Annotated in this window: 108 protein-coding genes, 3 tRNA genes and 1 pseudogene (2 of these 112 cut by a window edge); 60 read left to right on the plus strand and 52 right to left on the minus strand. The window is 57.7% G+C overall.

The window, feature by feature from the left end:
- Positions 1-639 carry the 3' end of an anthranilate synthase component I gene (gene trpE / locus ACR0NE_RS05850; RefSeq protein ID WP_170595521.1) on the plus strand. It extends 873 nt beyond the left edge of the window, so the window shows 639 of its 1,512 coding nt (coding positions 874-1,512); its start codon lies beyond the left edge, outside the window; the stop codon is at positions 637-639.
- A 24-nt stretch (positions 640-663) separates the two neighbouring features.
- Here trpE and ACR0NE_RS05855 read toward each other — a convergent pair whose 3' ends face one another.
- Positions 664-2,145, minus strand: a complete 1,482-nt coding sequence (locus ACR0NE_RS05855) for a divergent polysaccharide deacetylase family protein (RefSeq protein WP_480459334.1) — start codon at positions 2,143-2,145, stop codon at positions 664-666.
- A 197-nt stretch (positions 2,146-2,342) separates the two neighbouring features.
- On the opposite strand from ACR0NE_RS05855, the gene ACR0NE_RS05860 reads away from it, so the two are divergent.
- From ACR0NE_RS05860 to lexA, 6 genes are all read left to right on the plus strand, one after another.
- Positions 2,343-2,924 (plus strand): anthranilate synthase component II, encoded by a 582-nt coding sequence (locus ACR0NE_RS05860; protein WP_170392975.1) that lies wholly within the window; start codon positions 2,343-2,345, stop codon positions 2,922-2,924.
- A complete protein-coding gene (trpD, locus tag ACR0NE_RS05865; RefSeq protein ID WP_170421815.1) occupies positions 2,921-3,940 on the plus strand; it encodes an anthranilate phosphoribosyltransferase in 1,020 nt (339 codons plus the stop codon). The genes ACR0NE_RS05860 and trpD overlap by 4 nt, the downstream gene beginning before the upstream one ends.
- Positions 3,937-4,749 (plus strand): indole-3-glycerol phosphate synthase TrpC, encoded by an 813-nt coding sequence (gene trpC, locus ACR0NE_RS05870; protein WP_170392973.1) that lies wholly within the window; start codon positions 3,937-3,939, stop codon positions 4,747-4,749. Before trpD ends, trpC begins: the two co-directional genes overlap by 4 nt.
- Positions 4,749-5,222, plus strand: coding sequence for a cyclic pyranopterin monophosphate synthase MoaC (moaC, locus tag ACR0NE_RS05875; RefSeq protein ID WP_170595517.1), 474 nt, complete (start codon positions 4,749-4,751; stop codon positions 5,220-5,222). Before trpC ends, moaC begins: the two co-directional genes overlap by 1 nt.
- Complete coding sequence (locus tag ACR0NE_RS05880; protein WP_170595515.1) at positions 5,219-6,391, plus strand: molybdopterin molybdotransferase MoeA; 1,173 nt, start codon at positions 5,219-5,221, stop codon at positions 6,389-6,391. Before moaC ends, ACR0NE_RS05880 begins: the two co-directional genes overlap by 4 nt.
- A 70-nt stretch (positions 6,392-6,461) precedes the next feature.
- Complete coding sequence (gene lexA / locus ACR0NE_RS05885; RefSeq protein ID WP_170392970.1) at positions 6,462-7,160, plus strand: transcriptional repressor LexA; 699 nt, start codon at positions 6,462-6,464, stop codon at positions 7,158-7,160.
- Here the strand turns inward: lexA and ACR0NE_RS05890 are convergent.
- Positions 7,154-9,181 carry a ComEC/Rec2 family competence protein gene (locus ACR0NE_RS05890; RefSeq protein ID WP_170595512.1) on the minus strand — a complete coding sequence of 676 codons (2,028 nt, stop codon included), beginning with the start codon at positions 9,179-9,181 and terminating at the stop codon, positions 7,154-7,156. The genes lexA and ACR0NE_RS05890 overlap by 7 nt on opposite strands.
- Before the next feature lie 78 nt (positions 9,182-9,259).
- Between ACR0NE_RS05890 and gltX the strand changes: the two genes are divergently transcribed.
- From gltX to ACR0NE_RS05905, 3 genes are all read left to right on the plus strand, one after another.
- Entirely contained in the window at positions 9,260-10,666 is a 1,407-nt protein-coding gene (gene gltX, locus ACR0NE_RS05895; protein ID WP_170595510.1) for a glutamate--tRNA ligase, read from the plus strand.
- A 114-nt stretch (positions 10,667-10,780) separates the two neighbouring features.
- The gene (gene gltA / locus ACR0NE_RS05900; protein ID WP_170392967.1) at positions 10,781-12,076 is read left to right on the plus strand and encodes a citrate synthase; all 1,296 of its coding nucleotides are present in this window, start codon (positions 10,781-10,783) and stop codon (positions 12,074-12,076) included.
- A gap of 171 nt (positions 12,077-12,247) precedes the next feature.
- Positions 12,248-13,189, plus strand: coding sequence for an autotransporter domain-containing protein (locus ACR0NE_RS05905; protein ID WP_170510120.1), 942 nt, complete (start codon positions 12,248-12,250; stop codon positions 13,187-13,189).
- 9 nt (positions 13,190-13,198) lie between these two features.
- Here the strand turns inward: ACR0NE_RS05905 and ACR0NE_RS05910 are convergent, their stop codons facing one another.
- Positions 13,199-14,266 (minus strand): PA0069 family radical SAM protein, encoded by a 1,068-nt coding sequence (locus ACR0NE_RS05910; RefSeq protein WP_170595508.1) that lies wholly within the window; start codon positions 14,264-14,266, stop codon positions 13,199-13,201.
- A 315-nt stretch (positions 14,267-14,581) separates the two neighbouring features.
- Between ACR0NE_RS05910 and ACR0NE_RS05915 the strand changes: the two genes are divergently transcribed.
- The gene (locus ACR0NE_RS05915; RefSeq protein WP_170392964.1) at positions 14,582-15,280 is read left to right on the plus strand and encodes a corrinoid protein; all 699 of its coding nucleotides are present in this window, start codon (positions 14,582-14,584) and stop codon (positions 15,278-15,280) included.
- A 101-nt stretch (positions 15,281-15,381) separates the two neighbouring features.
- Positions 15,382-16,047: a DUF1638 domain-containing protein gene (locus ACR0NE_RS05920; RefSeq protein ID WP_170595506.1), complete on the plus strand. Its 666-nt coding sequence runs from the start codon at positions 15,382-15,384 to the stop codon at positions 16,045-16,047.
- 3 nt (positions 16,048-16,050) lie between these two features.
- Here the strand turns inward: ACR0NE_RS05920 and ACR0NE_RS05925 are convergent, their stop codons facing one another.
- Complete coding sequence (locus tag ACR0NE_RS05925) at positions 16,051-16,461, minus strand: SufE family protein (RefSeq protein WP_170595504.1); 411 nt, start codon at positions 16,459-16,461, stop codon at positions 16,051-16,053.
- A 141-nt stretch (positions 16,462-16,602) separates the two neighbouring features.
- Between ACR0NE_RS05925 and ACR0NE_RS05930 the strand changes: the two genes are divergently transcribed.
- Positions 16,603-17,127, plus strand: a complete 525-nt coding sequence (locus ACR0NE_RS05930; RefSeq protein ID WP_170405998.1) for a hypothetical protein — start codon at positions 16,603-16,605, stop codon at positions 17,125-17,127.
- On the opposite strand, the gene rnd is transcribed toward ACR0NE_RS05930, so the two are convergent.
- The 3 genes from rnd to purM form a co-directional block, all read right to left on the minus strand.
- Positions 17,124-18,281 (minus strand): ribonuclease D, encoded by a 1,158-nt coding sequence (gene rnd / locus ACR0NE_RS05935; RefSeq protein ID WP_170421839.1) that lies wholly within the window; start codon positions 18,279-18,281, stop codon positions 17,124-17,126. The genes ACR0NE_RS05930 and rnd overlap by 4 nt on opposite strands.
- A 110-nt stretch (positions 18,282-18,391) precedes the next feature.
- Complete coding sequence (gene purN / locus ACR0NE_RS05940; RefSeq protein WP_170595502.1) at positions 18,392-18,988, minus strand: phosphoribosylglycinamide formyltransferase; 597 nt, start codon at positions 18,986-18,988, stop codon at positions 18,392-18,394.
- On the minus strand, positions 18,985-20,031 hold the full coding sequence (gene purM / locus ACR0NE_RS05945) for a phosphoribosylformylglycinamidine cyclo-ligase (protein WP_170596100.1): 1,047 nt from the start codon (positions 20,029-20,031) through the stop codon (positions 18,985-18,987). The genes purN and purM overlap by 4 nt, the downstream gene beginning before the upstream one ends.
- A gap of 107 nt (positions 20,032-20,138) precedes the next feature.
- Between purM and ACR0NE_RS05950 the strand changes: the two genes are divergently transcribed.
- Both ACR0NE_RS05950 and ACR0NE_RS05955 read left to right on the plus strand, forming a co-directional pair.
- Positions 20,139-20,215 (plus strand) — tRNA-Ile (locus ACR0NE_RS05950).
- 181 nt (positions 20,216-20,396) lie between these two features.
- Positions 20,397-21,497, plus strand: coding sequence for a glycosyltransferase family protein (locus ACR0NE_RS05955; RefSeq protein WP_170595500.1), 1,101 nt, complete (start codon positions 20,397-20,399; stop codon positions 21,495-21,497).
- Positions 21,498-21,521: 24 nt separating this feature from the next.
- Here ACR0NE_RS05955 and ACR0NE_RS05960 read toward each other — a convergent pair.
- A pseudogene (locus ACR0NE_RS05960) lies at positions 21,522-21,709 on the minus strand (IS5/IS1182 family transposase); the annotation flags it as partial.
- A 762-nt stretch (positions 21,710-22,471) separates the two neighbouring features.
- Positions 22,472-23,791 (minus strand): ATP-binding protein, encoded by a 1,320-nt coding sequence (locus ACR0NE_RS05965; RefSeq protein ID WP_170595498.1) that lies wholly within the window; start codon positions 23,789-23,791, stop codon positions 22,472-22,474.
- 44 nt (positions 23,792-23,835) lie between these two features.
- Between ACR0NE_RS05965 and ACR0NE_RS05970 the strand changes: the two genes are divergently transcribed.
- Together ACR0NE_RS05970 and ACR0NE_RS05975 are read left to right on the plus strand one after the other, a co-directional pair.
- Positions 23,836-24,750 carry an MBL fold metallo-hydrolase gene (locus tag ACR0NE_RS05970; RefSeq protein WP_170595496.1) on the plus strand — a complete coding sequence of 305 codons (915 nt, stop codon included), beginning with the start codon at positions 23,836-23,838 and terminating at the stop codon, positions 24,748-24,750.
- Positions 24,751-24,823: 73 nt separating this feature from the next.
- A tRNA-Asn gene (locus tag ACR0NE_RS05975) sits at positions 24,824-24,898 on the plus strand.
- 750 nt (positions 24,899-25,648) lie between these two features.
- Here the strand turns inward: ACR0NE_RS05975 and fsa are convergent.
- From fsa to ACR0NE_RS06000, 5 genes are all read right to left on the minus strand, one after another.
- The gene (fsa, locus tag ACR0NE_RS05980; RefSeq protein ID WP_170465320.1) at positions 25,649-26,302 is read right to left on the minus strand and encodes a fructose-6-phosphate aldolase; all 654 of its coding nucleotides are present in this window, start codon (positions 26,300-26,302) and stop codon (positions 25,649-25,651) included.
- Positions 26,303-26,395: 93 nt separating this feature from the next.
- The gene (locus ACR0NE_RS05985) at positions 26,396-27,067 is read right to left on the minus strand and encodes a nucleoside/nucleotide kinase family protein (protein WP_480459330.1); all 672 of its coding nucleotides are present in this window, start codon (positions 27,065-27,067) and stop codon (positions 26,396-26,398) included.
- Positions 27,064-27,846 carry an ATP-binding cassette domain-containing protein gene (locus ACR0NE_RS05990; RefSeq protein WP_170402609.1) on the minus strand — a complete coding sequence of 261 codons (783 nt, stop codon included), beginning with the start codon at positions 27,844-27,846 and terminating at the stop codon, positions 27,064-27,066. Before ACR0NE_RS05990 ends, ACR0NE_RS05985 begins: the two co-directional genes overlap by 4 nt.
- Complete coding sequence (locus ACR0NE_RS05995) at positions 27,846-28,916, minus strand: ABC transporter permease (RefSeq protein WP_170392953.1); 1,071 nt, start codon at positions 28,914-28,916, stop codon at positions 27,846-27,848. Before ACR0NE_RS05995 ends, ACR0NE_RS05990 begins: the two co-directional genes overlap by 1 nt.
- 117 nt (positions 28,917-29,033) lie before the next feature.
- Positions 29,034-30,053, minus strand: coding sequence for a sugar ABC transporter substrate-binding protein (locus ACR0NE_RS06000; RefSeq protein ID WP_170392952.1), 1,020 nt, complete (start codon positions 30,051-30,053; stop codon positions 29,034-29,036).
- Between the two features lie 186 nt (positions 30,054-30,239).
- Between ACR0NE_RS06000 and ACR0NE_RS06005 the strand changes: the two genes are divergently transcribed.
- Both ACR0NE_RS06005 and ACR0NE_RS06010 read left to right on the plus strand, forming a co-directional pair.
- Positions 30,240-31,439 (plus strand): ROK family transcriptional regulator, encoded by a 1,200-nt coding sequence (locus ACR0NE_RS06005; RefSeq protein WP_170402926.1) that lies wholly within the window; start codon positions 30,240-30,242, stop codon positions 31,437-31,439.
- A gap of 348 nt (positions 31,440-31,787) precedes the next feature.
- Positions 31,788-31,862, plus strand: a tRNA-Asn gene (locus tag ACR0NE_RS06010).
- Between the two features lie 18 nt (positions 31,863-31,880).
- Here the strand turns inward: ACR0NE_RS06010 and ACR0NE_RS06015 are convergent.
- The 4 genes from ACR0NE_RS06015 to zwf form a co-directional block, all read right to left on the minus strand.
- Positions 31,881-33,500 (minus strand): long-chain-fatty-acid--CoA ligase, encoded by a 1,620-nt coding sequence (locus tag ACR0NE_RS06015; RefSeq protein ID WP_170596098.1) that lies wholly within the window; start codon positions 33,498-33,500, stop codon positions 31,881-31,883.
- Positions 33,501-33,606: 106 nt separating this feature from the next.
- The gene (gene pgi / locus ACR0NE_RS06020) at positions 33,607-35,217 is read right to left on the minus strand and encodes a glucose-6-phosphate isomerase (RefSeq protein ID WP_170595494.1); all 1,611 of its coding nucleotides are present in this window, start codon (positions 35,215-35,217) and stop codon (positions 33,607-33,609) included.
- A gap of 5 nt (positions 35,218-35,222) precedes the next feature.
- Positions 35,223-35,894 carry a 6-phosphogluconolactonase gene (pgl, locus tag ACR0NE_RS06025; RefSeq protein ID WP_170595492.1) on the minus strand — a complete coding sequence of 224 codons (672 nt, stop codon included), beginning with the start codon at positions 35,892-35,894 and terminating at the stop codon, positions 35,223-35,225.
- Positions 35,891-37,345: a glucose-6-phosphate dehydrogenase gene (zwf, locus tag ACR0NE_RS06030; protein WP_170595490.1), complete on the minus strand. Its 1,455-nt coding sequence runs from the start codon at positions 37,343-37,345 to the stop codon at positions 35,891-35,893. The genes pgl and zwf overlap by 4 nt, the downstream gene beginning before the upstream one ends.
- A 163-nt stretch (positions 37,346-37,508) precedes the next feature.
- Here zwf and ACR0NE_RS06035 point away from each other — a divergent pair, with 163 nt between their 5' ends.
- Positions 37,509-38,462 carry a radical SAM family protein gene (locus ACR0NE_RS06035; RefSeq protein WP_170595488.1) on the plus strand — a complete coding sequence of 318 codons (954 nt, stop codon included), beginning with the start codon at positions 37,509-37,511 and terminating at the stop codon, positions 38,460-38,462.
- Here ACR0NE_RS06035 and ACR0NE_RS06040 read toward each other — a convergent pair whose 3' ends face one another.
- Positions 38,463-39,158: a lipid-binding SYLF domain-containing protein gene (locus ACR0NE_RS06040; protein WP_480459329.1), complete on the minus strand. Its 696-nt coding sequence runs from the start codon at positions 39,156-39,158 to the stop codon at positions 38,463-38,465.
- A gap of 102 nt (positions 39,159-39,260) precedes the next feature.
- Positions 39,261-39,530 (minus strand): usg protein, encoded by a 270-nt coding sequence (locus ACR0NE_RS06045; protein ID WP_170595486.1) that lies wholly within the window; start codon positions 39,528-39,530, stop codon positions 39,261-39,263.
- A gap of 194 nt (positions 39,531-39,724) precedes the next feature.
- Between ACR0NE_RS06045 and gyrA the strand changes: the two genes are divergently transcribed.
- Both gyrA and trhA read left to right on the plus strand, forming a co-directional pair.
- Complete coding sequence (gene gyrA, locus ACR0NE_RS06050) at positions 39,725-42,448, plus strand: DNA gyrase subunit A (RefSeq protein WP_170396932.1); 2,724 nt, start codon at positions 39,725-39,727, stop codon at positions 42,446-42,448.
- A gap of 126 nt (positions 42,449-42,574) precedes the next feature.
- Positions 42,575-43,243 carry a PAQR family membrane homeostasis protein TrhA gene (trhA, locus tag ACR0NE_RS06055; protein WP_170595483.1) on the plus strand — a complete coding sequence of 223 codons (669 nt, stop codon included), beginning with the start codon at positions 42,575-42,577 and terminating at the stop codon, positions 43,241-43,243.
- A gap of 23 nt (positions 43,244-43,266) precedes the next feature.
- On the opposite strand, the gene ACR0NE_RS06060 is transcribed toward trhA, so the two are convergent.
- Genes ACR0NE_RS06060 through ACR0NE_RS06070 form a run of 3 tightly spaced genes read right to left on the minus strand, consistent with a single transcriptional unit; the run spans position 43,267 to position 46,689 of the window.
- The gene (locus tag ACR0NE_RS06060) at positions 43,267-44,736 is read right to left on the minus strand and encodes a carboxypeptidase M32 (RefSeq protein ID WP_170595481.1); all 1,470 of its coding nucleotides are present in this window, start codon (positions 44,734-44,736) and stop codon (positions 43,267-43,269) included.
- A 4-nt stretch (positions 44,737-44,740) separates the two neighbouring features.
- Positions 44,741-45,886 carry a heme A synthase gene (gene ctaA, locus ACR0NE_RS06065; protein WP_170595478.1) on the minus strand — a complete coding sequence of 382 codons (1,146 nt, stop codon included), beginning with the start codon at positions 45,884-45,886 and terminating at the stop codon, positions 44,741-44,743.
- A 59-nt stretch (positions 45,887-45,945) separates the two neighbouring features.
- A complete protein-coding gene (locus ACR0NE_RS06070) occupies positions 45,946-46,689 on the minus strand; it encodes an RNA methyltransferase (RefSeq protein WP_170595476.1) in 744 nt (247 codons plus the stop codon).
- A gap of 164 nt (positions 46,690-46,853) precedes the next feature.
- Between ACR0NE_RS06070 and ACR0NE_RS06075 the strand changes: the two genes are divergently transcribed.
- The 4 genes from ACR0NE_RS06075 (at position 46,854) to ACR0NE_RS06090 (ending at position 50,075) form a co-directional block, all read left to right on the plus strand.
- A complete protein-coding gene (locus tag ACR0NE_RS06075; protein WP_170396915.1) occupies positions 46,854-47,474 on the plus strand; it encodes a thiamine phosphate synthase in 621 nt (206 codons plus the stop codon).
- Between the two features lie 55 nt (positions 47,475-47,529).
- Positions 47,530-48,423: a PfkB family carbohydrate kinase gene (locus tag ACR0NE_RS06080; RefSeq protein WP_170509655.1), complete on the plus strand. Its 894-nt coding sequence runs from the start codon at positions 47,530-47,532 to the stop codon at positions 48,421-48,423.
- The gene (locus ACR0NE_RS06085; RefSeq protein ID WP_170595474.1) at positions 48,420-49,334 is read left to right on the plus strand and encodes a pseudouridine-5'-phosphate glycosidase; all 915 of its coding nucleotides are present in this window, start codon (positions 48,420-48,422) and stop codon (positions 49,332-49,334) included. Before ACR0NE_RS06080 ends, ACR0NE_RS06085 begins: the two co-directional genes overlap by 4 nt.
- A 63-nt stretch (positions 49,335-49,397) precedes the next feature.
- The gene (locus ACR0NE_RS06090) at positions 49,398-50,075 is read left to right on the plus strand and encodes a DUF502 domain-containing protein (RefSeq protein ID WP_170396909.1); all 678 of its coding nucleotides are present in this window, start codon (positions 49,398-49,400) and stop codon (positions 50,073-50,075) included.
- On the opposite strand, the gene ACR0NE_RS06095 is transcribed toward ACR0NE_RS06090, so the two are convergent.
- On the minus strand, positions 50,076-51,101 hold the full coding sequence (locus ACR0NE_RS06095; RefSeq protein WP_170595473.1) for a patatin-like phospholipase family protein: 1,026 nt from the start codon (positions 51,099-51,101) through the stop codon (positions 50,076-50,078).
- A 64-nt stretch (positions 51,102-51,165) separates the two neighbouring features.
- Positions 51,166-51,939 carry a 3-hydroxybutyrate dehydrogenase gene (locus tag ACR0NE_RS06100; protein ID WP_170421879.1) on the minus strand — a complete coding sequence of 258 codons (774 nt, stop codon included), beginning with the start codon at positions 51,937-51,939 and terminating at the stop codon, positions 51,166-51,168.
- Between the two features lie 293 nt (positions 51,940-52,232).
- Here ACR0NE_RS06100 and ACR0NE_RS06105 point away from each other — a divergent pair, with 293 nt between their 5' ends.
- The 5 genes from ACR0NE_RS06105 (at position 52,233) to ACR0NE_RS06125 (ending at position 56,499) form a co-directional block, all read left to right on the plus strand.
- Positions 52,233-54,059: an extracellular solute-binding protein gene (locus tag ACR0NE_RS06105; RefSeq protein WP_170595471.1), complete on the plus strand. Its 1,827-nt coding sequence runs from the start codon at positions 52,233-52,235 to the stop codon at positions 54,057-54,059.
- Between the two features lie 32 nt (positions 54,060-54,091).
- Positions 54,092-54,916 (plus strand): arsenate reductase/protein-tyrosine-phosphatase family protein, encoded by an 825-nt coding sequence (locus tag ACR0NE_RS06110; protein ID WP_170595469.1) that lies wholly within the window; start codon positions 54,092-54,094, stop codon positions 54,914-54,916.
- 26 nt (positions 54,917-54,942) lie between these two features.
- Positions 54,943-55,419 (plus strand): arsenate reductase ArsC, encoded by a 477-nt coding sequence (locus ACR0NE_RS06115; protein WP_170595467.1) that lies wholly within the window; start codon positions 54,943-54,945, stop codon positions 55,417-55,419.
- Positions 55,416-56,075, plus strand: a complete 660-nt coding sequence (locus tag ACR0NE_RS06120) for an aquaporin (RefSeq protein ID WP_170465314.1) — start codon at positions 55,416-55,418, stop codon at positions 56,073-56,075. The genes ACR0NE_RS06115 and ACR0NE_RS06120 overlap by 4 nt, the downstream gene beginning before the upstream one ends.
- Positions 56,076-56,262: 187 nt before the next feature.
- A complete protein-coding gene (locus tag ACR0NE_RS06125; protein ID WP_170396893.1) occupies positions 56,263-56,499 on the plus strand; it encodes a hypothetical protein in 237 nt (78 codons plus the stop codon).
- Here the strand turns inward: ACR0NE_RS06125 and ACR0NE_RS06130 are convergent.
- Positions 56,488-57,111: an XRE family transcriptional regulator gene (locus ACR0NE_RS06130; protein ID WP_170396891.1), complete on the minus strand. Its 624-nt coding sequence runs from the start codon at positions 57,109-57,111 to the stop codon at positions 56,488-56,490. The genes ACR0NE_RS06125 and ACR0NE_RS06130 overlap by 12 nt on opposite strands.
- 65 nt (positions 57,112-57,176) lie before the next feature.
- On the opposite strand from ACR0NE_RS06130, the gene ACR0NE_RS06135 reads away from it, so the two are divergent.
- The 5 genes from ACR0NE_RS06135 (at position 57,177) to ACR0NE_RS06155 (ending at position 63,029) form a co-directional block, all read left to right on the plus strand.
- On the plus strand, positions 57,177-58,694 hold the full coding sequence (locus ACR0NE_RS06135) for a class I adenylate-forming enzyme family protein (protein ID WP_170406068.1): 1,518 nt from the start codon (positions 57,177-57,179) through the stop codon (positions 58,692-58,694).
- A complete protein-coding gene (locus ACR0NE_RS06140) occupies positions 58,691-59,350 on the plus strand; it encodes a DsbA family oxidoreductase (RefSeq protein ID WP_170406071.1) in 660 nt (219 codons plus the stop codon). Before ACR0NE_RS06135 ends, ACR0NE_RS06140 begins: the two co-directional genes overlap by 4 nt.
- 73 nt (positions 59,351-59,423) lie before the next feature.
- Positions 59,424-60,632 carry a multidrug effflux MFS transporter gene (locus ACR0NE_RS06145; RefSeq protein ID WP_170406074.1) on the plus strand — a complete coding sequence of 403 codons (1,209 nt, stop codon included), beginning with the start codon at positions 59,424-59,426 and terminating at the stop codon, positions 60,630-60,632.
- 58 nt (positions 60,633-60,690) lie between these two features.
- Positions 60,691-62,355 carry a hypothetical protein gene (locus ACR0NE_RS06150; RefSeq protein ID WP_170595465.1) on the plus strand — a complete coding sequence of 555 codons (1,665 nt, stop codon included), beginning with the start codon at positions 60,691-60,693 and terminating at the stop codon, positions 62,353-62,355.
- Positions 62,352-63,029, plus strand: a complete 678-nt coding sequence (locus ACR0NE_RS06155) for an SH3 domain-containing protein (protein ID WP_170567142.1) — start codon at positions 62,352-62,354, stop codon at positions 63,027-63,029. The genes ACR0NE_RS06150 and ACR0NE_RS06155 overlap by 4 nt, the downstream gene beginning before the upstream one ends.
- On the opposite strand, the gene mfd is transcribed toward ACR0NE_RS06155, so the two are convergent.
- Together mfd and ACR0NE_RS06165 are read right to left on the minus strand one after the other, a co-directional pair.
- On the minus strand, positions 63,026-66,481 hold the full coding sequence (gene mfd, locus ACR0NE_RS06160; protein ID WP_170595463.1) for a transcription-repair coupling factor: 3,456 nt from the start codon (positions 66,479-66,481) through the stop codon (positions 63,026-63,028). The two genes, ACR0NE_RS06155 and mfd, sit on opposite strands and share 4 nt — an antisense overlap.
- Before the next feature lie 21 nt (positions 66,482-66,502).
- Positions 66,503-67,027 carry a component of SufBCD complex gene (locus ACR0NE_RS06165; RefSeq protein WP_170595461.1) on the minus strand — a complete coding sequence of 175 codons (525 nt, stop codon included), beginning with the start codon at positions 67,025-67,027 and terminating at the stop codon, positions 66,503-66,505.
- 120 nt (positions 67,028-67,147) lie between these two features.
- On the opposite strand from ACR0NE_RS06165, the gene hemB reads away from it, so the two are divergent.
- The 4 genes from hemB to ACR0NE_RS06185 all read left to right on the plus strand — a co-directional run bounded on the left by hemB (position 67,148) and on the right by ACR0NE_RS06185 (position 71,989).
- Complete coding sequence (hemB, locus tag ACR0NE_RS06170) at positions 67,148-68,146, plus strand: porphobilinogen synthase (RefSeq protein WP_170595459.1); 999 nt, start codon at positions 67,148-67,150, stop codon at positions 68,144-68,146.
- Positions 68,147-68,289: 143 nt separating this feature from the next.
- A complete protein-coding gene (locus tag ACR0NE_RS06175) occupies positions 68,290-68,862 on the plus strand; it encodes a lipid-binding SYLF domain-containing protein (protein ID WP_170396874.1) in 573 nt (190 codons plus the stop codon).
- 165 nt (positions 68,863-69,027) lie between these two features.
- A complete protein-coding gene (locus tag ACR0NE_RS06180) occupies positions 69,028-71,490 on the plus strand; it encodes a penicillin acylase family protein (RefSeq protein ID WP_170567136.1) in 2,463 nt (820 codons plus the stop codon).
- A 103-nt stretch (positions 71,491-71,593) separates the two neighbouring features.
- A complete protein-coding gene (locus tag ACR0NE_RS06185) occupies positions 71,594-71,989 on the plus strand; it encodes a nuclear transport factor 2 family protein (protein ID WP_170396870.1) in 396 nt (131 codons plus the stop codon).
- Here the strand turns inward: ACR0NE_RS06185 and hflX are convergent.
- From hflX to trkA, 4 genes are all read right to left on the minus strand, one after another.
- Entirely contained in the window at positions 71,986-73,257 is a 1,272-nt protein-coding gene (gene hflX, locus ACR0NE_RS06190; protein WP_170509611.1) for a GTPase HflX, read from the minus strand. The genes ACR0NE_RS06185 and hflX overlap by 4 nt on opposite strands.
- Positions 73,257-73,496: an RNA chaperone Hfq gene (gene hfq, locus ACR0NE_RS06195; RefSeq protein ID WP_005982826.1), complete on the minus strand. Its 240-nt coding sequence runs from the start codon at positions 73,494-73,496 to the stop codon at positions 73,257-73,259. The genes hflX and hfq overlap by 1 nt, the downstream gene beginning before the upstream one ends.
- A 131-nt stretch (positions 73,497-73,627) precedes the next feature.
- Complete coding sequence (locus tag ACR0NE_RS06200; RefSeq protein ID WP_170595457.1) at positions 73,628-75,169, minus strand: potassium transporter TrkG; 1,542 nt, start codon at positions 75,167-75,169, stop codon at positions 73,628-73,630.
- A complete protein-coding gene (gene trkA / locus ACR0NE_RS06205) occupies positions 75,169-76,545 on the minus strand; it encodes a Trk system potassium transporter TrkA (protein ID WP_170396865.1) in 1,377 nt (458 codons plus the stop codon). Before trkA ends, ACR0NE_RS06200 begins: the two co-directional genes overlap by 1 nt.
- 96 nt (positions 76,546-76,641) lie before the next feature.
- Here trkA and ACR0NE_RS06210 point away from each other — a divergent pair, with 96 nt between their 5' ends.
- Positions 76,642-77,121, plus strand: a complete 480-nt coding sequence (locus ACR0NE_RS06210; RefSeq protein WP_170406102.1) for a hypothetical protein — start codon at positions 76,642-76,644, stop codon at positions 77,119-77,121.
- On the opposite strand, the gene ACR0NE_RS06215 is transcribed toward ACR0NE_RS06210, so the two are convergent.
- From ACR0NE_RS06215 to dusB, 7 genes are all read right to left on the minus strand, one after another.
- Positions 77,086-78,279 (minus strand): MFS transporter, encoded by a 1,194-nt coding sequence (locus ACR0NE_RS06215; protein ID WP_170595455.1) that lies wholly within the window; start codon positions 78,277-78,279, stop codon positions 77,086-77,088. The genes ACR0NE_RS06210 and ACR0NE_RS06215 overlap by 36 nt on opposite strands.
- 43 nt (positions 78,280-78,322) lie before the next feature.
- A complete protein-coding gene (locus ACR0NE_RS06220) occupies positions 78,323-78,913 on the minus strand; it encodes a helix-turn-helix domain-containing protein (RefSeq protein ID WP_170595453.1) in 591 nt (196 codons plus the stop codon).
- Positions 78,910-80,319, minus strand: a complete 1,410-nt coding sequence (ntrX, locus tag ACR0NE_RS06225) for a nitrogen assimilation response regulator NtrX (RefSeq protein WP_170396856.1) — start codon at positions 80,317-80,319, stop codon at positions 78,910-78,912. The genes ACR0NE_RS06220 and ntrX overlap by 4 nt, the downstream gene beginning before the upstream one ends.
- Complete coding sequence (locus ACR0NE_RS06230; protein ID WP_480459428.1) at positions 80,316-82,541, minus strand: sensor histidine kinase NtrY-like; 2,226 nt, start codon at positions 82,539-82,541, stop codon at positions 80,316-80,318. The genes ntrX and ACR0NE_RS06230 overlap by 4 nt, the downstream gene beginning before the upstream one ends.
- Positions 82,542-82,703: 162 nt before the next feature.
- Positions 82,704-84,071 (minus strand): sigma-54-dependent transcriptional regulator, encoded by a 1,368-nt coding sequence (locus ACR0NE_RS06235; RefSeq protein WP_170465303.1) that lies wholly within the window; start codon positions 84,069-84,071, stop codon positions 82,704-82,706.
- The gene (locus ACR0NE_RS06240; protein ID WP_170465301.1) at positions 84,071-85,150 is read right to left on the minus strand and encodes an ATP-binding protein; all 1,080 of its coding nucleotides are present in this window, start codon (positions 85,148-85,150) and stop codon (positions 84,071-84,073) included. Before ACR0NE_RS06240 ends, ACR0NE_RS06235 begins: the two co-directional genes overlap by 1 nt.
- On the minus strand, positions 85,147-86,076 hold the full coding sequence (gene dusB / locus ACR0NE_RS06245) for a tRNA dihydrouridine synthase DusB (protein WP_480459427.1): 930 nt from the start codon (positions 86,074-86,076) through the stop codon (positions 85,147-85,149). The genes ACR0NE_RS06240 and dusB overlap by 4 nt, the downstream gene beginning before the upstream one ends.
- A gap of 233 nt (positions 86,077-86,309) precedes the next feature.
- On the opposite strand from dusB, the gene ACR0NE_RS06250 reads away from it, so the two are divergent.
- The 9 genes from ACR0NE_RS06250 (at position 86,310) to ACR0NE_RS06290 (ending at position 94,829) form a co-directional block, all read left to right on the plus strand.
- A complete protein-coding gene (locus ACR0NE_RS06250) occupies positions 86,310-87,440 on the plus strand; it encodes a bifunctional 2-C-methyl-D-erythritol 4-phosphate cytidylyltransferase/2-C-methyl-D-erythritol 2,4-cyclodiphosphate synthase (RefSeq protein WP_170595448.1) in 1,131 nt (376 codons plus the stop codon).
- Positions 87,437-87,934: a phosphatidylglycerophosphatase A family protein gene (locus ACR0NE_RS06255; RefSeq protein WP_170510017.1), complete on the plus strand. Its 498-nt coding sequence runs from the start codon at positions 87,437-87,439 to the stop codon at positions 87,932-87,934. The genes ACR0NE_RS06250 and ACR0NE_RS06255 overlap by 4 nt, the downstream gene beginning before the upstream one ends.
- Positions 87,931-88,413, plus strand: a complete 483-nt coding sequence (locus ACR0NE_RS06260; RefSeq protein ID WP_170510014.1) for a CinA family protein — start codon at positions 87,931-87,933, stop codon at positions 88,411-88,413. Before ACR0NE_RS06255 ends, ACR0NE_RS06260 begins: the two co-directional genes overlap by 4 nt.
- A gap of 330 nt (positions 88,414-88,743) precedes the next feature.
- Positions 88,744-89,421: an orotate phosphoribosyltransferase gene (locus ACR0NE_RS06265; RefSeq protein WP_170595446.1), complete on the plus strand. Its 678-nt coding sequence runs from the start codon at positions 88,744-88,746 to the stop codon at positions 89,419-89,421.
- Between the two features lie 201 nt (positions 89,422-89,622).
- Positions 89,623-91,113, plus strand: coding sequence for a replicative DNA helicase (locus ACR0NE_RS06270; RefSeq protein WP_170567117.1), 1,491 nt, complete (start codon positions 89,623-89,625; stop codon positions 91,111-91,113).
- 173 nt (positions 91,114-91,286) lie between these two features.
- On the plus strand, positions 91,287-92,225 hold the full coding sequence (locus ACR0NE_RS06275) for an isopenicillin N synthase family oxygenase (protein ID WP_170595444.1): 939 nt from the start codon (positions 91,287-91,289) through the stop codon (positions 92,223-92,225).
- A gap of 47 nt (positions 92,226-92,272) precedes the next feature.
- Positions 92,273-93,307 (plus strand): alanine racemase, encoded by a 1,035-nt coding sequence (gene alr / locus ACR0NE_RS06280; RefSeq protein WP_170595442.1) that lies wholly within the window; start codon positions 92,273-92,275, stop codon positions 93,305-93,307.
- Positions 93,304-94,086 carry an MlaE family ABC transporter permease gene (locus ACR0NE_RS06285; RefSeq protein WP_170396831.1) on the plus strand — a complete coding sequence of 261 codons (783 nt, stop codon included), beginning with the start codon at positions 93,304-93,306 and terminating at the stop codon, positions 94,084-94,086. The genes alr and ACR0NE_RS06285 overlap by 4 nt, the downstream gene beginning before the upstream one ends.
- Complete coding sequence (locus ACR0NE_RS06290) at positions 94,083-94,829, plus strand: ATP-binding cassette domain-containing protein (RefSeq protein ID WP_170567110.1); 747 nt, start codon at positions 94,083-94,085, stop codon at positions 94,827-94,829. Before ACR0NE_RS06285 ends, ACR0NE_RS06290 begins: the two co-directional genes overlap by 4 nt.
- Here the strand turns inward: ACR0NE_RS06290 and ACR0NE_RS06295 are convergent.
- Positions 94,826-95,236 (minus strand): hypothetical protein, encoded by a 411-nt coding sequence (locus tag ACR0NE_RS06295; protein WP_170595441.1) that lies wholly within the window; start codon positions 95,234-95,236, stop codon positions 94,826-94,828. The genes ACR0NE_RS06290 and ACR0NE_RS06295 overlap by 4 nt on opposite strands.
- 128 nt (positions 95,237-95,364) lie before the next feature.
- On the opposite strand from ACR0NE_RS06295, the gene ACR0NE_RS06300 reads away from it, so the two are divergent.
- The 8 genes from ACR0NE_RS06300 (at position 95,365) to ACR0NE_RS06335 (ending at position 102,179) form a co-directional block, all read left to right on the plus strand.
- Positions 95,365-95,817, plus strand: a complete 453-nt coding sequence (locus ACR0NE_RS06300; protein WP_170396825.1) for a paraquat-inducible protein A — start codon at positions 95,365-95,367, stop codon at positions 95,815-95,817.
- Positions 95,818-95,965: 148 nt separating this feature from the next.
- Positions 95,966-96,742 carry a DNA repair protein gene (locus tag ACR0NE_RS06305; RefSeq protein WP_170595439.1) on the plus strand — a complete coding sequence of 259 codons (777 nt, stop codon included), beginning with the start codon at positions 95,966-95,968 and terminating at the stop codon, positions 96,740-96,742.
- 121 nt (positions 96,743-96,863) lie between these two features.
- Complete coding sequence (radA, locus tag ACR0NE_RS06310; RefSeq protein WP_170595437.1) at positions 96,864-98,228, plus strand: DNA repair protein RadA; 1,365 nt, start codon at positions 96,864-96,866, stop codon at positions 98,226-98,228.
- Positions 98,229-98,268: 40 nt separating this feature from the next.
- Complete coding sequence (locus tag ACR0NE_RS06315; RefSeq protein ID WP_170595435.1) at positions 98,269-98,841, plus strand: CvpA family protein; 573 nt, start codon at positions 98,269-98,271, stop codon at positions 98,839-98,841.
- Positions 98,842-99,312: 471 nt separating this feature from the next.
- Complete coding sequence (locus ACR0NE_RS06320; protein WP_170396817.1) at positions 99,313-99,468, plus strand: hypothetical protein; 156 nt, start codon at positions 99,313-99,315, stop codon at positions 99,466-99,468.
- A gap of 16 nt (positions 99,469-99,484) precedes the next feature.
- Positions 99,485-101,005, plus strand: coding sequence for an amidophosphoribosyltransferase (gene purF, locus ACR0NE_RS06325; RefSeq protein WP_170396815.1), 1,521 nt, complete (start codon positions 99,485-99,487; stop codon positions 101,003-101,005).
- Between the two features lie 238 nt (positions 101,006-101,243).
- Complete coding sequence (locus ACR0NE_RS06330; protein ID WP_170396813.1) at positions 101,244-101,492, plus strand: hypothetical protein; 249 nt, start codon at positions 101,244-101,246, stop codon at positions 101,490-101,492.
- 42 nt (positions 101,493-101,534) lie between these two features.
- Positions 101,535-102,179, plus strand: a complete 645-nt coding sequence (locus ACR0NE_RS06335) for an SDR family NAD(P)-dependent oxidoreductase (protein WP_170595433.1) — start codon at positions 101,535-101,537, stop codon at positions 102,177-102,179.
- A 61-nt stretch (positions 102,180-102,240) separates the two neighbouring features.
- Here the strand turns inward: ACR0NE_RS06335 and ACR0NE_RS06340 are convergent, their stop codons facing one another.
- From ACR0NE_RS06340 to ACR0NE_RS06355, 4 genes are all read right to left on the minus strand, one after another.
- On the minus strand, positions 102,241-103,083 hold the full coding sequence (locus ACR0NE_RS06340) for an ATP-binding protein (RefSeq protein ID WP_170396985.1): 843 nt from the start codon (positions 103,081-103,083) through the stop codon (positions 102,241-102,243).
- 115 nt (positions 103,084-103,198) lie between these two features.
- A complete protein-coding gene (tatC, locus tag ACR0NE_RS06345; protein ID WP_170396809.1) occupies positions 103,199-104,077 on the minus strand; it encodes a twin-arginine translocase subunit TatC in 879 nt (292 codons plus the stop codon).
- The gene (gene tatB / locus ACR0NE_RS06350; protein ID WP_170396807.1) at positions 104,074-104,532 is read right to left on the minus strand and encodes a Sec-independent protein translocase protein TatB; all 459 of its coding nucleotides are present in this window, start codon (positions 104,530-104,532) and stop codon (positions 104,074-104,076) included. The genes tatC and tatB overlap by 4 nt, the downstream gene beginning before the upstream one ends.
- Before the next feature lie 6 nt (positions 104,533-104,538).
- Entirely contained in the window at positions 104,539-104,754 is a 216-nt protein-coding gene (locus ACR0NE_RS06355; RefSeq protein WP_010440381.1) for a twin-arginine translocase TatA/TatE family subunit, read from the minus strand.
- 218 nt (positions 104,755-104,972) lie between these two features.
- Between ACR0NE_RS06355 and ACR0NE_RS06360 the strand changes: the two genes are divergently transcribed.
- Together ACR0NE_RS06360 and ACR0NE_RS06365 are read left to right on the plus strand one after the other, a co-directional pair.
- Complete coding sequence (locus ACR0NE_RS06360) at positions 104,973-105,278, plus strand: hypothetical protein (RefSeq protein ID WP_170595431.1); 306 nt, start codon at positions 104,973-104,975, stop codon at positions 105,276-105,278.
- Positions 105,279-105,299: 21 nt separating this feature from the next.
- A complete protein-coding gene (locus ACR0NE_RS06365) occupies positions 105,300-105,971 on the plus strand; it encodes a helix-turn-helix transcriptional regulator (protein WP_170406161.1) in 672 nt (223 codons plus the stop codon).
- 63 nt (positions 105,972-106,034) lie between these two features.
- Here the strand turns inward: ACR0NE_RS06365 and ACR0NE_RS06370 are convergent, their stop codons facing one another.
- From ACR0NE_RS06370 to ACR0NE_RS06405, 8 genes are all read right to left on the minus strand, one after another.
- Positions 106,035-107,198: a peptidoglycan DD-metalloendopeptidase family protein gene (locus ACR0NE_RS06370; RefSeq protein ID WP_170406164.1), complete on the minus strand. Its 1,164-nt coding sequence runs from the start codon at positions 107,196-107,198 to the stop codon at positions 106,035-106,037.
- Between the two features lie 58 nt (positions 107,199-107,256).
- Positions 107,257-107,907 carry a protein-L-isoaspartate(D-aspartate) O-methyltransferase gene (locus ACR0NE_RS06375; RefSeq protein WP_170509978.1) on the minus strand — a complete coding sequence of 217 codons (651 nt, stop codon included), beginning with the start codon at positions 107,905-107,907 and terminating at the stop codon, positions 107,257-107,259.
- Complete coding sequence (gene surE, locus ACR0NE_RS06380) at positions 107,904-108,686, minus strand: 5'/3'-nucleotidase SurE (protein ID WP_170406170.1); 783 nt, start codon at positions 108,684-108,686, stop codon at positions 107,904-107,906. The genes ACR0NE_RS06375 and surE overlap by 4 nt, the downstream gene beginning before the upstream one ends.
- A gap of 118 nt (positions 108,687-108,804) precedes the next feature.
- Entirely contained in the window at positions 108,805-109,890 is a 1,086-nt protein-coding gene (locus tag ACR0NE_RS06385; protein WP_170396795.1) for an ABC transporter ATP-binding protein, read from the minus strand.
- A gap of 80 nt (positions 109,891-109,970) precedes the next feature.
- Positions 109,971-111,017 (minus strand): methyltransferase domain-containing protein, encoded by a 1,047-nt coding sequence (locus ACR0NE_RS06390; RefSeq protein WP_170595429.1) that lies wholly within the window; start codon positions 111,015-111,017, stop codon positions 109,971-109,973.
- 96 nt (positions 111,018-111,113) lie between these two features.
- Entirely contained in the window at positions 111,114-112,226 is a 1,113-nt protein-coding gene (locus ACR0NE_RS06395; protein WP_170567097.1) for a hypothetical protein, read from the minus strand.
- A 2-nt stretch (positions 112,227-112,228) separates the two neighbouring features.
- Complete coding sequence (locus tag ACR0NE_RS06400) at positions 112,229-113,008, minus strand: SDR family oxidoreductase (RefSeq protein WP_170396789.1); 780 nt, start codon at positions 113,006-113,008, stop codon at positions 112,229-112,231.
- 72 nt (positions 113,009-113,080) lie between these two features.
- A protein-coding gene (locus tag ACR0NE_RS06405; protein WP_170396787.1) for a SnoaL-like domain-containing protein crosses the window boundary here: on the minus strand, positions 113,081-113,253 show its end. It continues 190 nt past the right edge of the window; 173 of the gene's 363 nt are visible here — the last part of the coding sequence; its start codon lies beyond the right edge, outside the window — the gene reads right to left on this strand; it ends in the stop codon at positions 113,081-113,083.

Below are 113,253 nucleotides of genomic sequence, written 5' to 3' on the forward strand. Positions count from 1 at the left end.
GTCGTAGGCGCAAGCCCAGAAATTCTGGTGCGCGTCTTCGGCAATGAGGTCACGATCCGCCCAATCGCGGGTACCCGCCCGCGTGGCGCGACGCCCGAAGAAGACAAGGCCAACGAAATCGACCTGCTGGCCGACAAGAAAGAACTGGCCGAGCACCTCATGTTGCTGGACCTGGGCCGCAATGACACCGGGCGTGTTTCTAAGATTGGAACCGTGCGTCCTACCGAAGAGTTCATCATCGAGCGCTACAGCCACGTGATGCACATCGTATCAAACGTGGTCGGTGAACTGGCCGAAGACAAGGACGCATTGGACGCGTTCTTTGCCGGAATGCCCGCAGGCACGGTATCAGGCGCGCCCAAAGTGCGCGCGATGGAGATCATCGACGAGTTGGAGCCTGAAAAGCGCGGCATCTACGGTGGCGGTGTCGGGTATTTCAGCGCAGGCGGCGACATGGATATGTGCATCGCGCTGCGGACGGCCATTGTGAAAGACCACAAACTGTATATCCAAGCTGGAGGCGGCGTTGTCTATGACAGCGACCCAGAAGCGGAATACATGGAGACCGTCCATAAATCGAACGCCATTCGCCGCGCGGCTGCGGATGCGGCGCGGTTTACAGGCAGCGGAAACAGCTAGAGGGGTGGCGGATGGTCGCTGCCATCACCCGTCCGTCAGCGATCCGGCAACGCCCTGCTGGACTTCTTTCATCATCACGGCAGAAATTGGGGCCATCGCCACGCGGCTGCCGCGATCCTCAAGCCCCCACAGCAACAGGGCCGAGATCGTCTCGGGACGCAGACGACCCAGCATCACCACGGCACCTTCCTGTCCGGCGCGGAAGGCTGCCTGATCCAGAAAACGCCGCATGATCTTGGGGTCCTGTTTGGCACCATCGAAATCGCGGAACACTACGCTGGATGGAATGCCGTTGCGCGCTGCAAGCTTTTGCGCAGTGTTTAGACCATTGTCCTGCGTCACCAGCCCGCGCCCGGTATCTCCGGCAATCGCCGCAACCTGATCAGCCAGCTTTCGGTTGCCCTGAATGCCGCTTCCGACACCTTCCAGAATGCCAACGGTTTGAGGCAATTGATCCAACCACACCGACAACGACACCTCAGCGTCCTGAGCACTGGCGGCTTCGTGCATGTCAACCAAGGCCAATACTTCAAATCCAGCCTCGCGATGACGGGCCATTTTTTCCGTTGCATTCGGGTCAGACGGGCTGACGGCAAAACTTAGCGGGTATGGGAAATCCTTCAACGCCTCGGCCCCAAAAGCCCCTTCATCATCGATCAGAATGATCGACATCAATGGCTTGGATTCTGGGTTTTCGAAGGTGGCAGCATGTGCTTCGATGGGCTTGGCCACCACTTCTGGAGTAATCACGGCTTGTTCGACGGGCGGGTCATCCCTCTCGGTTAGGGGCACGACACGCTTGCCGATCAACGAACCGGAACCTGTGGCCCCCTCTCCGCCAATTTGCGGCAGGGTCAATACGCGCGGCTGACGTACAGGGCGGGTATCTTCTTCACCCTCAACCGCGATTGGATTTTCATCAGGCACGGGTTCCGCTTCCTCAGCCTCTGGCGCGGCATCCGGCACTTCGACGGTCTCAGGCTGCAGGGCTGCGACCTGAGGGACCTCCTTGGGCGTTTCTTCCGCAACCTGCGGTTCCGGGGCTTCCTCGGGCGCAGGCGCTGCTGGAGCGTCCGCGAGCGCTGCCGGTTCGGCTTCCTGTTGTGGCGAGGTCGGTTCGGCAAGTGGATTTGGCGGTGCCGCGGGCGCTTCGGTTTGAACGGTCACGTCAGAAGATGAGATCGCTGCAGGTGCCTCGGCTACGGTCGGTGCTCCACCCGCCTCAGGACGGGCACCGGGCTCAAGCTCGATACCTGCCAGGCCATCCAGCGAATCTGACGATAGATCGGGGGTTTCAGGGCCGGATGGTGGCAACTCAACCAGATCGGCATCGGCATTGCTTTCTTCAACTTTCGCAGCCTCCAAGGGCTGCGGAGTATCAGCCACTTCGGGCGCGGTTGCCGTCACATCTGGTTTACGTGACAAAGGAGTTGTCAGCGAAAGAACCGCGCCTAGTGCCAATACCGAGACCGCCCCGGCGATCACTCCACCGTAAAATCCGCTCATCGAAATCTCGCCTCTCGCGTTGTTTCGTGCCTCATCTGCCCAGACGCCATCTTCCGCGACGCTCACCTGCACGGTGTCAAGTTGGGTATGTCCTCTTGACGCTGCCGCACAAGCCTGAGCATGTATGTCCCGACATTATACCGCGCTCAGGGACTGCATCGCCAGCCCGAAATGCCCATAGGAAGATAAGTGCCCAAATGCTGCTGCTGATCGACAACTATGACTCGTTTACCTACAACCTCGTTCATTATCTGGGTGAGCTCGGGGCTGAGATGGTTGTGCGCCGGAATGACGCGCTGGATGTGCAGGAAGCAATGGCGATGAACCCGGCTGGTATTCTGCTCAGCCCCGGCCCTTGTGATCCCGATCAGGCGGGCATCTGTCTGGCCCTGACCGAAGCCGCGGCCGAGACGCAAACACCGCTGATGGGGGTCTGTCTGGGGCATCAAACCATCGGACAGGCATTTGGCGGCAAGGTTGTGCGCTGTCATGAGATCGTGCACGGGAAAATGGGCACGATGAAACACACCGGCAAAGGTGTATTCGCTGGCCTGCCCTCGCCCTTCGAGGCCACCCGGTATCATTCGCTTGTCGTAGAACGCGAAAGCCTGCCCGATTGCCTTGAGATCACGGCCGAGCTTGAGGATGGCACGATTATGGGTCTGCAGCACAAAGAACTGCCGATCCACGGCGTCCAGTTTCACCCGGAATCCATCGCGTCCGAGCATGGTCACGCCCTGCTCAAGAACTTCCTGAACGAAATGAAAGTCCCCGCATGAGCGACGCTCTGAAACCTCTGATCGGTGCTGCGGCCGATCGACCTTTGACCCGTGCCGAGGCTGAACAGGCCTTTGGCATCCTCTTTGATGGGGCCGCCACGCCCAGCCAGATCGGCGGGTTGCTGATGGCAATGCGCACGCGCGGCGAGACGGTCGAGGAGTACGCCGCCGCCGCCGCCGTAATGCGCGCGAAATGCAATGCAGTGAAAGCTCCCGCTGGCGCGATGGACATCGTTGGCACGGGGGGCGACGGCAAAGGTACACTCAATATCTCGACAGCCACGGCTTTTGTGACGGCTGGCGCCGGTGTCACCGTTGCAAAACACGGTAATCGGAATCTGAGCTCGAAATCCGGCGCAGCAGATGCTCTTGGGCAGCTTGGTATTAACGTTATGGTTGGCCCGGAAGTTGTTGAAAAAGCGCTGAAAGAAGTCGGTATCGGTTTCATGATGGCCCCGATGCACCACCCGGCGATCGCCCATGTCATGCCCTCGCGGCAAGAACTGGGTACGCGCACGATTTTCAACATTCTGGGGCCCCTGACCAACCCCGCCGGAGTGAAGCGCCAACTGACCGGTGCGTTCAGCCGCGACCTGATCCGCCCGATGGCCGAAACTCTGGGTCTGCTTGGGGCTGAACATGCCTGGCTAGTCCACGGCTCAGACGGTACGGATGAGCTTACGATCACCGGGGTCAGCTGGGTCGCATCAGTTGAGGACGGCGTTGTCAAAGAGGTCGAGCTTCACCCCGAAGATGCAGGCCTTCCGGTGCATCCGTTCGAAGATATCATCGGCGGCACGCCCGAAGAGAACGCGGTCGCCTTCCGCGCCCTGCTGGATGGGGCACCTTCAGCCTACCGCGACGCGGTGTTGCTAAACTCGGCAGCGGCGCTGGTCGTTGCAGATGCGGCACGCGATCTGCGCGAGGGCGTTTCGATGGCCACAGAAAGCATTGATAGCGGCAAGGCCCGTGAAAAGATCACCGCGCTGGCGCGCATTACACAGGAAGCCGCATGACCGAGACCGTTCTGGACAAAATCAAAGCGTACAAGCTGGAAGAGATCGCTGCGGATAAGGCGCATAAGCCTCTGGAAACACTAGAATCTGAGGCACGGAACGCACCCGAGGTACGCGGTTTTGCCGAAGCCCTGCATTCGGCTATGCGCAAGGGGTACGGATTGATCGCCGAGGTCAAAAAGGCCAGCCCGTCCAAAGGTCTGATCCGCGCTGATTTCGATCCGCCCGCGCTTGCCAAAGCTTATGAAGAGGGCGGCGCGGCTTGCCTGTCGGTTCTGACGGACACGCCTAGCTTTCAGGGTGACAAGTCCTTTCTGACCGAAGCGCGCGCGGCCTGTTCGTTGCCAGCATTGCGGAAGGACTTCATGTACGACCCCTATCAGGTGGTCGAAGCGCGTGCATTGGGTGCGGATTGCATCCTGATCATCATGGCATCGGTCAGCGATGCACAGGCCGCCGAGCTTGAGCAAACCGCGTTTGACTGGGGCATGGATGTTCTGATCGAGGTCCATGACGCAGACGAGCTTGAGCGGGCATCGCAGCTGAAAAGCCCGCTGATCGGGATAAACAACCGCAATCTCAAGACCTTCGAGACGACTCTTGATACAACTCGTCATCTGTCAAAGCTGGTTCCAGCGGATCGCACGATCGTCTGCGAGAGCGGCCTTAGCACTCCGGCGGACCTCGCAGATATCGCCCGCTACGGTGCGCGCTGTTTCCTTATTGGTGAAAGCCTGATGCGTCAGGATGATGTAGCTTCGGCAACTCGAGCACTGCTCGCCAACCCGCTCATTCCCGGAGTGATGTGATGCCGCTGACCCATTTTGATGCCAAAGGTGAGGCCCATATGGTGGACGTGTCCGACAAGGCTGTCACCGACCGGGTTGCGGTTGCATCTGGATACATCAAGATGGCGAAGGAAACCTTTGATATCATTTCAGAAGGACGCGCTAAGAAAGGCGATGTTCTTGGTGTTGCCAGACTTGCGGGCATAATGGGCGCCAAGAAAACGCCTGACCTGATACCTCTGTGTCATCCGCTACCCGTGACCAAAGTCGCCATTGAACTGAGCTTAGACCCGGACCTTCCCGGCGTTCAGATTGAAGCGACAGTAAAGACTTCCGGCCAGACCGGCGTAGAGATGGAAGCGCTGACAGCAGTCTCGACAACCGCACTGACGGTTTATGATATGGCGAAGGCCGTGGACAAATCGATGGAGATCGGCGGCATTCGTGTTCTACTGAAAGACGGCGGAAAATCAGGGCGTTACGAGGCATCATGATCTCGGTTGAAGAAGCGCGGGCTCTGCTGTTCGATCTGGTCTCACCGCTGCCCGCAGAAACGGTTGCCCTTGCCGAGGCTGCCGGTCGTATCCTGGCAGAAAACGTTGCAGCAACGCGTGATCAGCCGCCCTTTGCTGCGTCATCGATGGATGGGTACGCCGTCAAGGCGGCCGAAGTCGAACTGCACGCAATGTTCAAAGTGGTTGGCGAAGCAGCGGCCGGACGTCGCTTTGCTGGAAGCGTCGGACCCGGCCAAGCTGTGCGTATATTCACTGGTGCGCCTGTGCCGGATGGTGCAGATTTCATCGTCATACAGGAAGATGTCGACCGACGCGGTGATCTGATCACCATAACCGACGCCCCCGGTGAAAAGGCCAATATCCGCCCTGCGGGGATCGATTTCAGCATCGGTACGCAGATCACGGCCCCGCGCCAGCTCAGACCCGAAGATGTCGCATTAATGGCAGCGATGAACATCGCTTCGGTCCCTGTGACCCGCAAACCCGTGGTTGCACTAATCTCAACCGGTGACGAACTGGTGATGCCCGGAGAAACACCCGGCCCCGATCAGATCATCGCCTCAAATACCTTTGGTCTTAAGGCGTTACTGGAAAACGCTGGCGCACAAGTTCGTGTACTTCCTATCGCACAAGATACCTTAGCGTCATTAGAAACAGCTTTTTGCTTGGCACAGGGCGCTGACCTTGTGGTGACAATCGGAGGGGCGTCGGTTGGCGAGTACGACCTGGTTGCGGATGTCTCGGAAGGTCTTGGGCTGAAGCAATCGTTCTACAAGATACGCATGCGACCGGGTAAACCACTGATGGCCGGGCGGCTTGGGCATGCTGCGATGGTCGGTCTACCCGGAAACCCGGTCAGTGCCATGGTGTGCGGCTATCTGTTTCTTATCCCGATGGTGCGCCGCATGTCGGGGATCGAAAGGGTCCTGAACCCGTTCAAGCGCGCCCGCCTTTCTGCCCCGCTCGGAAAAAATGGCCCGCGTGAGCATTATATGCGGGCGGTGTTGGACAGCGGCGGCATCCGCGCCTGTGATGATCAGGACAGCTCGCTGCTAAGTGTTTTGGCGCAAGCCAATGCACTATTGGTACGCCAACCCCACGATCCCGCGCGCGAGGCCGGGGATGAGGTCCTTTACCTGCCGATCTAGCAAATCCGTTGACACAAAACGTGAACATGCGTAGAACAAAAGAAAACGCATGAGCGACGAGGTATGAGCAATGCTGACCAAGAAGCAATTGGATTTGCTGGAATTCATCCACAAACGCGTGCAAGCGGACGGTGTTCCGCCCAGTTTTGATGAGATGAAGGCCGCGTTGGATCTACGGTCAAAATCCGGGATTCATCGACTGATCACCGCGCTGGAAGAACGTGGCTTTATCCGCCGCCTTGCCCATCGAGCCCGTGCCATCGAAATTGTCAAGCTGCCAGAAAGCCTTGGGGGAGAGCCCACGGCAGGTTTCAAACCGCGTGTGATTGAAGGCGATCGCCCTGAAGGTCCACGCCCCGCGAACTTTGAACCCGTCACAGTTGATGCGATGGAATTGCCTGTTATGGGCCGGATTGCTGCCGGTGTACCGATCGAAGCGATCAGCCATGTTTCGCACCGCGTTGCGGTACCGGGCTCGATGGTTTCGGGCCGTGGTGAACATTATGCGCTTGAGGTTCGTGGCGACTCGATGATCGACGCCGGTATCAACGATGGCGATGTCGTGGTGATCCGCGAAACAACGGCCGCTGACAACGGTGACATCGTGGTGGCATTGGTGGAAGATCAGGAAGCCACGCTGAAACGGTTTTTCCGCCGAGGTCAGGCCATTGCGCTGGAAGCGGCAAATCCGGCCTATGAGACCCGCGTGCTGCCAGAGGACAAGGTGAAAGTTCAGGGCCGCCTGGTAGGCTTGATCCGAAGCTACTGAGGCAGCTTGGGGGACCAGAGGCGGCGGCCTGAGATATCAGAACTCGCGAACAAACGCCCCTTGGACAACGCAAGACTGCCTGTCTTCTGCAGAAATTCCGTATCGTAAACGCTGCATTCACCGGTCAAAGTCAACGACACCGGGGCGACAATGATCTGATCTTTCCTGCATTCCTGAAAGGCGCTCGCAGCCCGCTTGCCAGTCAAGTGGACAAGCTCTTTGTCTCCCAGCAGAAAACGTTGAATTCCCGCTGATGCCTCTGGCCATCGCAAAGCGGCCTTTGGTTGATCTGCCCCGTCCCCGTCATTTTCCAGCCAAACCGACGCGATAAATCCGCTGCCTTTCGGTTTGCTCAGCGCGCGCCCGTGTTCAGTCATCACTCCGACCAGCCCGCCGGTATCGGCGATCAGCACGTCTGGGCGGCTTCCCTGACCCCACAGCGCTATCGCCAATGCTGCCGGGGCGATGCCGAGCCACCGTGCGTGCCCTTGCCACAGCATTAGCCACAGAAGAGACAGAGCCAGAACAGGCAATACGAAATAGTCTGGGCTTACTACGTACCCGCGCGCGCCCTCCAGTCCCGCGACCCAATTGGCAACGGTAAGGATCCATCTCAGCCCAAGACCCATGACGTGCAATGCAATCGCTTCAAGCCCAAAAGGTGCAAGAAGGGCGGCGACCACCGCACTTGGAACGACCAGCGTTCCCATGACGGGCACGGAGACGAGATTTGCCAACAACCCGTAGTGTGAAATAGCGTTGAAGTGCGCCGCCCCGATCGGAGCTGTCGCGATCCCCGCGATCGCCGAGGATGTCAACAAGGCCAGCACAGGCCGCAGCCATTTTGGGCCTGGCATTGGGCCATAGTCCCGCAACGCGCCAAACCCTGCTACCAAGGCGGTTGTGGCTGCAAAAGACATCTGAAATCCGGGGCTCAAAAGAGTTTCTGGACGAAAGGTAAGAACAATCAGCGCAGCCACGGCCACCGCCCGCAATGAAATCGCGCGCCGGTCCAGCAATACGGCCCCCAGCATAACGCAGACCATCACAAAGGCGCGCTCAGTCGCGACGTTCCCACCAGACAGAAGCAGGTAGATTGTCGACGCGAATAACGCACAGAGCGCGGCCACCTTGCGTACGGGCATGCGAAGCGCGATGACAGGTACCATTGAGAACCCCATGCGGCACGCCACAAAAACGAAACCGGTCAACAAACCCATGTGAAGGCCCGAAATCGCCAGAAGATGAGCAAGGTTGGACGCGCGCAACGCCTCTAACGAGGCCTGCCCCATCCCGCTGCGATCACCGGTAGTTACGGCGGCGGCAAAGCCCCCGACTTCGCCCGGCAGGATCGTGCGCACCCGATCCGAGATCTCCATGCGCCAGGCCGTGATACGCACTCCGTCCAAACCATCTTGCACCGCAGCCGACGTCAAGACCGGAACCCGAGTGTATCCAACAGCGCCGAGTTGCTGGAACCAGGCGTGGCGGCGAAAATCAAAACCTCCGGGTTCAACTGGCCCTTGCGGCGGCGAAAGATGTGCTGTGGTCATAATCCGCAGACCCGGGGACAGCGCAACTGACTCCCCGTGAATAGACAGCCGGATGCGCCGGGGTCTTTGATCAGCAGGAACGTCCCCGATCCGCACCTGATCCAATGTCACCCTCAGCGCATCCGACGCAGAGCGGTCCAGCGCTACGACCCTCCCCTCGACCGGGCCATAGTAACGCCATTGCAGGACCGGCTCCGCAACCATATGTGCCCGCGCCCCGGCCAGAGCGAACCCCATCGCGATCAGGGCTAAGCCAGTGGCCAGCGGTGACCACGCGGCCCCCATCCAACGGGTGGAGGCAAGCGCCAGCAAGGCAAGCGCCAGAACGCCGACATAGAGCTCAACCTCGGGTTCGAACCTGAGGCTGAAATACCAACCAATCCCGACCGCCAGGCAGATCGGGGACCACGGAAACAAGTGTCCCCGCTGGGTCAGCAATGCGGTCTCGACCCGTGTCAGAACACGCATGGTTGCCCCCGTCCTTCGGGCTGGGTAGATAGTCGCCAAACTATGCCCGCTAAGGTTACCAAAAGGTTAATCCACACCATGTCCGATCAGGTCGTCACCCGTTTTGCCCCCTCTCCCACCGGATTTCTGCATATCGGTGGCGCCCGCACTGCGCTGTTCAACTGGCTTTATGCGCGGGGTCGCGGCGGCAAGTTCCTGTTGCGGATCGAGGATACCGATCGGGAACGTTCCACGCCGGAAGCAACAGCGGCCATACTGCAAGGCATGGACTGGCTAGGGCTTGATCATGACGGTGAGGTCGTCAGCCAATTCGAGGGTGCCCCTCGACATGCAGAGGTCGCGCATCAATTGCTGTCCGACGGCAAGGCATACAAGTGCTTTTCGACGCAGGAAGAAATCGCTGCATTCCGTGAACAGGCGCGGGCCGAGGGGCAGTCGACCCTGTTTCGCAGCCCGTGGCGCGAGGCTGACCCTGCCACACATCCCGACGCACCTTACGTGATCCGCATCAAGGCTCCGCAAGACGGTGCCACTGTGATCCGCGATCAGGTGCAGGGCGATGTCACCATTCGCAACGATCAGTTGGATGACATGATCCTGCTGCGTTCGGATGGGACTCCGGTCTATATGCTGGCCGTTGTGGTTGACGATCATGATATGGGCGTGACTCATGTGATCCGGGGCGACGATCACCTCAACAACGCCGCCCGTCAGATGATGATCTACGAGGCGATGGGTTGGGATGTACCAGTCTGGGCGCATATCCCTTTGATCCATGGACCCGATGGGAAAAAGCTCAGCAAACGTCACGGTGCGTTGGGGGCGCAAGAATATAAGGCCATGGGATATCCGGCATCCGGAATGCGCAACTATCTGGCTCGGCTGGGCTGGAGCCATGGGGATGATGAGTTCTTTACCGATGCCCAAGCTAAAGAGTGGTTCGATCTGGATGGCATTGGCAAAAGCCCGGCGCGGTTTGATGTGAAGAAGCTTGAAAACCTTTGTGGACAACATATTGCCGTCGGGGGAGATGCCGCGCTGCAGCATGAAATTCAGGGATATCTGAAGTCAGCTGGTTTGCCGCCGCTTTCCGAAACACAATCCAGTGATTTGATCCGTGCGATGTATTGCCTCAAGGACCGCGCACGCACGTTCCCGGAACTCATTGAAAAAGCTCATTTTGTGCTTACGTCGCGACCTATCCAGCCAGATGAAAAGGCCGCAAAGGCGCTGGCATCTGTATCCGACGGTATACTGAAAGAATTGACGCCGCAGCTGCAAAATGCTAGCTGGTCCCGGAACGAACTGGAGGAGACCCTGAATTCGTTCGCAGAGGCGAATGGGGTTAAGTTCGGCAAATTGGCTGGTCCGCTGCGGGCGGCACTAGCGGGCCGGGCAGTTACACCTTCGGTATTTGACATGATGCTTGTGCTTGGGCGCGATGAAACCCTGGCGCGGCTTTCTGATGCAGCGAACCCGGCCTGATTTCACATAAGGGTAACGCTGCTCCGCTAAGAACGGACTGCGCGACGGATCGCAGTCGTTGCCTGCTTTGTCGGACAGCGATCCGGCATGCGCACGAATGAAGAAGGGACAAACATGACCGAGAGCAAAAAATCAGCCAAACTGACTGTCCACGGCGAAAGCTATGATCTGCCGGTGTTTTCTCCGACCGCTGGGCCCGATGTGATCGATATTCGCAAGCTCTATGGTCAGGCTGGCGTCTTTACTTATGATCCGGGTTTCACGTCCACCGCAAGCTGTGACAGCACCATTACATTCATCGACGGTGACAAGGGTGAGTTGCTGCATCGCGGTTATCCGATCGAACAGATCGCCTCGAAGTCGCATTTCCTCGAACTCAGCTATCTGCTGCTGTATGGCGAGCTGCCTTCGGCGAAGGATCTGGAGAACTTCGAGACCACAATCACCCGGCACACGATGCTGCACGAGCAGATGCAGTATTTCTATCGCGGCTTCCGCCGGGATGCGCATCCGATGGCCATCATGGTGGGTGTGGTTGGTGCCATGTCCGCGTTCTATCACGATTCGACCGACATCGCGGACCCGCGTCAGCGTGAAGTAGCTTCGCACCGTTTGATCGCAAAAATGCCGACCATCGCGGCCTGGGCCTACAAATACCATATTGGTCAGCCGTTCGTGTATCCGCGCAACGACCTGGACTATGCGTCAAACTTCCTGCGCATGTGTTTTGCCGTTCCTGCCGAAGATTACGAGGTGAACCCGATTCTGGCACGCGCCATGGATCGTATCTTCATGCTGCAGGCGGATCACGAACAGAACGCCTCGACTTCGACGGTGCGTCTGGCATCTTCTTCGGGTGCAAACCCATTCGCCTGTATCGCGGCCGGTATCGCCTGTCTCTGGGGTCCGGCCCATGGTGGTGCGAACCAGGCTTGCCTTGAAATGCTGGAAGAGATTGGCAGCGTGGACCGCATCCCCGAGTTTATCGAGCGCGCCAAAGACAAAGATGACCCGTTCCGTCTGATGGGCTTTGGCCACCGCGTCTACAAGAACTTCGATCCACGCGCGAAAGTGATGAAGCAATCGGCAGACGAAGTACTTGACCTGCTGGGCGTAGAAAACAATCCCAAACTACAGGTCGCGAAGGCGCTGGAAAAACAGGCTCTGGAAGATCCGTATTTCATCGAAAAGAAACTGTTCCCGAATGTCGACTTTTATTCGGGCATCGTGATGGAAGCGATGGGCTTCCCGACCTCGATGTTCACGCCAATCTTCGCGTTGTCACGCACCGTTGGCTGGGTTAGCCAGTGGAAAGAAATGATTGCCGATCCACAGAATAAGATCGGACGCCCACGTCAGCTTTATCTGGGCGCGACCAACCGCGATTACGTGGACATCGAAAACCGCTGATCCACACACAATATCGATGTTAAGACCCCGGTTATCCGGGGTCTTTTTTTCCGTAGCGTTACCAAAATGAGACCGTTCGAAACCAAACGTAAATGACTGTTTCGATGCATCTTTCCGCACTGCCTCAGTCCGCCTAATGTTGCCGCGTCCGGCGAATAGTGTTTGGTTCTCATGCGTTTAATCCTCTTGTTCATTATGTTGCTACTTGCGCAATCGGCATCCGCTCAAAGCGTGCTGGAACGTGCTTTTGAGAAGCAGCAGCAGGAAAACGCCGCCGGGTCGCTGGCAATCTTAGGGCTAGCAGGCATCCCGGACGATTCTGCCAGCGCAATCTCGCTGCAGTCAAATACAGACAATCGCGACTACGATTTCAAATCCGCCCAGCTGGGCGGCGGGTTTCGCCTTGCTGAGGGCGTGCCGATCTATCTTGAGGGCTATATAGGCTACGCGCGCTATGACCCCGTTCTGACCTTCAGCGGCACCGGAGATACCACGCGTATTCCGCTGAAATGGACCAGCCTCGCCCTGACCGGCGGTGTCGGCTATCAGTTCGACATCGGCGAGTATTGGAAAATGACCCCGATGGCCCATATCTCGGTCGGACGTACGCAATCCGACGCATCTGTCGGTGCGCAAGCCATCGCCAACCGCCTGGGGCTTGATCGAGACTTTCTCGAAAGCGGCGGCATCTGGGCTGGTGGCGCAGGCGGATCGATGACGGTCTCGTACGAGAAAGCCCTGTCCAACGACCGGGAATTCGAGGCAAGCCTGCGCTATACCCATATCGAATACTGGCCTATCGGAGACAACGAGGACCTGCTGGTTGAATCAACTGCCGCAAATGCAGTTCTGTGGTCACGCTACCGCTTTCCAACTGGAAAACGCATGTTCGGTCGCCCGGTCCGCTGGGTGGGCGATCTGTCCCTGTCCTATCTGATCGGGGATCAGTCACTTGTATTGGGCACCGACTGGCTGGCCCGCGTAGGTGGCGGGATCGAGGTTGATCTGTCCGACACATGGGTGCCTTGGGTATCAACGACACGGTTTATGGTCCGCTACTACGGCAGCGATACCGTCAACGGCTTCTCGGCCGGTATTGGCATTAGTTTCTGAACCAAGGCTTTAAAACAAAGCCAGTTGATCACCGGGCTGGGGTGGAGGTGCAAACGCCGCACAGTTCAGTGGCGGCATGTCTGTCGACAGCCCGAGACGTTTGACTGCGGCCTTGAACCGTTGCGCAATCATCTCGGCATAGGTCCCCTCGCCCCGCATGCGGTGGCCCCACCGGGGGTCATATTCCCTACCCCCATGCATTTCGCGCAGCCGTGCCATCACCTTCTCAGCCCTGCCCGGCTGATGTTCGATCAGCCACTCGCGCCAAAGCCCGGATACTTCACGCGGTAGCCGCAGCATGATCCAGCTTGCAGCATCGGCGCCAGCCTGCTTTCCGGCCTCCAACAGGTTTTCCAATTCATGATCGGTTAAACCGGGAATCACCGGAGACGTCATAACGCGCACTGGCACGCCAGCCTCGGTCAGGTTGCGGATCATTCCGAGCCTGCGCTGCGGCGAAGGTGCTCGTGGTTCCATCCGCCGGGAAAGATCCCGGTCCAATGTGGTCAGCGAAATGCCAACCCGGACAAGGCCATTGCGGGCCATCGGTGCCAGAATATCAAGATCACGCTCGATCAGAGCCCCCTTGGTCACAATACCGACCGGATGTTGAAAATCTCTCAGAACCTTTAGACAGCTTCTTGTTATCTTGCGGTTTTTTTCGATCGGTTGATAAGGATCGGTGTTGGTGCCCAGTGCAATCGTGGCCACCTTGTAAGAACGTGCCGAGAGTTCGCGACGCAATAGCTCAGCCGCATTGGGTCGCGCAACAAGGCGGGTTTCGAAATCCAAACCCGGAGACAGCCCCAGATACGCATGCGTTGGCCGAGCAAAGCAATACACGCATCCATGCTCGCAGCCCCGATATGGGTTTATGGATCTGTCAAAAGGTAGGTCCGGCGACTTGTTATAGGTAATCAGATTGCGCGCCATTTCTTCCCGAACTTCGGTCCGCAAAGGGGGCAGTTCGTCTGGCAAATCCCAGCCATCTTCGGTCAACTCGGTTGTAAACCTCTCGAATCGACCTGCTTCGTTTGAGGTTGCTCCGCGCCCAGGGCTTTTGATGGCAGCAGTCATTTGTTCGCCTTTTGTTCCTATCACTAGATGTAATTAAAACCAGTTTCACTGGCAAGATTCATGTTTCGATTCCCAAAAATCATCAGATGCTCGAAACCGGCGACGCATTAGACTGCGGGTGAATTTACCGTGGCTAATGAAACCAATGCAGGATGATCTTGCAAAATTCGATGTCGCTGAGTGCGAATATTCGGCCTATAGGTCGGTCTCAGAACGACCTAGGTCGCAATCGTCACAGTAGACCTGCGACGAAATGGCCAAAACGGTGAAAATGCCACCACGGGCCGCAGGCCCGCACAGCTCAGGGAAATACCCATGTCTGATGAAGAAGACATCGTCCTGTCCGAACTGAATGACGACGAACTCGTCGAACAGATGTTCGATGACCTTTATGACGGCCTGAAGGAAGAGATCGAAGAAGGTGTGAACATCCTGCTCGAGCGCGGATGGCAACCCTATGACATCCTGACCAAAGCGCTGGTTGGCGGCATGACAATTGTCGGCCATGACTTCCGCGACGGCATCCTGTTCGTGCCTGAGGTTCTGCTGGCGGCCAACGCCATGAAAGGCGGTATGGCGATCCTGAAGCCTCTGCTGGCTGAAACTGGTGCTCCGCGCGTTGGCAAGATGGTGATCGGCACCGTAAAGGGTGACATCCATGACATCGGCAAGAACCTTGTTGCGATGATGATGGAAGGCGCCGGGTTCGAAGTTGTCGATATCGGCATCAACAACCCGGTCGAGAACTACCTCGAAGCGCTGGAAAACGAACAGCCCGACATTCTGGGCATGTCCGCTCTGCTGACGACGACGATGCCTTATATGAAGGTCGTAATCGACACGTTGGTCGAACAAGGCCTGCGTGATGAGTACACCGTTCTGGTTGGCGGCGCTCCGCTGAACGAAGAGTTCGGCAAGGCGATCGGCGCTGACGGCTATTGCCGCGACGCAGCCGTGGCGGTGGAAATGGCCAAGGACTTCATGTCGCGCAAGCACAACCAACTGGCCGGCTAAGGCGCGAGATCATATCGTTAGACAGGCCGTCCTTTTTGGGGCGGCCTTTTTTGTCCGAACCTCGGGCACATATATAGCTAAAGACCAGCCAGAGAGATCAGATGACCGGCTCACAGATCCCAGACGATGACAGCCTGACCCGTCAAGGCTATGTCGCACCGCACAGCGCCGAGTCGATTCTTCTGATCGCATGCGGTGCACTGGCCCGCGAGATTCTGGACCTGAAAGAACGGAACGGCTGGGATCACATGGCCCTGACTTGCCTGCCCGCCATTTTGCATGTGCACCCGGAAAAGATCACACAGGCGGTCGAGGATGCGGTTGCCAAGCATCGGGGCTCATACGACCGCATCTACGTTGTCTATGCCGATTGTGGAACCGGTGGCTTGTTACAGGCAGCATGCGAGCGGCTGGGGGTCGAGATGATCCAAGGGCCCCATTGCTATTCTTTCTTCGAGGGCAATTTGGCCTTTGCCGCGCATGGCGACGATGAAACCACCGCTTTTTATCTGACAGATTTCCTTGCGCGGCAGTTTGATGCGTTTGTCTGGAAACCGCTGGGTCTGGACCGGCATCCTGAATTGCGTGAGATGTATTTCGGCAATTACACCAAGCTCGTTTATCAGGCGCAAACCGATGATCCCGACTTGACCCGTCGCGCGCAGGAGTGCGCTGATCGGATGGGGCTGGAGTTCGAGCGTCGGCAAACCGGCTATGGCGATTTGGAAACCACGCTTGCTGACTGGGCAGCGCGCAAATCCACCTAAAAGTCAGGCGCTTGCCAATGCCACTTCGCGAATACGTTCTATCATAGCGCGTAACCCGTTTGAACGTTGGGCAGACAAATGATCCTGCAACCCCAGACGCGCGAGTTCTCCACCGGCATCAACACCGGGCACCTCGGCCACCGGCAAGCCGTTATACAGGCTACGCAGAACCGCAATCAGGCCCCGAACAATCAGGGCATCGCTGTCACCGTCAAAGCGGAATTGACCGCCCTCAATGGTTGGATGCAGCCAGACCTGACTGGCGCAACCATTCACCTTGGTCGCAGGGACTTTGAATGCATCATCCAGAGGCTCCATCGCTTTGCCCTGCTCGATCACATGGCGATAGCGGTCTTCCCAGTCCTCCAGGAACTCGAAATCCTCGACTATCTCTTCGAAGGCTGGCGTTGCCATATCGGGTCCGTCCTTGCATTACGCATTCACAATTGTGAACTATGCTCAGCGCTACCAACTGTCCAGTCCCCAGCGTGGCTTTTCAAACGATCGAATTTGCGTTAACCCGATGCAGGTAAAGTTGCACAAAGTACTGGGTCCATGCACAAAACTCTGCCTGTTCTGATGATCTCCACAATGGCTCTGTCCGCTTGTAGCAACTGGAGCAACTCAAGCGCGAATCCATCGAACTGGTTTGGCAGCAGCACACCCAGCCCATCCGAAGTATCAGCCGATGACGCTAATGCCTTGGTTCCCGAAAATGCCGACAAAAAAGGCCTGTTCGAGCGTCCGGACGCCGAGGATAACAGCGTTCCAATCGCCGTGATCAACGAATTGCGGATCGACCCAACCTCGACGGGCGCAATCATCTATGCGGCTGGCACAGCCATTCGACAGGGTGCGTTCAACGCACAGCTCGCGCGCGTAAGATCCGAAGAACTCAGCAAAAATGGCGTTATGGAGTTCACCTTCCGCGTGGATTACCCGGACTACGCCACTGCGCAGGGCACCGAACGGTCGCGGATGGTTTCAGAGGCCGTCAATGTAAGCCGGAAAGAACTGGAAGGCATTCGTCTGGTTCGGGTCAAGGGCCAGCAGAACGCGTTGGAATCTCGTCGCCGTTAAAGCGAGACAACTTGCACGGCCTGTCCCTTGGCGGCCAAAGCAATCTTGCCTTCGCAAAGCTTCAGCGCGTCCTCGCCAAAAACCTCGAACCGCCAACCGGACATGGCGGGAACTTCTCGTTCGCCTGCAGCGATCTGATCCAGTTCCGCGCTGGAGGCGATCAATTTTGCGGCAACGCCTGCGCTTTCGGTCTTTGATTTCAAAAGAACGCGCAGCAAATCTGCAAGCGCCGGGTTGACCTTCAGCTTGTCGCGGCTGTTGTCAATCTTCGGCAACCGGTCATGCGGGCAACCTACGCCCCGTTTTACCGCCTCCAGAATGCCTTCTGCGATCGCCCCTTTGCGCGCTTCGCGCAGTAACAAGCGCGACCCGCCCAGATCAGAGGGCGTCTTGGGCTTGGTCGAGGCCATCTCGATCAACGCATCGTCTTTGAACACACGGCTTCGTGGCACATTGTTCTCTTGCGCATAGGCTTCACGGAACTGCGCCAGCTCTCGAACCACGGCCAGAAACTTGGCAGAGTTGGTCCGCGTTTTGACCCGCCGCCACGCCTCTTCCGGGCGAATGTCATATGTCTCGGGTCGGGTCAGTATGCGAAGCTCTTCTGCGACCCAGTGATCCCGGCGCGACTTCTTAAGTTCTGCAGCCAGATGCTCATAGATTTTCCGAAGATGGGTTACATCTGCCAGTGCGTATGTTTTCTGCGCATCCGTCAGAGGGCGCCGTGACCAGTCGGTGAAGCGAGAAGTTTTATCGACCCCTTCCTTGCAGATCTTCCGGACCAGAGTTTCATAGCCAACCTGTTCACCAAAACCGCAGACCATCGCAGCGACCTGAGTATCAAACAACGGAGTCGGAAAGACACCCGCGTCGACCCAAAAAATTTCAAGATCCTGCCGCGCGGCGTGGAAAACCTTGACCACGCTTTCGTCGCTGAACAGCTGGTACAAAGGCTCCAGCGACATGCCGTCAGCCAATGGATCAACCAGAACGGCGCTGTCTTCATCTTCCGATGGCACCGCAAGCTGCACCAGACAGAGTTTCGAATAATAGGTCCGTTCGCGCAGAAATTCGGTATCTACAGTGACATAAGGATATTGTGCAGCAGCCGAGCAGAATGCGGCCAGCTCTTGCGTCGTCGTCAGGGTTTTCATGCGCGGTGCTGTTCTTGCTTTTGGTTATTGTGACTGCCCGTGCCGTCCTCGTCCCGAGCGATATGCGACCATAAGACGAATAACCTTTGCGTGTAAATCACCCCGCCGCGTTAGGGCAGAAGAACTGGGTCTTTGTTGCCCATACAAGAACGGCGAAGCACGGCAGGGTAGAGTTTGTGCTCCCAGGTCAACACGCGGGCGGCGAGCTCCTCAGGCGTGTCCCCTACCCGTACACCCACGCGCGCCTGGCCCAGAATCGGCCCGTCATCCAATGCTGCAGTAACTTCGTGAACGGTGCAGCCATGTTCGGCGTCGCCTGCTTCAATGGCGCGGGCATGGGTGTTCAAACCCTTGTACTTAGGCAAAAGCGATGGGTGGATGTTCAGCATCCGGCCCTGGAAACGCGATACAAATTCACCCGTCAATACACGCATGAAACCGGCAAGACAGACAACATCCGGCTGGGCTGCCATAAGCGGTTTAAGCAGTTCTGCCTCAAACGCAGCGCGATCTTTGCCAAAGGGCTTGTGGTCGACGGCTGCGGTCGGAATTCCGCGCTGTGCAGCTTTCTTCAGCCCTCCGGCATTTGCGTCGTTCGACAATACCAGACATGGTCGGCCTGGATGATCGCCATTCATGCTGTCGACCAGCGACAGCATGTTCGATCCGCCCCCGGAGATCAGGATCGCGACGCGCTTGTGGCTCACAGCAATTTGCCTGAATAGGCCACACCCGGCGCTGCGGTGACCGTTCCGATGCGCGCAACGGATTCGCCTGCCTCTGCAAGCAGTGTTGTAAGATCATCTGCCTGATCTGCAGCGCAGACAACAATCATGCCGATGCCGCAGTTGAAGGTCTTCAACATCTCGGACTCGGCGATGCCACCGGTCTCGGCCATCCATTTGAACACAGGCGGCAAGTCCCAAGCATTCAAATCAATCTCGGCCCCGAGCCCTTCGGGCAATACTCGTGGCAAATTTTCGGTGAGGCCTCCACCGGTTATATGGGCAAGCGCGTGAACGCCGCCGGCCCGGATCGCTTGCAGTGCTGGTTTCACATATAGCCGCGTGGGGGTCAGCAGAGCCTCACCCAATGTTCCGCCACCGAAAGGCGACTCTGCCTCCCAGCCCAACCCCGAGATCTCGACCAGCTTGCGCACTAGCGAATAGCCGTTGGAATGCACCCCGTTCGAAGCCAGCCCCAGCAGGACATCACCCTGTTCAACGCCCTCGGGCAATGCGGTCCCGCGTTCCATGGCGCCAACCGAGAAACCGGCCAGATCGAAATCGCCGTCAGGGTACATACCCGGCATCTCGGCGGTTTCACCACCAATCAGGGCGCAGCCAGATTGGACACACCCCTCGGCAATTCCTTCGATAATCCGCGCGGCAGTATCGGTGTCCAGCTTACCGGTGGCAAAATAATCCAGGAAAAACAGCGGCTCAGCACCTTGGCAGATCAGATCGTTGACGCACATCGCCACCAGATCGATTCCCACGCCATCGACAACGCCGGTATCAATTGCGATCCGCAGCTTGGTGCCCACACCATCGGTTGCGCCCACCAGAACCGGGTCTTTATAGCCAGCCGCTTTCAGGTCGAACAGAGCGCCAAACCCGCCTAGCCCACTCATCACGCCCGAGCGGTTGGTGCGCTTGGCCGCAGGCTTGATCCGATCGACCAGAGCGTTGCCTGCATCGATATCCACACCTGCGTCGGCATAGGTGATTCCGTTCTTGCCCGCTGTCATGGCCAATCCCTCATGAGTGCTTTGCGCGCGGGTTATTCGATTGTGGGCCATGTTGCAACGGTCAGGCTTGACGCGGGCTGCCATCGTGATAGGCAAAGCCCTCAGGCGGGCCTGTAGCTCAATTGGTTAGAGCAGAGCGCTCATAACGCTTTGGTTGGGGGTTCGAGTCCCTCCGGGCCTACCAAAACCGCCATTTTCCATATAAATCAACGCCAAATTGCCCCAAGAACTATTGATAGTACCCTCACGTGATTCCAATGGGACAAAAAAAGACAGAGCTTCAACAAAAAAATTTCGCCAGCCAATACGCCGTCACACTTGTCAGCACAAACTATCATGCGCGGACTTGACCCGCATAGTTGGGTATGATTGAACCGAGCGAGGCAGTTAGCGTCATCCTCATTCCAATCAAAACAAAACAGGCTGACAGCGTGAATTCCAAGCGTCCCAAAATTTACTGCCAATTTCTTGATCGCCCTGTCATGGAGCCTTTGTCTGGGGATCGTATAAACGAAATGCGATTCTACCGAAGTCTCTCCAGCTTTGCAGATGTTTACTACAACGACGTCCTCATTGACTGGGAACGCGGAATCATAGGTGATCCGGGAGGCTTGAGAACACCGACGCGCGACTATGATCTGTATTATGTTCGGGCGAACCCAGAGTTGTTCAAAAGCCTTCCCCACCCTAAGATAACGCTAGCATATCCTTACGACCCGGAAGCCTTTCGTGTAGCCGATGCTCTGGTGGTCACGACAGAGGCGTGGCAGAATTTGTTGTATGAGCATTCCACCAGTGCTGCAGTACGAAAAAAACTATCCAAATGGTATCCCGACAAGATCGTGCTGCCCGATATGATCCTAAACATCCAGCAAGCTATCGATCCCCTTTTTCTTCAACCAATCTCTTCCAAGTCGAAATTCATTTGGCACGCAAAGATGACTGGTTCTAAGTCTTTTGGATTCTTTGGGCGTGTTACCAAAGAGACAATTCCAATTGAGTTGATCGACAACCTCAGCATTGTCCGAGAACGGCTTGGCTCTTCAACTAATCCGTTGGCCGCATTTGCTGGAAGCATCCGCACAACATTACCCATGCCAGCATTGTCCTTAGGTCACATTCCCTATGGAGAAGTACCCGGAGCGCTTGCAGCCTGCCGCGGGACACTTGGGCAAATGTGCGCAGACAGCGATTATTTGGGGTCTGGGAAACTGCTGGATGCAATGGCAACCAAAACCCCCATTGTCACCCGGCGAAATGCGGTTCGTGACGAACAACTTGGTTCTGCGTATCCTGGAACGTACGACCACAGTGAGGAGGCTTTGGACATTCTCTGGCGACTTTGTACCGAGGATACGTTTCATAGTGATTTGCAGAATTATCTTGCAGAGCGAACGGGGTATTTTTTGCCGACATCAACCGGACAGCGAATAAGTCAGAAGCTTGAGAGAGCTGGCTTTCTCTAGAAATAGCGCTGTTTGGTTTGGTCGTGTTGACAAGTGGCGCAACCAGAGACGGATCGATTTGATGTCGATAAGACTAGGTTGCATTCCACGGTATTGTCGACACGGTGGGTATTCTTTGGCTTGCTGAAGCAACGTTCTCCCAATTTACGAACGTAATATAGCGATCTGTCGACAGCAACACAATTCTTGCGTGATTTCCGAATGGGGATGACGGCAGAACTTCGCGGTTGTCCATTATTTTGTGGGTGTGAGCCTCCCCATGATTCGTCAAACGACACGGTTTTGTTTCGGTCAGTACACGATAAGGAACCTTGATCGTTGCCAGACAACACTTTTGTAATCACGCCCCACAAAAGCTACGACATCATTGTTGGCAACGTCGTTTAAATCCTGTGGATCGCTTGTCACCTCGTCCGTATCCGGCACGAGCATGTTAAATGAGACGTCTTTGTAAATCGTTGTCATGCGACATCTCTCCATAATTCGGGATGGTTGACCGGTATACGCCATGTTCTGGCTTTGGAAACTTGAGAGCGCAGGATCCTGCAACCTCGGCATCAAAACGCATTGTCGACAGATCGGAAGGAACAGCACCGCTAGCTGTCGATATTCCCATAGATGATCCGGCTACTTCAGCTATCGACCAGCCCTCGCCGGCCGCTTCAGACGAACTGCTCGACTACCCAGCTCTTTCACTTTGACGAGACCCTCACCAGTAGCCCTCGATGATTCATAAGGCGATCCATCACCTTCTCGTCCTTCGTGGAGTTACTCTATACGAGATCATGTCCATTCACGAGCGCGCCCAGGCAAATACTGAAAGGGTTGAACGGATGAGACTGGTTGGAATGGGGGCATCAAAACAGGCCAGGATGGATTGGAAAGCTGAGCAAAGCGGTATTCCAGCCTGGGACACCCACGTTGATAATAAAGGGCAAAACTTAATTCCTGACAGACCCTCCGGGCCTACCAATTCACCGTCCAATCACGATATCCGCGCATAATCCGCCCAGCCTTTCGCTGCTGCCCAGTCGCAGAATACCACCATGTACGCGGGCGATATCGGCAACAATCGCAAGGCCCAAACCCACGCCGGTGCCCTGATTCTGGTTTCGCGCCGGATCAAGTCGCGTGAAGGGTTTGACGGCCTCGGTGCGTTGTTCGATCGGGATACCGGGGCCGTCATCTTCAACCCGAATGCGTAGTGACTTTGGCGTCATCGAAAGGCTGACCTCGGCGCGTGAACCATAGCGATTCGCGTTTCCAATCAGATTCTCTACCGCCCTGCGCATGGCCGATGGGCGCAGCATTGCGGTTCCACGTCCCTCGACCGAGATTAGTTCAACGTGCTGGCCCGCGCGCTGTGCATCGTCAACGATTTGGCTCAGCCAATTTTCGGGTTCAATCTCTTCGGGTGCGCTCTCTGCAGCGCCACGCGAGAAGTCCAAGAATGCATCCAGCAGCGATTGCATCTCGTCCACGTCTTGCAACAACGGTGCGGCCTCGTTCTCGGGCAACATAGCTAATCCAAGTTTCAGACGCGTCAGAGGTGTGCGCAGATCGTGGCTGACCCCCGACAACATGAGCGTGCGCTGCTCAATCTGCCGCTCGATTCGGGCGCGCATGTCAACGAAGGCATTGCCCGCAGCGCGTACCTCGATTGCACCACCGGGTGAATAAGGCACGACCCGCCCGCGACCAAAGGCCTGCGCCGCGTCCGCAAGGCGCGTGATCGGGCGCAACTGATTGCGCATGTAGAGAAACGAGATCGTTGTCATCAGAGCCGCAAAGAACACCATCGTCACAATCAGCTGATGCGGTGCAGTCGGCGACAGGCGTCGGCGATCAAACTCTAGCTCAAGCATGCCCAGATTGGTTGCCAGAAAAAGACTCACTTCCTGTCCATTTGGCAGAGCCACATACTGGGTTTCAGGCAACAAGCTGCGCATTTCCGCATCCACCTGCGGGGCAATGAAATCGTACCATCGACGCGGACTGTTTTTCGGCTCTTCATTCGGCGGCAGAAAGCGGGCGGTCATGTTCAAGACCGACAAGTCCTGCCGCGCAGCTGCCAATGCCTGCTGCTGGGTTTCCGCACCCTCCATCACGTCCAGCACCAGTGTCACCTCGCGCGCCGCCGTGCGGGTCATCTGGGCGGTCACTTCTTCAAGATGTTTTTGCAAAAAGGCAATCGCCACCACCAAAAGCACGACAATGACCGGCAGTACCAGAATGAGTGCGGCACGCGCATATAGGCTACGCGGCATATAGGGTTTGAGCCATTGGGTCGACATGCGCTAAACCTAGCGGGCTGCCCGGGCAAGAGGAAGAGGTCAGAATGCAAGCCCCCGACGATTTCAACCCTCTCCCTGGACAGGTTGCCGTGCTCACCCCGGGACTTAGGCGCATTCTTGCGCCCAATCCCTCGCCAATGACTTATCGTGGTACGAATACCTACCTTCTGGGCGATGAGGACATTGCTGTCATCGACCCTGGGCCATTGAGTGGTGCCCATATGCAAGCCATAGTTGATGCGCTGGAACCCGGGCAGCGGATCAGCCACATATTTGTTACGCACACCCATCTGGATCACTCGCCTTTGGCCGCCCCGCTCGCATCCCGCACCGGCGCTCCGATTCTGGCTTTTGGTGGTCCGCAAGCTGGACGCAGCGAAGTCATGACCGAGCTGGCCCAGAACGGGCTTGCCGGAGGTGGTGAGGGAATCGATGCCGATTTCCGCCCTGATATCGAGCTTGAAGACGGTGAACGCGTCGCGGCAGAAGGCTGGCAACTCGAAGTGATCCACACACCCGGCCATCTGGGCAACCATATCGCGTTGGCCTGGGGGGATGTCTGCTTTACGGCTGATCACGTCATGGGCTGGGCCAGCTCTCTGGTCTCGCCCCCGGACGGGGACCTGACGGATTTCATGGCAGCCTGTCGCCGCCTGCGCGCGCGCAATTGGTCGGTTTTTCACCCCGGGCATGGTGCCCCCATTACGGGTCCTGACAAACGCCTGGATTGGCTGATAGACCACCGATTGCAGCGAGAATCACAGATACTCGACGCCCTGGAAAATGGCCCTGAAACGGCCCAACAGCTTGCCCAGCGAATCTATATCGAAACCCCCGCCGCGCTGCTTCCCGCGGCCGAGCGTAATGTCTTCGCCCATCTGGTTGATCTGACCGGCAGATCCCGTGTAGCGCCCTTGGGGGATCTGTCAGTTGCGTCTCGTTTCAAGCGCATCGCGTGAATCGGAAAAAATTGGCGGCCCGTGCGCTTCCCCTCTGGACGCCGAAAATACGGGTTGTTATACGCCCCTCAGTTCCGGCGTAGCTCAGCGGTAGAGCAGTTGACTGTTAATCAATTGGTCGTAGGTTCGATCCCTACCGCCGGAGCCAATTTTCCCCATTTAGATCATAGACTTAATGGAAAGCCTCGCATTTAGGGGAAGGAATGTAGGGCCGTGTTGCCAGTTTGTTGCCAAGAATCAGGTGGCAATGAAGTGACAACAGCTCCCAGCAAAACCACCATTCAGCCAGCAACCACCTGTTATTGCTTGATTTTCAGGCAGAGCAAATCGGTAGGTCAATTGATTCGAGATCAATCGATCATAGGCTACCTCAAAGCTGATGTTTGCGGCACCTTTCGCGAACATCTGGAAACGAGGAAGCCGGTCGTTTACTTTCGCCCGAGCGGAGGGCTACTTTGCCGACAAAGCTGCTGTCAAAGTTTTCCGGCGGAACATCCGCTTTGTGCACTTTGCGACCGAGGCAACAAATACGGAGGACGGAAAGCTGTTATTCCCTGGAGACGCCAAAGGTAATTGGCACGGGAGTGAAAGCGGACGTTTACGGGAAGATGACACTATGAAATGAAGGCGTCTGGCTGCCAAGGTCAAACCGGAATTTCGCCGCGACCTCGCCGATTGCTCTAGCCATTTTCCTACCGTTGACCTTATATTGGTCTGCCGTTGCCTTAGTGTTCATCCCGCCAATAGTGAGGAGTGACGACGGTTTTCCACAAAGCTCGACGTACTTGACAAAGCAGAAAGGCTCTCTTTGAGACCTTATTTCTTAAAATGCAGCAGTGCCGCTTAGAGGTAAATCATTTGGGACAGGTCGCTCCTCCCCAATCGAGTTGGCAATCCATCAAAGGATCGATTGCCCAGTCGAATTCCAATCATTGAGAAACTTCTCGATGCCGATATCGGTCAATGGATGCATGATCAGTTTGCGAATAACGGACGGCGGGATCGTGGCGATGTCGGAACCGGCCAATGCCACCTTTGTAATATGATTGGGGCTTCTGACGGATGCCGCAATGATTTCAGTTTCAATACTATAGTTGTCGTAAATGCTACGGATATCACGGATCAGATTGACTCCGTCCAGATTGATGTCATCCAATCTGCCAATGAACGGAGATACATAGGTCGCGCCAGCCTTTGCCGCCAAGAGAGCCTGATTGGGTGAAAAGCACAGTGTGACGTTTGTTCTGATACCTTCACTTTTGAAATGAGCACAGGCCCTGAGGCCATCCAATGTCAGCGGCAGTTTGACAACGACGTTGTCTGCGATCGCCGCGAGGTGCACTCCCTCTGCGATCATTCCCGCAGCATCCAACGCTGCAACCTCTGCCGATACTGGCGTATCCGTCAGAGTGCAAATTTCTGCAATGACCTCTTTGAAATCGCGACCGGACTTGACGATCAAGCTTGGATTGGTGGTCACGCCATCCAATAATCCGAAGCCCATCAGGTCTTTGATGTCGTTTACTTCTGCGGTGTCCACGAAGAATTTCATGAGGTTTCCTCATTACGTAAGGGGTGACTTGGGTTGCACCTGAGGCTGCCTAGAGGCACTGCATCAAGGGTTGGCTGAAGCCAGTGCGCAGATTCAGAATGCGTTGCGCATCCCGAATTCAGTGTAGTTCTGGCTCAGTATAAGATCGGCTTTCCGGCTATCACGGATGACACGTTCAGCGTTTGGCAGATCGTTCGCTATTGCGCGTTGCAGCGCGGTTTGCGGGTCAAAGCCATGGCTGATCCAGCGGTGTTGCAGCCTGTTTTCAAGCTCTTCCAAAGTTGGGCTGATAAAAACCGTCGCGGCATAAACATCCGTCAGGTTTCTCCATGGGTCGCTGTCCATCAGAAGATAGTTACCCTCAACGACGACGACCGGAGTTGCCGGGTGAACCGCAATGGCGTTGGCAATAGCTAGGTCCATTGTGCGATCGAATTTGGGATGAAAGCACTCGTGGCGCGTAACTTGAAGCTCTCTGATTGCAGCGCAAAACCCGACCCCGTCGAAAGTCTCTGGCGCGCCTTTTCTCGCCAGCAATCCACGCGTTTCCAGCACGCAGTTGTCCAAATGGTAACCATCCATTGGTACAAGTGTGGCTGACGGAACCGCCGAGCTCTGTTGTGTGTTCAGCGATTGCACAACGGCTTCCGCTAAGGTCGACTTACCGGATGCAGGGGGGCCGGCGATTGCGATAATCGTCCGGACTCCAACTTGCCGCCGGGAGGAGATCAGGTCGCAGACGCGCTGTACGTCCTGCTCGATCACGCTGCGTCCTCTTTTGGGGGTTCCTTGGCACCGGTCATGAAGGCGACTGCATCGGACATCGTGTAATCCTTGGGATCAATTGTGCAGAGCCTTTTGCCCAACCGATGCACATGAATGCGGTCGGCAACCTCAAAAACATGAGGCATGTTGTGGCTGATCAGGATGATCGGAATGCCACGCGCACGCACGTCCTGGATCAGTTCAAGCACCTTGCGGCTTTCCTTGACGCCCAAAGCAGCCGTCGGTTCGTCCATGATGATAAACTTGGTTGCAAAGGCAGCGGCACGAGCAACGGCAACACCTTGGCGTTGGCCACCAGAGAGAGTCTCAACCGCCTGATTGATCGACTGTACAGTCATCAGCCCAAGCTCGGTCAGTTTTTCACGGGCAAACTTCTCCATCGCTGGACGGTCAAGCTTACGCATGTATTTGCCCATGAACCCCTGCTTGCGGATTTCGCGCCCCATGAACATGTTGTCCGCAATCGAAAGGGCAGGAGACATGGCGAGCTGCTGATAAACAATCTCAATCCCCATATTCCGCGCATCGATCGGAGAGGTGAAGTTAACCTTTTTGCCTTCGATCAGAATCTCGCCTTCATCCGGGATTGTGGCGCCGCAGATCGCCTTCACGATGGATGATTTGCCCGCGCCGTTATCTCCGATCACTGCCAGGATTTCCCCCTGGCGCAGTTCAAAGTCGGAATGGTCGATGGCGGTGACGTGGCCATAGCGCTTTACGATCCCGCGGCCTTGGACGACTGGAGTTGAGTCTGACATTAGCCCGATACCTTTCTAATCCACTGGTCGACGGCAACCGCAGCGATAATGAGAAGTCCGATAAGTAAGAAGGTCCATTGTGCGTCTGCGCCCAGAAGCCTAAGCCCCAAAGTGAACACGCCAACAATCAGCGCGCCAAACAGCGATCCCAGGATGGATCCCCGCCCGCCAAACAAAGAGATGCCCCCGATCACAACCGCGGTGATGCTTTCGATATTGGCCAACTGACCGGATGTAGGTGAAACCGACCCGATGCGCCCGATCAAGGCCCAGCCCGCAAAGGCACAGATCAAACCGGATAACATATAAACGGACATCAGCGTTCTGTGCACGTTCACACCGGATAGTTCAGCCGCCTCAGGGTCATCCCCCACTGCATAGACATGCCGGCCCCAGGCCGTGTGTTTGAGCGCGTAAGCCAGAACGAAAATCAGAACGAGCATGAATATCACGCCAACCGTGAAGGTCGCGCCACCGATGCTGAATTTGGTACCAAAGAATTGCAGGAACGGGGCGTTGGCCTCGATATCCTGGCTGCGAATTGTTTCGTTTGCGGAATACAGGAAGTTTGTCGCCAGAACGATCTGCCACATGCCGAGCGTGACAATAAAGGGTGGCAGCTTTACGCGACTGACCAGCCAGCCATTGAGAGCCCCGATCAGCGTACCCATTGCCAGCCCGCACATCACAGCAATGGGCACGGGGATACCGTAGCGGAAGGTGAACTGACCCATGATGACGGATGAAAACACCATGATCGCACCGACGCTCAAGTCGATGCCGGCGGTCAGAATGACAAGGCTTTGCGCTGCGGCCACGATGCCCACGATCTGAACTTGCTGCAAGATCAGCGTCATCGCAAAGGGGGAGAAGAACTTGGACCCCAGCAGCAGACCGAAAATTACGATGGCGCCGACCAGAACGATCAACGGCACAAAGGAAGGGTTGACATGGAGAAGATGCTGCAACTTCCCCAGAACACCACGCCGGTGATCTTCAAATTCCGCTACGGTTTCTGACGCGTTGGCGGCGGTTTCGAATTCCTGGGCGTTTTGGTTTGCTTCAGACATCTCTCCCCCTTTTCGTGGCTGGCATCGCGTCCACGAAATCAGTTTACAGGAAGTTTAGGTTTGCTGGTGAAAGGATTGATGAGGCGCTGCGGCGCGCCTCACCTTGTAGGGCTGCCTTTAGCCCCAGCAGAGATCCAAGCCTTCTGCGACAGACAACGACTCGACCCCATCAACCGGCTGGTCGGTGATGAGCGCCACGCCCGTGTCATAGAAGTCTTTGCCGGGTGTGTTTTCCGGCTTCACGCCCTCTTCGGCCCATTTTTTCACGGCCTCAACGCCAAGCGACGCCATCAACAGCGGGTACTGTTGGCTTGTCGCCCCGATCACACCGGCTTCGACGTTTTGGACGCCGGGGCACCCCCCGTCAACCGAAACGATCAGTACGTCGTTTTCACGCCCGATGGATTTCAGCGCCTCATATGCGCCCGCAGCAGCCGGTTCGTTGATCGTGTGAACAACGTTGATGGATGAATCCTTGGCCAGAAGGTTTTCCATCGCGCGGCGCCCGCCTTCTTCATTGCCGTCGGTCACGTCACTGCCAACCAGACGCGCATCGGTTTCGTCACCGATGACATTCGGGTCCGCCAGGTCCACGCCGAACCCGTCGAGGAAACCCTGATTGCGCAGAACGTCTACTGTCGGCTGACTGACGTTCAGATCCAGCGTCGCGATCTTGGCATCGGCTGCGGCGTCGCCCATTTTGGCCTTGGCCCATTGACCGATCAGAAGGCCGGCCTTGTAGTTGTCCGTCGCGAATGTCGCATCCGCCGAGTCAATCGGGCTCAGCGGCGTATCCAGCGCAATGACCAGAACGCCTGCATCTCGCGCCTGTTTAACCGCAGGAACGATCGAGCTGGTGTCGGATGCCGTCAGCAGAATGCCTTTTGCGCCATCGAGAATACATGTCTCGATAGCCTGAACCTGAGTTTCATGGTCGCCATCGACCTTGCCGGCAAACGCCTTGAGCGTCATGCCCAGCTCTTCTGCCTTGGCGGTTGCGCCTTCCTTCATCTTAACGAAAAAGGGGTTGGTGTCGGTCTTGGTAATCAGGCAGACGGTTTCACCAGCCGCTTGCGCGGATGCAGCGGCCAAAGTCAGCGCAGTCGCGGATGCGGCGAGCTTGAGTAGATTTCTCATGTTGTCCTCCCAGAAAATTGTTGTGGCCCCGCGCGGAATAGCGACAAGGCGGGCCTCCATCCTCCAATGAAGGTCCGGTTCAAGAAACCGTGATTCTAGCCTCTGTGTCAATAAATAAATAAAGTTTATTTATTAATTTGCCCACGTATCTTTTCATGAGAAAACAAGGTGTTTATGTTTAAGGTTATGGAAAGAGAGGCGTTGAAAATACTAACCGGCGGGGTAAGCCAAAGCGGTGTTCGTGATCATAACGAACGCCTCATTCTGACGGTTTTACAACGGCATGGACCTGCTGCCGGGGCGGACGTCGCGCGGCTGACGGGCCTGTCACCCCAGACCGTGTCGATCATTCTGCGTAAGCTCGAAAAGGACGAGATTCTCAAACGTGGGACGCCGTTGAAGGGCAAAGTTGGGAAACCTTCGATCCCCATGGAGCTCAATCCCGAAGGCATTCTGTCGGTGGGAATGAAGATCGGTCGCCGCAGCGCCGATCTTCTTTTGATCGACTTCACCGGTAAGCCACGCCAACAGCTCTCGACGACTTATGACTACCCGCTACCCGAAGCAGTGTTCGGGTTTCTGGAGGTAGGATTGGAAGAGCTTCTGGCCAATGAACCCCAGAAACTTCGGGACCGTGTATGCGGGATTGGAATCGGAACACCGTTCGAGCTGTGGAAGTGGCACGACCTTTCTGGGCTTGCGGCTCAGAAATTCAGGTCCTGGAGAAACGTGAACTTCTTTTCCGAGGTGGCCAAGTTCAGCGAACTGCCGGTCTTTGTGGTCAATGATGCTACTGCCGCGTGTCACGCGGAGCACCTCTATGGCCGCGGGGCTGAGTATCGAGACTATTTTTATTTCTTCATAGGCTCAATGATTGGCGGAGGCGTTGCATTGAATGGCACCGTATTTGAGGGCAACCAAGGCAATGCCGGTGCATTGGGTGCCATGCGAACGACGGGTCCTTTGGGTGAAAGCCAGCAACTGATTGACACTGCATCGCTGTTCCTGCTCGAGGACAGGTTGATAGAAGCGGGTGTTGATCCGGGAATTTTGTGGAAAAAGCCGCAGGACTGGAGCAGCATTTCGCGCTATGTCGAACCATGGATCGGTACCACTGCGCAGGAACTGGCCAAAGCTGCGCTGTCTATTTGCGCGGTCATCGACTTTGAGGCAATTTTTATCGACGGCGCATTCCCATCTGAAATACGGGAGGAGTTGGTCTCACGGGTTCGTCGTTACCTAGTCAACCAAGATAAACGCGGTTTGATTCCTCCGGTTGTAGAAGCTGCGGCTGTTGGGGAAAACGCCCGCGGGATTGGGGCGGCAAGCAGCCCGATTTTCCGCCAGTTTCTATTGAACACTAATGCTGGGCTTTCCGGGATGTAGTCGAAACTCATAGGGGGGCAGTCTTAATCAAGTAAGAACCGCTCCTACTCAATTTGGGGGCCTTAGAACGGCCGCTCTGACTCAACTGCAGGCAGCCATCCAATTGGGTAACAGTGCACTGCTTTAGGCCGCCTCGAAAGCGGCCGACGTCAGCTTTCTGTGCATTGATGTCATTGGAGCATCGCGCAGCATTGGTCGAAGCGGGCTCAAATAGGCCGTTGGCTACGCTATTAGGGAAGGTCCACACTGAGTCGCCTCCGAATTAGATGAGAGGCCGTGCACTTCACCCACAAAAAAACGTTTTTGCATCTGGACCTCCACTTTACCTGTTGATACACGCCCCTCAGTTCCGGCGTAGCTCAGCGGTAGAGCAGTTGACTGTTAATCAATTGGTCGTAGGTTCGATCCCTACCGCCGGAGCCATTCTTCCCAGACTGGCACTTATCCCATCAGCGCATCACTGAAATCCGAGCGCAACGTGCGTTTCAGGACCTTTCCGGTCGCGTTAAGGGGCAAGGCATCAACGAACACGACCTTGTCGGGTACCTGCCATTTTGCGATTTTGCCGTCGAAGAATGCCAACAAATCCTGCTCGGTCGGTTCTTCGCCCTCGGCCTTCACTGCTACCAAGAGCGGGCGTTCGTCCCATTTCGGATGCGGCACACCCACAACGGCAGCCGTCGCTAGTTGAGGGTGTGCGACCGCGATATTCTCCAACTCGACAGAGCTGATCCATTCACCCCCCGATTTGATGATGTCCTTCGATCGGTCGCGGATGGTCATGTACCCATCCGGGTCCAGTGTGGCAACGTCGCCAGTCGCGAACCAGCCATCCTGCAACAAGGCCTCATCCTGCATGTGGAAGTAGCTGTCCAGCACCCAATGGCCGCGCACCATCAGATCGCCCTGCGTTTCACCGTCATGGGGAAGATCTCTGCCATCATCATCGACTATTTTTAGTTCAACCCCAAAGGGCGGGCGGCCTTGGTTTTCGCGCAGCTTGTGCTGTGCTTCCATGGGCATGTCCAGATGTTTGGCCATCGGATAATTCGTCGTGCCCAGCGGGCTCATTTCGCTCATGCCCCAGGCGTGGACGGTATCGACGCCATAGGTTTCGCGGAACGTTTCAATCATTGAGGGCGGGCATGCCGCACCACCGATTACAGTACGATTGAGGCTTTTCAACTTGGTCCCGCATGTCGCGGCATGGGCCAGCAGACCTTGCCAAATGGTCGGTACGCCCATCGCCAGCGTGACGCCATATGTGTCGATCAGATTGACCAATGCCTCGCCATGCAATCCCGGCCCCGGCATCACCATTCGCGAACCAGACATAGCGCTGGCATAGGGCGAGCCCCAAGCATTGACGTGGAACATTGGCACCACCGGCATCACCACATCCATAGCGGAATAGCCGATTACGTCGCGCGTGTTCGACGCGAAGCTGTGCAGAACTGTAGAGCGGTGGGAATAGAGAACGCCTTTGGGGTTCCCAGTGGTACCCGAAGTATAACAGAGGCTGGAGGCAGTGTTTTCATCAAAGCTGGGCCACCCGTAGTCTGTATCGCCGGTTTCAATCAGCTCGTCATAAAAAACCAACCCCGGCACCTGAGACAGCGCAGCCTCGTCCCGCGCACCCATCAGCACATAGTACTGCACCTCGGTCAGATGCTCTTGCAGCGCGGCGACCAAAGGCAGGAAGGTCGCATCGAAGAACAGGACCCGGTCCTGCGCGTGGTTGATTATATAGGCTAGTTGTTCGGGAAACAGACGCGGGTTTATCGTGTGGCAGACAAAGCCCGCGCCGGACACTGCATAGTAGATCTCAAGGTGGCGGCGGTTATTCCAGGCCAGCGTGCCCACGCGATCCTGCGGTTGCAGCCCCAGTTTCTCTAACGCCGAAGCCATCCGTCGGGCGTTTTGCGCGATCCCGGACCAGTTGGTCTCGGTGACGGTTCCGTCGGTCTCGACCGAGATGATCTCGGTCTGCCCGTGATAACGTTCAGCATGTTCAATCAGCGACGAAATCAGCAAAGGCTGCGTCATCATCTGTCCCAGCATGGACATTCCTCCCATCGTCAGCGCTTGGCCGCGCCGTTATGTCTTGGCAACAACCCTGCCAAGAATTCAATTGTCTGACAATAAGAGAGTGCGGCAGGGTGCCGCGTCAACCGCGATGTCGCAATGCGTATCCAACCAGCGCCGAGGTCGAGCCATCTTTGCCTTCGGCGCTAACCTCACCGTCCACGATCGGTCCCAGAGACGTTGCCAGTTCCTTGCCCAGTTCAACACCCCACTGATCGAACGAGTTGATTCCAAGCAGCACGCCTTCGACAAACACACGGTGTTCATAAAGCGCAATGATTTGACCCAGCACAAACGGGGTAAGCTGCGGATAGATCAGCGTGGTTGACGGGCGGTCGCCCGAAAACACACGATGGCGTGCCTGACGCTCCAACTCGTCGCCTGTCAGGCCTTTTTCGGCCATGCGTGCGCGCGCAACATCAAGCGACCGACCCCGCATTAGCGCTTCGGACTGGGCCAAGCAATTGGCCAATAGAAGGCGATGATGATGGGCCAGTTCCGGCTCATGCCCGTTTGCCGCCACCATGAATTCGCAGGGGATCACATCGGTGCCCTGATGGATCAACTGATAAAAGGCGTGCTGTCCATTGGTGCCCGGTTCGCCCCAGACGACCGGTCCTGAAGGCATGGTCAGCGCGCTGCCATCCATCGCGACGGATTTACCGTTCGATTCCATCTCAAGTTGTTGGAAATAGGCAGGCAGGCGCAGCAGACGCTGATCATATGGCAGAACTGCGCGGCTGGCATGCCCAAGCACCTGACGATGCCAGACCCCCACAAGCGCCAGCATAACTGGCAGATTTTCTGCCCATTCGGCGGATTGAAAGTGCAGATCCATCGCCTGACCGCCCCGCAGAAACGCGTCAAACGCGTTCGAGCCAACGGCGATCATTACCGGCAGTCCGACCGGCCCCCAGACCGAGTACCGCCCGCCGACCCAATCCGCGAAGCCAAACACCCGCGACTCGGGAATCCCGAAGGCCTGAGTCTTGTCAACAGCGCTGGAGACCGCTGCGAATTGCCGCGCCGGATCACCACCACCATCGACCATCCAAGCCCGCGCCGTGCGCGCATTGGTCATCGTCTCGATGGTCGTAAAGGTCTTCGACGCGACAATCACCAGAGTCCGTGTCGGATCAAGCGGGCGCAGCGTATCCGCAATATGCGCACCATCCACGTTTGAGACATAATGCAGCCTTGGCCCGTCGTGATAAGGTGCCAAGGCATGCGTCGCCATCACCGGCCCAAGGTCCGAGCCGCCGATGCCAATATTGACAACATCCGTAAAGCCGCCCCCTGCCCCTTTGATCGCTCCGCCACGCACTTCTTCGGCAAAGACGCGCATTCGCTGCAAAGTGCCCAGTACGTCCGGCATTACATCCTGACCATCGACCTCGACCGGGCCTCCGTCGAGATTGCGTAGCGCGGTATGCAATACAGCCCGGCCTTCGGTTTCGTTGATCTTTTCACCGGAGAACATCGCGGCCCGACGCTCTGCCAATTCGACTTGATCGCAAAGCTGGATCAGTGCCGCGCGGATATCTTCGTCGATTTGTGTCTTCGAATAGTCAAACAGCAGATCTCCGGTCGAAGCAGAGAAACCCTGCGCCCGGTTTGGATCGGCGTCAAACAGATCGAGTATCCGACGGCCCGTCTGTGTGGCTGCGAGTGAGTTCAATTGATCCAGCTGCATCGTGATTACTCCGCCCAATGTACGGTCATGCCGCTGAGCACGGCCGCGATCGGAGCTTCCTCGGGTGGCAGTGACATGGCACGATCCAGGGCATTCCGTTTAGTTTCTCCGAATATGACGAGATGCTTGGACAGAGCGCCGTCCAGAACCTGACCCGTCAGCGTGATACGCGCTTCGGGCTGCACATCGGTCCGCGCTACCGCCAGTGTCGGGGCGTTGTTGTTCAGAGCAGCAGACAAGCCCTGCATCCCCGGAAAGAGCGAGGCGGTATGCATGTCCTCACCCATACCCAGCACCAGAACCGATAGCGGCAGATGCGGGTTAATCAGGCTTTCGATCTCGGGCAAAACCGCCTCAGGCTCATGTTCCGCAACATAGAGCGGCATGTATTGTGCAATGGATGCGCGACTGGTCAGCAACCGTTCCCGGATCAACCTCTCGTTCGAACGCTCGTGATCACCCGGCACGCATCTTTCATCGGTCGGCAGTATGTGCACACGATCCCATTCCAGATCCGCAGCGCACAATCCATCAAAGATCGGCCCCGGTGTGGTTCCGCCCGGAACGGCCAACGAGACAGTATCATGATGTAGCAATGCGGCCTCAAGGTCTCCGGCCAATGCATTCGCGACATCAATCGCCAGCATGTCGCGATCGGCATATTCTTTGATATTCATGGATTTATTCCTTGCCAGCGGCGGTGGTCTCGTTTCATCAGCAACTCAGCGTCGCCCGGGCCGGTGCTGCCGTTTTCATAGGGTTTGGGAACATCACCGCGCGCCTCCCAGCCCGCGATAATCGGATCGGTCCAGGCCCACGCGGCTTCTACCTCATCACCCCGCATGAACAGCGTTTGGTTGCCGCGAATGACATCCATCACTAGCCGTTCATAAGCGTCGGGCGGGTCCTGGTTTTCAGGCCCAAGCGCTTCGGCAAAGCTCATGTCCAGCGGAACGTCAACCAGACGCATGCCTCCCTGCCCCGGCTCTTTGATTGTCACTTTCAAAGTGATGCCTTCATTGGGCTGCAACCGGATCGACAGAGCATTCGCATGACGCCCGGCCTCTTCGCCAAAAATCGAATGCGGAGCATCCTTGAACATCACATTGATGACCGAGGACCGCGCCACCAGCTCTTTGCCCGTGCGTAGATAGAACGGTGTGCCCGCCCAACGCCAATTGCTGATATGCGCCCGCAATGCGATGTAGCTTTCCGTCGTCGACCTTTGATTGCCGACAACTTCACGATACCCCCGGCCATCGGCACCGCCTGCAAACTGACCGCGCACGATATGGTGCGGCTCAACCGAATCCAACGCGCGTATGACCTTGAGTTTCTCATCGCGCACCGCGTCCGGATCAAATTTTGCGGGTGGTTCCATCGCGATCAGACACAAAAGCTGCATCAGATGGTTCTGCATCATGTCGCGCATGGCGCCGGCGCGCTCGTAATACTCTTCACGACCGTCAATGCCGACGGTCTCGGCCACAGTGATCTGAATGTGATCGACATACTGGCTGTTCCAAAGCGGTTCGAACAGCATGTTGCCGAACCGAACGGCCATCAGATTCTGAACGGTTTCCTTACCCAGATAATGATCGATCCGATAGATTTGCCCTTCGTCAAAATGCGCCGCCAGTGTCGCATTCAACGCGCGTGCACTTTCCAGATCGTGCCCAAAAGGCTTTTCGACGACGATACGGGTTTGCGGGGTGGCGAGATTGTGCGTCCTGATCTGTTCGGCCAGCGGGCCAAACAAACGGGGGCCTACCGAGAAATAGAAGGCCCTGATACGATCCGCATTCAGCATTTCGGCCAACTGGGCCCAACCATCTTCGGACAATGCGTCAAGCTGGACATACTCCACGCGCTGCAGAAAACCGTTCACAGCCTCCTGATCTTTTGCCCGCTTCGGTGCGTGCTGGCGCAACGATTCGGCCACCATCTCGCGAAAGCCATCAACGGTCAGAGCGCCCCGCGCTGCGCCGATGATCCGGGTGGCCTCGGGCCACTGCCCGGCGCAGTAACGCCGAAACAGGGCCGGAACGATCTTGCGCTGTGCCAGATCGCCGGTTCCGCCGAATATGACCAGATCAAATGGGTCAACAGGTATAACACGAGAAACCATGGCTTTTCCTTACCTTGCCGCTTGGGGCATGTCCAATGTTAGCGCAACCAATCAGCAACTTTCTTCCCACATCAAAACTCTGTCAGCGAGGGGTAGATACTCTTAACTAAACCGGCACAAACGGTTAAGTCGGTTTGGCACAAGCACAGAACCGGATGCCGGAATGAAAGACAACGCCCTACAGGCTGCGAATATCGGGAAGTTTCAGAACAGTTTAGTGACAGCAGACGGGCAAACGCGCGCGTCCGTCGCGCTGACTCATCCCGAAACCCTTTGGTTCAACACTGGTACGCTGTGCAACATCGAGTGCGTAAACTGCTATATCGCCAGCAGCCCGACCAACGATGCGCTTGTTTACATCACCGCCGACGAAGTCCGCGACTATCTGGATCAGATCGAACAGCGCCAATGGCCGATCCGCGAGATAGGCTTTACTGGTGGTGAGCCCTTCATGAATCCCGAGATGATCGAGATGACGCGCGTCGCGCTGGAGCGCGGGTACGCAGTTTTGATCCTGACCAATGCAATGCGGCCAATGATGCGCCGCAAAATGCGCGAGGGCTTGCTGGAATTGCGGCGCGACTACGCAGAAAAACTGACGCTGCGTGTCTCCGTCGACCACTACCGCCCCGATCTGCATGACGAAGAACGCGGCAAAGGCAGTTTTGCCAAAACTCTGACGGGGATGGAATGGTTGCGGGATAACGGCTTTAGGATGGCAATTGCCGGGCGCACAGTCTGGGGGGATAGCGACGCTGAAAGCCGCGCGGGGTATGCAGCATTCTTTGCCAAGCACGGCTTTGACATTGATGCGCATAATCCAGCGCAGACCGTGCTGTTCCCCGAGATGGACGACACCGTAGAAGTTCCCGAGATTACAACCGCATGCTGGGGTATTCTGAATAAGTCCCCCGATGCAGTTATGTGCGCCAGCTCACGTATGGTGGTCAAACGCAAAGGGGCAAAACGGCCAGCTGTGTTGGCCTGCACCCTACTGCCCTATTCGCCGGAATTTGAACTCGGCGAAACGCTCGCCGAAGCCGAGGCCGACGTGCATCTGAACCATCCACATTGCGCCAAATTTTGTGTGCTCGGTGGGGCGAGTTGTTCCGGTTAGTCAGTTCAGCTCCGGTGATTTCCAGAATTTGGTTCCGGACGCACCTGCTGAGACACGCCAACCTTTCTTGCTCAACACAAAGAATGACCGGCCATCGGTGAAGTGAAGCGTATCGCCAGATCGCTCTTCACCATACATCGCGTCCGTTTCTGCGGTCGCGTCGTAACCTTCGTTGATAAACTTGTCCAAATCGGCGGGTGTTTCGAACATGATCACGAACTTGGTTTCAAAACCGCCGATACCAATGGCGGCGCCGACGCCCCCGGTCCCCATATTCATGTATGTGTGTTGTCCGGTGTCCTTTGAAACCGCCACACCGCGCCCATACCCAGCTGAAACTGGGAACACAGTTACTTTTCGCGAGTCGAACACCGCATATCCCGCACTAAACTCATAAAGTGCCTGCGCCTGTGGATCTTCGGCAAATAACTGATCAAGAATTTCGCCAGCCATTGCGTCCAGCTTAGCGCGAGTCTCTTCCGGCGTGGCTTCGTTCTTCAGCAAATCCGCTGTCGAATCAATGGTTTCGTCAACGGTAGCTGCACCCTTTTCAATCGTCGTTCCCACGGCCTCAGCCCCTTGGCCGATCGCAGTTGCTGTGTTTTCCGCACCTTTCTTGATCTTTCCTAACAGCCCTTCGGCGAAAACAGGGCCACTTAGACAAAGCGCAGCGGCAAGGAGCAGAATTCTGGGCATCGCATGCATCCGAATTAAACCGTCAGATCGGCCATGACCTTAGCCCATTTCACCTCATTTGGAAGCAAGCTTTGAAGTGCCGTGGATAAATTGAACCTTGATTCAGTTCACCCGAAACTCACCTACCATTTTGCGCCATTCCCCAGGCGCGATCATTTTCCGGTGCGTGAACCTGACCGAGTGCAGCGGACCTTCAATCTCTTTCTGCCAGAATTCTACGAATTCGAACAGCTTCGGATGGTCCGGAGCAAGGTCGTAATCCTGCCAAATAAACGTGTTCAGTACGTGAATATAGTCGGGCATGTGGTAGAAAAATTCCGCAGTGGTCAGCCCGTACCCCTTAAGCATGAGTTCAGTTTCACTTTGCGCCATGCAGACCTCCAAATTTGTTACAAGGTCTGCTCAGAGTAACACGGAACTGTCCTAATACTTAGATAACAATATGTTACTCAGGTGTTACCGACCTAATTTGGCCGGGGAACGGTTGCTTGCTTGCACCTTATATGCCGGGTCTGATAAAGTGTATCCACAAGATATAGATCAAGAACAAGACACGGGCAGCCTACGTGAGCGATACGCCAGAAATCCCTGAAAACATGGACGAAACCCCGCCCGAGCGCCCCGTTTATGACGGCCCGACGGTATCCATCGAATCCGAAATGCGCACGTCCTATCTGGACTATGCGATGTCGGTCATTGTCAGCCGTGCGATCCCTGATCTGCGCGACGGGCTGAAACCGGTGCACCGGCGTATTCTATACGCGATGCATGAGACCGGGAACACTCATGACAAGTCCTATCGCAAGTCGGCCCGTCCGGTTGGCGACGTGATGGGTAAGTACCACCCGCATGGTGATAGTGCGATCTATGACGCGCTGGTGCGGATGGCGCAGGATTTCTCGATGTCGCTGCCGCTGCTTGATGGTCAGGGCAACTTTGGCTCGATGGACGGCGATAACCCGGCGGCGATGCGTTACACCGAAGTACGGATGGACAAACCTGCCGCGTCCCTGCTGGCCGATATCGAAAAAGAGACTGTCGATTTTCAGGACAACTATGACGGCAAAGACAAAGAGCCGACCGTCCTGCCCGCCCGTTTCCCGAACATGCTGGTTAATGGTGCCGGTGGAATCGCCGTGGGTATGGCAACCAACATCCCACCGCATAACTTAGGCGAAGTGGTCGATGCCACGCTGGCGCTGATCGACGACCCGGATCTGACATCAGAACAACTGATCGAGTATGTGCCCGGCCCCGACTTCCCGACTGGCGGTGTGATGCTGGGCCGCTCAGGTGCGCGCAAAGCCTACCTTGAAGGCCGTGGCAGCGTCATCATCCGCGCCAAGACCCGCGTAGAAGAGCTGCGCAAGGATCGGTACGCGATCGTTGTCGACGAGATCCCCTATCAGGTGAACAAAGCCTCGATGATCGAAAAGATCGCCGAAGCCGTGCGTGAAAAACGCATCGAAGGCGTCAGCCACGTACAGGACGAATCCGACCGCAATGGTGTGCGTGTCGTGGTCGAACTGAAACGCGATGCAACGCCCGAAGTGGTGCTGAACCAGCTCTACCGCTTCTCGCCGATGCAGACCTCATTTGGTTGCAACATGCTGGCGTTGAACGGCGGTCGGCCTGAACAGCTGACCCTGCGCCGCTTCCTAACCTCGTTCATCGACTTCCGCGAAGATGTTGTTGCCCGCCGCACAGCCTATGACTTGCGCAAGGCGCGTGAGCGCAGTCACATCCTGTGTGGTCTGGCCGTGGCCGTTTCGAATGTTGACGAAGTGGTTGCCACGATCCGCTCGTCGGCAGACGCTGCTGAAGCGCGCGAGAAACTAATGACCCGCCGCTGGCCTGCATCCGAGATCGAAGGCTATCTACGCCTGATCGACGATCCGCTGTCCAAGATGAATGACGACGGCACCTATAACCTGACCGAGGTACAGGCCCGCGCCATTCTCGAGCTGCGGCTGCAGCGTCTGACCCAACTGGGTGTCAAGGAAGTCACGGACGAACTGGAAGAACTGGCCGACAAGATCAAGGAATACTTGGATATTCTGTCTTCGCGTGAGCGCATCATGGGCATCATCGCCGATGAGCTACGCAGCGTGCGCGAGCAGTTCGCCGTCGACCGCCGCACCGAGATCGTTGACTGGTCCGGTGATATGGAAGACGAAGACCTGATCGAACGCGAAGATATGGTCGTGACTGTCACCTCAGGCGGCTACATCAAACGCACCCCGCTGGCCGATTTCCGGGCGCAAAAGCGTGGCGGCAAAGGCCTGTCGGGTATGCAGACCAAGGAAGAGGATGTTGTCACCAATCTCTTCGTGGCGAACACGCATACGCAACTGCTGTTCTTCACCACCGAAGGCATGGTGTACAAGCTCAAGACCTGGCGTCTGCCGCAATCCAGCCGGACCGGTAAGGGCAAGGCGATCGTCAACATCCTGCCGATCCCGACCGGTGTCTCGATCGCGGCGATCATGCCCGTGGATGTGCCGGATGAAGAGTGGGAGAACCTGCAAATCGTCTTCGCCACCAGTGCAGGTGACGTCCGCCGCAATCGTCTGTCAGATTTCACGAACGTCCGCCGCAATGGCAAGATCGCGATGAAACTGCCCGAGGATGTGGAACTGGTAAACGCTCGCATCTGTTCAGAAGATGAAGACGTGATGCTGGTCACCAATTCGGGCCGTGCGATCCGATTCCGCACCACTGATGTACGTGTCTTCAACTCACGCGAATCTACCGGTGTGCGCGGCATCAGGCTGAGCAATGGCGACCGTGTCGTCTCGATGTCCGTAATTCGCCATTTCGAGGCCGACCCGGACGAGCGCGCCGCCTACCTCAAGATGCGCCGCGCAGTCGCGGGCATTGCGGATGACGGCGAAACGGACGAGGACGAAGCCGCGCCTGGCAGTATCACGCAGGAACGCTATGCCGAGATGTCGGCAGCCGAGAACCTGATCTTGACCATCACGTCGGGCGGCGCGGGCAAGCTGAGCTCCAGTCACGACTACCCTGTCCGCGGTCGCGGTGGCATGGGCGTTGCAGCCATGGACAAAGCCATGCGCGGCGGCGAACTGGTTGCCTCCTTCCCCGTAGAAATCGACGATCAGATCATGCTGGCTACCTCGAAAGGCCAATCGATCCGGGTGCCGGTCGAGGGAATCTCGTTCCGCTCCCGCAGCGCGGGTGGTGTGCGGGTATTCAACACCGGTAAAGGCGAAGAAGTCGTTAGTGTGGCCTGGATCGCCGACCAGGGTGACGAAGAAGCCGAGGAATAACAAAGCACTACAGAAGTGTAACAAAACGCCCGTATTGCGGGCGTTTTTGTTACTCAGGATCACGTTCCTGCCAACGGCACGAGGGTGGGCTTGCCCCAGCAGACCCGGCACGCCTAGCATTTCGATATGTGGTCATTCGCCCATATCCGACCTGCCTACAGCCGTGCTGAGCGAATAAGTGACGGTGTTGTTCATGTGCTGGGTGTTTCTTCGGCGGTGATCGCAGCGCCTATGCTGATCATCATGACAGTCTTCTATCGGTCAGACCCGACGGCGGTTTTGGGCGCCTCGATCTATGGAATAACTCTGGTTTTGATGCTGACGTTCTCGGCGCTCTACAACATGATCGAGCATGATGAATGGGCAGAGTTTCTGCGCCGCCTTGATCACTCGGGTATCTACGTGAAGATCGCAGGAACTTATACGCCGTTCCTGCTGCTCTCGGCTTCGCAACCTCCGGGGCTTTTGCTGGGGCTGTGGTCTTCTGCGACGCTGGGCTCTGTTCTGAAGATGATCGACCCGAACCGCTTCCGCTGGTTCGGGCTGGCGCTGTATCTTCTGATGGGATGGGCCGCGGTTTGGGCCGGACAATCCATGTTGGCCGAACTTTCACCCCTTACCCTTACTTTGATGATCGCCGGAGGCCTCATCTATACCGCAGGCGTGGTATTCTACCTTCTGGACTGGCTGCCCTACCACAACACAATCTGGCACGTGTTTGTATTGGCAGGAAGCGGCCTTTTCTTCGCCGCTGTTGCCTTGCGTATCGAAATGGTACCGTCAGGGCCAGTGTAACGCCGGAGCGCCACGAACACGCCTCAAAGCCCGTACAACGCCCCGAACTTCTGCTCCAGATAAGCCAACAGCGGCTCCGGCCCTGGTTCCACCCCACTGGCGCGCTGGATGATTTCGCGGGGCGCGTACAGGCCGCCATGTTGCTGCACATGCTCTCGAAGCCAGCCTGTGGCCTCGGACGTATCGCCAGCTGCCAACTGCCCCTCAAGTCCGGGAATTGCCGCGCGCAGTGTTTGATACAGGCATCCCGCATAGACATTACCCAGCGAATAGGTCGGGAAATAGCCAAACAGGCCAACCGACCAGTGTACGTCCTGCAAGCATCCATTCGAGGGCTTGTCGACCGCATAACCAAAATCTGCTTTGAAGCGGTTGTTCCAGGCGGCTTCAAGGTCGCCGACCTGCAAGTCACCGGCCATCAGTGCGCGTTCCAAATCAAAACGCAGCATGATGTGCAGATTGTACTGCACCTCATCCGCCTCGGTCCGGATATAGCCGTTGTGGACGCGGTTGACGGTGGCATAGAACGCATCTGCATCGGCGATGCCAAAATCACCGAACGCCTCTTTCATCTGGTCAAACAGCCATCCGGTAAAGGCGCGCGAGCGGCCCAGCTGGTTTTCGTAAATCCGGCTTTGGCTTTCATGCACACCCATCGACACACCACGTCCCAGCGGGGTCAGCAGGTAATCGCGGTCGATGCCCTGCTCATAGGCGGCGTGGCCAACCTCGTGAATGGTCGAGTAAAAGCAGTTGAACGGATCGGTCTCGCTGGTGCGAGTGGTGATCCGAACGTCCAGCCCGCTGCCCGAGCTGAACGGATGCACAGCCTTGTCGACGCGGCCATTGTTCAGGTCATAGCCGAATGTCGTTGCCAGTTTCTGCGTCAGGCGCATCTGGGTCAGTTCGTCAAAGTTGCCGGTCAGCGCGACAGGTTCCGGGCGATCCAGAACGGCGGCGCGAAGAGCCACCAGACGTGGGCGCATTTCGTCAAAGATCGCAGCGATCTGAGCGCCGGTTGTGTAGGGCTCGTAATCCTCGACCATCGCGTCATAAACGTCGCCACCCTGTGCCAGCGCTTCACCTTCTTGCCGTTTCAGCGAGACAACTTCTTCCAGCACCGGCAGGAAGGCTGAGACATCTTCGTCCGCTCGCGCCTGGGCCCATGTGCCCTGCGCGGCGGATGTCACGCGTGCAATCGCCGTCGCCAGATCGGCGGGCACCTTCACCGCGCGGTCATAGGCGCGGCGTATCTCACGCAGTTGTGCCTTGCCGACCTCATCTTGCGGTGCGGCCTGCTCCAACCATTCGGCAACGCGAGAGTCAGAGCGGCGAGCATGCAATACAGCCTCGATCGCTGCCATTTCCTCGGCCCGTTGCGGCGCGGCACCGCGCGGCATCACCGTTTCCTGGTCCCAGCCGAGCCTACCGGCAATCTGGCCCAGGGCCGAGGTTTCGCGCTGAAAGGCCATCAAGTCGTTGTATGCTGTCATGGGGTCATGCTCCGCGCACAGATGTTGCGATAGGGTAAGCTGTCAGGAAGCGGGCGCGCAGGATCAGGGTCCAGACGACCACGGCCATGAACTGGTGGAAAATGGCGATCTGCCAAGGTGCCGCATAGACGACTGTGATGATGCCCACGACCACTTGCAGTGACAAAGCTGCGAACATGGCGTTGAAGGCAAAGCGGGTCTGTGGGTGCGCGCTGCTGCCACCGCGCCGCCAGACTATGATGGCGAAAATAAAGAGCAGATAGCCGACGCAACGGTGGATAAACTGCACCAGACCGGGACTTTCAAAGAAGTTACGCCACATCGGTTCCAGCATGGCCGCATCGGGCGGCAGCAACTGACCGCCAATCAGGGGCCAGTCAGTGTAGGACCTCCCCGCGTCGATCCCGGCCACCAGCGCACCGATGAGGATTTGCAGGAAGGTGAAGTGCAGCAGTCCGGTCGATATCGAGAAAAGCTTAGCCTCTTTCGCGCGGCGGGCCTGCATCAGGTCGCGTTCGTCACGGCCAAGTTCAAAGATGTACCAGGCAAGAAAGCCGAGGATCACGAAGGCCAAGCCAAGATGCGTTGCCAGACGATAGCTGGCAACGGCGGTCATTCCTTCACCCTGTGTGACGCCCGAGGCGACCATCCACCAGCCTACAGCACCCTGAACACCGCCAAGCAGGCCGGGGATCAGCAGCTTACCAGCCCATCCTGTCGGAATCTTGCGGGTCACAAGGAAACCGATAAATCCAACGGCCCAAACCAATCCTATCACGCGGCCCAACTGGCGATGGCCCCATTCCCACCAATAGATGGTTTTGAAATCATCCAGCTCCATCCATTGGTTCTGAATGCGCCATTGGTCAATCTGCTTGTATTTGTCGAATTCGGCTTGCCAGTCGGCAGCGCTCATCGGTGGGATCGCACCCGTAATAGGTCGCCATTCGGTGATCGATAGTCCACTGTCGGTCAGCCGCGTGAGCCCGCCCACGGCAATCATGATCACGACCAGCGCGAACAGGATCATCAGCCAAACCCGGATCGCGGCCCGCGCACCGCCACGCCCCCGGTCGATCATACCGGGTTGGACGGCCTGTTGTTTTTCGCTGTCCGAGACCTCTTCGAAGATGCTGCGCTTACCGCTCATGCTGTCCTCATGTCCTGTTTTCGTCGCAAGCTATGGTTTGGCGGAAGATAGGTCCAGCCTCAGCTTTTGTCTTTCCAGCGGACCATCTGCCGCATGATCCCGTGAAGCATCTGTACATCGGCCCGTGTCATCCGCATCCGCGACCACAGATTGCGCAGGTTCACCTTCATTCCTTCAGCTTTTTCCGGCGGATAGAAGAACCCGGCCTGTTCCAGACGGTCCTCATAATGCTCGACCAACTTTTCAACCTCGATCCCGGTCGCCCAATCGCCCTTGCCCAGATCAGTTGACTCATGCACGACATCCCCGGTCTGGCGCATCCATTCGTAGGCGGTCAGCAGAACGCACTGCCCGAGGTTCAACGACGCATATTCCGGATTCACTGGCACCGAGATAATCGCATTGGCCTTGGCGATATCCTCATTCTCAAGCCCTGCCCGTTCCGGGCCAAACAGAACAGCGACCTTTTCGCCCGCCGCCACTTTCTGCGATGCAAGCTGCATTGCGCGCTCCGGGCTATAGACAGGCTTGGTCAACCCACGTTGCCGCGCTGTGGTGGCGAAGACAAAGGTGGTGTCCTCCAGCGCGCCCGCCAGATCGTCAAATAACTGCGCCTCATCCAAAAGCCGCCCGGCCCCGCTGGACATCGCCACCGCCTTGGGGTTGGGCCAGCCGTCGCGCGGTGCCACGATCCGCATCCGATCCAGCCCAAAGTTCCACATCGCCCGCGCGGCAGCACCGATGTTCTCACCCATCTGAGGGCGCACCAGAACAAAAGACGGCTGTGATGTATCGCTGGGCATGGCTAACTCCGAAAAACTCCGCTTGCTCTAATGGCCGCATGGGTCGAGGGCAAGTCGGCCCGGCGTCTTCTGTTCGCAAAAGGGTACGTAGCCGGCATAAAAGTTTGCTTCCCCCGCGCAATCCGCTAAACCGCGCCAAAGATGACAAACCCGAAGGACGCGCCATGGACACCCCCGAGCAGCCGCAGATTTACCTGATCACGCCTCCGACCATCGCGCTGAGTACATTCCCTGATCAATTGGGTCACGTATTGGACGGGGCTGAAATTGCATGTATCCGCCTCGCCTTGGCTGGAAGCGACGAAGATACCATCGCGCGCGCCGCCGATGCTTGCCGCGAAGTTGCGCATGCGCGCGATGTAGCCATCGTGATTTCCAACCATGTATTGCTGGCGCAGCGGTTGGGTCTGGACGGGGTGCATCTGGATGACGGCGCGCGGTCTGTCAGGGCAGCCCGTAAGGAGCTGGGCGCGGATGCGATTGTCGGCAGTTTTTGCGGGTCTTCCAGCCATGACGGGATGACTGCTGGTGAAAGTGGCGCGGATTACGTGGCCTTTGGCCCGGTTGGTTCCGCCACGCTGGGCGATGGTACTCAGGCCGAAAAGGACCTGTTCCAATGGTGGTCCGAAATGATCGAGGTTCCCGTCGTGGCCGAGGGCGGCCTGACGTCCGATCTGATCCGAGACCTCACCCCCTGCACCGATTTCTTCGGCATCGGAGAGGAAATCTGGTCGCAAGATAACCCGTTGGAGGCGCTGAACTCTCTGATTGCCGCAATGCGCTGAGGGATGCGAGCGTTAACCCTTGCACCCGCGTCGGGGCTGCGGCATGACACAAGGCATGAACAAGAACAGCGAAATTTTGTGCATCGGCTCGGTCCTTTGGGACGTGATCGGACGCTCGGCCAGCGCCATGCGACAGGGCTCGGATGTACCCGGCCGCATTACTCGCCTGCCGGGTGGCGTCGCCATGAACATCGCCATGACGCTGGTGCGGTTCGGAATGACCCCGACTTTGCTGACCGCAATTGGCCGCGACGCTGAAGGGGATGAACTGGTCCGGTCCTGCGCGCGTTTAGGGATGGTCACCGATCACATCTATCGCTCGCAAGACCTGCCCACCGACCGTTACATGGCGGTCGAAGGGGCCAACGGGCTGATCGCCGCCATTGCCGATGCGCATTCGCTTGAAGCTGCCGGAGCCAAAATCCTGCGTCCCTTGATGCATGGTCCGCTGGGTTATGAAAATACACCATTCGAAGGGCCCATCGCGCTGGACGGTAACCTCACGCTGACCTTGCTTGAAGAGATCGCCCAAAGCCCCGCCTTTGCCAAAGCCGACCTGCGCGTCGCCCCGGCCTCGCCCGGCAAGGCAGAACGGCTGCTGCCCTTCCTCAAACACGCCCGTGCAACGCTCTATGTGAATCTCGAAGAGGCCGGACTGCTTTGCCAACGCGAGTTCACCGATTCCGAGAGCGCCGCCAAAGGCCTGCTGGACCGTGGCGCGTTGCGGGTTCTTGTGACCGATGGCGGCAACTCGGCCACCGTCGGGGATGCTGATGCTGTCTTGACCCAAACACCCCCGTCCGTTCTGGTCACCCGCGTGACCGGCGCGGGCGACACTTTCATGGCCGCCCATATCGCCGCCGAGGCGAATGGTGCCGACAGTGACGCGGCACTCAGCCGCGCGCTGCGCGCCGCTGCAACCTATGTTTCCGGAGAAACCCCACTGTGATCACCATTCACTATTCCGCAGAGGTCCGCGCCGCCAAGGATGCGGGCCAACCAATCGTGGCATTGGAAAGCACCATCATCACCCATGGCATGCCCTACCCCCAGAACATCGAGGTCGCGGCACAGGTTGAACAAGACATCCGCGATGCGGGCGCCGTTCCAGCAACGATTGCCGTTATTGACGGAGTTTTGCACGTCGGCCTCGAAGCCGACCAGCTGAGCGCACTGGGTCAAGCGCAAGGCGTCGCCAAACTGTCACGCGCTGACATGGCCGCCTGCCTCGCGACAGGCGGCACCGGGGCCACCACCGTCGCCGCAACAATGATCGCCGCACATTATGCAGGCATCGAGGTCTTCGCCACCGGAGGCATCGGTGGGGTGCATCAGGGGGCCGAAACCTCCTTCGACATCTCCGCTGACCTGCACGAGCTCGCGCAGACCCCGGTGACTGTGGTCGCGGCCGGGGCCAAAGCCATCCTCGACCTCGCCAAAACGCTTGAAGTTCTGGAAACGCTCGGCGTCCCCGTCATCGCCCACGGACAGGACGAGTTCCCGGCCTTCTGGTCCGCAAAATCACCCTTGGCAGCCCCGCTGCGCATGGATGATGCCGCTGACATAGCAAAAGCCCACGCTACACGGCGTGCGTTGGGGCTGCCGGGTGGTCAGTTGGTCGCTAACCCGATCCCGCAAGCCGACCAGATCCCGTCCGAGGAACTGGCCCCGATCATCGCGTCCGCACAGGCCGATGCAGAAACTCACCGGATCACTGGCAAAGGCGTCACACCTTATCTGCTACAGCGTATCTATGAACAGACCGAAGGCCGTTCGCTTACCGCCAACATCGCATTGGTACGCAACAACGCCCGACTGGCAGCGGTCATCGCGCGTGCGCTGACGGAATCAGCCCACTGACCCCAGCTATTGCACCAAGCGCCCGGACTGCTTACCTAATTCCGCAAACCACTCAGGACCGCAATGAACACTCCGTTTGACGAAGAACCCCACCGACGCCCCGGCCTGTTCTCCCGGCTACGCGCGTCCTTTCTGACTGGTATCGTCGTCATTGCTCCGGTGTGGCTGACCATCTGGTTAATCTGGTCTGTGGTTGGCTGGATCGACAGCGCCGTCCTGCCCCTGATCCCGCAACGGTTCCAACCCTCGGAATATGTCGGCATCAACCTGCGCGGCGTTGGCGTGGTCATATTCCTGCTGTTCACGATTATCGTCGGCTGGATCGCAAAGGGCATCCTGGGCCGATCGCTGATCCATTTCGCCGAAAGTGTCGTCGACCGCATGCCCGTGGTCCGTTCGGTTTATTCCGGCATCAAGCAAATCTCGGAAACTGTATTCGCCCAGACCGAGCGGTCTTTCGAAAAAGCCTGCCTGATCCAGTATCCGCGCCGGGGCATCTGGGCAATCGGCTTCGTCTCGACAACAGCGCGCGGTGAAGTGAGCGATCGTGCCGAAACCGGGGGCGAGTTGCTAAGCGTGTTTGTCCCGACAACCCCAAACCCCACATCCGGGTTCCTGTTGTTTTTCCCCGCAGAGGATGTGATCCTGCTGGATATGTCCATCGAGGATGCAGCCAAGCTGGTGATCTCAGCGGGTCTGGTTTACCCGAATGACAAAGACCCAACCCAGCCGCCTGAATAATCAACCAAACATTGCGGGCAAATCGACCGTGCTGCGCTGACCCAGATCGTCCTTATGCGCGCTCAGAAACTGATCCGCCGCATCGCGGCCGGACTGTTTCAGCCGGTTTAGCACAACCGGGTTTGGCACGATCTTGGTGGCCGCCGAAAGGTCGTTCATCAAGGCGTCATCAGCGATCATATGCACCAGCACCCGGCTCATCTCACCAGCCTTCAGCTTGCCTTCGGCCAGAAGCCGTTGAACGAAATTGATCGCACGCAGCTCGCGAAACAACGATGAGTTAAAGCTGATCTCATTGATCCGGTTCTGAATCTGCTGCGGCGTTTTAGGCACCTCATCGCGTTCCAGCGGGTTGATGTTCACAATCACCACATCATCTGGCAATTCCCCACCGAACAACGGATAAAGCGCCGGGTTTCCGGTATAGCCGCCATCCCAATACGCTTCGGTCCGCTCGGATTTCGGGTCATAGATCTCAACCGCCTGAAACAGGTTCGGCAAGCAGGCCGAGGCGAGAATCGCATCGGTCGAAATCTCCTCGCCTGTGAACACGCGAATCTTGCCGCTACGCACACAGGTGGCGCAGACAAACAGCGCGGGCCCTTCGTCTGCACAAATCTCATCAAAGTTGAACCGATCCACAACCGGGGTGAGCGGATTGCGATAAAACGGCCCATAAGCGTAAGGCGATACCAGCCGCGACCATGCTTCGGCCATCGAGAACGGAACGGAGTACTCCAACGCTTGTGCAACATGAGCAGGCTCAATGCCCCGCATCCAATGGGCAATTCGCATATCGCCGACGGCACCCATGCGTTTCCAAAGCCCATCCAGACACGCCCGCGCGCCCTCGCGCCCTGCATGCACCATCCCAGATTTGAACGCTGCCCCGTTCAGCGCGCCGGCCGAAGTCCCAGTGATCGCGGCAACCTCGATATCCTCTTCATCCAGCAATCGATCCAGTACACCCCAGGTAAACGCGCCATGCGCCCCACCGCCCTGCAATGCCAGATTAATCCGTTTCATGGTTCCGCCTCTTCATCTGGCCAGAAATACCTCGGGGGTATGGGGGCAGAGCCCCCATGGTCCCTCACAATGCCGTCCATCCCCCATCCACGGATATCGTCGTTCCTGTGATCTGTGCCGCTGCATCCGAGCACAAGAAGATCGTAGTTCCGCCCAGCTGCTCGACCGTGGCAAACTCCTTCGACGGCTGCCGCTCCAGCAGGATGTTCTTCACCACATCCTCACGGCTCATATTGTACTCTTTCATCGTGTTGGGAATTTGCGCCTCAACCAATGGAGTCAGTACGTATCCCGGACAAATAGCATTGCAGGTAATCGGCTCCTGCGCAGTCTCCAGCGCCACGGTCTTGCTCATCCCGACGACACCATGCTTTGCCGCGATATAAGCCGCCTTGTAGGGCGAGGCCGTCAGACCGTGAGCCGAGGCAATATTCACGATCCGCCCCCAGCCCGCCGCGCGCATCATCGGAAGCGCTGCCGCCATCGTATGAAAGACCGAATTCATGTTGATCGCGATGATCGCATCCCATTTGTCCGACGGAAACTGATCGATCGGAGCCACATGCTGAATGCCGGCGTTGTTCACCAGAATGTCACAAGCACCTGCCTGTTCGATCAGTGCACGGCATTCATCGCCCTTGGACATATCTGCCTTGATATAGCGCGCGTTGGTTCCCGTCTCTTTGCCAATCTCGGTGGCCAGCGCATGATCTTCATCACGGTCGGTGAACGAATTCAGCACCACATCCGCCCCGGCCTTCGCCAGCTCACGCGCGATGCCCAGCCCAATCCCCGAATTCGACCCCGTGACGACGGCTGTTTTGCCCGACAGACTCATGGCACTCTCCTTATGAGTTTTTGTTTCTCAAACACAGTGCCATGCTGCACCTGCAAAGAAAACGGGGAATGATCTGATCCGCGCGCCCGCACGAGTTTTGCCAAAAAAAACGCCCGCACGAAGCGGGCGTTAAGTTATTGAGGCAGGTTTCATACAGGCAAGAAACCTATCGAGCAGTAGAACCTTTATAAGCAATTCCACGCCCTCGTCCAAGCTAAAAGTTTGATAATAAGAAAAATCATGGCTACGGTGAATCCCAAACAAAATAAGGCCAGAGCAGGATTGTTTCCAAAATGAGCCCCGATTATCTCCGCCCCCTTCGTCCCGCGATTGTGGGAATCACCTGTATTTTCGCCGCCTCAATGGCGTCAGCAGAATCGGCCCATGGCATAGCTATGTATGGTGACCCGGCCCTACCACCGGATTTTGTGTCGCTACCCTACGCAAATCCTGACGCGCCCAAGGGCGGCAAGGTCGTATTTGGCAATACCGGCGGCTATAACAGTCTGAACCCGTTTGTGCAAAAAGGCACCGCGCCGTGGCAGTTGCGATTTTGGACTCATGAAAGCCTGATGGGCCGCTCTTGGGACGAACCTTTCACTCTTTACGGGTTGTTAGCCGAATCAGTAGAGACGGATTCGGACCGCACATGGGTAGAATTCACGCTGCGCAAAAATGCTGAATTCTCGGATGGATCGCCGGTCACAGTCGATGACGTGATCTGGTCGTATGAGACACTGGGCACCGAAGGCCACCTGCGATATCGCGGGCTGTGGGGCAAGATTGATAGCATTGAACAGACTGGACCGCGCAGCGTTCGGATCACCTTTAACGAACCGGATCGCGAACTGGCCCTGATCGCCGGAATGCGCCCGATCCTGCAAAAAGCGCAGTGGGAGGGAAAGTCGTTCGCTGACGCTCAACTACACGATATACCCATCGGTTCCGGACCATTCGTAATCGATGACTATGAGGCTGGCCGCTATGTGAACCTGCGTCGCAATCCTGACTATTGGGGTGCCGACATCCCCTACCGCAAGGGCACGATGAATCTGGATGACATGCGGATTGAGTTCTACGGAGACGGCACAGTCGCGTTTGAAGCGTTTAAAGCTGGCGAGCTTTCGGCCGTTCGTGAATTCAACGCGGATAAATGGAACACGCAGTACAACTTCCCAGCGGTTCAGCGCGGTGATGTTGTGAAGACGGAAATTCCCCATCAAAAACCATCAGGCATGACCGGCTTTGTCATGAACACACGCAAGGCCCCATTCGATGACTGGCGCGTACGCGAGGCACTAACGCTGGCCTTCAACTTCGAGTTCATCAACGACACCATTACAGGCGGAGCGCAGCCCAGGATCATCTCATATTTCTCGGGTTCGGAATTAGGGATGCAACCCGGACCGGCCACTGGTCGTGTCGAGGAATTGCTTCAACCTTACGCCGCCGAGTTGGCACCGGGCACGCTGGATGGATATGAATTGCCTAAAAGCGATGGAACCGAACGCAACCGTCGAAATATCCGCAAAGCGCTTAAACTGCTGGAAGAGGCCGGATGGACCATTCAGGACGGCCAGCTTCGCAACGCCAGCGGTGAGCCGTTTTTGATTGATCTGGTCATCAGCCAGGGCAGCCTGAACGTGGTCCAGGATGTCGGCGTGATCGCGGAAATCTACGCGCGCGCCCTCGAACGCCTGGGTATCCAGTTGACAGTCGAGAAAGTAGATGACGCGCAATATACTTCACGCATCGATGCGCAAGATTTTGACATGACCCCGTTCCGTCGAGCGCTGTCGCTCTCGCCAGGCAACGAACAACGTCTGTATTGGGGCAGCGAAAACGCAAATGCTCCCGGGACGCGGAATGTTATGGGCCTGACCTCGCCCGCCGTGGACGGGCTGATCGACGCGATGCTGGCCTCGGAAAGCCACGAGGATTTTGTTGCGGCAACGCGCGCGCTGGATCGTGTTCTGACAGCGGGTCGCTATGTCATTCCTATCTGGAGCTTTGATGTCGGCCGTATCGCCCATGTCAAAGAGCTGAAACAACCCGACACTCTGCCAATTTATGGCGATGGGCCAGAATATATGCCACAGGTCTGGTGGTTTCAGGATTGACGAGTCCTTTCTATTTCCATATTTCATGAATTATGGAAATAGAGATTCATGACAGGCTGAACGCACTCGCACACCCCAAGCGGCTGGATCTGTTCCGGCTGTTGATGCGTCGCTATCCAGATTCCGTAGCTGCGGGTCAGATAGCTGAGGCTTTAGCGCTGAAACCCAATACTGCGTCAACCTACCTGAATGCATTGAAATCCGCCGGGCTGATCCAGCAGTCGCGCAGCGGGACATCATTGCAATATGCCGCCAACTTACCAGCGGTGCGCGGGCTGTTTGATGAGTTGCTGGGCGGTTGCTGTCAAAATCGTCCTGATTTATGCATGCAACCCTCGGATGACCCCGTTATGGCGTCCCCTGGCCGCGTTATGAATGCGCTTTTCCTCTGCACCGGAAACTCGGCCCGTTCGATCATGGCGGAAGCCATCCTGAACAATGAAGGTAACGGCTTGTTTCGTGCTTATTCGGCAGGAACGGCACCATCGGACGGACCAAATTCAATCGTTTTGGAACTCTTGAAGCAAAAAGACTACGACACGACCTCACTCCGCTCAAAATCACTGGAAGAATTTGCCGCTGCTGATGCCCCAAAGATGGATTTTGTCTTTACCGTCTGCGACCACGCAGCGAACGAGGCCTGCCCCGCTTGGCCAGGACAACCGATAAGCGCGCATTGGGGTCTGCACGATCCGGTCAAAGTTGAAGGAACCGACGCGCAAAAGCAGCTGGCATTCCAGCAGGCCTACGGATTGCTGCGCAACCGTATCACCGCCTTTGCCAGCCTCCCGTTCGAAACGCTCGACCGCATCTCACTACAACACAAGGTGGATGACATCGGTCGAATGGCCGAGTAGTCCTCGATCAATCCAAGGATACCCCCATGAACATACTGGTTCTATGCACCGGCAACTCGGCTCGGTCGATTCTGCTGGAGTCGCTCTTCAATCACACCGGCGAAGGGCGTGTACGCGCCTATTCAGCAGGCTCCAACCCGACCGGGAAGGTGCATCCGCAATCCTTGACGCTGCTTGGTGCCGAAGGCCATGACGTCCGCGATGCCCGCTCTAAAAGCTGGGATGAGTTTGCAGCAGAAGATGCTCCGGAAATGGACATAGTGATCACGGTTTGCGGCTCAGCCGCCGAAGAGACATGCCCCGTCTGGCCCGGCGCCCCCGTACGCGCGCATTGGGGTGTCGAGGACCCGGCTGCCGCGTCTCATTCAGACTGGGAAACCGCCTTTAGGACCGCATATGACATTCTTGGGCGCCGCGCCGAAGCACTTCTGGAGCTGCCCATTGAAACCATGGATAGCGTTGAAATCTCGGCCCATCTCAAACGTATAGGAGCCCTGCTGTGAGCGCCCGCCAATACTTTGCCGAATTCCTCGGAACCGCCTTCCTGCTGATCGGCGTTGTCGGATCAGGCATCATGGCGCAAACCTTGTCCGACGGGAACATCGCGCTGGCGTTGCTGGCCAATGCAATTGCGACCGGCTGCATCCTTTACGCTATCATCACTACGCTCGGCCCTGTCTCGGGCGCTCACTTCAACCCTGCAGTAACATTGGCCTTTGCGCTGCGCGGTGAACATCCCTGGCGTGCGGTCACCCCTTACATGCTTGTTCAGATTGCCGGAGGTATCGCGGGGGTCTGGGCCAGCCATTACATGTTTGACCTGCCGATTCTGCAAACTTCGGAAACGATGCATCGTACCGGGGCTCATCAGTGGTTTTCGGAAATTGTCGCCACTTTGGGTTTGCTCTTTGTGATTTTCGGCGGAATTCGGCACAAGCCGGACACGGTACCAGCCCTTGTGGGCCTCTATATTACCGGCGCCTACTGGTATACGTCTTCCACAAGTTTTGCTAATCCGGCCGTTACAATCGCAAGGGGCTTTACGGATACCTTTGCGGGGATATACCCTGCGCACATTCCGATGTTCATAATTATGCAGTTAATTGCTGTATTTATCGGACACAAAATACTGAACTGGTTATTCGAACCAGCAGAATAACGGACCGGCCGCCACTCACTTTACTGCAGGTCCGTGGGCCCGTTGCGGTATCTCCGCAGCGGGTTTTTTGCATCTTATCTCCTGACTCCGGCTGCGACATTTTGTCATGTCTGCAGCAACGCACGGCGCTCCGTAGGCTGTCTTGGGGGAGAGCAATCCTGAAACACCAACTAAGGAAGGCTCGCAGATGCTAAACTGGGCTGATCTGACGCAAGACTGGGACGCGTCATATGCGCGTGCAAAACGTAGGTTTCCGAACCTGCGCGATAGGGATATGGCGCGCGTTGGCGAAGATCGCAAACAGTTCGAAGCTTACCTGGCCGAGCGTCACCACCTGACCGTAAACGAGGCGCGCGAAGAGCTTGAGGATTTCCTGTTCACCGAAGCATTGAACCGCGAAGCGGCCCAAGCCCTAAGCAAGTGACGTCACCCACAGGATCGTCGCATCCTCATCACTGACCGAAATGACGTTATGCCCCATGCTGCCGTCGTAATAAGCGCTGTCGCCGCGGCGCATTTCGACCGGCTCATAGAACTCGGTAAACAACCGCACCACTCCGGTCAGAACATACAGAAATTCCTCACCATCGTGACGCACCCAGCCGTCAAATTCTTCCATCGAGCGTGCACGTACACGGGCGCGATAGGGCAGCATCTGCTTTTTGGTCAGCGTTTCTGCCAGCAACTCATGTTCGTAGGTGGTGGTCGCATGGGCCGCACCCCCGCCCATCTTGGTCACTGCCATTCGACCGATCACCTGATCGCGTTGTGGCGGCGTAAAAAGCTGAGGCACCGAAATCTCCAATCCGGTCGCCAGCTTTTTCAAAGCATCATAGGTCGGAGACATCTGACCATTTTCGATCTTGCTGAGTGTCGACCGAGCCAGACCCGCCTGACTCGCCGCCTGTTCCAGCGTCCAGTTGCGGGCTTTACGCAGTTCGCGCACGCGCGCGCCCAGATCGACCGGCTCCAACTCGGTGTTGACACCATTGTCGCGGGCAATTCTGACGATAGATTTATGATCATTGGTGGCCATGGGTCTTTCTATAGGGCGAGCATGCCCTGCTTGCAACGCGCCTCGCACGGGGATAGCCAGTTCTCATGTTGTCGATCTTTGATCAGGGGCCGCCTACGCCCTGCCCGCGCCCATTCAATCTTGCCGCGCATGTGCTGCGCCATGCGAAAAGTTCAGCTGAGAAGACCGCACTTTCGGTGCTGGGATCGGATGGTGCAACCGACTGGACCTATGGCGATCTGCATTCGGCGATAATGGGCACCGGTTCAGGATTGCTGCAGAGCGGCCTTCGCGCCCAAGACATTGTTCTCATGCGATTGGGCAATACCGTCGATTTTCCGATCGCCTATCTGGGCGCAATCGCCGTGGGGCTGGTCCCCGTGCCCACCTCATCACAACTGACCGAGCAAGAGACCGCAAAGATCGTCGACGATCTGAAACCCGCCGCCATTTTGCGAGATCCCCAGGTCGCCTGCGCGGCGCACCCGGATCAGATCATGCTGCCTGAACTGGCCCGGATGCGATCACTGCCGCCTGCAAGTTTTGCCATGGGAGATCCCGAGCGGCTTGCCTACGTGGTCTACACTTCGGGCACTTCGGGCAAACCCCGTGCGGTTGCGCATGCACACCGCGCCATCTGGGCTCGGCAGATGATGGTCGACGGCTGGTATGGCCTGAAATCCTCGGACCGGCTGTGCCATGCGGGGGCATTCAATTGGACCTACACGCTGGGCACCGGCTTGATGGACCCTTGGGCCATTGGTGCAACGGCTCTGATCCCTGAACCCGGGACAGACATACGCGATCTGCCTGCCCTGTTGAAACAACATCGTGCCACCATCTTTGCAGCCGCACCGGGGGTCTTTCGGAAGATGATGCAAAGTGACACGCAGCCCGGCCTTCCCGATCTGCGCCACGGCCTTTGCGCCGGGGAAAAGCTGTCGCGACACCTGCATGAAAAATGGGTGCAGTTCACCGGCACCGAGCTTTATGAGGCTTACGGCATGTCCGAATGCTCGACCTTCATCTCATCCAGCCCAAGCCACCCGGCACGCGGCACAGCGTTGGGGCAGCCGCAGCCCGGGCGTCGGATTGCCATCCTCGGGCCGGATGGCCCTGTGCCACAAGGTCAGGAAGGTACAATAGCCGTACATCGCGAAGATCCGGGCCTGATGCTGACCTATCTGAATGCCCCCGACGAGGCCGCTGCTCGGATGCAGGGGGATTGGTTCCTGACCGGTGATCAAGGCGCGATGGCGGTTGATGGGCAAATCACCTATCTGGGTCGAGATGACGACATGATGAATGCGGGCGGATATCGCGTTTCCCCGGTCGAAGTCGAGGCGGCCTTATCCACCCATCCCGAGATCACCCAGGTCGGGGCGGCTACGGTTGAGGTAAAACAGGACAGTTCGATCATCGTTGCCTTCTACACTGGCCCCGAAGAACTGGACGCGGCGGACCTGCACGCCTATGTGTCTGACAAGTTGGCGCGCTACAAACAGCCGCGTGCCTTTGTCCATCTGCCCGCCTTACCCACCGGAGGCAACGGCAAACTTCTGCGCCGCGCCCTGCCGGCCTATTTCAAGGCGACGTCCGAATGACACACACTGTAAAGCTCGACATCATGTCCGATCCGATTTGCCCCTGGTGCTATATCGGCAAGACCCATCTGGACAAGGCGCTGGCCGAAGTGCCAGACCACCCCTTTGTGATCGAGTGGCACCCCTTTCAGCTGAACCCCGATATGCCCGACGAGGGCATGGATCGGCGCGAATACCTTGAACGGAAGTTCGGCGGCAAGGACGGAGCAGTTCGCGCATACGCTCCCGTTGTCGAACATGCCGAAAACGCAGGTTTGAATATCGATTTCGAAGGCATGAAACGCACGCCCAACACGCTGGATGCCCACCGCCTGATCCACTGGGCGGGGATTGAGGGCAAGCAGGAATCCGTGGTCGATGCACTCTTTAATGCTTACTTCGTCGAGGCGCGTGATATTGGTGATCATGAGGTGTTGGCTGATGTCGCCGACAGCGTCGGCATGGACGCAGCGGTCGTACTGAAACTGCTGCAGTCAGACGCCGACCGCGAGGATATCCGTAACCGCGACAGCCATTCACGCGAAATGGGCGTAAATTCGGTTCCCACATATATCGTTGCAAACCAGCACGCTGTTCCGGGCGCGCAACCTCCTGAATTGTGGGCAAAAGTGATCGCTGAGATCATGTCTCAGATTGAGGCTTCCCCTGCAGAATAGCACATACCCCTGTGCATTTCTGATCTAGTCCAACCCGAAACGCCGTGATAGCGCATTCGGGAAGGAGTTCCCCATGGCCGACCGCATGTCCCGGGGCGAATTCATTGCGTTGATCGCGATGATGTTCGCCACGATAGCCTTTTCGATCGATTCAATGCTGCCAGCCCTGCCCGAGATCGGCGCAGAGCTCAGCCCCTACGATCTGAACAAAGCACAGTTGATCCTGACCTCTTTTGTGCTGGGCATGGGGATCGGCACATTCTTTACTGGGCCAATTTCCGATGCGGTCGGGCGCAAGCCGGTGATTTATGGTGGTGCCGCTCTCTATATACTGGCCTGCGCTGTTGCGTGGTCCAGCTCATCGCTTGAACTGGTGCTGGCTGCGCGCATCGCGCAGGGCCTCGGGGCGGCCGGGCCGCGCGTTGTGGCTATGGCGATCATTCGCGACTTGTTTTCAGGGCGCGAGATGGCGCGCATCATCTCGATTGCGATGATGATCTTTACTCTGGTCCCCGCCGTGGCACCGCTGCTAGGCGCAGGCGTTATTGCACTGGTCGGCTGGCGCGGCATCTTTGTGTCCTTCATCATATTCGCCACGATCATCGTGATCTGGATGGCCACGCGCCTGCCTGAATCTCTGGCGCCCGAAAACCGACGCCCCTTCCGCCTGCCCCTGATGATTGCGGCAGTGCATGAGATGTTCGCACACCCCACTGTGCGCCTCTCGATCCTGGTGCAGACCCTTTGCATGGGGTTGCTGTTCACCATGCTAACGATGGTTCAGCCGGTTTTTGACGTCATCCATGATCGGGCAGACAGCTTTCCCTTCTGGTTCGCCTTCGTGGCGCTGATCTCGGGTTCGGCCAGCCTTTTGAACGCCGCCGTGGTCGTACGCGTCGGCATGCGCCGTATGGTGACCTGGGCCTTGGGCGCGCAGATTCTGATCACAAGCGCCGTCATCATCCTGAACATGACACCGCTTTCACCGGGCGCATCCTTTGCTGTGTTCGTGGCATGGCAGACCTCGATCTTCTTTATGGCCGGTGTAACCATGGGCAACCTGAACGCCATTGCCATGGAACCTATGGGTCATATCGCGGGAATGGCTGCCTCGGTCATCGGCTCGATCGCCACAATTCTGGCGGCTGCCATCGCGGCCCCTATTGGGCTGTTATTTGACGGGTCGATCACACCGCTGACGACCGGCGTGCTGACGATGTGCATCCTTGGCTTCGGCCTGATGCTACATATGGGCCGGATTGAAAACAGACTGCCCGCCTGATCTGTGCAGAGCCGCTGAAACACGCTAACCTTCCCGCAAATCGTGGGGAGGGGGCGCCATGAGCGACTATTATGATCTGGGCACGTATTCCTGTGCCGTCACCACAGCATCTCCTGAAGCACAGCTTTGGTTCGATCGCGGATTGGTCTGGACGTATGGCTACAACCACGACGAAGCGGTCACGTGCTTTCAGAAAGCTGCCGAAATTGACCCGGATTGCGCCATGGCCCATTGGGGCGTCGCCTATGCAGCAGGCCCAAACTATAACCTGCCGTGGGAATTGCGGGACGATCAGGGCCAGGCCAAATCACTGGCCATCGCCTATGATGCAACACAGAAGGCGCTGTCGCTGCTCAACGGGTGCACAGCGGTTGAGCAAGCGTTGATCCGCGCCCTACCCTCCCGATACCCTCAGCGTGACCCCATCGAAAACATGCACCAGTGGGACTATGACTATGCGGATGCGATGCGCGCCGCATTTGCCGAACAGCCTGATGATCTGGACCTGCGCACGATCCATGTTGAGGCGCTGATGAACCTCACCCCGTGGCAGATGTGGGACCTGAAAACGGGTCAACCGGCCGAGGGTGCCGCGACCCTTGAAGCGCAAGACGCTTTGGAGAGCGCTATGGTCAATGACCCGGCGTCGATGTCTCATCCCGGTCTACTTCACCTATATGTGCACCTGATGGAGATGTCGCCGACGCCAGAAAAGGCGCTGCAGGCCGGAGACATCCTGCGCACACTTGTGCCCGATGCCGGGCATCTGGTGCATATGCCGACCCATATCGACGTGCTGTGCGGCCACTATCACAACGTTGCCTACTGGAACGAAAAGGCCACCGAGGCCGATCTGAAATATTATGAGCGTGAAGGCGCGTTCAACATTTATACCGGCTATCGTCAGCACAACTATCACTTCACCATCTATGGCGCTCTGTTTCTCGGTCAGATGGAACCAGCCCTGCGTGCCAATCAGGGCCTGTGGGATACCACCCCCGAAGATATGCTTCGGATCGAAAGCCCGCCGATGGCGGATTACTTTGAAAGCTACATGTCCATGGGCCCGCATATACTGATCCGCTTTGGCCGCTGGGAAGAGGCCAAGGCACTGAATTTGCCAGACGACCCTGATCTCTATCGCACTTTGACAGCAACAACACATTATGCTCGCGCCATCGCCCATGCGGCCACTGATGAGGTGGCGCAAGCCGAGGCCGAAGAGCAGTTGTTCCTTGCCGCAAAAACCTGCGTGCCCGAGACCCGCCGCCTGCACAACAATCGGGTCATCGACCTTCTGGAGATCGCAGCGGAAATGCTGCGCGGAGAAATCGAGTATCGCAAAGGCAACTACGAGATTGCCTATGCACATCTACGCCGCTCGGTCGAGTTGGATGACACGCTGCCCTATGACGAGCCATGGGGTTGGATGCAACCAACACGCCATGCGCTTGGTGCGTTGTTGTTCGAACAAGGGCATGTGAACGAGGCCGAGGCAGTCTATCGTGAAGATCTAGGCTTGGGTGGCACGCTCAGCCGCGCCTCGATCCACCCTGACAATGTCTGGAGTTTGAAGGGTTTGCATGATTGCCTGAAAGCACGCGGCGAGACAGTAGAAATCCGCCAAATCAAGCAACGCCTTGATCTTGCCTTGGCGCGCGCGGACCGCACCGTCGGCGCGTCATGCTTCTGTGCCCAAGCCGCTATGAGGGCTGCGGAATGAAGCTATTCCTTTTGGTGGCAGGCCTGCTGCTTGCCACTCCAGCGCTGGCACAGCGCCAGACCTTTCCACCTATCGACGAGGCAGGTCAAAATCCATCACTGGTCGCATTCCGAGCTGACTTGCTGGCGAAAATCGAGGCACGCGATACCGATGCAGTTGTCGCCGCCGCTTGTCCCGACATCTATCTCAGCCACGGTACAGCAGGTGGACCGGAAGAGTTTCGCACCAACTTGACTGTGCCTCCGGAAACGCTTGGTGAAGAATTTAAGGACGAGGCTGCGGAGCTACGTGATTTTTACTGGTCGCAATTGCAGCAAACGGTTTCCCAACCGGGATATTTTGACGATCAGGGTGAATTCTGGATGCCGCACTATTGGCGGATCATTCTTCCCGCTACAGTGGACCCTTTCACCGCCTTCTACGTTTCGGGCGAAAGCATCACACTGCGTCAAGCACCGTCTCGTGGCGCGCCCATCCTCGCGCTGATCAGTCATGAAATCGTGATCGTCCCTGACTATCAACCTGATGAGGAATACCAGAAAATCAGACTGACCGATGGGACATCGGGCTACTTACTCAGCGATTTTCTGGCATCAATGGTCGGTTACCGCGCTGCGTTTGTAAAATCCGAAGCGGGTGACTGGCAGCTCTGCACTTTTGTGACAGGGGACTAGGCTTTCGCCTTTTTCTTCACAGCCACGACCTTTTCGGCCAGATCACGGGCGATGGCAAACGCACCTTTGATCTTGTCGCTGTCCTTCTTCCAGTCGCGCCGCACAACGATCTTGTTGTCCTTGACCTTGGCCAGCCCGCGTTGGTTCTGAATGAACTCGACCAACCCCTCGGGTGAGGCGAACTTATCATTGTGGAACTGTATCGTTGCGCCCTTTGGCCCGCCGTCCAGCTTGGCGATCCCGGCACGTTTGCACATCGCCTTAATGCGCACGACAAGCATCAGGGTATTCACCTCTTTCGGCAGGCTGCCGAAGCGGTCGATCAACTCGGCAGCGAATCCTTCCAGTTCCACTTTCGTCGACAGTGACGACAGGCGGCGGTAGAGGCCCAGACGCACGTCCAGATCGGGCACATAATCCTCGGGGATCAGAACCGGGACACCCAGATTGATCTGCGGCGCCCATTGGTCATCGGCATCCGATAGCCCCTCCATCTCGCCGGCTTTGATCTTGGCAATCGCCTCTTCCAGCATCGATTGGTAGAGTTCGTAGCCCACATCACGCATCTGGCCGGACTGTTCCTCACCCAGCAGGTTGCCCGCACCACGAATGTCGAGATCTTGCGATGCCAGTGTGAACCCGGCCCCGAGCGTATCCAGCGAGCCCAGAACCCGCAGCCGTTTCTCAGCCGTCGCCGTCAGGCGCTGGCGCGGTTTGGTGGTCAGATAGGCATAGGCGCGGGTTTTTGAGCGCCCCACCCGCCCCCGGATCTGATAGAGCTGCGCTAGGCCAAACATATCCGCCCGATGCACAACCATCGTGTTGGCAGTTGGAATATCCAGCCCGCTTTCCACAATCGTCGTGGCCAGCAGAACGTCGTATTTACCGTCGTAGAACGCGTTCATCCGGTCATCAAGCTCACCCGCAGCCATCTGCCCGTGTGCGACCACGTAGGATAATTCAGGCAACTGCTCTTTCAGGAATTCCTCGATCTCAGGCAGGTCAGAGATGCGCGGCACCACATAGAAGCTCTGCCCGCCACGATAATGCTCGCGCAGCAGCGCCTCACGGATCGTTACCGCGTCGAATTCGCTGACATAGGTGCGGATCGCAAGCCGGTCGATGGGGGGCGTGCCTATGATCGACAGATCACGCACGCCTGTCAGGGACAGTTGCAGAGTTCGTGGGATCGGTGTCGCTGTCAGGGTCAGGACGTGTACATCTGAACGCAGCTGTTTCAGCCGTTCTTTGTGGCCCACGCCGAAATGCTGTTCCTCGTCGATGATCAGCAGGCCTAGATTATTGAACCGTATCCCTTTCGCCAGCAACGCATGGGTGCCGATCACGATATCTACAGTGCCTCGCGCCAACCCATCGCGGGTTTGCTGCGCCTCTTTGGCCGAGACAAAGCGCGACAGTTGCCGGACTTCAAGTGGGAAACCCCGGAAGCGTTCCTTGAAGGACGCCGCGTGTTGCCGCGCGAGCAACGTGGTCGGTGCCACAATGGCAACCTGTACGCCCGACATCGCGGCGACAAAGGCTGCGCGCATGGCGACCTCGGTCTTGCCAAAGCCTACATCCCCACAGATCAGGCGATCCATCGGCGCGCCGGAATGCATATCCTCCATCACTTCGGAGATGGCGCGCAACTGATCGTCGGTCTCCTGATATGGGAAACGCGCGCTGAACTCTTCCCATGCATGCGGCGGTGGGTCCATGACAGGAGCTTTCCGCAGGGCTCGTTCGGCGGCGATGCGGATCAGCTTGTCCGCCATTTCGCGGATGCGCTCTTTCAGCTTGGCCTTCTTGGCCTGCCAAGCGCCACCACCCAAGCGATCAAGCAGACCTTCGTCATGGCCATATTTCGAAAGCAGTTCGATGTTTTCGACCGGCAGGTAGAGTTTGGACTGTTCAGCATATTCCAGCAGCAGGCATTCATGCGCGGCCCCCGCAGCCGTAACGACCTCCATCCCCTGATACCGCCCGATCCCGTGGTCAACATGCACCACCAGATCACCGGGCGACAGCGACTGCGTTTCAGTCAGGAAGTTCTCGGCCTTGCGGCGTTTCTTGGGTTGGCGGATCAGACGGTCGCCCAGAACGTCCTGTTCCGAGATCACGGTCAGATTGGGCGCTTCAAACCCGTGTTCCAATGCCCAAACCGCAAGATGCAGGCCGCGCTTTCCAACCCGGGTTCCGTCGGTCACCGGGATCGCCTCGGCCAGGCCTTCATCTTCGATCAAGCCGGTCAGTCGTTCACGAGCGCCTTCGGAGTAAGAGGCAATGAGGACCGGCCCCTTGTCCATCTTTTCGGTGATATGCGCCGCCAGAGCGCCAAACAGGCTGATGCTTTCCTGCTGACGTTCGGGTGCAAAGTTGCGCCCGATCCGTCCGCCTGCATCGATCACGCCCGGACCACTCGCCTGCGGCAGCGGGCTGAACTGCAAAACGCGACGATCGCCCACTGCATCTTCCCATGCAGCATCGTCCATATAGAGCAGACCGGGAGGCGTCGGTTTATAAACCGTATCCATGCGCGAGCGGTTTTCCAAAGCGAGCTTTCGCGTCTCATACTGATCCGCAATCGTATCCCAGCGCGCCAGCCGAGCAGGCGTGACTTGATCGTCAAGCGAGATTGAGGCCCCCGGAAGATAGTCGAACAGGGTTTCCAGTTTTTCATGGAAAAACGGCAACCAATGCTCGATCCCCTGATGCTTGCGACCTGCGCTGACAGCTTCGTATAAGGGATCATCCGTACCCGCGGCGCCGAATTCGATGCGATAGTTCTGACGGAATCGGGTGATGGCGGCTTCGTCCAGTATGACCTCGGACACCGGGGCAAGCTCGACCACATCAAGTTTTTCAGTCGTTCGCTGCGAGACAGGATCAAACCGGCGTGCACCATCCAGAACATCCCCGAACAAGTCCAGCCGCACGGGACCGCTCTCACCGGGTGGGAAGATGTCGATGATACCGCCTCGGATAGCGTAGTCTCCGGGCTCCATCACTGTGGGGCTTTGGGTAAAGCCCATGCGCAACAGAAAGTTGCGTAGGGCATCTTCGTCTATGCGCTGATCTACGCGAGCGGTGAATGCGGCCTCTCGCAACACTGCACGCGCGGGTACCCGTTGGGTCGCGGCATTGAGCGTGGTCAGCAGCACGAACCGCTGCGGCATCTGATGCACCAAAGCAGCCAATGTTGCCACTCGGGCAGCAGAAATGTCGGCGTTGGGCGACACTCGATCATAGGGCAAGCAGTCCCATCCGGGGAATACAAATACGGGCATGTCCGGCGCAAAAAATGCCAACGCTGCCCGCATCGCCTCCATCCGTTTGTCATCGCGGGCGATATGACAGACTGGACCGCCCGAGCGCGCGATCTCATTCAGCACAAGCTGTGCATCAAACCCCTCGGGGCCGCCGCCGACTGTTACGTGGTTCGGAGCCGTCATTACCTTGCCTTTCAGGGACTACTAACCCAGGACACCAATCGAAATGTTCTGATACATTCCCCAGAACGCAGTGATCAAGATCGAGAACATACCGATGATCTGAGTAAAGGTCCGACTGCGCGTCAGCGTTTTGGAAACATTTTCTACGGTCGCTTCTTGAGTCTGCAATCGACGCGCTGCCGCAATACTGATCATCATGACAAAACACATCGGGAGCAGAAGAAGGAATACGGCCTGTGCAAATTCCACGTCGTAGAAGAATCCCAACGTTGCAAGGCCTGTCAAAACAAAACAGCAAATTGCCATCAATACCAGACCCGAGGTTTCGACGATGTACAACACTCTGTTCGAGTTGATCCGCGCGACATCGAGAAGGTCTTTTTCTGATTGACCACCTACACGACGGGCGCGCATCACCAGATCATAGGGCACCCCCATCGTCCAGTGGCTGGCAGATGACCAAAGAACGGCCAGACCGATCCAGTACCACAGATTCGAAAAACTCCGCATGTCGATGAGTTCGAAAATCGAAGAGTATATGTCCAAGCGTCTGCCCTTTGTTCAACGTCCGCAGGGACCGTCATCGCAGCGATGCGTCCATTGTTACCCTTGAGACCACCGGGAATTCATGCCACCCAATGCGCAATTGTTCAAGGAGAGTGCGCCATGAAACCGACTATCGCCCCATATCCCCGGACCCGTTTCCGCCGGGCCCGCCAATCTGAGGCGATCCGGGGTCTGGTGCGCGAGAACACCTTGACCGTGAATGACTTTATCTGGCCTGTTTTTGTGCGCGACGGTGAAAATATCGAAGAACCCGTCCCGTCGATGCCCGGGGTCGTGCGACGCTCGGTCGACCTGATCGCCAAAGCCGCGGTTGAAGCGCAAGCCCTTGGTATTACTGCAATATGTATTTTCCCGTACACCGATCCGAGCCTGAAAACCGAAGATTGTGCCGAGGCCTGGAACCCCGACAACCTGTCCAACCGCGCCATTCGTGCAATTAAGACTGCTGCGCCCGAAATCGCGGTGATGACGGATGTGGCCCTGGACCCCTACAACATCAACGGCCATGACGGCTATGTGGTCGATGGCGAGATTGTGAATGACCAGACTGTTGAGGCGCTGGTGAAAATGACGCTGGCGCAGGCCGAAGCCGGAGCTGACATCATCGGCCCGTCCGACATGATGGATGGCCGTATCGGCGCCATGCGCAGTGCACTTGAGTCGGCTGGTCACCACAATGTCATGATCCTGAGTTATGCCGCCAAATATGCCAGCGCTTTCTACGGCCCGTTCCGCGACGCCGTTGGGGCATCAGGCGCTCTGACCGGTGACAAGAAGACCTATCAGATGGACCCTGCCAACTCGAACGAGGCCCTGCGTCTGATCGAGCGTGACCTGACCGAGGGTGCAGATATGGTCATGATCAAACCGGGGATGCCATACTTGGATATCTGCCGACGGGTCAAAGACAGCTTCGGTGCGCCGACCTATGCCTATCAAGTGTCTGGCGAATACGCGATGATCCAAGCCGCTGCACAAAACGGTTGGATCGACGGCGAAAAGGTGATGCTGGAAAGCCTGCTGGCCTTCAAGCGCGCAGGGTGTGACGGCATCCTGACCTATTTTGCACCCGAAGCCGCGCGCATCCTGCAGGGCTAACACCTCAGATTGTCGCAATTTTTCGCCGATTTGCTGCGTGCGCAGCACAGCTTTCCCGTGACAGGCCGGTGCAATCGGCGTATTCTTGCAGACAAGATCGGGAACACCCGACATATCAGGCACATACACAGAGACAGAGAAACATGAGCAGTTCAAACTCCCCCCGACTTAGCCGTCGCGGTTTTGCTTTTGGCATGGCCGGACTGACGCTGACCGCCGCTTGCGGCAACGGCGTTGGCAACTCCAACGCCGTCACACTCGACGCGCGCGTCGACGCGACACTGAACGAGATGTACAGCAAGTATCCCAACACCGTTGAGATTGCCAACAAGGCCAACGGAATGTTGGTCATGCCACTGATTACAGATGCCGGATTTATCTTTGGTGGCGCCTATGGTCAGGGTGCACTGCGTATTCAGGGCGCGACGGTCGACTATTATTCCGCCATCTCCGGTACTGCGGGCCTGCAGATCGGCGCACAGCAATATGCGCATGTTCTGTTCTTTATGACCGAAGAGGCCTTGAACGATTTCCGCCGCTCCAGCGGTTGGACGGCTGGTGCAGATATCGGATACGTCGTCGACGCGACCGGAGAATCCTTGTCGACCGACACCACTCAGTTGCGCAAACCCGTGCTGGCCGCAGTCTTTGGACAAGCGGGTCTGAAGTTCGGCGCGACGGTCGAAGGCACCAAATATACGCGCATCATCCCCTAAGACCCAAGATACCACCCTCCCCCCTCTGACGAGCCCCGCTACATCTTGTGGCGGGGCTCCGAGTTTTCGCGGTTTTCCACAAATTCCAGTGGCATTCCTCTTTCGGTCGGGCGGAGGTTCCAGTAACCTTGGCGCAAATGACCGCATAGAATTCTCGGGGGACAGATGGGCCTGGTTTTTCGCTGGCTGGTGAGACTTACGACAGGCCTGATCCTGCTGGCAATCGCTGCTGTGGGGTTGGTCTACTTTCTGGCCAGCCAATCCCTGCCTGAATACAATCAAACCCTTGAAGTTGAAGGAATAACTGCCCCTGTCGAGATCGTTCGCGACACTGCAAATGTGCCGCATATACTGGGCCAGTCCGACCCGGACGTGTTCTTTGGTCTGGGCTATGCCCATGCACAAGACAGGCTGTGGCAGATGACCATTCTGCGTCGGACTGCACAGGGCCGCTTGTCCGAAGTGTTCGGCCAGCGCACGGTAGCCATCGACAAATTACTACGTCGTTTCGATCTTTACGGGCTCGCCCATCGCTCAGTCGAGTTTCAGGACGACTATACCAAGGCCGCGCTTCGCGCTTATTCCGCAGGGATCAATGCTCGGCTTACCGAGATCAACGAACAGGCGCTTGGACGTGGTGCCCCCGAGATGTTCCTGTTCAACGCCCCCGTTCCCCCATGGCAGCCGGGCGACAGCGTAGCGATTATCAAGCTGATGAGCCTGCAGCTTTCCGGCCATCTTGCTGATGAAGTGTTGCGCGCACGCACATCGCTGATGCTGGATAATCCCGCACGGCTGGCCGACATTCTGCCCGACGTCCCCGGCCCCGGTATTGCCGCGCTGCCCGAGTATGCTGATCTGTTTCCAGACCTTCCGCGCTATGCCCAAGGCACCCCGATGCCCGACACGCCGCTGTCGCCTTTCCCGCAGCGCGGGCTGGCAGGTGCGTCAAATGCGTGGACCGCCGCGCCGTCCCGATCGGCCAGCGGTGGCACGTTGCTGGCAAACGATCCGCATCTGGGCCTCACCGCCCCGGGTATCTGGTATCTGGCGCGGCTGGAACTGGCCAAAGGCGGCGTTATCGGTGCAACCATTCCAGGCGTACCGGCAATCTCAGCCGGACGGAGTGAGCGCTTGGGCTGGGGCCTTACCTCATCCTATCTGGACGATCAGGACGTTCACATCGAACAACTGAACCCCGACAATCCCGAAGAATACCTTACCCCAGACGGCTACAAACGCTTTCAGACCCGCCCTTCGATTATCGAGATCAAAGACGCCGCCCCAATTACCCTGACCCTGCGCTGGACGGAGAATGGCCCGGTTCTGCCGGGCACGCATTATGATCTGGAAACCATCACACCACCGGGCCATGTCGCGTCTCTGTCGTGGAGCGCGCTAAGCCCCCGCGATACATCCATGAGCGCCTCTTTGGCGCTGATGAATGCCGATTCAGTTCGAGACGCCATCGACGCGGCCGAGGACTATATTGCCCCTTCGCAAAACTTGTCGCTTGTCGATAAAGACACGATCGGCATGAAACTGGTCGGCGCTATGCCCCGGCGCGATCTGAACAATCAAAGCCGAGGCCGTATTCCCACCCCCGGCTGGCTGGAACGGAACCGTTGGCAGGGCCGCCTGCCCTATTCAGACAATCCTGAATTCGTGGCCCCGGTCGGCGGAGTTCTGGGTAACACCAACAACAAGATTATCGACCGGCCCTTCCCGCGCCATGTGTCGTACGAGTGGGGCGACACCCAGCGGGTCAATCGCTGGGAACGCCTGATGCAATCGCGCGAGGTACATACGCGTGACAGTTTTATCGAAGCGCAGTTAGACACGGTTAGCTTTACAGCGCGATCACTACTTCCTCTGATCGGCGCCGACCTCTGGTTTACCGGTGAGTCGGCACCCGAAGGCACGCCCGAACGGCAGCGTCAGATCGCGCTGGATCTGCTGGCCAACTGGAACGGTGAGATGAACGAGCATCTGCCGGAACCCCTGATCTACGCCGCATGGTTGCGCGCGCTGCAAATCCGCCTGATCTCGGACGAACTTGGCCCGCTGGCTGCCGAATACAAGCATGTCGAGCCGCTGTTTATCGAGCGGGTGTATCGCGATATCGACGGTGCCTCGGTCTGGTGCGACGTGGTTCAGAGCGCGCCCGTAGAAAATTGCACCGACATGGCACGACTGGCCCTGGATGACGCGATCATTTGGATTTCCGAGCGCTATGGCCCCGCACTCGAATCTTTACGCTGGGGCGATGCGCATCAGGCCACCCAGGACCACCCTGCGCTGGGCCAGGTTCCGGTGCTGCGGTTTTTCGTCAACATCCGCCAATCCACCAGCGGTGGCGATAACACACTGCTGCGCGGGCGCACGTCAGGCGAAGGACCGGACCCGTTCCAGAATGTGCATGGCGCAGGTTATCGTGGCGTCTACGATTTTGCGGACCCCGATAGTTCGGTTTTCATCACCGCAACTGGCCAGTCAGGCCATTTCCTATCTCGCTATTATGACGATCAGGCCCAACTATGGCGGCGCGGAGAATACATCCCTATGTCGCTGGATATCGGGCTTGCCCGTGCAGCGGCAGTTGGTGTGACCGTCCTGAACCCGCGCTGATCTGATCGGCAAATCCCCGCCCCTTTTTGATCCTCGCGTGGCGCACCCCTTCGTTATCGCCTAAACTCGTCTGGCCGTCGCATTGCACGAAGGGGGAAAATGCATGGGCAGCTTTCGAGACACCTTAAACAATCTCGCACGCGATTATGCGATCGCCTGGAGCTCAGGCGATCCCGACTTGGTCGCCAGTTTTTTCGCCCCCGAAGGTCAGATCAGCATCAATCGCGGTGAGCCCCTGCGCGGCCATGCCGAAATCGCTGAAATGGCCCGCGGGTTCTATGCAGAATTCCCCGATCTTGAGGTGCGTTGCGATATGATGCGTTGGGCCGGAGGGCATGCCATTTTTGTCTGGACCCTCGAAGGCCATCACGCCGAGACCGGCAACCGTGTCGTTACACGCGGCTGGGAAGAGTGGGAGCTTTCAAAGGACAACAAGGTGCTATCATCGCTTGGGTGGTTCGATGCAGAGGATTACCAGCGCCAGATAGACGGTACCTAGAACGCCGCGAAGCGGGACGCCTGCTTGTCAGTCCAGAGCACCGTGATCTCGAACCCCTCTTCGGTCTGATCTTCAGACCTGACCACATCCTGACGATAGAGCCACGCGCGTTTGTCACCATCGGCAAAGCCCAGTTTCAGGATAGTCTCATGCCGCGCGCCCTGCAGGATCGTGGCGATTTCAGACAGCAGCGGATCAACACCTTCGCCCGTTACGGCCGATATGGCAAAGATCGCCGGATCACGCTCGGCCCGGGCAAGCGCGGCTTCGCGGTCTTCCGGGCTCAGCAGATCGATCTTGTTCCAAACCTCCAACCGGGGGCGACTGTCCTCGACACCCAAAGAGTTCAGGATCGCCTCGACATCCCGTGCCTGTGCCTCGGTTTCTTCATGGCTGATATCGCGGACATGCACGACCAGATCAGCCCCCAGAACCTCTTCCAGCGTGGCGCGGAAGGCCGCAACCAGTTCCGTGGGCAAGTTCGAGATGAAACCCACGGTATCGGACAGGATCACCTCGGGGCCATCCGGCAGCTCAACCCGCCGCATGGTTGGGTCCAGCGTGGCGAACAGCATGTCTTTTGCCATCACCTCGGCCCCGGTTAGGCTGTTGAACAGCGTGGATTTCCCGGCGTTTGTATAGCCAACAAGTGCAACAATCGGGTATGGAACCTTCGCGCGCGCTGCGCGGTGTAAGGTGCGGGTCTTCACCACTTTTTGCAATTGGCGGCGCAGGCGGACCAGTTGTTCATCAATGGCACGCCGGTCGGCCTCGATCTGAGTTTCACCGGGACCACCCACAAACCCAAGGCCACCGCGCTGACGTTCCAGGTGGGTCCAGGCCCGAACCAGTCGCGTACGCTGATAGCTAAGCGCGGCCATCTCAACTTGCAGCACACCTTCGCGGGTACGCGCACGGTCGCTGAATATTTCCAGAATCAAACCGGTCCGGTCGAGGATTTTGACCTTCCACGCTTTTTCCAGATTGCGCTGCTGAACCGGAGTCACTGGCCCGTCGATCAGAACCAGCTCGATCTCATTGTCGTGGAGGCGTTCGGCCAGTTCCTCGATCTTGCCGCTGCCGAACAGAAAACCAGCCTGCGCGCGCGGTAGGCGCACTATTTCGGAACCGACCACATCCAGATCGGGCAAAGCGGCAGCGAGTGCCACCGCCTCTTCCAGCGCTGGTTCGGGGACACGGCGCTGTTCATCTGATTTGATTTCGGGATGCAGCACCCAAGCCCGGGTGTGCGCCCTCTCATGTTCCATCAAGAGGCGTCTTCGCCCTCATACAGGTTGATCGGCTGTGACGGCATGATGGTCGAAATCGCATGCTTGTACACCAACTGCGACTGTCCGTCGCGGCGCAGCAGCACGCAGAAGTTATCGAACCAGGTGATTACACCCTGCAATTTCACACCGTTGATCAGGAATATTGTGACCGGGACCTTTGCTTTCCGTACATTGTTCAGGAACGCGTCCTGCAGATTCTGTCTGTCCGAAGCCATATTTTGTTATCTCGCCATTGTTCTTGCTACGCGCTGCGGACCAACGCGCTCCCTCCGGCAGAGTATGGAGTGCCGCGCACAGATATTCCAGATGAAAAATCAGGCAGTAACACCAGGTGCCTGACGCAGGGTCAATCGCGCCACAGCGTTGGCGTAATCAGTGCCACGATCGCCAGAGTTTCCAACCGCCCGATCACCATCGCCGCGCAGACCGTCAACTTGGCCCCGCTGGAAAGATCAATCAGACGTATGGGCACATCCGTTGCCAATTCAATCAACGGCCCCGTGGTGCTGAGTGCGGCAACGCTGAGCAGCATGGCCTGTTCAAAACCTACGCCCATAACGGCCAGCAACAAATCGAACAAGGCCAACGTCAGGGCGAACATCATCAGGAAGATCCAGGCGATGAAGGCACCGTCGCTTTGAATGCGGCGGTTGCCGCCACCCTCTCCGCTGACCGAAGAAGGATAGATCAGTCGGTCAATCTCGCGCTTGCCATTCAGATAGAGCGCAAAAACCCGCAACAGCTTTACCCCACCCGCAGTCGTCGCCACGCCTCCTCCGACCAGGGCTAGCCCCATCAGAATCAGGCCCGGTGTGCTCAAGCCCGACAATTGCTGCGCGTCGTTCCAGTTGGCGCTTTCAAATCCGGCCGTGGTCAGAAACGACATCGCCGTAAACATGAACCCCCAAAAAACGCCAAGTGCTTGCCGCACTTCGACGGCAATGTTCAGTTCGGCCGTTCCAGCCAAAAACCGGATGAACAGCAGCACAGCGACCGCCAGCACAATGAAGATGCCAATCCTAAATTCTGGGTCTTTGTCCAGCCGCGAATACCCTGAGGTCGCTGTATCGGTCGAAAAGGTCAGCCGCGACAGGGCAAAGAACAGGAACAGGAACAGGATCGCCTCGCCAGTGATTCCTGCGGTCGATCCTTCCAATCCACCGACGGGTGATATGCCGGAAGTCGCAATCACTGACATCGCGTGGCTCACGGCAGTAAGCCCTTGCTCACCTGCGATCAACAGCAGGATCCAGATCACAGCTGTCAAACCCGCATAGACGGGTGCCAAAGTGCGCGACACGCGGATCAGATGGCCGCGTGGATCGGACTTCTCGCTCTGTGCCACGCCCGAGACGGGACGCCCTGGTTGCCCCCGGGCTGTGACTTCGAAACCGCCCAACGACAAGGGTGCCAGAATCGCGGCCGCCGAGATCCACATCAGCAATCCGCCCATCCAACCGACCAACGCGCGCCATAAGTGCAACGGCGCCGAAAGGCGTGCGTGATCGGGGAACAGATCAGCGCCGGTTGTGGTCAGCGCGCTGACCATATCGAAATAGGCGTTCAGGAAGCTGGTTGTCCCCAGCGCATCATGAAACGGAATAGCAAGAAATATCGGCAGTACGGTAAAGGCGGCCAGCAGAACCGCCAATTGGCCAAGCGTTCCCCGCCGTGGTCGTCGGTTCGACATGGCCAGAGCTATGATCGACACCGCAAAAACACCCAGCAATCCGGAATAGAAGAATGACCGTGAGGTGGCGTGATCATCCAGCGCCAGCGCATAAACTGCGGGTATCCACATTGCCAGCGACACGATACCCCAGATCATCAGCAGCAGCGGCAATCGCCGCAATACTCCGATCCGTTGCTGTCCGCGTGCTTGCAACATCAGAAGAAATCGATTGAAACCTGCATCAGACGCTCAACCTCGGGCACGTCTTTGGCCATTGCAAAGATCGCCACCACGTCTTTCTCGTCGATGCGCAGGCTGCCGGTCGGGCGCAGAACCTCGTCACCTTTGCGTACTGCGCCGACCAGAACGCCTTCTGGGAAATCGATGTCGCGCAGTTTTTGTCCAGCCATGGGCGAGGTTGATAGCACTTCGGCCTCGATTACCTCGGCCTCGGCATCACCAATGGAATACACCTGACGCACGCGCCCGTGCCGAATGTGACGCAGGATCGAACTGACAGTGGTGGCGCGCGGGTTAATATATGCGTCAATCCCCAGCGGTCCCATCAAGGCGACCATGCTGGGGTCGTTGATCAGGGCGATGGCCAGTGGACAACCCTCTCCCTTGGCGCGTACCGCGGCCAGCATGTTGGTGCGATCGTCATCCGTGACCGCCAACATCGCGTCGGCGCGCTCAATCCCTGCTTCGCTCAGCAAAGATGAATCAAGGCCGTCGCCGTTCAGAACAATGGTCCGCTCCAATGCTTCGGCAGCGATTTCGGCGCATTTGCGGTCACGCTCGATAATCTTGGCCCGCACCCGGCTTTCGCGCTCTTCCAGTGTGCGGGCCACTTCCAACCCGACATTACCGCCACCGACGATCACCACACGATCTTGCTTACGCTGAGCCTTGCCGAACACCTCCATCGTACGTTCAACGTCCTTGACGCTGGTGAAGACGTAGCATTCGTCGCCTACAAACAGCTGATCCTCGGATTCCGGTGCAAACAGCGTCCCTTCGCGGCGCACACCAACCACAATCGAGCTGAGCGTTGAAAACAGGTCGGTCAATTGTCGCAGCGGTGTGTTGACGATGGGGCAGTCCTCCTCGACCCGAATGCCCAGCAGCTGCGCCTTTCCATCCATGAATATCTCGGTATCGAAAGCAGAAGGTGCCGAAAGACGGCGCATCGCTGCGGCGGCAACTTCGCGTTCCGGGCTGATCACTACATCAATGGGCAGATGATCGCGGCGGTAGAGATCGGAATGGATTGCTTCAAGATAGGATTTCGACCGCAAACGCGCGATCTTGCGCTGGATCGAAAAAACCGAATGCGCCATCTGGCAGGTGACCATATTCACCTCATCCGAATGTGTCGCGGCGATGATCATATCGGCATCCCGCGCCCCTGCCCGATCCAGCACATCCGGATAACTGGCGAAACCGGCGATCCCCTGCACGTCCAGCGTCTCGGTCGCGCGACGTACCAGATCGGGATTGTTGTCGACCACCGTCACATCGTTCAGTTCGCCCGAAAGGTGACGCGCAATCTGCCAGCCGACTTGACCGGCACCGCATATGATGACCTTCATGCTCTTGGCCTTTCTGCCTGAAATCTTTGAATGACAGATGCCCCCAAAGCGGTCAATTGAATTGTCATGCCTCCTAAGCTGCGCCAAAGTAAGCATATGAAAACCATTCTGCCTGCCCTGATTTGCCTGCTGACGCTGTCCGCCTGTGGTCCGCTTTCTTTGTATTATCGCGAAGGTGAGAGCGTCTCGCGGATGCAGACCGAGACCACGAACTGCCAGGTGCAGGCCCTCAAGGACGCCCCTGTCGCCAATCAGGTCCGGCAGAGCCCGCCAGTCTATTGGCCCGGGCGCACCTATTGCGATGGCCGAGGACGCTGCTATCGCAACCCCGGATGGTGGGAGCCCGGGCGGGTCTATACCGTCGACGTGAACCAGGGGCTGAGAAACAAGGTCGAGGCGCAGTGCATGGCCCAAAAGGGCTATCGCCCGGTCAGCCTTCCGCCTTGCAAACAGGGTGTCAAATCGCGGGTCACGCCCACGCGCACCACGACGCTCCCGCCGCTGAACAGCGCGTCCTGTTTCGTGAAATTTGACGACGGGTCATTTCAGATCATCACTCCGGGACAAGCCGGCTGATTTGCGACGCCGCGCCAGCAGCAGATGCGCTATGATCGCGATGCTATAGAACGCGGCGACGGCTACAAACATGCCAGCCTCATCGACGCCCAGCAATACCGCCAGCAATACCGGGGTTCCAAGCAGGTTTCCGGCATTGCCCATCTGCGCCATCGCACCATAACTCAGAGCTTGGGCTTCGGTGGTACCGTTTAGCTCTGGCACTGCGGCGAAGCTGCCGCCCTGTACAAGCCCGAGCACGGCAAACAAGGCGATACATCCGAACGTAAGGGGCGCCCCCAGAAACAATGCGATGATCGTCGCGATCCCCAGCACAAAGCCCAGATTGACGACGCTGACGCAGGACAGGACGGTCAACAGCAAGGGCACCAGCAGCCATGACAGTACAATCCCTGCCAGGGGCATAAGTGCTGCAATCGATGCACCCTGCCCTTCGGGTAAACGACCCGGCAGGATCGCTAACAGAGAAACAAATGTCAGCGTGTAAAAGAACCAGCCAATTGCCGGGGCCGAAATAAAGGGTGAGCGGTAGGTCCTGTTATGCACATCAAGGAAGGCGGAGAGCCCCCACCCGGTACCCTCCGTCTGGCCCATGTCGGTTTTCAGATTGCTAAGCGCGATCAGCGCGGCGATCAGCAGCATCAGACCCCCGTGCATGGCAAAATATGTGGGCAGTCCGAAACGATCGACGATGGGAAGCCCAACCCAAGCGTTTAATGCGAATGCAACGCCAAAGAATGTACTCCACAGCACCATGGAATTATACCGCGCCCGACCGGATGTGATCTGAGCAATCAGCGTTGGTGCCGCTACCACAATCGCTAGATGTGACAGCCCCTCAATCACCCGGCTGAGCAGCATCAGTTGAAAAACCGGCAAGCTTGCTTGCAGCAAAGATAATGCGCCGCCGAGCACCAGCCCTGATAGCAATAGACGATTTGGCCCAATACGCGCTGTGATCGCTCCGGATATCGCGCCCAAGGCAGCCCCCATTAGACTGATAATGGACAGCAACCAGCCGATCACGGCAGCATTGTCCGGGTACAACAGCCCCACATCAGAAAATGGTACGGCAATCTTTGCAAATTGGGTTGCCGCACCGAGGCCAGCAAACCAGATCAGCATGACCTGCAAGAATGTGCGAAAAGAGTCACTCATGCAGCCGGTCTATCGCGCCTAACCTGCCAGCGGAACGCATAAATTATGCGGTGACTTCGCGCCGCCCGCTGACCAGACGGACCGGAGTACCATCACCCAGATACAACCGCTCCCACACGATTTGCCCGGCGCTGATCCTGATTTGATCATGCACAGCCTCGGAAGTCAGAAACGCTTTGGGTGAAGGCGAATGCAAATCCCACCAGCCATCTTTCTGCAGTTCTGCTTCGGCTTGCCTGATCTCATCCGTTGCAAATTGCCAAAGCGAAACGCCCAGCAAGGCGCGCTGTGAGGTCTTCCAATCCCGCGCCCGGCTGCCCGAATAAGCAAGGCAGGTATGGCTGGCCTCTTCGACAAGGTGCAAGCACTCTGCCGAATGAACGACCAGACGTTTCAGCGCAGAATCCTGCACCCGAACCGGCCCCAACGCTGCAAAAACGGACTGTTGAATATGCGGCGATGGCGTTTGACCCCCGTTTTCCCACCGGGAAATCGTGGTTTGGTCGACTTCAATCAGATCTGCGAGGGCGGATTGCTTAAGTCCAACCGACCGCCGCAACCGCTTCAACCGTTTACCAAAGGCGGGAAAACCGATGGAAACGGCTGCGGTCTTTGTATTCGGCGCGGCACTCACTCTGCTGGTTCGGGCTCGTCAATCTGAGCCACCCGCGCACCGGATTTGTTCGAGGTCACGACGCCCAGCGACTTGAGCTTGCGGTGCAAGGCGCTGCGCTCCATGCCGACAAAACTGGCCGTGCGGCTTATGTTGCCACCAAACCGATTGATCTGGGTCAGCAAATATTCACGCTCGAACGCTTCGCGCGCCTCACGCAGCGGCAGCGTCGCCAGTGCGCCAGACAGTACCACGCGCCCGGACTCGTCGGATTTCTCTTCTTCGTTGGGCAACTCGCGGGCCTCGATCGGGCCAGTGCTGTCACCAAGGATCAGCACCCGCTCGATCAGGTTCTTCAGCTGACGCACATTGCCCGGCCATGTCATCGTTTGTAGCAAAGCAATAGCCTCATCCGACAGCTCGCGCATCGGCAGACCCTGTGTATCGTTGCACATCTCGATGAAATGTTGCGCCAGAACCGGGATGTCCTCTCGCCGTTCCTCCAGCGAGGGAACCGCAATCGGCACCACATTCAGCCGGTGATACAGTTCTTCGCGGAACCGTTCGGCGGCGATCTCTTCTTCCAGATCGCGGTTGGTCGAGGAAATGACCCGCAGATCAACCCGCACCTTGTCAGAGCCACCGACACGCTGGAATTGCTGATCAACCAACACGCGAAGAATCTTGGACTGCGTCCCCAGCGGCATGTCAGCGACTTCGTCGAAGTAGACAACGCCGCCATGCGCCTCTTCCAGCAGGCCTGACTCGATTCCGCGCTCAGACGATTCTCGTCCGAACAGAACTTCTTCAACCCTCTCAGGTTCAATCCCCGCACAATTGACCGTCACAAATGGGGCATTCGCCCGGTTGGAATGGGCATGGATATAGCGCGCGGCAATTTCCTTGCCCGACCCAGCCGGCCCGCTGAGCATAACCCGGCCATTCGACTTTGTTACCTTATCCAACTGCCCCTGCATCGCTCGGAACGACGCAGAATTGCCAATCATATCTGAACAGCTGACTTCCTGCCGCTTCAGCGAGGCATTCTCGCGACGCAGGCGCGAGGTTTCCATCGCACGGCGGATCACCACCATCAACTGGTCAATGTTAAAGGGCTTTTCGATAAAGTCGTAAGCCCCCTGCTTGATAGCCGCCACCGCAATCTCGATATTGCCATGTCCGGAAATGATCACCACCGGAACATCCGGGTTGTCCCGTTTTACAGCTTTCAGGATGTCGATCCCGTCCATTCGGCTGTCTTTCAGCCAGATATCCAAGATCAACAGTCCGGGAGGTTCAGCATTGATCGACGACATGCACTCGTCCGAGTTTGCCGCCAACCGGGTGGAATAGCCTTCGTCCTCCAGAATGTCGGACACCAATTCGCGAATATCGCGTTCGTCATCTACGATCAGAATGTCGCTCATCTTTGGCCTGCTTTCAGTTTGTTTGTTTTAATCGCCTGTTTTTCCGGCGCATTTGTCGGGCCGCCTGAGGCCCCGGGTAGACGAATGACAGCCATTGCGCCGAAATGGTCCTGTCCGTCGAATGTGGGCGCGTCTTCCAATGTCAGCGCTCCGCCATGTTCTTCGATGATCTTCTTTACAATGGGCAGGCCAAGGCCTGTGCCTTCGTCACGCGTAGTCACATAAGGTTCGAACAGCCGTGCCCTGTCCTCGGGCAGACCGATGCCATTGTCCGCAATGGTGATCTGCGTTCCTGCATCGTCAGTGGAGACTACGACTTTGATCTGAGGTTTCAGATTGTCCGGTGCGCCTTTTTCTTTCAGCGTTTCAATAGCCTCGCCCGCGTTCTTGATCAGGTTCGTCAACGCTTGGCTCAACATGGTCGAATCCACATCCGCCAAAATGGGCTGTTCAGGTAAATCCGCATCGATCTGAACATCAGGCTGACCCGCCTGCTGCAACAGAACCGCCTCACGCACTAGCGTCACGATATTCTCTTTGCGCCGTTCCGGTTCGGGCATGCGTGCGAATTTCGAGAACTCGTCAACAATCCGCCGCAGATCATTGGTCTGCCGCACGATCACGTCGGTCATTGATTCCAGGCTATCGCAATCGTCCTCGTCCAGCTTGCGCGAGAATTTACGTTTGATTCGCTCGGCGCTCAGTTGGATCGGTGTCAGCGGATTCTTGATCTCATGCGCAATGCGACGGGCCACATCACCCCACGCCGCCATGCGCTGCGCGCTTACCAGATCGGTCACGTCATCAAAGGCCACAACGTAGCCTTCCAGCCTTCCATCCTCGCCACGCCGCGTCGCCATGCGTACCAGTAAGTTCTCCAACCGGCCTTTGCGGGTTACCTTGATCTCCCCCTGGACCGCCTCTTGCCCGCTGTCCTTAAGGGCTTCGAACAAAGGCAAAAATTCGGGAACAGCGATGCCGATTGCCAGGTTCTGCTCTCCACCAGACCAGCCCAGAAGACGTTCGGCGGATCGGTTCACGAAGGTCACACAGCCCTCTGAATCAACGCCAACGACACCGGATGTCACCGAGCTTAGCACTGAATCAAATAGCCGCCTTCGACGTTCGATATGGCGAGTGTTTTCCAACAGCGTGTCGCGCTGCCCCTTCAACTGACGAGTCATCTGGTTGAAGTAGCGGCCCAGCATCGCGATTTCGTCGTCGCTGGCCTCTTCGATGACCTGAACACTAAGATCACCAGCACCAACGCGTTGCGCCGCCGTTGTCAGCCGTCCGACAGGGCGAGAAAGGCGTTCGGCGAACCACATGCCCAGCGACATCGCAGCCAGAATCAGGATCACAGCAAAGCCGAGATACAGAAGGCCGAATTCGAACAGGACCCTGCCCCGCTCGCTTTCCAGTTGGCTGTAGAACTGTGCTGTCTCTTTGGTTTCATCAAGCAAGGTCAGAAGCTGCCCATCAACCTCGCGACTGACATAAAGATACCGGTCAAGATAGGCATGCAAAGGAACAAGCGCGCGGAATTCGCTGTTCTCCCAATCGGCAATGATGGCCACGCCCTGATCATTGGCCTCGATCATCTCTTCGGGAGTTGGTGCCTCGTAGTCGAACAGGTAGGACCGATCACCGCGCGATCGGATTTCGGCGCTGCCATCGATCACATAGGCCTCGCGCAAACCGCGTTGTATCTGGGCCTGCCCCTGGGCCAGAACCTCTCGCAATTCGGCGTCTGAGACAAAATAATCCAACGATCGCGCGTTATCGAGGAAACGCGCCAGAACAACCGCATCCTGCGTCAGGCCCTCGCGGTGTTCCTGTTCGTAAGCTTCGGCTGCAGTTAGTGACGACCCAACCACCTGCCGCACACGGTCCGAGAACCAACCTTCAAGGCCGATATTCACCGTCAGCCCGGCGAAAATCGCCACCGTGACCGTCGGTACCAGAGCCAACAGCGTGAAAGCGCCGATCAGGCGCAGGTGAAGACGGGAGCCCGCAGATTTTGCGCGACGCGCGGCGATCAGACTGAACAATTGGCCCAACACCAGCGCAGCTACGACCAGCACGTAGACCAGATCAGCCAACAAAATCAGCCGCAGTGTCGGTGCCGCCGCGCCAAGATCAAAAGGGCCAATGACGAGATAGGTTGCAAGCGCCAGAACCGGGCCCAGCATAACCAATCCCAATGTACTGAAATTGCGCATCCTCCGGGACTTGCGCCACCGGTTGATCGATAGGATCGGCCCGTTCTGTGCCCGGGTTGCCACCGTCTGCCCTCATTCTGATGTGCCGCTTGCGCGGCTTACCGCCACATATCGTGGTCGTTCCCGGGGTCGAACCCGAATGCCACTGTTTGTGTGGCGATATTACATCAGTTTGCGACGGCGTGTCACCTGAATATCGAGGTCAGTAATCTTTTTCCGCAGCGTATTCCGGTTAATCCCCAGGAGATCAGCACATTTTGCCTGATTTCCACCAGTCGCATCCAGCGCGATTTCGATCAACGGTGCCTCGACTTCGCGTAGAATACGTTGATAGAGGCCGGGAGGCGGCAGGATGTTTCCGTGCAGATCAAAATACCGGCGCAGGTGACGACCAACCGAAGATGACAGCTTCTCACGCTCGCCATCACCCAGAACTGGTTCGGCCTCGGGCTGGCTACCCAGCACCATCTCAACTTCGGTGCGCGAGATTTCATCAGAACGGCTGGTTAGACCAAGACGCCGGATCGCATTTTCAAGCTGTCGGACATTGCCGGGCCAGGAATACCGGCGCACCAACTCGACCGCTTCGGGGCTGAGGCGACGCTGCGCGCCACTTTCCCGCTCCTCCCGCGCCAGAAAGTGATCGGTCAGCAAGGTGATATCATCAACCCGTTCGCGCAACGCAGGCACGTGGATCGTCGCACCGCAGAGACGGTAATAGAGATCTTGCCGCACGCGACCGTTTTCCATCGCGTCGGTCAGATCTGATTGACTTGTGGCCATGAAACGCGGCACGTGATCGCCCGGCGTGTCCATCATGCGCACGATACGGGCCTGGATCTCATCATCAATATCGGCAATTTCATCGATCAGCAGCGTACCACCACGTACGCGCGCCATAACCCGTGCCGGGCCTTCCAAATCGCTCAGATCGGCAGCTGTCACGGTGACAAAGGGCAGTGTCCTTCGGTCAGAGAAATCGTGAATAGCGCGTGCTATCAGAGATTTACCCGTCCCACTTTCACCAGAAATCATCACAGACAGATCCGTGTTCATCACCCGAGCGACCAGACGATAAAGCGCCTGCATCACCGGGGTGCGCCCGACAAGCGGCAGTTCATCAGGTCGGTCTTCGCTGGCCATCACCGGCTCAGCCTGTACCCGCTGCTTTTGATCCAGCGCCCTCGCGGTGCGCTTCATCAGATCGGGCAAATCGAAAGGCTTTGGCAGATAATCGTAAGCTTCCGCCTCAGCCGCCTGAATGGCTGTCATGATGGTGTTCTGGGCCGAGATCACGATGACCGGCAAACCGGGACGGTCCTGCGCGATCTTTGGCAGCATCTCCAACCCGTTTCCATCCGGCATTACCACATCCGAGATCACAACGTCGCCCTTGCCTTCGGCTACCCAGCGCATCAGCGTGGTCAGCGAAGATGTCGCGTGAACCTTGCACCCCGCCCGCGTCAGGGCCTGTGTCAGAACCGTGCGGATCGTGCGGTCGTCATCGGCAACCAGAACTGTGCCATCCATCAGATGCTCTCCTTTTCATACGCGTCGTTCGGTGCACGCCGCAGGGACAGTCGAAAACTAGTGCGACCGGGCACAGATTCAGCCGAAATCCAGCCGTCGTGGTCGGAAACGATCTTGCTGACCAGCGCCAGCCCAAGCCCGGTGCCGTTCTCCTTGCCTGACACGAAGGGGTCGAAAATATCACTGCGAATATTTTCCGGCAGGCCCGGCCCATCATCAATAATCTCGATCTGCAGAGGCAGCGAATGACCCGAACCGTCACTGCGCCGCAGTCGGAATGAATGCTCAAAATAGGTACGCAGCCGGATTGTACCGTTGCCATCAGCAGCTTCCGAAGCGTTTTTGAGCAAGTTCAGAACCACCTGCAGGAACTGATCCGGGTCCCCATAGGCCAAGGGCAGCGAGGGGTCGTAATCCTCGATAATCGTCATATGCGCGCCAAAACCCAACAGCGCTGACCGGCGCGCGCGATCCAGTACATCGTGGATATTGACCGGTTTGAAATCGGGTTGAGACAGGTTGCCGAACTGTTCTACCTGCTCCAACAACTTCACGATGCGGCGGCTTTCCTCAACGATAAGGTCAGTGAGCTCAAGATCTTGCTGCGAAATATTCATGCTGAGCAATTGCGCCGCACCGGTGATCCCTGCCAAAGGGTTCTTGATCTCATGCGCTAGCATTTCAGCCATACCAATCGCAGATTGCGCAGCCGATTTCACCGTATTGCCACGGGTCATCCGACCGGCCAGTTCGCGCGGCGAGATGATCATGATCATTGAACCGGGATGCCCCATCAGCGGTGCGATTTGCAGCGCACATTGCAGCGGCGCGCGATTGCCCGACCCAACGTCCACATCGTTCACGAACAGCGGTGTACCTTGTTGACGCGCGCGCAGAAACGCCTCTTCCAACGGCGCGTCAACCGCGAGTTGATCCCAGACCGGGTGTCCAATCACTGACTTGCGGGAGGCGTTCAGAAACCCCTCACCCGAGGAGTTGACGTCCGATATCCGATCTTCGGCATCGATAATGAACGCCGGAACCGGAAGCGAGGTCCAGATGCTCTGGTCCGAGGTCATGCTGCTGCCTCCGCCGTGCCACGCAGCGCATCTGCCAAAAGCCGTAACACCTCATTGGTGTCGCGGGATGTCAGGACAGCCCGCCGCAAAGTGGCGGGTGTTCCAGCCTCATCCATGTACCAACCGAGATGTTTGCGTGCGACGCGCAGGCCCAGATCGGTACCGTAGAACTCCAGCATCGCCAGATAGTGGCCACGCACCATCTCGATCAGTTCAGTGCCCGTGGGAATGGTTGGAGAAGCAGCGCCATAGAGATCATGGCAAATCTGCGCCAGCAGCCAGGGCTTGCCCTGCGCCCCCCGACCTACCATGACGCCATCGGCCCCGGACTGATTCAGCGCGATTTGCGCGGCCTCGGTATCGACGATGTCACCGTTTGCGATGACAGGGATCGAGACGGCTTCTTTCACCGCCCGGATCGCCCGCCAATCTGCCCGGCCTTTATAGAATTGACAGCGCGTACGCCCATGGATGGTCACCATCCGGATGCCTGCGTCCTGCGCACGCCGCGCCACATCCGGCGCGTTCAGCAGATTGTCATCCCAGCCTAGCCGTGTTTTCAGCGTAACAGGCACATCAACTGCACCCACAACGGCCTCGATCAGCGTCAGTGCATGGTCCGGAGTTTTCAACAAAGCCGAACCGGAATAGCCATTGGTTACCTTCTTGGCCGGGCAGCCCATATTGATATCGATCACGCGCGCGCCCCGGTCAGCGACTTGCCGGGCGGCCTCGGCCATCCAATGCGCCTCGCGTCCGGCCAATTGCACTGCGGTGTTTTCCACATCCGCCGACAGCTCGGCCCGTTCACGTACGCCTGGCTTGGCCTGCACCATCTCTTGGCTGGCGACCATTTCGCTGACCACCATGCCCGCGCCGAAGCGCATCACAAGGTCCCTGAAAGGCCGGTCGGTGATTCCGGCCATTGGTGCCAGCAGCACCGGAGGGGTCAGATCCTTTTCAGCAAGACGCAGGGCCAATGTGCTTAATCCTTGAGCAGTTGCGCATTTGATATCGAAATTGCGGCATATGAACAATAAAACGGGAGCATTCAAGCCCGCAAAATCATCATATGCTTATTTTTTAAGCAAATTGACGCGGGTGATTGCCTCTGCATTCACCGCCCCCTAAACAATGCCCCAATCAGGAGACCTTTCAGATGACCACAGCCGCCATCATCGTCGCCGCCGGGCGCGGCCAGCGCGCCGGAGGCGGAGTGCCCAAACAGTGGCGTGCCTTGGCTGGGAGGCGCGTGGCCGATTGGGCGATTGACCGCTTCGAAGGGTTGGTTGATCACGTCGTTTTGGTGCTGGCCGAAGACGACACAGCCGCTTGGGAAGAATTCAGCGCGACAAACCTGATCCTTGCACCCGGCGGTGCAGACCGCGCCGGATCAGTGCGCAACGGGTTGCAGGCTTTGGAAGCGTACAGCGTTGAAAAGGTTTTGATACATGATGTTGCCCGACCCTGCGTCAGCGCTCGGATAATCGGCGATGTTCTGAAAGCACTCGACACGCATGCGGCAGCTGCTCCAGGCTTGGCCGTCACGGATGCGCTCTGGACAGGCGACGGTTCGATGGTGACAGGAACGCAGGATCGATCCGGCCTTTACGCTGCGCAGACACCGCAGGGATTTCATTATGTCACAATCACCGCCGCCCATTCAGCCCATCCCGGAGGTGCAGCGGATGATGTAGAAGTCGCGCGCGCTGCGGGAATCGAAGTCGCGATTATTCCGGGCGATGCGGATAACCTGAAAATCACACGGCCCGAGGATTTCGCCCGGGCCGAACGTACAATGGGTATGAATATGGATGTAAGGCTGGGCAACGGCTACGACGTGCACCGCTTTGGTCACGGAGATCACGTGATCCTCTGCGGGGTGAAGGTGCCGCACAATCGTGGGCTCCAGGGTCACTCCGATGCAGATGTGGGGATGCACGCGGTCACCGACGCGATCTATGGCGCTCTGGCGCGGGGTGATATCGGACAGCATTTTCCGCCCTCCGATCCGCAGTGGAAAGGTGCAGCGAGTGAAATTTTCCTGCGCCACGCAGTCGAATTGGCTGGGCAGTTGGGCTATGAGATCTCGAATGTCGACTGCACACTGGTCTGCGAATTTCCCAAGATCGGCCCTCATGCCGATACCATGCGTGCCGAAATGGCACGGATCATGGGCTTGCGCACCGATCAGGTCTCGGTCAAGGCCACCACATCCGAACGGCTGGGCTTTACCGGTCGCAGCGAAGGCATTGCCTCGCTCGCAACTGCCTGTCTGGTGAAGTCATGACAGCGGCTCGTCTAATCGGAACCGTCTGCGGCGTCGGTTACCTCCGCCCTGCCCCCGGCACCTGGGGATCGCTGGCTGCTTTGCCGCTGGCATGGGTTCTGCATACGCTGGGTGGCTTCCCCTTGCTGGTCATCTCAACACTCGCGGTTTTCTTCGGGGGCCTGTGGGCCACGCGAGTGCTGACAGCTGGACAAGATGACCACGACCCGTCCGAAATTGTCATTGATGAAGTCGCGGGCCAGTTCATCGCGATATGGGCGATTTCCTACCCGTCTTGGGCGCATGGGATCGACATCACAGCGCTCTGGCCCGGCTGGATCGCGGGTTTTCTCTTGTTCCGCCTCTTCGACATTACCAAACCCGGTCCCATTGGCTGGGCCGACCGGCGTGGAGATCCGATGGGTGTCATGCTGGATGATGTGATCGCTGGCGTCTTTGCGGCCATCGGTGTGGTCGTCCTCGCCGGTATCTCACATGGAGTCATGGGTCAATGATCGTTGTCGACCTGCTGGATCGCGCCAAGGCGCAGGGCATGATGATCGCCACTGCTGAAAGCTGTACCGGCGGTATGGTCGCTGCGGCCCTGACTGACATCCCTGGCAGCTCTGCCGTGGTTGAGCGCGGCTTTGTCACCTACACCAACACCGCAAAGCAAGAGATGCTGGGCGTGCGCGCCGATACGCTTGAGACGTATGGCGCAGTTTCAGAAGAAGTCGCCCAAGAAATGGCCAATGGCGCCCTGCAGAATTCGCGGGCGCAGTTGGCGGTCTCGATCACTGGCATCGCGGGCCCCGGCGGGTCCGAGCACAAACCCGAAGGCCGCGTATGCTTTGGCCTTGCAGCACAGGGTCAACCGATCCGAACCGAGACCGTGGAATTCGGAGCGCAGGGACGGGATAACGTACGTCGCGCTGCGCGGGACCACGCTTTGACCCTTTTGAGAGACGCTCTTGCTGATCTGGCTCGGACCTAAGAATACCTGCAGTCTACAGCGCATCATTTCGAATACTGGGCGCTGTATACAGTTACTGCGCGGCAGCCTACGCATTTGTGACGGCAATGGTGGTTGCGCTTCTTACCTCGCCTCGCATACACGTCGATACCGAGATTGAAGGCACGGTCTTGCCGATTGCGGAAAGCGAGCCTGAGAAATGAGCAGTCAAGCCCACCTTGGCTGCTCTGCCCGCAAGGGCATCAAGCGGACCTCTTGGGGGTCCGCTTTTCTTTTAGCGTGCCCTCTCGACTCTGGGCCGGGGGTCAGGCTATCAGCCTGCGACACCCTTTCAGCCCAGAGGTTTGCGCCATGATCCCCAGTTCCTTCCCCGACAGCACCGAAATCGCCCGCCTGACCGCACGGATGCTGCTGGAGATCAAAGCCGTACACTTTAATTCCCGCGAACCTTTCACGCTGGCCAGCGGTCTACCAAGCCCGACCTATATCGATTGCCGCAAGCTGATCTCGTACCCGCGCATCCGCTCGACCCTGATGGACTTCCTGACGGTTACCGTGATGCGCGACGCGGGGTTCGAAGCGTTTGACAATATCGCCGGTGGCGAAACAGCGGGTATTCCCTTCGCTGCAATGGTCGCCGAGCGCATGGCACTGCCAATGACCTATGTGCGGAAGAAACCCAAAGGCTACGGCCGGAACGCCCGCATCGAAGGCGCGATGAGCGAGGGTGAGCGGGTACTGCTGGTTGAAGACCTGACCACCGATGGAGGCTCAAAACTGTCCTTTGTCGACGCGATCCGCGAAACCGGTGCGACCTGTGGGCATACGGCTGTGATCTTCTATTATGGTATTTTCCCCGAAACCGAGAAAACGCTGGGCGATCACGGCATAAAATTGCACTCGCTTTGTACCTGGTGGGATGTTTTGGCGGAAGCCAAAGCGCAAAAGGCCTTTGACGAAGAGACGCTTGATGGCGTCGAGGCCTTCCTGAACGACCCGCGCGGTTGGCAGGACGCACATAAAAGCTGACGTTGCGCAAACTGTTTTCAGAATGGAAACACTGACCGCTGCGTCGATCGCTTCATCCACAAGATGTTGACGCAACCCTGCCTCATCCTTCAATATGATGGGGCAGAGAGATATGCACAGCATATCCCCAGAAAACATACAATTTGCGCCGACTCACAGGGCCGCGCTATGGCCTCTGTCCAGGGGACAAAGAGAACAGCAATGAACGAGATCAGCAGTATCGAGCAGGCCGCCGCACAGATTCAGAACCCAGAAACAATGCCGCACTCCATCGAGGCCGAGCAGCAGCTTCTGGGTGCTATTCTGACGAATAACGATCTGTATGATCGGGTCGCATCGATTATTGGGGCCGAGCATTTCTATGATCCGGTTCATGCGCGCATCTACGAAGTCGCGTCGACCCGTATCGCTAAAAATGCGCTGGCTTCACCCGTCACGCTGAAGTCTTTCATGGCCGAGGATGAGGGCCTGAAGGAACTGGGTGGTCCGGCCTATCTGGTCAAGCTTGCCGGTGCCTCAATCAGTGCCTTTGCGGTGCATGACTACGCCCAAATGATCTACGACCTCGCCATTCGGCGCGAGCTGATCCGGCTGGGCCGGGACATTTCAGACAAGGCTGCGAGGGTCGATGTCAGCAGCGAGCCCAAAGAACAGATCGTCGAGGCCGAGCAACAGCTTTATCAGTTATCCGAGCAGGGCCAGACCGAACAGGGTTTTCAATCCTTCCTCAAGGCGGTCACAGAAGCCGTCAACGTCACCAACGAGGCGTACCAACGCGGTGGCGGCATGGCGGGGATTTCCACCGGTCTGGCCGATCTCGACAAGCAATTGGGTGGCCTGCACCCGTCCGACCTGATCATTTTGGCCGGGCGTCCGTCGATGGGTAAGACCTCGCTGGCAACAAACGTGGCATTTAACGTGGCCAAGGCCTACAAACGCGGCACCAAGCCAGACGGCTCTGAAGGTGCGATCGACGGCGGTGTGGTTGGGTTCTTTTCACTCGAAATGAGCGCCGAACAGCTTGCGGGCCGGGTTCTGGCCGAGGCTTCCGAGATCTCCAGTCACAAAATCCGCCAGGGCGACATGACCGAGGCCGAGTTCCGCCGCTTCGTTGACGCCGCGAAAGAACTGGAAGCCTGCCCGCTATTCATCGATGACACCCCCGCCCTGCCGATCTCGCAACTCGCTGCCCGTGCACGGCGGCTGAAGCGGACGCACGGGCTGGATTTGCTGGTGATCGACTACCTTCAGCTCTGCCGCGGAATGGCCGACAACCGCGTCAACGAAATCGCCGAGATTTCGATGGGCATGAAAGCCATCGCCAAGGAACTCAATATCCCGGTCATCGCACTGTCACAGCTCAGCCGACAGGTAGAAAGCCGTGACGACAAACGCCCGCAGCTGTCTGACCTGCGGGAATCGGGCTCGATCGAACAGGATGCCGACGTTGTGATGTTCGTGTTCCGCGAGGAATACTATAAGGAACGCGAAAAACCCGGCGATCACGAGTTGGAAAAGATGGAAGAGTGGAAACAGGCCATGGAGCGCCTGCATGGCAAGGCCGAGGTCATCGTCGGCAAGCAGCGCCACGGCCCCATCGGCACGGTCGAGCTGTCGTTCGAGGCTCAGTTCACCCGATTTGGCAATCTGGTCAAACCTTGGCAACAGGACAGCCAGATCGAGGGCTATTGATCCCTTGACCAGCCCGGTCCGATGTGTACGGATCGGGCTATGCAAGCTTGTCTCAATCCCCTACCCCGGCGCGTGATTCTGGCGCGTCATTTCGGGCATCGCCGCAAACGCTTTGCGGGATAGACCGGGGGCATTTTTGTCCCTGCATTCTTCCCAATATAAGCGAGAGAGACATGACTGAATTCACAGAGATCCCCGTTATTCGTCTGGGTGCACGCCCTGATAAGGAAATCGCGGCCGAGTTTCGTTCGGCCTACGGCACGACTGGTTTCGGCTATATCGAAGATCACGGAATAGACCCGCAGCTGATGCGCGATGTGTTCGAAGCCTCAAAACAGTTTCACGCGCTGCCGCTGGATCAAAAGCTGGCAATCGCAGTCGACCACACGCATCGCGGATACATCGCCATCAACACATCGACAGATGTGAACTCAACACTGGCCGATGTAAAAAAACCCAACCAATCCGCCAGCTTCATGATGATGCGCGAGGATGCTGGCGTTGATCCCGATATCTACCTCTCGGGTCCAAACCGATGGCCTGATCTACCGGATTTTCGCGACACCCTGGAAACCTACGTTAAGGCTATGTCGGCCCTTGGACGCAGATTGATGCATATCGCGCTGATCGCTTGCGAGGCGCAGGATTTCTCGATCCTTTCCGCGTTTGATGAGCCTACATTCTGGCTGCGTCTGCTTCACTATCCTCCGCAAGCAAAGACCAGCCCCGATGATCTGTTCGGCTCGGCCCCGCACACTGATTTCGGATGCCTTACGCTGCTTGCTCAAGATCAGGTGGGCGGCTTGCAGGTCAAAACACCGTCAGGGCATTGGGTTGACGTTCCGTCCCGTCCCGACGCCTTTGTCGTCAATGTCGGGGATATGCTGCACCGGATGTCGAACGGCCGCCTGCTTTCGACGCCGCATCGGGTCATCAACCGTTCTGGCCGTGAACGATATAGCGTTCCGTTCTTCTTTGATCCTCATGTCAGCACAATCATCGAACCCCTACCCGGGACCGGCCAACCTCAGTTTAGCCCCTTATTATTTGCGGATTTCCTGCGTTCCGAGCTGGAAGCGGCCTATGAGGCGCATAAACCCGCCAAGAATTAAGGTGCTCCCCCTTGACCTGGGCCAATCCTATGTGATGAACGGCGTTTATGAGTACCGCACATCTGACGATAAATCTGCACGCGCTCGCCCAGAACTGGCAGGCGCTTGACGCAAAGACCCAGGTTGAGACCGGCGCAGTGGTTAAAGCTGACGCTTACGGGTTAGGTGCCGGTCCAGTAGCCTCTGCGCTGGCTGAGGAAGGCGTTGCAAAATTCTTCGTCGCCGTTGCCGAGGAAGGCGTGGCCGTGCGTGAGGCTGTGGGCCCCGGCCCGCTGGTTGCGGTGTTTTCCGGACATATGGAGGGTGACACGGATCTGCTGCGCCAGCATGATCTGACGCCGTTGATCAACTCGCCCGAACAATTCAAGCGTCATCGTCAGGCCCTGCCCGATCATGGCTTTGGTATCCAGCTCGACAGCGGTATGAATCGCCTTGGGCTTGAGCCTGCGGACTGGGCCGAACTGCGGCACGAAGCCCTTGCCCTGAACCCGTTGGTGATAATGTCGCATTTGGCCTGCGGGGATGAGCCTGAACACCCAATGAACCGCCAACAGTTGAACACGTTCAAACAGATGACCAATGGCGTCGACGCGCCGCGCTCGCTTGCGGCGACGGGTGGTACTCTGATGGGGCCGGAATTCCACTTTGACTTTTGCCGCCCAGGGATTGGCCTGTACGGCGGGATGCCCTTTGCCGGGGCCAAGCCGGTCGTCACCGTCGATATGCCGGTGATTCAAGTGCGCGACGTCGCCGTGGGCGAGACCGTCGGCTACGGCAACAGCTGGAGCGCGCGCCGCCCGTCGAAGATTGCGACCGTTGCGGCCGGTTATGCCGATGGGCTGCATCGCGCCATTGGGGGCGGCATCGATACATTCGCTGGTGATCAGCCCTGCCCGGTGGTAGGACGTATCTCGATGGACCTGATCACCGTGGATGTGACTGACTTGCCGTATAAACCTGATCGCCTGCGTATCCTGAACGGGCACCAAACCGTCGATGATCTGGCCGAAGCCGCTGGCACCATCGGCTATGAAATTCTGACCTCGCTCGGCAGTCGCTTTTCGCGGGGCTACGTGGAATGAATCCCGTTTCATTGCTGGGTGAGCTGGGGCGTTCTATCCTGACCATGCTCGCCGCGTTTGGCCGCGTCGCGCTGTTCGCGCTCGACGCGGTTTCGCACATTTTTCGACCACCGTTTTATCCGCGCGAGTTCGGCATCGCCCTGCTGAATATCGGCTGGTTGTCCCTGCCCGTGGTCGGCCTGACCGCCATCTTCACCGGCGGCGCGTTGGCGCTGCAGATCTACGCAGGCGGCGCGCGTTTCAACGCCGAAGCCGTTGTGCCCCAGATCGTCGCCATAGGCATGGTGCGAGAGCTTGGCCCGGTGCTGGTTGGCCTGATGATCGCCGCCCGCGTGACGTCTTCGATCGCCGCCGAGATTGCGACGATGAAAGTGACCGAGCAGATCGACGCTCTGGTCACATTGTCCACCCATCCGATGAAATACCTCACCGCCCCACGCGTGCTGGCCGCCCTGATCACGGTTCCAGCGCTGGTCGGGGTCGGAGATATCATCGGCATTGCAGGCGGCTACACCGTCGCGACGCAAAATCTGGGCTTCAACCCGGCAGCCTATCTGAAAAACACCGTCGATTTCCTTGAAGCGCGGGATATCGTTTCGTCACTCGTCAAAGGTGCCGCCTTCGGTGTGATCGCCGCCATCATGGGCTGCTATTACGGCATGTCATCGGGCCGCGGCGCGCAGGGCGTGGGCCGCGCCACCAAGGGCTCGGTCGAGGCTGCTGCTGTGCTGATCCTCGCCGCCAATTTCGTTCTTACAGGGGTGTTCTTCTCGCTATGATCCGGATGGAGAACGTACATAAGGCCTTTGACGACAACCACGTCCTGCAAGGCATGAACCTTGAGATCCCCAAGGGCACCTCGATGGTCATCATCGGCGGTTCTGGAACTGGCAAATCCGTGGCGTTGAAATGTATCCTCGGCCTGATCAAACCCGACGGCGGCATGATCTACGTCGACGGCAAAGACGCCGCGAAAGGCGACCGCGATGCGTTTCTGGCCCGCTTTGGAATGCTGTTTCAGGGCGCGGCGCTGTTCGACTCGCTGCCCGTCTGGCAAAACGTCGCCTTCCGCCTGCTGCGCGGCTCGTTGAAACGCCCCGCTGATGAAGCCCGCGAAATCGCCATCGAGAAACTGCGCCGCGTGGGCCTGAAATCCAACGTTGCTGACCGGTTCCCGGCCGAGCTGTCGGGCGGCATGCAAAAACGCGTCGGCCTCGCCCGCGCCATCGCCGCCGAGCCCGAGATCATCTTTTTCGATGAGCCTACCACCGGCCTCGACCCCATCATGTCCGGCGTCATCAACGACCTGATCCGCGAAATCGTGACCGAGATGGGCGCCACCGCGATGACCATCACCCACGACATGAGCTCGGTCCGCGCGATTGCCGACAACGTCGCCATGCTGCACGGAGGCGTGATCCAGTGGACCGGCCCGGTCGGCCAGATGGACGCCTCGGGCGATCCTTATGTGGAGCAGTTCATCAGCGGCAGTGCCGAGGGGCCGATTGAGGCGGTGCGTTAAGCTCTCTCCGCCTCACGATCCTGCTTTAACTGATCATACGCGCGCTTAGCGTAGTCATAGCGCAATAGATATTGCCCTGCGCTTATCACAAAGTCGGGGGTTTGAATGCGTATTGCATCAAACACTTGGCGAAGATGTGTTCCGGAAACCGGGATGTAGCCGGGATCTTCGCCAGAAAACCTGTTGAATAGACGGCCACCAAACCATACCGCTCTTCTTCGTGCGCGATCCGTTTCGTAAAGTCGGAAATGCAAAACACCAAAGAGCTGCTCTCGGTCAAACGGCAACCTGTCTGCTGCCGCACTCGCAGCTGAAAAGACAGCATTTAAGCCGTCAGTTCCCGCAGCAACGGTTCCTTTATTAAATGCGGATGGGCCATTTACGATCTTTATTATTGGGTCAGGCACTGCAATCTAAAGCTGATTAATTTAGGACTTACTTAAACTTACACTCAACTCAAGCGACCGCAACTCAGAACTTGCCGCAGATACCTCCACTCATTAAGTATTCAACTGCCTTATCAAAATTCTTGTTCATGACCCTCCGCCTCGCCACCCTATCCCTCCTGATCCTCTACCCCATCGCGTGGTTCGCCCCGCTGATGCGCGCCGGTCTCCTCCCGATCTTCGGCCTCAGTGAAATCAGCGTCATCACCGGGCTCCAGTCCTTGTGGAAGTCCGACATCTTCCTCGCGTTGATCGTTACCGTCTTCGCCCTCTTCGCGCCCTACGTCAAAACCATCGGCACCGCGCTGATCCAATGGAACCTGCTGGACCCGCGCGTCCAGCCCGCGCTCAACATCCTCGGCAAGCTGGCGATGGCCGATATCTTCCTCATCGCGCTCTACATCACGCTGGCCAAAGGCATCTCATACGCCACCATCGAAACCGCATGGGGTCTCTACCTGTTCACCGGCTGCATTCTGGCCTCACTTGCACTGGGCCATATTACAGAGATGACATTTGGATCACGAAAACCTCAGACCTAATTGATTGAAAACAGATTTTTGAGTATCATCTTTATATTTCGAGCAGTAAATTTTGTAGTTTTCGGGTCCGTAGCGGATCACTTCGCGTCTGTTTAACCTTCCGCTTCGGCCCGGTTTTTGTACCGGTTGAAGAAGGAGAACGACGATCATGGCCGCCCTCCACACAATAACATTGCAATTTCAGAATACCTTATTAAGGCTCACTTTTTTCCTGATCTGCGCCGCAGCATTGTTCGCGGTGACGACCACCATTTTATCCGCGATTGGCATCCTGCCCTGGCTCTCGTTGCAGGCCGGTCTCAGCAACGGTGCAACGATTGACGCAGGCGTATATGTTCAGGCCGGATTGACCGCCCTGATCCTGATGCTGGTCTTCTATCTGCCATCGAACGCCCGCATGATGGCGCTTGAAAACACCCATCGTAAGTTCACAATGAATATGCAGGACGTGGCCGGGGCCTATCAGGTCGCCCATGCCGCCGACCGCAGCGGCGCCTTTGCGCTGGCCTCCGAATTCGACGCGGTGAAAGAGCGCATGGCCTTCCTGCGCGATCACCCCGATTTGCAGGGGCTCGAACCGCAGATGCTGGAACTGGCTGCTCAGATGAGCCAGATCAGTCAGGAACTGGCCGAGACCTATGGGGACACAAAGGTCGAACGCGCACGTGCCTTCCTGCGGCAACGTCAGGAAGAGGTCGAACAATTCCAGCATCGGATCGAAGACGCCCAGACCATCCAGCATGAGCTGCGCCAATGGACCCGAGACATCGAGATCGAGGAATCCATCGCCAAATCGCAACTCGCGCGCCTCAGGGATGAGCTGTTCGATCTGCTTCCGGAACTGTCGGCGCAATTGCAATCTTCGACCGACGAATCCAAACCTGCCAGCGTCGTCGCGATGACCCCGCCGCGTGCCGCGGAATAGGCGCGTCTAGCGCCCGCAGCGGACGATGGCGCGCAGGGCCTGAGGACGTGGCGCGCCACCGGCGGTGAGGAAAGCCCGCAAGGGCTTGAAGAACCGCCTTTCCTCGGGCACCAAGGGCGACATGGCAAAGACACACTCCTTCTCCTGCTCGGCCTGCGGAGCCTCTCACACCAGATGGTCGGGCCGCTGCGATGCGTGCGGCGAATGGAACACTATCGTCCAGGAAGCGCCGCTTTCGGCAGGACCAGCCAAGAAGTCACTCGGCGGCAAGCGCGGCCAATCCATCGCGCTCACCGATCTATCGACCGAAGAAACACCGCCGCCCCGCACCCTCTGCGGTGTTGAAGAATTGGACCGTGTCCTCGGCGGCGGCCTTGTCCCTGCATCGGCGCTGCTGGTGGGCGGTGACCCCGGCATCGGCAAATCGACCCTTCTGCTTCAGGCTGCCGCACGTTTCGCGCGCAATGGAATCAAAACCATCTACGTCTCGGGCGAAGAGGCCAGCGCGCAGGTTAGGATGCGCGCGCGCCGGTTAGGTCTGGAAGAGTCGCCGGTGCAATTGGCCGCTGAAACCAACCTTCGGGACATCCTCACGACGCTAGAGGCAGAAAAACCCGGCCTCGCCATCATCGACTCGATCCAGACGATGTGGGCCGATAATGTTGACAGCGCGCCGGGCTCGGTGTCGCAGGTGCGCGCCGCAGCGCATGAGCTGACGACATTTGCAAAACGCCACGGCGTATCGATCATCATGGTTGGCCACGTCACCAAAGAAGGCCAGATCGCTGGACCCCGTGTAGTCGAACATATGGTCGACACCGTGCTTTACTTCGAAGGCGAACGCGGGCACCAGTTCCGCATCCTGCGCGCCGTTAAGAACCGCTTTGGCCCAGCGGATGAGATTGGCGTCTTCGAAATGACCGGCAAAGGGCTGGCGCAAGTCACCAACCCCTCGGCCCTGTTCCTATCGGAACGCGGTAAGCCCAGCCCAGGTTCCGCCGTATTCGCAGGTATCGAAGGCACCCGCCCCGTGCTGGTCGAATTGCAAGCACTGGTGGCGCCGTCCCCCCATTCCCAGCCCCGCCGCACGGTTGTGGGATGGGATAGCGGGCGGCTCGCCATGATCCTTGCAGTACTCGAAGCCCGCTGCGGCATCCCCTTTGCCGGGCTCGATGTCTATCTGAACGTCGCCGGAGGGCTGAAAGTCAGCGAACCCGCCGCTGACCTCGCCGTTGCTGCTGCACTGCTCAGCGCTCGTGAAGACACCGCCCTGCCTGCCGATACGGTCGTTTTCGGAGAAATCTCGCTATCCGGGGCACTTAGACCAGCCCCGCAGACCGAAAACAGGTTGAAAGAAGCGCAAAAACTTGGTTTCACAGCGGCAATTGCTCCGGCAGGTGGCAAAACTGGCACTGTGGCAGGTCTGACACTCACCCGACCCTCTGATTTGGTGGGGTTTGTTGGCGAAACCTTCGGAGCAGGGTAAAGTCGCGCCTTGAGGGGCAGAAAACGAACAGGCGAGGGCCATGGAAGGTTTTACAATAATTGACGGGGTTGTGGCCCTGATCATCGTGCTGTCGGGCTTGCTGGCCTATTCGCGCGGTTTCATGCGCGAGGTTTTGGCCATCGCAGGTTGGGTCGCCGCGGCAGTTCTAGCATTCATCTTTGCGCCGCAGGCTGTGCCGCTGGTCAAAGAAGTGCCAGTGGTCGGTGAATTCCTGCGCGACAGCTGTGAGCTTTCGGTGATTACCGGCTTTGCCGCCGTCTTCGCCATTGCACTGATCGTGGTCAGCATCTTCACGCCGCTATTCTCTTCACTGGTGCAGCGTTCTGCGCTTGGCGGCTTGGATCAGGCGCTTGGCTTCTTCTTTGGAATCGCACGCGGCATATTGCTGGTTGCGATTGCGTTCTTCGTCTACGACACCGTGATGACCGGTCAATCCTACACGATGGTCGATGAAAGCCGCTCGGCCAAGGTGTTCGAACAGTTCAGCAGCAGGATCGAGGAACAAAACCCCGAGGCGGCGTTGGGTTGGGTTACCGCCCAGTACGAAGAGCTGGTCGCAAGCTGCACCGCCGACAACGCCTCTGAGGGTTAATCAAACCAAATTCCAAAGAAAAGCCCGGTTTCAGCCGGGCTTTTTTGCGTTTGGTTCGGAAAAATCAGATAAACCCTTCGCCACCACAAATATTGCACCGGATGGTCTTCAGGCCAAAGCATCCGTCACATCGGCTTGAGATCGGCTTGCCATACTGGTCTCGGCTCTTGATCACTTCACCGGTTCCCTTGCAGATCTCGCAGGGTGCGCGCCCTGCCCCACGACATCGGTGGCAACGCCGCTTGACAGGTTTGTCCTTCGGTGTGTTTTGCTTGTGTTGCCACATGGCGTCTGCTCCACCAGGTATTGCCGGACTGCATGCAAAAAACCTTCGTAATGATATGACAGCATAGGTCTGTACATTTGTCATCCTAAACCCGCGGCGTGTACAATTCGCACCTGCGTCAAATCGCGAATGTGATCCTTTGATGACACACGCATCGTTTGGCATTATGTGGAGGCCATACCGACATGGAATCGGAGCTGCCGACCTTGCTGTATCTGTTTTCTTATGCGCTAGCCGCTTTCGTGCTTGTGCCTGAGTCCCGTGCAAACGGACCAAAACACACCATTCAGATACCCGTCCGCACCCGATCCGACCTGAACGCCATCCTAAGCAAGTCATAGAAATTGGAGCCCGTGTATGTGTGGGATTTTGGGGATCGCAAGCCGGACACATGATGTCTTTGCGGAAATCTATGACGGCTTGCTGATGCTTCAGCACCGAGGTCAGGACGCCTCGGGGATCGTCACCTACAACGGCGAGTTCTTCCGTGAGAAGAAAGCAAATGGTCTCGTCAAAGACGTGTTCAATGCCAGTGACGCCGAAACCCTGCTGGGAAAGGTCGGCATGGGCCATGTCCGCTATCCAACCGCTGGCTCGCTCAGCGCGGCCGAGGCGCAACCATTTTTCGTGAACGCGCCTTATGGCATCTATCTGGTTCACAACGGCAACATCACCAATACCGAAGAACAGCGCGAAAAGGTAACTGCCAAATACAGCCGTCACCTGCGCACAACTTCGGATTCAGAGGTCCTTCTGAACGTACTGGCCGACAAGGTCGCTGATGCGATCAAGGTCAATGGTAATGCTGATCCGATCCGCAACCTGTTTGCCGGTGTCAAAATGACGATGGAGCGGGTTCAGGGGGCGTATTCGGTGATCTGCCTCGTCGCGGGCGTAGGGATGCTGGCCTTCCGCGATCCTTACGGCATCCGACCTTTGTCTGTTGCCAAGCGTGCTGCAACTGGTGACGGCGATGATTATGCCTTTGCGTCCGAAGATGTGGCATTCGGCATCAACGGTTTTGACAAGCTGCGCGACCTAGGTCCCGGCGAGGCGATCCTTATCGACCTCGACGGCAATATGCACGAGTTCCAGGCCGTTGAAGGTAAACTGACACCCTGCATCTTCGAGTATGTCTATCTGGCCCGACCGGATTCGCTGCTGGATGGGGTGTCGGTTTACAAAACCCAGATGCGAATGGGGCAGACGCTGGCCAAGCAAATTCAGGACTCGGGACTTGAGATCGACCGGATCATCCCTGTGCCAGATAGCGCCCGCCCTGTCGCGCTTGAGGCCGCAAAGATCACAGGCATTCCCTATCGCGAGGGGCTTGTTAAGAACCGTTATGTTGGCCGCACCTTCATCATGCCAGGCCAGGAAGAACGGCAGAAATCCGTGCGTCGCAAACTGAACGCGGTGCCTTTGGAGTTTGACGGTCATAACGTACTGCTGATCGACGATTCGATCGTGCGCGGCAATACAATCAAAAAGATCGTCCAGATGTGCCGTGAGGCCGGCGCCAAAAAGGTCTATATCGCCAGCGCCTCGCCCCCGGTGAAATACCCCAATGTCTATGGCATCGATATGCCAACCCGACACGAGCTTGTCGCGAATGGCAAAGAGATCGAGGAGATTCGCGAAGAACTGGGTGCGGATGCGCTGTTCTACCAACATCTCGACGATCTGATCTGGGCTGCCAAGGAAGGCAACCCCGAGATCGAAGCCTTTGACTGTTCCTGCTTTGACGGCAACTACGTCACCGGCGTCGATGAGGAATATCTGGGTAGTCTGGAAAACAGCAGTCGGGTCAGCAAAAAGCGTGAGGATATGCAGGTGGTCGGCAGTTCGTGGAACGCGGCGAAACTTGCCTCGGGGTGATCGGGCGAATCGCTTTGTCCTGAGGCGCCGGCCAAGAGACTTGCGCTAGCGGCCATAGGTCAGAATCCGCCGACAACCTATTGCTGAACAGGCTGCATTTGCAAAGGGTTCGGTATGCGGCATTCGAACCGCTTCCAACCGAGTGCTGCCGGCCTTTTGGTCCGGCAAAGCCCGTGTTACCCGAATGCCGAAAACCACTCACAAAACGGGGTCCGGGCGCGCAGCTCGGCCACAGATCATGGCAAACGCAACGGTGAAAAGCGCCGCCACACAGGCGGGGGCGCTCAAGAAAAACGCGGTCTCGGTATTGGGCATTTTTGGGCCCAAGGCGGACCTGCAAGCCCTGGTCCGCATGTCGTCGGGGCGCATTAAGAAAGTGAAACCCGGCAGTCGTGTCGGCCCGGGTAAGGTCGTCGCCATTGATGAAAATGGTGTTGTGCTGCGACAAAGCGGCCAGAACCGAAGGATCGACATCCCCGGCAGCTGATCCTGACTTGACGCCCTGCGCGTGCAGGTTCAAACCCCCCTCATGACCGATCAGACCAAAATCGCCCTTATCACCGGGGCTTCTCGTGGGTTGGGCGCGGCGCTGGCCGAAGCGCTGGCCCCCGACTATCACATCGTCGCTGTCGCTCGCACTCAGGGCGGGCTGGAAGAGCTGGATGACCGCATCCAGGCAAAGGGTGGCTCGGCCACTCTGGCCCCCATGGACATCACCGATCCCAATGCGATGGCGACCCTGTGCCGGAGCATTCACGATCGCTGGGGCAAGATCGATTTGTGGTTGCATACCGCAATCCATACCTCAGCCCTGACGCCAGTGCATTTCGTTGATCCGAAGGAATGGAACAAGGCAGTCAGCATCAATGCAAACGCCACCTCGGTTCTGATCCCGTATGTCTCGCCTTTGTTGGGCGAAACTGGCCATGCCGTGTTCTTCGATGACCCGAAGGCAGGCGAGAAGTTCTATGGCATCTACGGCGCCACCAAAGCGGCACAGATGGCGCTGGCTCGCAGTTGGGCGACCGAGACCGCACGGACGGGACCGCGCGTATCGATTGTTGAGCCTGCACCGATGCCGACCGCTGTCCGTGCACGTTTCCATCCCGGTGAGGATCGGGATGTATTAACCAGCACTGCGGATGAGGCGGCGCGGATTATAGCACTGTTGTGAGAATGGCCCTGACGGGCCATGCCTCCGGCGGAGGTATTTCTGGCCAGATGAAGCGCGCGGACTAACCGATATGGACGCCGTTTCGCCCGGCGAGGTCGACGAAGAATTGCCAGGCGACGCGGCCCGAGCGTGCCCCCCGTGTGGCTTGCCACTCGATGGCTTCGGCGCGCAGAGTTTCGGGATCAACCTTGACGCCATGAGCGGCGCAGTAGCGATCGATCATCGCTAGATATTCGTCCTGATCGCAGGGGTGGAACCCCAGCCACAGGCCGAAACGGTCAGAGAGTGAGACCTTCTCCTCGACCGCCTCGGACGGATTAATGGCGCTGGAGCGTTCGTTTTCGATCATGTCGCGCGGCATCAGGTGGCGGCGGTTTGATGTGGCGTAGAACACAACGTTTTCCGGGCGACCTTCGATACCGCCATCCAGCACGGCCTTGAGCGATTTGTAATGCTGGTCATCGTGGCTGAACGACAAATCATCGCAAAACAGGATGAACCTGTGCGGCGCGGCACGCAGGTGGTTCAGCAAACGCGCGACCGAGCCCATATCCTCGCGCTGCAATTCGACCAGTTTCAGGTCAGGATGCTCATCCTGCAACGTACCGTGCACCGCTTTGACGAGGCTGGATTTCCCCATTCCGCGCGCGCCCCACAAGAGCGCGTTATTAGCCTTGTAACCCGCAGCAAAGCGGCGCGTGTTGTCCAGCAACGTATCGCGGGAGCGGTTGATCCCCACCAATAGATCAAGGTCGACCCGATTGACCTGTGTGACGGGTTCCAGCCGGTCAGGCTCGACATGCCAGACGAAAGCCGGGGCCGCGTTGAAATCAGGTGTCGCCAGCGGCGCGGGCGCCATGCGTTCCAACGCGTCCGCAATGCGGTTCAGGGCTTGGTCGTCCATCGGCTCCTCCGGGATGTTCTGGCGGAGTTCAACCATGTTCCGATCAACACAACAAGAGTAGCAAGTGAAAAAGGCGCGCCTACCTTGGGCGCGCCTTTAAAGCTATTGGAACAGGTTACTTGTTCTCTTCGTAATCCTGCATCACGTCTGCGTCGGCTTCGGCCTCTTCATCGTCGTAGTATCCATCGGCACGCAACTGTTCTTCGCGCTTCTTCTCGACACGGGCGACCAGGAATATTGAAATTTCATAGAGCCCGTAAACCACGACAAAGAGGATGATCTGGGTGATCACGTCCGGCGGCGTGACAATCGCAGCCAACACCAGAATGCCTACCACCGCATATTTACGCACTGCCCCCAGACCTTCGGCACTGACAAGTCCGGCCTTACCCATCAGTGTCAGCAATACGGGCAATTGAAAGCACAAGCCAAAGGCAACGATGAACTTGATGGTCAGGTTGAGATATTCCTGCGCCGAACCCTGAAACACCACGCTCAAAGGTGCGGTTGCACCTTCTGCTACAGCTTCTCCTTCCGCTCCAAATTGCTGGAAACCGAGGAAGAAGTCATAGGCCAATGGCGTGACTACATAAAAAGCGAAGCTTGCGCCCAGCAGGAACATGAAGGGAGAGGCCAGCATGAACGGCAGAAACGCGTTCTTTTCAGATTTATACAGGCCCGGCGCCACGAACCTCCACATCTGCATCCCGATATAGGGAAAGGCCAGAATGAACCCGCCCAGCAGCGAAACCTTGATCGCTACAAAGAACCCTTCCTGCGGCGAGATGAAGATCAGCCCGCAATCCTGTCCACGCTCGGTCAGCACCTCACATAGCGGTTGCGTGAGGAAATTGAACAGTGGCGTGGCCACGGTGAAACAGATGATCATACCGATCAGAAACGCCACAACGCAGTGGATCAGCCGCGTACGTAGCTCGGCCAGGTGCTCGATCAGGGGTGCCGAGCTGTCCTCGATCTCGTCGGTCTTGGTCATGTCTTGCTTTCGGTTTTCAGCGCTGCTTCGGCCTCTTCCGCCTTGGCCAGCGCATCCGCGGCTTCCTTGGCCTTGCGTTCAGCGGCAGCGCGCGCCGTTGTGGCTTGGATCTTCTTGGCTTGCTCTGCTCGCTCGGTGGCCAGCTTGCCGGTCTCGCTGTCAGGGTCGAACTTGGTTGGGTCGATGGATTTGGCCACGTCGCGCGCGGCTTCGTTGATCCCGTCCATCGCTGTACTAACCGGGTTGGTCGCCGCGTTCAGGCCCTTCTTGATCTCATTGACGCCTGCTTCGTCCGCAGCCTCGTTCATTGCAGTGCTGAATTCACGCGCCATGCCGCGCGCCTTTCCGACGAACCGTCCGACATTGCGGAACAGCACAGGCAGGTCCTTTGGCCCCACCACGATCAACGCGACGATGCCGATGACCAGAAGCTCGGTCCAGCCCAGATCAAACATCTAGGCTCAGACCTTGTCTTTGTCAGTCTCAGGCGTGACATCCTTGGCCAGCTCGGACGCATCCTGCTCCAGTTCTTCAGAACCTTCCTTGATGCCTTTTTTGAACGAGGTAATGCCTTTACCCACTTCACCCATCAGCGAGCTGATCTTGCCGCGTCCAAACAGGACGAGAACCACAACAGCAATCAGCAGGATACCCGGAAGGCCAATATTGTTGAGCATGACTTGTCTCCTTCTACGTCGGCGCAGCGCGCCGTGAATATGTCTGGCCCCGTGTCTACGCCCGTACGGGCATCAGCAAAAGTGCGACAGATCAAATCCGCGCGCAAATTTGAACGGATCATGCGTTTTTTGCGGACTCGCATTTCTCAACTGACAGGTTTATGTCAGTTGATATCACCTAGAAGGACGATATCGAAACCTGGTCTACGGAGAACCACATGACCCATGTCGCAGAAATCGTCACCTTTACCCTTGCCGACGGCACAAAGCCCGAACAGTTCGTCAGGCTAAGCCAAGCCTCCGAAGCCTTCGTCCGCGCGGCTCCCGGCTTTACCCACCGCCAGCTAAGCCATGGCGAAGATGGCCGCTGGACCGACTATGTCGTCTGGACCGATATGAAATCCGCAAAGGATGCCGCTGCTGCATTCATGCAACAGGATTTTGCACCCGCTCTGATGGCGGCAATCAACCCCGACAGCGCCCAGATGCGTCACGAGAACGTGCTATGGAACATGACCGCCTAAAGGCGGCTCAGACGGCGTGTCATGCGCCGCACTGACCGCTTGTTCGACATCATACAGATCCTGCGCGATGGTAACTTGCACCGCGCGCAGGACATCGCGGACCGACTTGAGGTGTCGGTCCGTACGATCTATCGCGATATGGACACGTTGGTGGCCTCGGGCGTACCTGTAGAAGGCGAACGCGGCGTAGGTTACATGGTGCGTGAACAGATCACGCTGCCCCCGCTAAACCTGACACCCGCCGAGCTTGAGGCTCTGAACCTCGGCATGGCGATCGTTGCCGAGGCCGCCGATCCCGATCTTAAATCCGCCGCAGAATCTCTAGCCGAGAAAATCGACGCCGTCCTGCCCACGCAGGTCATTGCCGAGGCCGACAGCTGGAAATTCGCGGTCTATCCCTTCGCTGATGTCGTACGCGGAATGGCACATATGGCCCCGATCCGCGCCGCGATCAAATCGCGCCAGAAATTGCAGCTCAGCTACCGTCGCATTGACGGCGCGCTGACCGAACGCACCATCCGACCGCTACATATGGAATACTGGGGCCGTGTCTGGACACTGACTGCCTGGTGCGAGCTGCGCAACGACTTCCGCGTCTTCCGCATCGACCTGATAGAAAACGTCACGCCTCTGCCGGAACTCTTTACTGACGAACCGGGTAAACGGCTCAGCGACTACGATCCCAATGCGTGATCCGTCCTTCAACTGGCCCCAAATACCTCCGCCGGAGGCATGGCCCGGAACGGGCCATTTCGGTCACTTAAGGTAAGGCTCGGGATCAACCGACTCGAACCCTTTGCGCACTTCGAAGTGCACATATGCATTGTCGCCCCCGCGCAGCGAGGCGATCTTCTGTCCCCGTCGCACCCGATCACCTTTCTTGATGGTGATATTGTCGACATTGGCATAAACAGTCAGCAAGTCATTGTTGTGTTTCACAACGATGATCGGAACCTGATCCGCATCCGCGGTGATCGCGGCGACCGTGCCTGCCTCGGCCGCACTGACCGACGCGCCTGGCGCTGCGGCGATATCTATCCCCTCATTCTTACCCTTCTTGTAGGTCCGAATGATGGTGCCGCTCACCGGACTTGCCAGCGCCGAGCTTCCCGAATTGGTCGGGGCCTCGGCTGTGATATCCGGCGCAGGCGTTGCCGCGGCAACTTTCTCATCCGGCAATGGCTGCGTCGCGCTCGGCGGCGTAGGAGTTGGTGAGCCTTCGCCCGGTTGGGTTACCGCAGTTGCCGTGGCGGCCGGCGCTGCTGCCCGAGGTGCCGGTTGATTCTTGACCGGGATCAACAGGTACTGGTCTTCGCGCACCATAAAGTCTGGTCCCAAACCGTTCCATTCTGCCAGAGACTCCACAGGCACCTGATAGAGGCGCGAAATTGTATAGGCTGTCTCACCCCGCTTGACCTTGTGCCGGATCGGCTCAGGCCCCGTAGCAACCGGTGCCGGAGCCGCAGCAGGTTGCGCGGGCTCCAATGTCGATGTCTGTACAGATCCTGTGTCCGGTGCCTCGTCAATCGCGGTTCCGGCAATGGTCGCAATATCAACATTGCTCGTCCCACCGACCGAGCGCGGCAAGGCCAGAACTTCACCGTCACGCAGGCTGTCATTTGGCTGCAATCCGTTAAACCGGGCCAATTCGGCCACCGGCATGCCGATCCGGGTGGCGACATCGCCAACTGTATCCCCACGGCGGGCTACCGCGACCTGATAGTTCGGATAGGTGATCACGCCACGCGCATCCGGCGTCGGGCGGTTGGCGGTCGCTGCAAGGGCGGCATCTGCAGTGGAGAACCCGCCGACATTGCCGCGAAGGTCATAGTCATATGGCCCTTCACACCCGGCCAGAATTGCCAGCGCGGCAACACCTGTCGCATAGCGGCGCATTGCTGATTTGGAAACTGCTCTCATTTTACTGTCCTCAACACCTGCCCCTGTTCTCCGGGGTTCTGGCGCCTCTAATATACCTTTACGCTCCGTCTTTTCCCAGCCCCTCAAGCAAGGGCACAAAACGGACCGGCAACAATTCGTCATAGTCCAGACCGGTTTCAGTGCGCGTGACCCGGATTAGGGTCTGCACCGCGTCCGACTGGCCCACGGGTAACACCATGATACCGCCGATTTTCAACTGCGCCAAGAGCGGCCCCGGAGGATCTTCGGCAGCAGCGGTCACAATGATACGGTCGAACGGGGCCTGCTCGGACAGTCCAAATGATCCATCCGACAGCATCGCGGTCACATTCGTCAGCCCCAGCTCACGGAACAGTTCTCCCGTTTCGCGCACCAGCCTCTTGTGCCGCTCAACCGTGTAGACCCGGCGCGCCAGCTTGGATAGGATCGCCGCCTGATAGCCCGAGCCGGTGCCGACCTCTAGAACCGTATCACGCGGACGCACCTGCAGCGCCTGCGTCATCAGCCCCACAACCGAAGGCTGGCTGATGGTCTGGCCACAGGCAATAGGCAGTGGAGTGTCCTCATAGGCCCGGTCCGCGAACAGGCCTTTGACAAACTGCCCCCGGTCAACTTGCTCCATCGCCGCCAGCACACGTGCATCCGTTACCCCGCGCGAGCGCAGGGCAAACAGGAACTGCATTATGGTTTCTGCGCTTGGCCCAGTCATTCGATGACCTTTAGCGCCTCGAGCGTGTCATATGCTGTCAGATCAGCGCGCATCGGAGTGACCGAGATATACCCTTCCAGATTGACCGCCGCATCCGTGCCCGGAGCGGTCGGGTTATGCTGATACCCGCCCTTAATCCAAAGGAACCGGCGACCCGAGGGCGAGCTGTGCGGCTCGACAGAGAAATGTGTATCGCGTCGGTACCCCTGCGGGGCCACGCGCGTACCCAGCACCTCATCTGCGGGAACCGGAGGGAAATTCACATTATAGAACAGACGATAGTCGCCCTGCTGCTCGGGTGTCGCATCAAGAATGCGGCGCACCAGATCGGCCCCAAATTTGGCAGCCGCCTCAAACGGATCGTCCAGCCCCAGATTGCGCGGCCCGAAATACTGAGACAAGGCAATCGCGGGCACACCTTGCAGCGCCGCCTCCATCGCGCCGCCGATAGTACCCGAATACAGCGTGTTTTCAGCCGAGTTGTTGCCCCGGTTTACCCCTGACAACACCAGATCGGGCGGGGCGTCCTTCATCACGTCGTGCAAACCGGCCAACACGCAATCCGCCGGAGACCCTTCGGCGGCATAGCGGCGCTCGCCTAGTTTGGCGACCATCATTGGGTGGGTATAGCTAATGCAATGGCCCACGCCTGACTGCTCAAAGGCAGGCGCGACGACCCAGACCTCGCCATCGGGACCGGCCAGTTCAGCCGCGATCGCTTCAAGCACAATCAGTCCCGGCGCATTGATGCCGTCATCATTGGTCAGAAGAATTCGCATGCCCGGTCCACCCCTCGTTTTGCCCTTGATAGACCCGCCTCAGCGCTGCGACAAGCAATGCACATGCGCAATCTGAGGCTTTCACGCACCACTTGGATGAAAATGCAGGATTTGAGCGTCAGGCCGGGAATACAAAACACCGGTCGCGGCGAATGGTCAGCCACATGACACGGCCCTCTTTGGGCACAAAGACGTTCGGAACCGTCGCCTTCAGGATCGAGCCATCATAGTCCATGCGAAACTCGACAAGGCTTTCATTTCCCAAAAACCGAGCACGCTCAACCACGCCTCGGGCGGCAATGCCGTCTGTCGGCGTCGGCGCAGGCCCTTTGCCATTGCGGTCGAAGTCCAGCTTGACGTGCTGGGGTCGAAACACGATTTCAACATCGGTCGCGTCCGGCACACCGGGCGCAAGAAAACGGCCAAACGGAGTATGCGCCAACGCACCATTAACTTGAGCCTTCAACACATTGATATCACTAAAAAACGAAACTGCTGCCTTGTCTGCAGGCCGGGTATAGACATTGTATGGCGCCCCCTGCTGCACAATCTTGCCGCGCCGCATCAGCGCGATTTCATCAGCCATTCGCATCGCCTCGTCCGGCTCATGCGTGACCAACAGAACAGCAGCGTCCTCTTCTTTGAGGACTGCGAGCGTTTCGTCCCGAATGCCGTCGCGCAGACGGTTATCGAGGCCCGAGAACGGCTCATCCATCAGCATGATCCGCGGACGTGGGGCCAAAGCACGGGCCAGAGCAACCCGCTGCTGCTCACCCCCAGATAACTGATGCGGAAATCCATCGATGAACCGCATCAGATCGACCTTGGTCAGCAGTTCCTCGACCCGCGCGCGTTTCTGCTCTTTGCTGCCTTTCAGGCCGAACGCGACGTTATCCGCTACGCTGAGATGTGGAAACAGCGCAAAATCCTGAAACATCAGCCCAATCTCGCGCCGTTCGGGCGGTACGCGGAATACCGTGTCACAGATCAGCTTGCCATCGACGTAAATCTCGCCCGAGGTCTGCATTTCGACCCCCGCGATCATCCGCAAGGTGGTCGACTTTCCGCAGCCCGAAGGCCCCAGCAGGCAAGTCACCTGCCCCGCGTGCACGGTCAACGATACATCATCCACGACCGTCCGCCCGCCAAAGCGCGCAATCAGATTGCGGATTTCCAATCGAGGAGGAGTTGTCGTCACTGTCACCGATGGACCCCATTGCCTTTCCCGATCAAATCCATCGGGCTTAGGCGGGGATAACAACCCCGCCCATCAGGCGCAAGGGATCAGCAGCACCCGGTCGAGGCAGCTTCGCCCTGTACAACAAACGGGCTATCCCCGCCGCAGCCTTCGAAAATCCCGTAATGGGTCGAAAAATCGCCGATGAACTCAAAATGCCGTGCAAAACGGGTGTCTTGCAACATCATCCACGTGTTGCCACAGACCGGGAATACTTTGCCGGCCTCGATCGTATGGTGGTCATCCAGTACAAATTCATGCGGCGCATGCGGCACTGTGCCCTTGTAGATCACAGCCTGACCGTAATCCTCGCACGCAGGCTCCAACTCCGGCAGCTTGAAAAGACGGTAGGTGGCCGAGATAAAGCTCAGCGGTGCGACCCGTTCTTCAAGAATTGGGTTTTCGATCGTCAAAGGACGATGCGTCACCCGACGGGGATCGCTGAACCCGACCGCGCGCGACATCGACAGAAAATCGTTCCAATAGAGCGCACCCGACAGGCATTCGCCATACAGGATCTCATCCTCGGCCATCGCCTTGGGCACCCGGCGGTCGGCATAGACGTCCGAGAAATACATCTCGCCACCCTCTTTCAGCAGCCGATGCGCACCGCGCAGCACAGCAGCCTTGTCGGTCGCCAGATTGATCACGCAGTTTGAGACGATGATATCGAACGATCCCGGTTCGAGGTCCAGCTCATCCAGCTTTTCGATATAGCCTTGGTGAAACTCGACATTGCTGGCCGAATGTCCGAATGCCAGCGCGTGATGGTCCTGATGCGCACGCGCCGCGTCGAGCTGCTCAGGCGTCATGTCAACGCCGACAACACGGCCCTTTTCACCGACCATCGCGGATAAAGCATACACATCGCGCCCCGCACCACAGCCCAGATCCAGGATACGCATTCCCTCCAGATCCAACGGAGCAATCAGCCCGCATCCATAGTAACGTGTCAGCACATCATCATGAATTTGCGACAGAATTTTCTTGAAGTGATCCGGCATATCATCCGGAGTACAGCAGGCATTTGTTTGCAAATCCGCGCTGCCTTGCAACACCTCACCATAGTAGTTCTGCACAGCCTCGTGCTTCATCGGGGCAATCCTTTTGTCACTGGTCTTTTGCAGCTAGTGCAGCAATCCACACCACGCAATCCACCAGCGCCCGATCTGACGAAACCGTGACAGGGCTCAGGCGAGCAGGTCGAAATCGACGCCTGCGTGCACGCGGCCGTTCACTTGAATCTCCAACCGATGCGGCCCAGGAACCAACTTGAATGTTGTTGCATTGCCCTTCAGCTTGTGCCGCTTTCTAAGTGTCAACTGACCACCTGTAAGCTCGGCCTGTTTCAACTTGTGAACCTTGGGTGAGATCTTTCCGCCAGGTCGTTGGAAATGAACGATATAGTCGACCAAGACTGGCTGATCTTCTGCGCCGCTTAGGCGGGTTTCAAACTCCAGCGCTTCACCAATCCGGGCCGGACCGTTTACCTGAATCTCAACCGCAATATCTGCATCGGGATCGTATCCAAGCACCTTCATCGCCTTGGGATGCCCAGATTTCACAAGGCCTCGTAATGCATGAGATGTCATCCAGTTCAGTTCGTCCTTGTCCTGCCGCGCTGCCTTGCCCCAATCCCGCAGACGTTCCAGCACCAGATCGGGGTCTTTCTTGGTGATATCATTCAGATGATTGGCGACCGAGCGCGTCACATAGCGCGTCCGATCCCCGTGCAACCGGTCCAATAACGGCAATGGGTCTGACATTGCCAAGCCAACGGCCTGCCCCCACGGTAAACGCGGCCGCGTGCCCTCGCTGACCAGACGACGCACGTGATAGCTGGGATGGGTGCACCAGCCCTGCATCCGCGCCATGACCAGTTCGGAGTGGTGATTGAGGAACGGGCGGATCGCCCATTCCATCGAAAATCTCTGGGTCAGCTCTTCGAATACATCCAGCGCCAAAGCGGGATGATCCAGGCCGATTGCACAAACCCAATCGCCCAAGGGCGCAAAGATAAAGTCTCCGAAGTCATCATCACTTTTGGCGGGGTCCAGCGGAGGCGGCAGCGCCCGCAGAATGATCGGTGCCACTGCCGGCAAATCGCCAGGCACCGATTCTTGCAGACACTCTGCAATCCACGCCATACGCTCTTTCAGTTCAAGCTCGGGCAAACGCGACATCACTTTCGCCGCGAATGCTTCTTCTTTGAAATCGGAAACAGCATTGGCGAACAAGCCCGCAAGAAAGCTCACCTTTTCCGCGTTGAACAACTGATCTTTCAGAGAAAAGTTCTGTGCCATACCTACATCGTCAGATTGGTGCCACCACCGTCCAGCAAAATGTTCTGCCCGACAATGAACCCGGCGTGTTGCGAGCATAGAAACGCGCAGGTCGCCCCAAACTCTTCCCTCGTGCCATAGCGTCTCGCTGGGATGGTTGCAGCGCGTTCAGCCCGTGCCTCGGCCATCGAAATACCTTTCTGCTCTGACACCCCGCCATCCAGCGCGTTCGCGCGGTCGGTGGCGTGGATACCTGGCAGCAGATTATTGATCGTCACGCCATGTGGTGCCACCTGGCGCGATGTGCCCGCAACATAGCCGGTTAATCCAGTTCGCGCCGCATTTGACAAGCCCAGCACCGCAATCGGCGCGCGTACCGACTGCGAGGTGATATTCACCACGCGACCCCAGCCCTTATCCATCATGCCCGGCAGCAGAGCCTTCATGAAAGCTATGGGTGTCAGCATATTGGCATCCAGTGCTTTGATGAAATCATCACGCTCCCAGTCCGACCACATGCCGGGCGGAGGGCCACCCGCGTTTGTGACAAGGATATCAGCACCCTGCGCAGCACTTATCACCTCGGCCTGACCCTCTGGTGTGGTAACATCACAAGCCACTGTCTGCACGGCAACGCCATATGATGATCGCAAACGCGTGGCTTCAGCCTCCAACGTTTCGGCTCCGCGCGCGTTCATCACAAGATCAACGCCGGCTTCGGCCAACGCCTCGGCACAGCCCAATCCCAAGCCTTTGCTGCTGGCACAAACCAGCGCGCGTTTTCCGCGAATTCCCAAGTCCATTCTGACCCTCCCTATCTTCGGCACACATCTAACATCGGCCCGGCAAAGAAGGCCAGAATGGGATCTTGCGGATTAATAAAAGAACTCTTCACGCACGATCTTGCCATCGGCGACGTGATAAACACCGACCTCACGCATATCAAAGCTTTCACCGGTTTCTTTCACCTTGCCCTGCACTTCAAAGATCACGGCAAAGCGGTCGTCACCATGCGGGTACGGGCCACTGACGGACGCGCCAGATACTT

The sequence above is a fragment of the Ruegeria sp. C9 genome (assembly GCF_056537585.1).

What these genes read in the sequence shown, in the direction of transcription:
- ACR0NE_RS06355 (WP_010440381.1), bottom strand. Translation starts at nt 104,754, where the DNA reads ATGCTCAACAATATTGGCCTTCCGGGTATCCTGCTGATTGCTGTTGTG.
- hemB (WP_170595459.1), top strand. Translation starts at nt 67,148, where the DNA reads ATGAAACCGACTATCGCCCCATATCCCCGGACCCGTTTCCGCCGGGCC.
- trkA (WP_170396865.1), bottom strand. Translation starts at nt 76,545, where the DNA reads ATGAAGGTCATCATATGCGGTGCCGGTCAAGTCGGCTGGCAGATTGCG.
- ACR0NE_RS05890 (WP_170595512.1), bottom strand. Translation starts at nt 9,181, where the DNA reads ATGCGTGTTCTGACACGGGTCGAGACCGCATTGCTGACCCAGCGGGGA.
- trpC (WP_170392973.1), top strand. Translation starts at nt 3,937, where the DNA reads ATGACCGAGACCGTTCTGGACAAAATCAAAGCGTACAAGCTGGAAGAG.
- gltA (WP_170392967.1), top strand. Translation starts at nt 10,781, where the DNA reads ATGACCGAGAGCAAAAAATCAGCCAAACTGACTGTCCACGGCGAAAGC.
- ACR0NE_RS06200 (WP_170595457.1), bottom strand. Translation starts at nt 75,169, where the DNA reads ATGTTGCAAGCACGCGGACAGCAACGGATCGGAGTATTGCGGCGATTG.
- ntrX (WP_170396856.1), bottom strand. Translation starts at nt 80,319, where the DNA reads ATGAGCGACATTCTGATCGTAGATGACGAACGCGATATTCGCGAATTG.
- ACR0NE_RS06090 (WP_170396909.1), top strand. Translation starts at nt 49,398, where the DNA reads ATGAACACTCCGTTTGACGAAGAACCCCACCGACGCCCCGGCCTGTTC.
- ACR0NE_RS06115 (WP_170595467.1), top strand. Translation starts at nt 54,943, where the DNA reads ATGAACATACTGGTTCTATGCACCGGCAACTCGGCTCGGTCGATTCTG.
- tatB (WP_170396807.1), bottom strand. Translation starts at nt 104,532, where the DNA reads ATGTTTGATCTGGGCTGGACCGAGCTTCTGGTCATCGGCATCGTCGCG.
- ACR0NE_RS05860 (WP_170392975.1), top strand. Translation starts at nt 2,343, where the DNA reads ATGCTGCTGCTGATCGACAACTATGACTCGTTTACCTACAACCTCGTT.
- purF (WP_170396815.1), top strand. Translation starts at nt 99,485, where the DNA reads ATGTGTGGGATTTTGGGGATCGCAAGCCGGACACATGATGTCTTTGCG.
- ACR0NE_RS06305 (WP_170595439.1), top strand. Translation starts at nt 95,966, where the DNA reads ATGGCCGCCCTCCACACAATAACATTGCAATTTCAGAATACCTTATTA.
- pgi (WP_170595494.1), bottom strand. Translation starts at nt 35,217, where the DNA reads ATGCAGCTGGATCAATTGAACTCACTCGCAGCCACACAGACGGGCCGT.
- ACR0NE_RS06150 (WP_170595465.1), top strand. Translation starts at nt 60,691, where the DNA reads ATGAGCGACTATTATGATCTGGGCACGTATTCCTGTGCCGTCACCACA.
- hfq (WP_005982826.1), bottom strand. Translation starts at nt 73,496, where the DNA reads ATGGCTTCGGACAGACAGAATCTGCAGGACGCGTTCCTGAACAATGTA.
- ACR0NE_RS05990 (WP_170402609.1), bottom strand. Translation starts at nt 27,846, where the DNA reads ATGTCAGACTCAACTCCAGTCGTCCAAGGCCGCGGGATCGTAAAGCGC.
- ACR0NE_RS06390 (WP_170595429.1), bottom strand. Translation starts at nt 111,017, where the DNA reads ATGAAGCACGAGGCTGTGCAGAACTACTATGGTGAGGTGTTGCAAGGC.
- ACR0NE_RS05955 (WP_170595500.1), top strand. Translation starts at nt 20,397, where the DNA reads ATGATTGAACCGAGCGAGGCAGTTAGCGTCATCCTCATTCCAATCAAA.
- ACR0NE_RS06275 (WP_170595444.1), top strand. Translation starts at nt 91,287, where the DNA reads ATGACTGAATTCACAGAGATCCCCGTTATTCGTCTGGGTGCACGCCCT.
- ACR0NE_RS06075 (WP_170396915.1), top strand. Translation starts at nt 46,854, where the DNA reads ATGGACACCCCCGAGCAGCCGCAGATTTACCTGATCACGCCTCCGACC.
- ACR0NE_RS06330 (WP_170396813.1), top strand. Translation starts at nt 101,244, where the DNA reads ATGGCAAACGCAACGGTGAAAAGCGCCGCCACACAGGCGGGGGCGCTC.
- ACR0NE_RS06370 (WP_170406164.1), bottom strand. Translation starts at nt 107,198, where the DNA reads ATGAGAGCAGTTTCCAAATCAGCAATGCGCCGCTATGCGACAGGTGTT.
- ACR0NE_RS06260 (WP_170510014.1), top strand. Translation starts at nt 87,931, where the DNA reads ATGATCGTTGTCGACCTGCTGGATCGCGCCAAGGCGCAGGGCATGATG.
- rnd (WP_170421839.1), bottom strand. Translation starts at nt 18,281, where the DNA reads ATGAAAACCCTGACGACGACGCAAGAGCTGGCCGCATTCTGCTCGGCT.
- ACR0NE_RS06180 (WP_170567136.1), top strand. Translation starts at nt 69,028, where the DNA reads ATGGGCCTGGTTTTTCGCTGGCTGGTGAGACTTACGACAGGCCTGATC.
- ACR0NE_RS06335 (WP_170595433.1), top strand. Translation starts at nt 101,535, where the DNA reads ATGACCGATCAGACCAAAATCGCCCTTATCACCGGGGCTTCTCGTGGG.
- ACR0NE_RS06095 (WP_170595473.1), bottom strand. Translation starts at nt 51,101, where the DNA reads ATGAAACGGATTAATCTGGCATTGCAGGGCGGTGGGGCGCATGGCGCG.
- ACR0NE_RS06270 (WP_170567117.1), top strand. Translation starts at nt 89,623, where the DNA reads ATGAACGAGATCAGCAGTATCGAGCAGGCCGCCGCACAGATTCAGAAC.
- ACR0NE_RS06375 (WP_170509978.1), bottom strand. Translation starts at nt 107,907, where the DNA reads ATGACTGGGCCAAGCGCAGAAACCATAATGCAGTTCCTGTTTGCCCTG.
- ACR0NE_RS06155 (WP_170567142.1), top strand. Translation starts at nt 62,352, where the DNA reads ATGAAGCTATTCCTTTTGGTGGCAGGCCTGCTGCTTGCCACTCCAGCG.
- ACR0NE_RS06145 (WP_170406074.1), top strand. Translation starts at nt 59,424, where the DNA reads ATGGCCGACCGCATGTCCCGGGGCGAATTCATTGCGTTGATCGCGATG.
- tatC (WP_170396809.1), bottom strand. Translation starts at nt 104,077, where the DNA reads ATGACCAAGACCGACGAGATCGAGGACAGCTCGGCACCCCTGATCGAG.
- ACR0NE_RS06215 (WP_170595455.1), bottom strand. Translation starts at nt 78,279, where the DNA reads ATGAGTGACTCTTTTCGCACATTCTTGCAGGTCATGCTGATCTGGTTT.
- ACR0NE_RS06230 (WP_480459428.1), bottom strand. Translation starts at nt 82,541, where the DNA reads ATGCGCAATTTCAGTACATTGGGATTGGTTATGCTGGGCCCGGTTCTG.
- lexA (WP_170392970.1), top strand. Translation starts at nt 6,462, where the DNA reads ATGCTGACCAAGAAGCAATTGGATTTGCTGGAATTCATCCACAAACGC.
- ACR0NE_RS06045 (WP_170595486.1), bottom strand. Translation starts at nt 39,530, where the DNA reads ATGGCGCAAAGTGAAACTGAACTCATGCTTAAGGGGTACGGGCTGACC.
- ACR0NE_RS05965 (WP_170595498.1), bottom strand. Translation starts at nt 23,791, where the DNA reads ATGTCGACCCAATGGCTCAAACCCTATATGCCGCGTAGCCTATATGCG.
- ACR0NE_RS06255 (WP_170510017.1), top strand. Translation starts at nt 87,437, where the DNA reads ATGACAGCGGCTCGTCTAATCGGAACCGTCTGCGGCGTCGGTTACCTC.
- ACR0NE_RS06235 (WP_170465303.1), bottom strand. Translation starts at nt 84,071, where the DNA reads ATGGATGGCACAGTTCTGGTTGCCGATGACGACCGCACGATCCGCACG.
- ACR0NE_RS06365 (WP_170406161.1), top strand. Translation starts at nt 105,300, where the DNA reads ATGCGCCGCACTGACCGCTTGTTCGACATCATACAGATCCTGCGCGAT.
- mfd (WP_170595463.1), bottom strand. Translation starts at nt 66,481, where the DNA reads ATGACGGCTCCGAACCACGTAACAGTCGGCGGCGGCCCCGAGGGGTTT.
- gltX (WP_170595510.1), top strand. Translation starts at nt 9,260, where the DNA reads ATGTCCGATCAGGTCGTCACCCGTTTTGCCCCCTCTCCCACCGGATTT.
- ACR0NE_RS06005 (WP_170402926.1), top strand. Translation starts at nt 30,240, where the DNA reads ATGGAAAGAGAGGCGTTGAAAATACTAACCGGCGGGGTAAGCCAAAGC.
- ACR0NE_RS06100 (WP_170421879.1), bottom strand. Translation starts at nt 51,939, where the DNA reads ATGAGTCTGTCGGGCAAAACAGCCGTCGTCACGGGGTCGAATTCGGGG.
- ACR0NE_RS06035 (WP_170595488.1), top strand. Translation starts at nt 37,509, where the DNA reads ATGAAAGACAACGCCCTACAGGCTGCGAATATCGGGAAGTTTCAGAAC.
- ACR0NE_RS06070 (WP_170595476.1), bottom strand. Translation starts at nt 46,689, where the DNA reads ATGCCCAGCGATACATCACAGCCGTCTTTTGTTCTGGTGCGCCCTCAG.
- ACR0NE_RS05925 (WP_170595504.1), bottom strand. Translation starts at nt 16,461, where the DNA reads ATGGCAACGCCAGCCTTCGAAGAGATAGTCGAGGATTTCGAGTTCCTG.
- ACR0NE_RS06140 (WP_170406071.1), top strand. Translation starts at nt 58,691, where the DNA reads ATGACACACACTGTAAAGCTCGACATCATGTCCGATCCGATTTGCCCC.
- ACR0NE_RS05970 (WP_170595496.1), top strand. Translation starts at nt 23,836, where the DNA reads ATGCAAGCCCCCGACGATTTCAACCCTCTCCCTGGACAGGTTGCCGTG.
- ctaA (WP_170595478.1), bottom strand. Translation starts at nt 45,886, where the DNA reads ATGAGCGGTAAGCGCAGCATCTTCGAAGAGGTCTCGGACAGCGAAAAA.
- trhA (WP_170595483.1), top strand. Translation starts at nt 42,575, where the DNA reads ATGTGGTCATTCGCCCATATCCGACCTGCCTACAGCCGTGCTGAGCGA.
- ACR0NE_RS06395 (WP_170567097.1), bottom strand. Translation starts at nt 112,226, where the DNA reads ATGGCACAGAACTTTTCTCTGAAAGATCAGTTGTTCAACGCGGAAAAG.
- pgl (WP_170595492.1), bottom strand. Translation starts at nt 35,894, where the DNA reads ATGAATATCAAAGAATATGCCGATCGCGACATGCTGGCGATTGATGTC.
- ACR0NE_RS06210 (WP_170406102.1), top strand. Translation starts at nt 76,642, where the DNA reads ATGAAAACCATTCTGCCTGCCCTGATTTGCCTGCTGACGCTGTCCGCC.
- moaC (WP_170595517.1), top strand. Translation starts at nt 4,749, where the DNA reads ATGCCGCTGACCCATTTTGATGCCAAAGGTGAGGCCCATATGGTGGAC.
- ACR0NE_RS06000 (WP_170392952.1), bottom strand. Translation starts at nt 30,053, where the DNA reads ATGAGAAATCTACTCAAGCTCGCCGCATCCGCGACTGCGCTGACTTTG.
- ACR0NE_RS06240 (WP_170465301.1), bottom strand. Translation starts at nt 85,150, where the DNA reads ATGACCTCGGACCAGAGCATCTGGACCTCGCTTCCGGTTCCGGCGTTC.
- hflX (WP_170509611.1), bottom strand. Translation starts at nt 73,257, where the DNA reads ATGGAACATGAGAGGGCGCACACCCGGGCTTGGGTGCTGCATCCCGAA.
- surE (WP_170406170.1), bottom strand. Translation starts at nt 108,686, where the DNA reads ATGCGAATTCTTCTGACCAATGATGACGGCATCAATGCGCCGGGACTG.
- ACR0NE_RS06290 (WP_170567110.1), top strand. Translation starts at nt 94,083, where the DNA reads ATGATCCGGATGGAGAACGTACATAAGGCCTTTGACGACAACCACGTC.
- ACR0NE_RS06040 (WP_480459329.1), bottom strand. Translation starts at nt 39,158, where the DNA reads ATGCCCAGAATTCTGCTCCTTGCCGCTGCGCTTTGTCTAAGTGGCCCT.
- ACR0NE_RS06315 (WP_170595435.1), top strand. Translation starts at nt 98,269, where the DNA reads ATGGAAGGTTTTACAATAATTGACGGGGTTGTGGCCCTGATCATCGTG.
- zwf (WP_170595490.1), bottom strand. Translation starts at nt 37,345, where the DNA reads ATGGTTTCTCGTGTTATACCTGTTGACCCATTTGATCTGGTCATATTC.
- ACR0NE_RS05880 (WP_170595515.1), top strand. Translation starts at nt 5,219, where the DNA reads ATGATCTCGGTTGAAGAAGCGCGGGCTCTGCTGTTCGATCTGGTCTCA.
- ACR0NE_RS06175 (WP_170396874.1), top strand. Translation starts at nt 68,290, where the DNA reads ATGAGCAGTTCAAACTCCCCCCGACTTAGCCGTCGCGGTTTTGCTTTT.
- ACR0NE_RS05995 (WP_170392953.1), bottom strand. Translation starts at nt 28,916, where the DNA reads ATGTCTGAAGCAAACCAAAACGCCCAGGAATTCGAAACCGCCGCCAAC.
- ACR0NE_RS06360 (WP_170595431.1), top strand. Translation starts at nt 104,973, where the DNA reads ATGACCCATGTCGCAGAAATCGTCACCTTTACCCTTGCCGACGGCACA.
- ACR0NE_RS05915 (WP_170392964.1), top strand. Translation starts at nt 14,582, where the DNA reads ATGTCTGATGAAGAAGACATCGTCCTGTCCGAACTGAATGACGACGAA.
- ACR0NE_RS05930 (WP_170405998.1), top strand. Translation starts at nt 16,603, where the DNA reads ATGCACAAAACTCTGCCTGTTCTGATGATCTCCACAATGGCTCTGTCC.
- dusB (WP_480459427.1), bottom strand. Translation starts at nt 86,076, where the DNA reads ATGGCCGGAATCACCGACCGGCCTTTCAGGGACCTTGTGATGCGCTTC.
- ACR0NE_RS06300 (WP_170396825.1), top strand. Translation starts at nt 95,365, where the DNA reads ATGACCCTCCGCCTCGCCACCCTATCCCTCCTGATCCTCTACCCCATC.
- ACR0NE_RS05905 (WP_170510120.1), top strand. Translation starts at nt 12,248, where the DNA reads ATGCGTTTAATCCTCTTGTTCATTATGTTGCTACTTGCGCAATCGGCA.
- ACR0NE_RS06265 (WP_170595446.1), top strand. Translation starts at nt 88,744, where the DNA reads ATGATCCCCAGTTCCTTCCCCGACAGCACCGAAATCGCCCGCCTGACC.
- ACR0NE_RS05920 (WP_170595506.1), top strand. Translation starts at nt 15,382, where the DNA reads ATGACCGGCTCACAGATCCCAGACGATGACAGCCTGACCCGTCAAGGC.
- fsa (WP_170465320.1), bottom strand. Translation starts at nt 26,302, where the DNA reads ATGAAATTCTTCGTGGACACCGCAGAAGTAAACGACATCAAAGACCTG.
- ACR0NE_RS06110 (WP_170595469.1), top strand. Translation starts at nt 54,092, where the DNA reads ATGGAAATAGAGATTCATGACAGGCTGAACGCACTCGCACACCCCAAG.
- ACR0NE_RS06320 (WP_170396817.1), top strand. Translation starts at nt 99,313, where the DNA reads ATGGAATCGGAGCTGCCGACCTTGCTGTATCTGTTTTCTTATGCGCTA.
- ACR0NE_RS06060 (WP_170595481.1), bottom strand. Translation starts at nt 44,736, where the DNA reads ATGACAGCATACAACGACTTGATGGCCTTTCAGCGCGAAACCTCGGCC.
- ACR0NE_RS06185 (WP_170396870.1), top strand. Translation starts at nt 71,594, where the DNA reads ATGGGCAGCTTTCGAGACACCTTAAACAATCTCGCACGCGATTATGCG.
- ACR0NE_RS06250 (WP_170595448.1), top strand. Translation starts at nt 86,310, where the DNA reads ATGACCACAGCCGCCATCATCGTCGCCGCCGGGCGCGGCCAGCGCGCC.
- purM (WP_170596100.1), bottom strand. Translation starts at nt 20,031, where the DNA reads ATGACAGCGGGCAAGAACGGAATCACCTATGCCGACGCAGGTGTGGAT.
- ACR0NE_RS05855 (WP_480459334.1), bottom strand. Translation starts at nt 2,145, where the DNA reads ATGAGCGGATTTTACGGTGGAGTGATCGCCGGGGCGGTCTCGGTATTG.
- ACR0NE_RS05910 (WP_170595508.1), bottom strand. Translation starts at nt 14,266, where the DNA reads ATGACTGCTGCCATCAAAAGCCCTGGGCGCGGAGCAACCTCAAACGAA.
- ACR0NE_RS06080 (WP_170509655.1), top strand. Translation starts at nt 47,530, where the DNA reads ATGAACAAGAACAGCGAAATTTTGTGCATCGGCTCGGTCCTTTGGGAC.
- ACR0NE_RS06125 (WP_170396893.1), top strand. Translation starts at nt 56,263, where the DNA reads ATGCTAAACTGGGCTGATCTGACGCAAGACTGGGACGCGTCATATGCG.
- ACR0NE_RS06015 (WP_170596098.1), bottom strand. Translation starts at nt 33,500, where the DNA reads ATGCTGGGACAGATGATGACGCAGCCTTTGCTGATTTCGTCGCTGATT.
- ACR0NE_RS06130 (WP_170396891.1), bottom strand. Translation starts at nt 57,111, where the DNA reads ATGGCCACCAATGATCATAAATCTATCGTCAGAATTGCCCGCGACAAT.
- ACR0NE_RS06400 (WP_170396789.1), bottom strand. Translation starts at nt 113,008, where the DNA reads ATGGACTTGGGAATTCGCGGAAAACGCGCGCTGGTTTGTGCCAGCAGC.
- ACR0NE_RS06105 (WP_170595471.1), top strand. Translation starts at nt 52,233, where the DNA reads ATGAGCCCCGATTATCTCCGCCCCCTTCGTCCCGCGATTGTGGGAATC.
- trpD (WP_170421815.1), top strand. Translation starts at nt 2,921, where the DNA reads ATGAGCGACGCTCTGAAACCTCTGATCGGTGCTGCGGCCGATCGACCT.
- radA (WP_170595437.1), top strand. Translation starts at nt 96,864, where the DNA reads ATGGCAAAGACACACTCCTTCTCCTGCTCGGCCTGCGGAGCCTCTCAC.
- ACR0NE_RS06340 (WP_170396985.1), bottom strand. Translation starts at nt 103,083, where the DNA reads ATGGACGACCAAGCCCTGAACCGCATTGCGGACGCGTTGGAACGCATG.
- alr (WP_170595442.1), top strand. Translation starts at nt 92,273, where the DNA reads ATGAGTACCGCACATCTGACGATAAATCTGCACGCGCTCGCCCAGAAC.
- ACR0NE_RS06285 (WP_170396831.1), top strand. Translation starts at nt 93,304, where the DNA reads ATGAATCCCGTTTCATTGCTGGGTGAGCTGGGGCGTTCTATCCTGACC.
- ACR0NE_RS06135 (WP_170406068.1), top strand. Translation starts at nt 57,177, where the DNA reads ATGTTGTCGATCTTTGATCAGGGGCCGCCTACGCCCTGCCCGCGCCCA.